The 109,746-nt window shown below is 58.7% G+C and carries 105 protein-coding genes and 3 pseudogenes (1 of these 108 cut by a window edge); 45 read left to right on the forward strand and 63 right to left on the reverse strand.

Annotation, left to right across the window (positions count from 1 at the left end; translation table 11 throughout):
• From EV130_RS17585 to EV130_RS17610, 6 genes are all read right to left on the reverse strand, one after another.
• Positions 1–828: the 5' portion of a phosphotriesterase family protein gene (locus tag EV130_RS17585; protein WP_132551007.1), read on the reverse strand. Its footprint begins 240 nt before the window's first position; the window shows 828 of its 1,068 coding nt (coding positions 1–828); the start codon lies at positions 826–828; the stop codon falls past the left edge of the window.
• A gap of 3 nt (positions 829–831) precedes the next feature.
• Positions 832–1,836, reverse strand: coding sequence for an ABC transporter permease (locus EV130_RS17590; protein ID WP_132550902.1), 1,005 nt, complete (start codon positions 1,834–1,836; stop codon positions 832–834).
• Positions 1,833–2,645: an ATP-binding cassette domain-containing protein gene (locus tag EV130_RS17595; protein ID WP_074064294.1), complete on the reverse strand. Its 813-nt coding sequence runs from the start codon at positions 2,643–2,645 to the stop codon at positions 1,833–1,835. The genes EV130_RS17590 and EV130_RS17595 overlap by 4 nt, the downstream gene beginning before the upstream one ends.
• On the reverse strand, positions 2,642–3,598 hold the full coding sequence (locus EV130_RS17600) for a substrate-binding domain-containing protein (RefSeq protein WP_132550904.1): 957 nt from the start codon (positions 3,596–3,598) through the stop codon (positions 2,642–2,644). The genes EV130_RS17595 and EV130_RS17600 overlap by 4 nt, the downstream gene beginning before the upstream one ends.
• A gap of 4 nt (positions 3,599–3,602) precedes the next feature.
• A complete protein-coding gene (locus EV130_RS17605) occupies positions 3,603–4,661 on the reverse strand; it encodes a LacI family DNA-binding transcriptional regulator (RefSeq protein ID WP_074064292.1) in 1,059 nt (352 codons plus the stop codon).
• Between the two features lie 111 nt (positions 4,662–4,772).
• On the reverse strand, positions 4,773–5,678 hold the full coding sequence (locus EV130_RS17610; protein WP_074065622.1) for a S1C family serine protease: 906 nt from the start codon (positions 5,676–5,678) through the stop codon (positions 4,773–4,775).
• Positions 5,679–6,003: 325 nt separating this feature from the next.
• Between EV130_RS17610 and EV130_RS17615 the strand changes: the two genes are divergently transcribed.
• The gene (locus EV130_RS17615; RefSeq protein WP_132550906.1) at positions 6,004–6,741 is read left to right on the forward strand and encodes a metallophosphoesterase; all 738 of its coding nucleotides are present in this window, start codon (positions 6,004–6,006) and stop codon (positions 6,739–6,741) included.
• Positions 6,742–6,856: 115 nt separating this feature from the next.
• On the opposite strand, the gene EV130_RS17620 is transcribed toward EV130_RS17615, so the two are convergent.
• Both EV130_RS17620 and EV130_RS17625 read right to left on the reverse strand, forming a co-directional pair.
• Positions 6,857–7,855 carry an ABC transporter permease gene (locus EV130_RS17620; RefSeq protein WP_074065621.1) on the reverse strand — a complete coding sequence of 333 codons (999 nt, stop codon included), beginning with the start codon at positions 7,853–7,855 and terminating at the stop codon, positions 6,857–6,859.
• A gap of 38 nt (positions 7,856–7,893) precedes the next feature.
• Positions 7,894–8,634, reverse strand: coding sequence for an ATP-binding cassette domain-containing protein (locus tag EV130_RS17625; RefSeq protein WP_245520069.1), 741 nt, complete (start codon positions 8,632–8,634; stop codon positions 7,894–7,896).
• A 256-nt stretch (positions 8,635–8,890) separates the two neighbouring features.
• Between EV130_RS17625 and EV130_RS17630 the strand changes: the two genes are divergently transcribed.
• Both EV130_RS17630 and EV130_RS17635 read left to right on the forward strand, forming a co-directional pair.
• A complete protein-coding gene (locus EV130_RS17630; protein WP_132550910.1) occupies positions 8,891–9,871 on the forward strand; it encodes an NAD-dependent epimerase/dehydratase family protein in 981 nt (326 codons plus the stop codon).
• A 48-nt stretch (positions 9,872–9,919) separates the two neighbouring features.
• Entirely contained in the window at positions 9,920–10,906 is a 987-nt protein-coding gene (locus EV130_RS17635; protein WP_074064289.1) for a sugar-binding protein, read from the forward strand.
• Between the two features lie 214 nt (positions 10,907–11,120).
• Here the strand turns inward: EV130_RS17635 and EV130_RS17640 are convergent, their stop codons facing one another.
• From EV130_RS17640 to mctS, 5 genes are all read right to left on the reverse strand, one after another.
• Positions 11,121–12,236, reverse strand: coding sequence for a TRAP transporter substrate-binding protein (locus EV130_RS17640; protein ID WP_074064288.1), 1,116 nt, complete (start codon positions 12,234–12,236; stop codon positions 11,121–11,123).
• Between the two features lie 59 nt (positions 12,237–12,295).
• The gene (locus EV130_RS17645) at positions 12,296–13,873 is read right to left on the reverse strand and encodes a TRAP transporter large permease (RefSeq protein WP_132550912.1); all 1,578 of its coding nucleotides are present in this window, start codon (positions 13,871–13,873) and stop codon (positions 12,296–12,298) included.
• 12 nt (positions 13,874–13,885) lie between these two features.
• Positions 13,886–14,434 (reverse strand): TRAP transporter small permease subunit, encoded by a 549-nt coding sequence (locus EV130_RS17650; RefSeq protein ID WP_074064286.1) that lies wholly within the window; start codon positions 14,432–14,434, stop codon positions 13,886–13,888.
• Positions 14,435–14,561: 127 nt separating this feature from the next.
• Positions 14,562–15,206 (reverse strand): two-component system response regulator MctR, encoded by a 645-nt coding sequence (gene mctR / locus EV130_RS17655; RefSeq protein ID WP_074064285.1) that lies wholly within the window; start codon positions 15,204–15,206, stop codon positions 14,562–14,564.
• Positions 15,203–16,594 carry a two-component system sensor histidine kinase MctS gene (gene mctS / locus EV130_RS17660; RefSeq protein WP_074064284.1) on the reverse strand — a complete coding sequence of 464 codons (1,392 nt, stop codon included), beginning with the start codon at positions 16,592–16,594 and terminating at the stop codon, positions 15,203–15,205. The genes mctR and mctS overlap by 4 nt, the downstream gene beginning before the upstream one ends.
• Positions 16,595–17,178: 584 nt before the next feature.
• Here mctS and EV130_RS17665 point away from each other — a divergent pair.
• Positions 17,179–18,243 (forward strand): glycosyltransferase family 2 protein, encoded by a 1,065-nt coding sequence (locus EV130_RS17665; protein WP_132550916.1) that lies wholly within the window; start codon positions 17,179–17,181, stop codon positions 18,241–18,243.
• A 134-nt stretch (positions 18,244–18,377) separates the two neighbouring features.
• Here the strand turns inward: EV130_RS17665 and pqqE are convergent, their stop codons facing one another.
• From pqqE to EV130_RS17700, 7 genes are all read right to left on the reverse strand, one after another.
• Positions 18,378–19,484: a pyrroloquinoline quinone biosynthesis protein PqqE gene (pqqE, locus tag EV130_RS17670; RefSeq protein WP_074064281.1), complete on the reverse strand. Its 1,107-nt coding sequence runs from the start codon at positions 19,482–19,484 to the stop codon at positions 18,378–18,380.
• On the reverse strand, positions 19,481–19,780 hold the full coding sequence (gene pqqD, locus EV130_RS17675; RefSeq protein WP_335727745.1) for a pyrroloquinoline quinone biosynthesis peptide chaperone PqqD: 300 nt from the start codon (positions 19,778–19,780) through the stop codon (positions 19,481–19,483). Before pqqD ends, pqqE begins: the two co-directional genes overlap by 4 nt.
• On the reverse strand, positions 19,777–20,532 hold the full coding sequence (pqqC, locus tag EV130_RS17680; protein ID WP_074064280.1) for a pyrroloquinoline-quinone synthase PqqC: 756 nt from the start codon (positions 20,530–20,532) through the stop codon (positions 19,777–19,779). The genes pqqD and pqqC overlap by 4 nt, the downstream gene beginning before the upstream one ends.
• Positions 20,529–21,467, reverse strand: coding sequence for a pyrroloquinoline quinone biosynthesis protein PqqB (gene pqqB / locus EV130_RS17685; protein ID WP_074064279.1), 939 nt, complete (start codon positions 21,465–21,467; stop codon positions 20,529–20,531). The genes pqqC and pqqB overlap by 4 nt, the downstream gene beginning before the upstream one ends.
• Before the next feature lie 297 nt (positions 21,468–21,764).
• On the reverse strand, positions 21,765–22,622 hold the full coding sequence (locus tag EV130_RS17690) for a substrate-binding domain-containing protein (RefSeq protein WP_074064277.1): 858 nt from the start codon (positions 22,620–22,622) through the stop codon (positions 21,765–21,767).
• Between the two features lie 4 nt (positions 22,623–22,626).
• Entirely contained in the window at positions 22,627–23,145 is a 519-nt protein-coding gene (locus tag EV130_RS17695; protein WP_081377229.1) for a c-type cytochrome, methanol metabolism-related, read from the reverse strand.
• A 181-nt stretch (positions 23,146–23,326) separates the two neighbouring features.
• On the reverse strand, positions 23,327–25,174 hold the full coding sequence (locus EV130_RS17700) for a methanol/ethanol family PQQ-dependent dehydrogenase (protein WP_165918543.1): 1,848 nt from the start codon (positions 25,172–25,174) through the stop codon (positions 23,327–23,329).
• A 474-nt stretch (positions 25,175–25,648) separates the two neighbouring features.
• Here EV130_RS17700 and EV130_RS17705 point away from each other — a divergent pair, with 474 nt between their 5' ends.
• On the forward strand, positions 25,649–25,999 hold the full coding sequence (locus EV130_RS17705) for a hypothetical protein (RefSeq protein ID WP_074065618.1): 351 nt from the start codon (positions 25,649–25,651) through the stop codon (positions 25,997–25,999).
• 453 nt (positions 26,000–26,452) lie between these two features.
• A complete protein-coding gene (locus EV130_RS17710) occupies positions 26,453–26,701 on the forward strand; it encodes a hypothetical protein (RefSeq protein ID WP_074064275.1) in 249 nt (82 codons plus the stop codon).
• Between the two features lie 252 nt (positions 26,702–26,953).
• On the opposite strand, the gene EV130_RS32590 is transcribed toward EV130_RS17710, so the two are convergent.
• The gene (locus tag EV130_RS32590) at positions 26,954–27,097 is read right to left on the reverse strand and encodes a hypothetical protein (RefSeq protein ID WP_165918539.1); all 144 of its coding nucleotides are present in this window, start codon (positions 27,095–27,097) and stop codon (positions 26,954–26,956) included.
• 1,226 nt (positions 27,098–28,323) lie between these two features.
• Here EV130_RS32590 and EV130_RS17720 point away from each other — a divergent pair.
• Positions 28,324–28,716, forward strand: a complete 393-nt coding sequence (locus EV130_RS17720; RefSeq protein WP_074064273.1) for a c-type cytochrome — start codon at positions 28,324–28,326, stop codon at positions 28,714–28,716.
• Positions 28,717–28,772: 56 nt separating this feature from the next.
• Here EV130_RS17720 and rpe read toward each other — a convergent pair whose 3' ends face one another.
• Genes rpe through EV130_RS17760 form a run of 8 tightly spaced genes read right to left on the reverse strand, consistent with a single transcriptional unit; the run spans position 28,773 to position 37,403 of the window.
• Complete coding sequence (gene rpe, locus EV130_RS17725) at positions 28,773–29,462, reverse strand: ribulose-phosphate 3-epimerase (protein ID WP_132550918.1); 690 nt, start codon at positions 29,460–29,462, stop codon at positions 28,773–28,775.
• Complete coding sequence (gene cbbX, locus EV130_RS17730; RefSeq protein ID WP_074064271.1) at positions 29,459–30,397, reverse strand: CbbX protein; 939 nt, start codon at positions 30,395–30,397, stop codon at positions 29,459–29,461. Before cbbX ends, rpe begins: the two co-directional genes overlap by 4 nt.
• Positions 30,390–30,809 carry a ribulose bisphosphate carboxylase small subunit gene (locus EV130_RS17735; RefSeq protein WP_074064270.1) on the reverse strand — a complete coding sequence of 140 codons (420 nt, stop codon included), beginning with the start codon at positions 30,807–30,809 and terminating at the stop codon, positions 30,390–30,392. Before EV130_RS17735 ends, cbbX begins: the two co-directional genes overlap by 8 nt.
• Before the next feature lie 10 nt (positions 30,810–30,819).
• Positions 30,820–32,280, reverse strand: coding sequence for a form I ribulose bisphosphate carboxylase large subunit (locus EV130_RS17740; protein ID WP_074064269.1), 1,461 nt, complete (start codon positions 32,278–32,280; stop codon positions 30,820–30,822).
• Between the two features lie 35 nt (positions 32,281–32,315).
• Complete coding sequence (fba, locus tag EV130_RS17745; protein ID WP_132550920.1) at positions 32,316–33,395, reverse strand: class II fructose-bisphosphate aldolase; 1,080 nt, start codon at positions 33,393–33,395, stop codon at positions 32,316–32,318.
• Between the two features lie 47 nt (positions 33,396–33,442).
• A complete protein-coding gene (gene tkt / locus EV130_RS17750; protein WP_132550922.1) occupies positions 33,443–35,455 on the reverse strand; it encodes a transketolase in 2,013 nt (670 codons plus the stop codon).
• 11 nt (positions 35,456–35,466) lie between these two features.
• The gene (locus EV130_RS17755; RefSeq protein ID WP_074064267.1) at positions 35,467–36,339 is read right to left on the reverse strand and encodes a phosphoribulokinase; all 873 of its coding nucleotides are present in this window, start codon (positions 36,337–36,339) and stop codon (positions 35,467–35,469) included.
• A gap of 14 nt (positions 36,340–36,353) precedes the next feature.
• Positions 36,354–37,403, reverse strand: coding sequence for a class 1 fructose-bisphosphatase (locus EV130_RS17760; protein WP_132550924.1), 1,050 nt, complete (start codon positions 37,401–37,403; stop codon positions 36,354–36,356).
• Positions 37,404–37,521: 118 nt separating this feature from the next.
• On the opposite strand from EV130_RS17760, the gene EV130_RS17765 reads away from it, so the two are divergent.
• Entirely contained in the window at positions 37,522–38,466 is a 945-nt protein-coding gene (locus tag EV130_RS17765; protein WP_074064265.1) for a LysR family transcriptional regulator, read from the forward strand.
• Between the two features lie 36 nt (positions 38,467–38,502).
• On the opposite strand, the gene EV130_RS17770 is transcribed toward EV130_RS17765, so the two are convergent.
• The 5 genes from EV130_RS17770 to EV130_RS17790 all read right to left on the reverse strand — a co-directional run bounded on the left by EV130_RS17770 (position 38,503) and on the right by EV130_RS17790 (position 43,395).
• Positions 38,503–39,315 carry a formylmethanofuran dehydrogenase subunit C gene (locus tag EV130_RS17770; RefSeq protein ID WP_132550926.1) on the reverse strand — a complete coding sequence of 271 codons (813 nt, stop codon included), beginning with the start codon at positions 39,313–39,315 and terminating at the stop codon, positions 38,503–38,505.
• Complete coding sequence (fhcD, locus tag EV130_RS17775; protein ID WP_074064263.1) at positions 39,312–40,220, reverse strand: formylmethanofuran--tetrahydromethanopterin N-formyltransferase; 909 nt, start codon at positions 40,218–40,220, stop codon at positions 39,312–39,314. Before fhcD ends, EV130_RS17770 begins: the two co-directional genes overlap by 4 nt.
• Positions 40,208–41,839 (reverse strand): formylmethanofuran dehydrogenase subunit A, encoded by a 1,632-nt coding sequence (locus EV130_RS17780; protein WP_132550928.1) that lies wholly within the window; start codon positions 41,837–41,839, stop codon positions 40,208–40,210. Before EV130_RS17780 ends, fhcD begins: the two co-directional genes overlap by 13 nt.
• The gene (locus tag EV130_RS17785; RefSeq protein ID WP_237358652.1) at positions 41,836–42,921 is read right to left on the reverse strand and encodes a molybdopterin-binding domain-containing protein; all 1,086 of its coding nucleotides are present in this window, start codon (positions 42,919–42,921) and stop codon (positions 41,836–41,838) included. Before EV130_RS17785 ends, EV130_RS17780 begins: the two co-directional genes overlap by 4 nt.
• A gap of 81 nt (positions 42,922–43,002) precedes the next feature.
• The gene (locus EV130_RS17790) at positions 43,003–43,395 is read right to left on the reverse strand and encodes a 4a-hydroxytetrahydrobiopterin dehydratase (protein WP_074064260.1); all 393 of its coding nucleotides are present in this window, start codon (positions 43,393–43,395) and stop codon (positions 43,003–43,005) included.
• 115 nt (positions 43,396–43,510) lie between these two features.
• Between EV130_RS17790 and EV130_RS17795 the strand changes: the two genes are divergently transcribed.
• The 7 genes from EV130_RS17795 (at position 43,511) to fae (ending at position 49,918) form a co-directional block, all read left to right on the forward strand.
• A complete protein-coding gene (locus EV130_RS17795; RefSeq protein ID WP_132550930.1) occupies positions 43,511–44,494 on the forward strand; it encodes a beta-ribofuranosylaminobenzene 5'-phosphate synthase family protein in 984 nt (327 codons plus the stop codon).
• Between the two features lie 14 nt (positions 44,495–44,508).
• On the forward strand, positions 44,509–45,405 hold the full coding sequence (locus EV130_RS17800; protein WP_132550932.1) for an NAD(P)-dependent methylenetetrahydromethanopterin dehydrogenase: 897 nt from the start codon (positions 44,509–44,511) through the stop codon (positions 45,403–45,405).
• On the forward strand, positions 45,383–46,510 hold the full coding sequence (locus EV130_RS17805) for an ATP-grasp domain-containing protein (protein ID WP_245520070.1): 1,128 nt from the start codon (positions 45,383–45,385) through the stop codon (positions 46,508–46,510). The genes EV130_RS17800 and EV130_RS17805 overlap by 23 nt, the downstream gene beginning before the upstream one ends.
• A complete protein-coding gene (gene mch / locus EV130_RS17810) occupies positions 46,507–47,466 on the forward strand; it encodes a methenyltetrahydromethanopterin cyclohydrolase (protein WP_074064256.1) in 960 nt (319 codons plus the stop codon). Before EV130_RS17805 ends, mch begins: the two co-directional genes overlap by 4 nt.
• Positions 47,459–48,391 (forward strand): ATP-grasp domain-containing protein, encoded by a 933-nt coding sequence (locus EV130_RS17815; RefSeq protein WP_237358650.1) that lies wholly within the window; start codon positions 47,459–47,461, stop codon positions 48,389–48,391. Before mch ends, EV130_RS17815 begins: the two co-directional genes overlap by 8 nt.
• Before the next feature lie 20 nt (positions 48,392–48,411).
• Positions 48,412–49,251, forward strand: a complete 840-nt coding sequence (locus tag EV130_RS17820) for a triphosphoribosyl-dephospho-CoA synthase (RefSeq protein WP_237358649.1) — start codon at positions 48,412–48,414, stop codon at positions 49,249–49,251.
• A gap of 160 nt (positions 49,252–49,411) precedes the next feature.
• Positions 49,412–49,918: a formaldehyde-activating enzyme gene (gene fae / locus EV130_RS17825; RefSeq protein ID WP_040116633.1), complete on the forward strand. Its 507-nt coding sequence runs from the start codon at positions 49,412–49,414 to the stop codon at positions 49,916–49,918.
• Between the two features lie 125 nt (positions 49,919–50,043).
• Here fae and EV130_RS17830 read toward each other — a convergent pair whose 3' ends face one another.
• Positions 50,044–50,796, reverse strand: coding sequence for a HisA/HisF-related TIM barrel protein (locus tag EV130_RS17830; protein WP_132550934.1), 753 nt, complete (start codon positions 50,794–50,796; stop codon positions 50,044–50,046).
• 43 nt (positions 50,797–50,839) lie between these two features.
• Between EV130_RS17830 and EV130_RS17835 the strand changes: the two genes are divergently transcribed.
• Positions 50,840–51,886, forward strand: coding sequence for a hydantoinase/oxoprolinase family protein (locus tag EV130_RS17835; RefSeq protein WP_074064253.1), 1,047 nt, complete (start codon positions 50,840–50,842; stop codon positions 51,884–51,886).
• A gap of 30 nt (positions 51,887–51,916) precedes the next feature.
• Here the strand turns inward: EV130_RS17835 and EV130_RS17840 are convergent, their stop codons facing one another.
• The 5 genes from EV130_RS17840 to EV130_RS17860 are packed head-to-tail and all read right to left on the reverse strand — an operon-like array spanning position 51,917 to position 56,222.
• Positions 51,917–52,480 (reverse strand): DUF447 domain-containing protein, encoded by a 564-nt coding sequence (locus tag EV130_RS17840; RefSeq protein ID WP_074064252.1) that lies wholly within the window; start codon positions 52,478–52,480, stop codon positions 51,917–51,919.
• Positions 52,477–53,874 carry a DUF6513 domain-containing protein gene (locus EV130_RS17845; RefSeq protein WP_132550936.1) on the reverse strand — a complete coding sequence of 466 codons (1,398 nt, stop codon included), beginning with the start codon at positions 53,872–53,874 and terminating at the stop codon, positions 52,477–52,479. The genes EV130_RS17840 and EV130_RS17845 overlap by 4 nt, the downstream gene beginning before the upstream one ends.
• Complete coding sequence (locus tag EV130_RS17850; protein WP_074064250.1) at positions 53,867–54,418, reverse strand: flavoprotein; 552 nt, start codon at positions 54,416–54,418, stop codon at positions 53,867–53,869. Before EV130_RS17850 ends, EV130_RS17845 begins: the two co-directional genes overlap by 8 nt.
• Positions 54,415–55,053, reverse strand: a complete 639-nt coding sequence (locus EV130_RS17855) for an amino acid kinase family protein (protein ID WP_074064249.1) — start codon at positions 55,051–55,053, stop codon at positions 54,415–54,417. The genes EV130_RS17850 and EV130_RS17855 overlap by 4 nt, the downstream gene beginning before the upstream one ends.
• A 14-nt stretch (positions 55,054–55,067) precedes the next feature.
• Positions 55,068–56,222, reverse strand: a complete 1,155-nt coding sequence (locus EV130_RS17860) for a (5-formylfuran-3-yl)methyl phosphate synthase (RefSeq protein ID WP_132550938.1) — start codon at positions 56,220–56,222, stop codon at positions 55,068–55,070.
• Positions 56,223–56,379: 157 nt separating this feature from the next.
• Here EV130_RS17860 and EV130_RS17865 point away from each other — a divergent pair, with 157 nt between their 5' ends.
• From EV130_RS17865 to EV130_RS17890, 6 genes are read left to right on the forward strand one after another with little or no spacing between them, the layout of a single operon-like run.
• Entirely contained in the window at positions 56,380–57,603 is a 1,224-nt protein-coding gene (locus EV130_RS17865) for an ABC transporter substrate-binding protein (protein WP_425375513.1), read from the forward strand.
• A 20-nt stretch (positions 57,604–57,623) separates the two neighbouring features.
• Positions 57,624–58,598: a YVTN family beta-propeller repeat protein gene (locus EV130_RS17870; protein WP_132660934.1), complete on the forward strand. Its 975-nt coding sequence runs from the start codon at positions 57,624–57,626 to the stop codon at positions 58,596–58,598.
• Positions 58,599–58,629: 31 nt separating this feature from the next.
• On the forward strand, positions 58,630–59,091 hold the full coding sequence (locus EV130_RS17875) for a cupredoxin domain-containing protein (protein ID WP_074064245.1): 462 nt from the start codon (positions 58,630–58,632) through the stop codon (positions 59,089–59,091).
• Positions 59,092–59,145: 54 nt separating this feature from the next.
• Positions 59,146–59,952, forward strand: a complete 807-nt coding sequence (locus EV130_RS17880; RefSeq protein WP_074064244.1) for an ABC transporter ATP-binding protein — start codon at positions 59,146–59,148, stop codon at positions 59,950–59,952.
• Positions 59,949–60,818, forward strand: coding sequence for an ABC transporter permease (locus tag EV130_RS17885; protein WP_081377226.1), 870 nt, complete (start codon positions 59,949–59,951; stop codon positions 60,816–60,818). Before EV130_RS17880 ends, EV130_RS17885 begins: the two co-directional genes overlap by 4 nt.
• Positions 60,815–61,438, forward strand: coding sequence for a hypothetical protein (locus tag EV130_RS17890; RefSeq protein ID WP_074064243.1), 624 nt, complete (start codon positions 60,815–60,817; stop codon positions 61,436–61,438). The genes EV130_RS17885 and EV130_RS17890 overlap by 4 nt, the downstream gene beginning before the upstream one ends.
• Positions 61,439–61,588: 150 nt before the next feature.
• On the opposite strand, the gene EV130_RS32595 is transcribed toward EV130_RS17890, so the two are convergent.
• The 7 genes from EV130_RS32595 to EV130_RS17920 all read right to left on the reverse strand — a co-directional run bounded on the left by EV130_RS32595 (position 61,589) and on the right by EV130_RS17920 (position 67,310).
• Complete coding sequence (locus EV130_RS32595; RefSeq protein WP_165918540.1) at positions 61,589–61,738, reverse strand: hypothetical protein; 150 nt, start codon at positions 61,736–61,738, stop codon at positions 61,589–61,591.
• Between the two features lie 96 nt (positions 61,739–61,834).
• Complete coding sequence (locus EV130_RS17895) at positions 61,835–62,254, reverse strand: organic hydroperoxide resistance protein (RefSeq protein ID WP_132550942.1); 420 nt, start codon at positions 62,252–62,254, stop codon at positions 61,835–61,837.
• Positions 62,255–62,544: 290 nt separating this feature from the next.
• A complete protein-coding gene (locus EV130_RS17900; protein WP_132550945.1) occupies positions 62,545–63,282 on the reverse strand; it encodes an HAD family hydrolase in 738 nt (245 codons plus the stop codon).
• Between the two features lie 3 nt (positions 63,283–63,285).
• The gene (locus tag EV130_RS17905) at positions 63,286–64,017 is read right to left on the reverse strand and encodes a glycerophosphodiester phosphodiesterase family protein (RefSeq protein WP_132550947.1); all 732 of its coding nucleotides are present in this window, start codon (positions 64,015–64,017) and stop codon (positions 63,286–63,288) included.
• A 32-nt stretch (positions 64,018–64,049) separates the two neighbouring features.
• Positions 64,050–64,970 (reverse strand): ABC transporter permease subunit, encoded by a 921-nt coding sequence (locus EV130_RS17910; RefSeq protein WP_074064239.1) that lies wholly within the window; start codon positions 64,968–64,970, stop codon positions 64,050–64,052.
• Between the two features lie 2 nt (positions 64,971–64,972).
• Positions 64,973–65,965: an ABC transporter permease gene (locus tag EV130_RS17915; RefSeq protein WP_074064238.1), complete on the reverse strand. Its 993-nt coding sequence runs from the start codon at positions 65,963–65,965 to the stop codon at positions 64,973–64,975.
• The gene (locus tag EV130_RS17920) at positions 65,952–67,310 is read right to left on the reverse strand and encodes an extracellular solute-binding protein (RefSeq protein WP_132550949.1); all 1,359 of its coding nucleotides are present in this window, start codon (positions 67,308–67,310) and stop codon (positions 65,952–65,954) included. The genes EV130_RS17915 and EV130_RS17920 overlap by 14 nt, the downstream gene beginning before the upstream one ends.
• Before the next feature lie 153 nt (positions 67,311–67,463).
• Here EV130_RS17920 and EV130_RS17925 point away from each other — a divergent pair, with 153 nt between their 5' ends.
• From EV130_RS17925 to EV130_RS17940, 4 genes and pseudogenes are all read left to right on the forward strand, one after another.
• Positions 67,464–68,510, forward strand: coding sequence for a sn-glycerol-3-phosphate import ATP-binding protein UgpC (locus tag EV130_RS17925; protein WP_132550951.1), 1,047 nt, complete (start codon positions 67,464–67,466; stop codon positions 68,508–68,510).
• Between the two features lie 97 nt (positions 68,511–68,607).
• The gene (locus tag EV130_RS17930; protein WP_074064235.1) at positions 68,608–69,612 is read left to right on the forward strand and encodes a sugar-binding transcriptional regulator; all 1,005 of its coding nucleotides are present in this window, start codon (positions 68,608–68,610) and stop codon (positions 69,610–69,612) included.
• 1,040 nt (positions 69,613–70,652) lie between these two features.
• A pseudogene (locus EV130_RS17935) lies at positions 70,653–71,871 on the forward strand (ATP-binding protein).
• Positions 71,872–72,293: 422 nt separating this feature from the next.
• Positions 72,294–72,533 carry a hypothetical protein gene (locus EV130_RS17940; RefSeq protein ID WP_074065614.1) on the forward strand — a complete coding sequence of 80 codons (240 nt, stop codon included), beginning with the start codon at positions 72,294–72,296 and terminating at the stop codon, positions 72,531–72,533.
• A gap of 136 nt (positions 72,534–72,669) precedes the next feature.
• Here EV130_RS17940 and EV130_RS17945 read toward each other — a convergent pair whose 3' ends face one another.
• Both EV130_RS17945 and EV130_RS34250 read right to left on the reverse strand, forming a co-directional pair.
• Positions 72,670–73,764, reverse strand: coding sequence for an alpha/beta hydrolase family protein (locus EV130_RS17945; protein ID WP_074065613.1), 1,095 nt, complete (start codon positions 73,762–73,764; stop codon positions 72,670–72,672).
• Positions 73,765–73,959: 195 nt separating this feature from the next.
• Positions 73,960–74,091: pseudogene (locus tag EV130_RS34250) on the reverse strand (PAAR domain-containing protein); the annotation flags it as partial.
• A gap of 680 nt (positions 74,092–74,771) precedes the next feature.
• On the opposite strand from EV130_RS34250, the gene EV130_RS34390 reads away from it, so the two are divergent.
• Both EV130_RS34390 and EV130_RS17960 read left to right on the forward strand, forming a co-directional pair.
• Positions 74,772–75,203 carry a GFA family protein gene (locus tag EV130_RS34390; RefSeq protein WP_074064231.1) on the forward strand — a complete coding sequence of 144 codons (432 nt, stop codon included), beginning with the start codon at positions 74,772–74,774 and terminating at the stop codon, positions 75,201–75,203.
• Positions 75,184–75,414, forward strand: coding sequence for a hypothetical protein (locus EV130_RS17960; RefSeq protein ID WP_132550953.1), 231 nt, complete (start codon positions 75,184–75,186; stop codon positions 75,412–75,414). Before EV130_RS34390 ends, EV130_RS17960 begins: the two co-directional genes overlap by 20 nt.
• Here the strand turns inward: EV130_RS17960 and EV130_RS17965 are convergent.
• The 3 genes from EV130_RS17965 to EV130_RS17975 form a co-directional block, all read right to left on the reverse strand.
• Positions 75,411–75,740 carry a chaperone modulator CbpM gene (locus EV130_RS17965; RefSeq protein WP_132550955.1) on the reverse strand — a complete coding sequence of 110 codons (330 nt, stop codon included), beginning with the start codon at positions 75,738–75,740 and terminating at the stop codon, positions 75,411–75,413. The two genes, EV130_RS17960 and EV130_RS17965, sit on opposite strands and share 4 nt — an antisense overlap.
• Positions 75,733–76,656, reverse strand: a complete 924-nt coding sequence (locus EV130_RS17970; RefSeq protein WP_132660937.1) for a DnaJ C-terminal domain-containing protein — start codon at positions 76,654–76,656, stop codon at positions 75,733–75,735. Before EV130_RS17970 ends, EV130_RS17965 begins: the two co-directional genes overlap by 8 nt.
• 290 nt (positions 76,657–76,946) lie before the next feature.
• Positions 76,947–78,662: a BTAD domain-containing putative transcriptional regulator gene (locus tag EV130_RS17975; protein ID WP_245520071.1), complete on the reverse strand. Its 1,716-nt coding sequence runs from the start codon at positions 78,660–78,662 to the stop codon at positions 76,947–76,949.
• A 470-nt stretch (positions 78,663–79,132) separates the two neighbouring features.
• Between EV130_RS17975 and EV130_RS17980 the strand changes: the two genes are divergently transcribed.
• A complete protein-coding gene (locus EV130_RS17980; RefSeq protein ID WP_132550959.1) occupies positions 79,133–79,375 on the forward strand; it encodes a DUF1127 domain-containing protein in 243 nt (80 codons plus the stop codon).
• A gap of 60 nt (positions 79,376–79,435) precedes the next feature.
• Positions 79,436–79,597 (forward strand): annotated as a pseudogene (locus EV130_RS33395) (class I SAM-dependent methyltransferase); the annotation flags it as partial.
• On the opposite strand, the gene EV130_RS17990 reads toward EV130_RS33395, so the two are convergent.
• Genes EV130_RS17990 through EV130_RS18005 form a run of 4 tightly spaced genes read right to left on the reverse strand, consistent with a single transcriptional unit; the run spans position 79,569 to position 83,402 of the window.
• A complete protein-coding gene (locus EV130_RS17990; protein ID WP_074064226.1) occupies positions 79,569–80,366 on the reverse strand; it encodes an ABC transporter ATP-binding protein in 798 nt (265 codons plus the stop codon). The pseudogene EV130_RS33395 and the gene EV130_RS17990 overlap by 29 nt on opposite strands.
• Before the next feature lie 8 nt (positions 80,367–80,374).
• Positions 80,375–81,409, reverse strand: a complete 1,035-nt coding sequence (locus EV130_RS17995) for a FecCD family ABC transporter permease (protein ID WP_074064225.1) — start codon at positions 81,407–81,409, stop codon at positions 80,375–80,377.
• Positions 81,406–82,410, reverse strand: coding sequence for a FecCD family ABC transporter permease (locus EV130_RS18000; protein WP_132551013.1), 1,005 nt, complete (start codon positions 82,408–82,410; stop codon positions 81,406–81,408). The genes EV130_RS17995 and EV130_RS18000 overlap by 4 nt, the downstream gene beginning before the upstream one ends.
• 20 nt (positions 82,411–82,430) lie before the next feature.
• Positions 82,431–83,402 carry an ABC transporter substrate-binding protein gene (locus EV130_RS18005; RefSeq protein WP_132550961.1) on the reverse strand — a complete coding sequence of 324 codons (972 nt, stop codon included), beginning with the start codon at positions 83,400–83,402 and terminating at the stop codon, positions 82,431–82,433.
• Positions 83,403–83,976: 574 nt separating this feature from the next.
• Here EV130_RS18005 and EV130_RS18015 point away from each other — a divergent pair.
• The 5 genes from EV130_RS18015 to EV130_RS18035 all read left to right on the forward strand — a co-directional run bounded on the left by EV130_RS18015 (position 83,977) and on the right by EV130_RS18035 (position 90,309).
• The gene (locus EV130_RS18015) at positions 83,977–85,116 is read left to right on the forward strand and encodes an MFS transporter (RefSeq protein WP_342635850.1); all 1,140 of its coding nucleotides are present in this window, start codon (positions 83,977–83,979) and stop codon (positions 85,114–85,116) included.
• Between the two features lie 432 nt (positions 85,117–85,548).
• Positions 85,549–86,289 carry an N-formylglutamate amidohydrolase gene (locus tag EV130_RS18020; protein WP_245520075.1) on the forward strand — a complete coding sequence of 247 codons (741 nt, stop codon included), beginning with the start codon at positions 85,549–85,551 and terminating at the stop codon, positions 86,287–86,289.
• A complete protein-coding gene (locus tag EV130_RS18025; RefSeq protein ID WP_132550967.1) occupies positions 86,286–88,172 on the forward strand; it encodes a flavohemoglobin expression-modulating QEGLA motif protein in 1,887 nt (628 codons plus the stop codon). Before EV130_RS18020 ends, EV130_RS18025 begins: the two co-directional genes overlap by 4 nt.
• Positions 88,173–89,216: a glutathione synthetase gene (locus EV130_RS18030; RefSeq protein WP_074064221.1), complete on the forward strand. Its 1,044-nt coding sequence runs from the start codon at positions 88,173–88,175 to the stop codon at positions 89,214–89,216.
• A gap of 175 nt (positions 89,217–89,391) precedes the next feature.
• The gene (locus tag EV130_RS18035; RefSeq protein WP_074064220.1) at positions 89,392–90,309 is read left to right on the forward strand and encodes a LysR family transcriptional regulator; all 918 of its coding nucleotides are present in this window, start codon (positions 89,392–89,394) and stop codon (positions 90,307–90,309) included.
• A gap of 376 nt (positions 90,310–90,685) precedes the next feature.
• On the opposite strand, the gene EV130_RS18040 is transcribed toward EV130_RS18035, so the two are convergent.
• Positions 90,686–90,907: a DUF2798 domain-containing protein gene (locus EV130_RS18040; RefSeq protein ID WP_074064219.1), complete on the reverse strand. Its 222-nt coding sequence runs from the start codon at positions 90,905–90,907 to the stop codon at positions 90,686–90,688.
• A 624-nt stretch (positions 90,908–91,531) separates the two neighbouring features.
• Here EV130_RS18040 and EV130_RS18045 point away from each other — a divergent pair.
• Together EV130_RS18045 and EV130_RS18050 are read left to right on the forward strand one after the other, a co-directional pair.
• Entirely contained in the window at positions 91,532–92,326 is a 795-nt protein-coding gene (locus tag EV130_RS18045) for an SDR family NAD(P)-dependent oxidoreductase (RefSeq protein WP_132550969.1), read from the forward strand.
• A gap of 158 nt (positions 92,327–92,484) precedes the next feature.
• Positions 92,485–92,943 (forward strand): DUF6130 family protein, encoded by a 459-nt coding sequence (locus tag EV130_RS18050; RefSeq protein ID WP_245520072.1) that lies wholly within the window; start codon positions 92,485–92,487, stop codon positions 92,941–92,943.
• A gap of 106 nt (positions 92,944–93,049) precedes the next feature.
• On the opposite strand, the gene EV130_RS18055 is transcribed toward EV130_RS18050, so the two are convergent.
• Positions 93,050–93,940: a LysR family transcriptional regulator gene (locus tag EV130_RS18055; protein ID WP_132550971.1), complete on the reverse strand. Its 891-nt coding sequence runs from the start codon at positions 93,938–93,940 to the stop codon at positions 93,050–93,052.
• 96 nt (positions 93,941–94,036) lie between these two features.
• Between EV130_RS18055 and EV130_RS18060 the strand changes: the two genes are divergently transcribed.
• Positions 94,037–95,032, forward strand: a complete 996-nt coding sequence (locus EV130_RS18060; RefSeq protein WP_132550973.1) for an aldo/keto reductase — start codon at positions 94,037–94,039, stop codon at positions 95,030–95,032.
• A 412-nt stretch (positions 95,033–95,444) separates the two neighbouring features.
• Entirely contained in the window at positions 95,445–97,106 is a 1,662-nt protein-coding gene (locus EV130_RS18065; RefSeq protein ID WP_132550975.1) for an alpha-amylase family protein, read from the forward strand.
• Between the two features lie 26 nt (positions 97,107–97,132).
• Here the strand turns inward: EV130_RS18065 and EV130_RS18070 are convergent, their stop codons facing one another.
• The gene (locus tag EV130_RS18070) at positions 97,133–97,903 is read right to left on the reverse strand and encodes an SDR family NAD(P)-dependent oxidoreductase (RefSeq protein ID WP_132551017.1); all 771 of its coding nucleotides are present in this window, start codon (positions 97,901–97,903) and stop codon (positions 97,133–97,135) included.
• Between the two features lie 316 nt (positions 97,904–98,219).
• Between EV130_RS18070 and EV130_RS18075 the strand changes: the two genes are divergently transcribed.
• The gene (locus EV130_RS18075) at positions 98,220–98,630 is read left to right on the forward strand and encodes a hypothetical protein (RefSeq protein WP_132660943.1); all 411 of its coding nucleotides are present in this window, start codon (positions 98,220–98,222) and stop codon (positions 98,628–98,630) included.
• A gap of 329 nt (positions 98,631–98,959) precedes the next feature.
• Here the strand turns inward: EV130_RS18075 and EV130_RS18080 are convergent, their stop codons facing one another.
• The gene (locus EV130_RS18080; RefSeq protein ID WP_074064211.1) at positions 98,960–99,451 is read right to left on the reverse strand and encodes an Lrp/AsnC family transcriptional regulator; all 492 of its coding nucleotides are present in this window, start codon (positions 99,449–99,451) and stop codon (positions 98,960–98,962) included.
• A gap of 665 nt (positions 99,452–100,116) precedes the next feature.
• On the opposite strand from EV130_RS18080, the gene putA reads away from it, so the two are divergent.
• Positions 100,117–103,824: a trifunctional transcriptional regulator/proline dehydrogenase/L-glutamate gamma-semialdehyde dehydrogenase gene (gene putA / locus EV130_RS18085; protein ID WP_132550979.1), complete on the forward strand. Its 3,708-nt coding sequence runs from the start codon at positions 100,117–100,119 to the stop codon at positions 103,822–103,824.
• A 229-nt stretch (positions 103,825–104,053) separates the two neighbouring features.
• Here putA and EV130_RS18090 read toward each other — a convergent pair whose 3' ends face one another.
• Complete coding sequence (locus EV130_RS18090) at positions 104,054–104,659, reverse strand: helix-turn-helix domain-containing protein (RefSeq protein ID WP_074064208.1); 606 nt, start codon at positions 104,657–104,659, stop codon at positions 104,054–104,056.
• 95 nt (positions 104,660–104,754) lie between these two features.
• Between EV130_RS18090 and EV130_RS18095 the strand changes: the two genes are divergently transcribed.
• Complete coding sequence (locus EV130_RS18095) at positions 104,755–105,804, forward strand: threonine ammonia-lyase (protein WP_132550983.1); 1,050 nt, start codon at positions 104,755–104,757, stop codon at positions 105,802–105,804.
• Between the two features lie 177 nt (positions 105,805–105,981).
• On the opposite strand, the gene EV130_RS18100 is transcribed toward EV130_RS18095, so the two are convergent.
• Positions 105,982–106,533, reverse strand: a complete 552-nt coding sequence (locus tag EV130_RS18100; RefSeq protein WP_237358648.1) for a MarR family winged helix-turn-helix transcriptional regulator — start codon at positions 106,531–106,533, stop codon at positions 105,982–105,984.
• A gap of 172 nt (positions 106,534–106,705) precedes the next feature.
• Here EV130_RS18100 and EV130_RS18105 point away from each other — a divergent pair, with 172 nt between their 5' ends.
• The 3 genes from EV130_RS18105 (at position 106,706) to ampC (ending at position 108,895) form a co-directional block, all read left to right on the forward strand.
• Complete coding sequence (locus EV130_RS18105) at positions 106,706–107,041, forward strand: cupin domain-containing protein (protein WP_074064206.1); 336 nt, start codon at positions 106,706–106,708, stop codon at positions 107,039–107,041.
• Between the two features lie 24 nt (positions 107,042–107,065).
• A complete protein-coding gene (locus EV130_RS18110; RefSeq protein WP_074064205.1) occupies positions 107,066–107,470 on the forward strand; it encodes a VOC family protein in 405 nt (134 codons plus the stop codon).
• A 228-nt stretch (positions 107,471–107,698) separates the two neighbouring features.
• A complete protein-coding gene (ampC, locus tag EV130_RS18115) occupies positions 107,699–108,895 on the forward strand; it encodes a class C beta-lactamase (protein WP_132550987.1) in 1,197 nt (398 codons plus the stop codon).
• 92 nt (positions 108,896–108,987) lie between these two features.
• On the opposite strand, the gene EV130_RS18120 is transcribed toward ampC, so the two are convergent.
• Positions 108,988–109,746: zinc-binding dehydrogenase (locus EV130_RS18120; protein ID WP_132660949.1), on the reverse strand; the 759-nt coding region annotated here is incomplete at its 5' end.

Below are 109,746 nucleotides of genomic sequence, written 5' to 3' on the forward strand. Positions count from 1 at the left end.
GCATTGCACCTGCTGATCGGCATAGAAGAAATCCATGCCGATCATGTCGTATTCGATAAACGCACCGCGCGAAGCGATCTCGCCCTGATAGCCGAGATCGTCATGCGAGGGATTCATGTGGCAGAGCACGGTGTGGCGCAGATCGCCTCCCTCCTCGGCCACGATGTCGAGCACCTTGTGGCCGAGCCGGCACCAGCCGGGCAGATGGACCATCAGCGGCAACCCTGTGCGGCGGTGGGCTTGGGTTGCACCGCGTAGCGACTTTTCCTCCTGCTCGGTGAAGTCGGAAGAGACGCCAATCTCGCCGATCAGACCGATCTTCACATCCGTGCCTTGAGCACCCTCAAGAGCCTCGCAGACGATCTCGTCGGCAATCTCTGCAGCACTCATGCCAGCAACCTTGGCCGGATGCGACGAGGCAAGGTAATAGCCCGCACCCATCACGATATTGAGTCCCGTTGCCTTGGCGATGCGCCGCAGAGCCAGGGGGCGGCGGCCGATGCCCTGACACGTCGGCTCGACGACCGTCCTGCCGCCTTCCTTCACGAAATCCTCAAGTTCGGCGATCGCCAGCGGCTCGTCGTCCAGCGCTATGTTGTGCTTGTTGACGAACGGGTCCTGGCGCAGCTCACCGAGAATCTCCATGCAAACGAACCCTTCGGCAAGATATTGCCGCTCCGGCGTCTTTGGCGGATGCCACCAGCAACTGCAGTCGTTGAGGACGTGCTCGTGCATCAGCGTAACGCCCAGTGCGTCAGCCCGGACCGGGCCGGCAACGGTCATGACCTTGCCGGATCGGACATGGCCTTCGGAAAGCTCGCCTGCCATCACTCAGCCCTTCTTCTTGGCGCCGAAACGAAAACTGGTGGTGAAGATGCGGGTATTGAGCCAGATCGCCAGGAGGATGATGGCACCAGTCACGATCTGGGTGAAGAACGGTGAGACGTGCATGAGGATGAGCCCATTGCCGATCACCGCGATGGTCAGCGTTCCGAGCACCGTGCCGAGGATCGTGCCGCGGCCACCCATCAGCGACGTGCCGCCGAGAACCACGGCCGCGACGACCTGCAGTTCGAAACCGACGGCTGCGTTTGACGAGCCGGAGCCAAGACGCGCCGCGATCAACAGCCCGGCCAGCGCCGAGGCCACGCCGGAAACGAGATAGACCGAGGCAATGATCCATTGCGCCGGCATGCCGACGCGGCGTGCCGCTTCCATGTTGGAGCCGACGGCCACGACCTGCCGTCCATATTTGGTCGAGGAGATCACGACATAGCCGATGGCGGCGACGAAAATGGCGATCAACGCAGGGACCGGCAAGCCGATAAACTGGCCACGTCCCAGCCAGAAGAAGCCTGGAACGTCCCTGATCGGGATCGAATAGCCTTGCGTCAGATAAAGCGCCAGGCCGCGCAGGATCGAAAGTCCCGCCAGCGTGACGATGAAGGCCGGTATACCCTGATAGGCAATGAACCAGCCCTGCGCCATGCCCAGCAGCGCTCCGAAGGCCAGCATCCCCACGACAACGATCGGCCAGGGGTACCCCATGGCAAGAATGATCGCCGCCACGGCGTTGACGAGCGCCACCTGCGACCCGACCGACAGATCGATACCGCCGGTGACGATAACCAGGGTCATCGCGACGGCCACAACAAGAATCGGTGCTGCCTGGCGCACGACATTCAGAAGATTTCCAAGGGTCATGAATGTATCGGTCGTGACTGCAAAGAAGGCCACGCAGGCGAGGAAGAAAAAGGCGATCGACAGGACCTGCGCATGCTCGGCAAAGAAGTCGGCAAGCGACGAGCCCTTGGCACGTTCGGTATAGACGGTCACGGCCGCTCACCTCCGACGATGAGCTTCACGAGATCCTCCAGATCGGTCTTGCCGATCTCGCGCTCGGCGACTTTGGTGCCTTCGTACATGACGGCAATCCTGTCGCAGACCCGGAAGAGGTCCTGCAGGCGATGGGTGATAAGGACGACGCAAACGCCCTTCGCCTTGACGCGGTTGATCAGCGAGAGCACGGCTTCCACCTCGGCAACGGCAAGTGCCGATGTCGGCTCGTCCATGATCAGAACCTTGGGACTGAAGGAGGCGGCCCGAGCAATTGCGATGGCCTGGCGCTGGCCACCGGAAAGCTTTTCGACCTTTGCAGTCAGCCGCGGGATGCGAATTTCCAGCGCATCGAGCATCTTACGCGCCTCGGCAAGCATGGTCGCACGATCGAGGAAAGGTCCCTTGGTGATTTCGCGGCCAAGAAAGAGATTGCCGACCACATCGATATGATCGCAGAGGCTCAGGTCCTGGAAGACCATCTCTATATTGCGCGAGCGCGCCTCGGCCGGACCGGAAAACCGCACCTCTTCTCCATCGATCGAGATCGTCCCAGCGTCGGGAATATAGGTGCCGGAGATAATTTTAGTAAGCGTTGACTTGCCTGCCGCGTTGTCGCCTACAAGGCCGAGGCATTCCCCGGGGAAAAGGTCGAGGTCGACGCCTCGCAATGCCTGGTGCGAGCCGAAGGTCTTGCGGATATCGCGGAGCGATATGCGCGGCCTTATTGCCGCCACCCCGGATTGCCGGGGAAGCAGGGCTCCCCCGGTTCCGGAGACAGCGCTTGGGTGCTGTCCGTGCCCGATCATTTGAAAACGGCCCTGTATGGTTCCACATTCTCCTTGGTGACGATCGTCACGGGAACTGCGATGTTCTTGTCGACTGAACCGCCATCCGAGACCTTCTTCAGCGCGTCGACGGCCGCAGCACCCATGGCGGCTGGATCCTGCTGTATCACGGCTGCGACGTAGCCGGCGTCGATGCCGGCGATCGCCTGGGCAGTGAGGTCCCAACCGAACACCTTTATGGCATCCTGCTTACCCTGGCTTTCGACAGCGGCGATCGCTCCCATCAGCGCCGGCTCGCCGGTCGCATAGACGGCCGTCATATCCGGATTGCCGGTGATCAGGTTCTCGGCGGCGGCAAGCGCATTGTCCTGAATGTTCTGACCATCGACGACCCCGGCCTTCTCGATGCCGGAGACACCCTCGAGCGTCTTTTCAAAGCCCTGCTGGCGGACGTTCTGGATGAACGAATTCAGCGCACCGACGACACCGACCTTTGCCTTTCCGTCCATGTTCGCCTTGACATAGTCGAGAAAGAACCTGCCCATTTCAGCGCCGGCCTTGGCGTTGTCGACGCCGATCTGGGCCTTTTGGGGCCCTTCAGGCAGGATTGCATCGATCGCGACCACAGGGATACCGGCATCTGCCGCCTGCTTGACGGCCGGCATGATGCCGTTGACATCGATGGCAACGACTGCAAGACCGGCGACTTTTTGCTGAATGTAGGTTTCGATTGCACTGTTTTGGGCAGCCGGATCGTTGTTGGCATTGAAGATCACCAGCTTTACGCCTGCTGCATCGGCCGCCTTCTGGGCGCCCTCGTTCATCTGGTTGAAAAACAATGCCTGCTGGTTGATCTGTACCAGCGCAAAGGTCTTTTCCTGTGCACTGGCGCCGAAGCCTGCGAGCGAGGCGGTGGCCAATGCGGTGAAGCCGAGAGCGGCTGTCAATGTTCTGCGTTTGATAGTGCAAGTCATGTTCTCATCCTCTGGTTGTTTTTTTGCCCATTGCGATTTTCGGATTCGCCGGCGGCGCAACGGAACTCCGCACGACGATCTCGACCGGCAGGAGCTCTTCCACAGCGCATGGGGCACGCTCCTGCCAGTTTGTTTCAAGAAGCAACGACAGCGCGCGCTGGCCTATCTGCCGAACGGGCTGGCGGACGGCCGTTACCGGCGGCGCAAAAAGATGCAGCGGCCCGACGTCGTCGAAACCAACGATCGAGACGTCCTGAGGAATCGAAATGCCTTGGCTGCGCAAGACTTCAATAAGGCCGATGGCGATTTCATCCGAACTCGCGAAGATCGCGCTCGCAGGCATGCCATCGGCTATGAAGCGCTTGGCAGCTTCGCGCCCGAAGGCGACGGTGTATTCGCCCTTATAGTTGAGCAACACAGCATCAGCACCCCACAGTTCGTGCATTGCCCTTTCTAGCCCCTGGAACCGTCGCTGTGCGCTGATCATCCGTTCGGGTCCACCGATGAATAGGACGCGGCGATGCCCCATTTGCGCAAGATGCGTTCCCGCAAGATAGCCACCCCTGTCATTGTCGCAGAAGAGCTTCGGTGCCAGCGCGTCCGGAACGTCTTCGTCGACGACGACGACCTTGCCGGTGCGGTTGATGAGCGCCCCCAGTTGCCCGTCATCGGGATGATTTGTAACGAAGATCAATCCATCGACGTGGTTGCGTTCTATCAGCTGAAGATAGGCGACCTCGCGGCCGGAGCGGTTCAGCGTCGCATACAGCGAGACGGCAAGCCCGCGGCGATCCGCCTCCTCCTCCACCGCCGCCACAAGGGTTGCGAAGAACGGATTGGCGATGTCGGGCACGACGAGACCGATCGTATCCGAGCGCCCGCGGCTTAGGCGCCGGGCATGCGGATTGGGCTGATAATTGAGATCACGGATCGCATCCTCGATCCTCTTCTTCGTCTCGTGGGGAAGCTCGAGCGAGCCGTTCAGCAGCCGAGAGACTGTCGTCACGGAAACGCCGGCAGCACCGGCGACATCCTTCAGACTGGTGACACGCTCGTTTCCCATCGCTTGTAAACCGCTTTAGTAAACCGATTTACCATTTAGTTCACCGATCCCCTTTTGAGTCAAGCGGACTGTCGACCCGGTTATCTACGGCCAAACAATCGCAAAGCTTCATTACTGCAGTTGCGGCTTTCGAAGAAAGCTGTTGCGGTCGGCCGACTTGACACGCAGCCAAGCTTCACGACCATCGCGCAATATCCTCATGGGGATTTCCACACCGGCGGGACCGCTCCTCCATAGCTTGCGGTAAAAGTCGGCAAGACCGGCGACCTCTCCATCCCTTATCTCGGAGATGATATCTCCCTCACGCAAGCCCGCTTGAGCCGCCGGGCCCCCTTCAGCCACGCTCATGACCACCACGTCGCCATTGCTTTCGGCAGAAAAGGCCCCGAGCCAGGGACGCGGCGGCTTATTCACTTGGCCGCGCGTGAGCAGATCATCAAGAATGGGTGGCAGCAGGTTGATCGGTACAACCATGTTGATGTCGGCGGCCTGTCCCCTTTGGCTCATTTGCAGGCGCAGCGAGCCAATGCCGAGAAGTTTGCCGTCGGAGCCGATGAGTGCCGCACCTCCCCAGGAAGGGTGAGCAGGCGCGATGAAAATCGCCTCTTCGAGCAGATATTCCCAGTAACCGGCGAATTCCTGCTTGGCGACAATCGCAGCCTGCACAAACTGACCGATGCCGTCAGCAAGCATAACCGGATCGCCGACCTTCGCTGCAATTGCATCCCCAAGATCCAATGCGGGAACGTAAAGCGGCCCGAGCGCCTGCACCAGGCCGAAGCCGGTTTCCTGATCATAGGCAAGGGCATGCGCAGGAACGACATAGCCATCATTGCGCGTCAGCCACACTTCCTCGGCCTCGGTGATCAGATAGCCGATTGTGACCACCAGCCCGTTTTCACCGATCACCACGCCGCTTCCCTCTCTTTGGGTACCGAGGGTCATCGCCGTGAAGGCATCTTCCGGAATTGAAGAACGTACGGCCACAACGGACCGCAAAATCCTGTCGATGTTCATGCTTTCGTTCCTGATGAGCAAGCTCCACGCACGCGAAAGCGTCACCGCTTTCCTGCGGCGCCCGGCATTCCTCTAAAATATGGCTGGTCACAGTGCAGCACAAGCCGGAAGAGCCGAATCTGCTTTCACGTCGATGCGAAAGTCGAAGAGAAAACGGATCAACCGAGCACCGATATGAAACTGTTTTTCGATGCGACGTATCGAAAACAGGATTGACGTTTCATACACCACAACAGGCACTTGCCGGGCTCCATCCCTTGCCAGCAGAGCTGCATCACCTCAGATGAACACAGAGTGATGCTTGTACCGCGTCTGAGTATGCCAAATGAAAATCGTCGAGTTAGCCAGTTCTGTGTCTCGCCCCGTTTATGCCATTGGCGATGTTCATGGGATGGCCAGCCTGCTCGAGCTTCTGTTAGCGACCATCGACGACGATGCCCACAGATGTGATGCGAAGCCGCGGGTCGTATTCCTCGGCGACATCGTCGACAGAGGGCCCGACAGCCGGCGAGCGATGGAAATCGTCCATGCGACGCTTCAAGAACGTGAGGGATCGCACTTCATTCTCGGAAATCACGACTACCTGTTTCGCGAGGCATTGAACAACCACCTCGGCGATCCGGCGCTCGATCATTGGCTGTCAGGCATGGGCGGAAAGTCGACCCTTCGATCGTACAGTCACCGCATGCCGGGCTGGGCAGGAGAGCTGCCGGACCTGCTGCTTCCCCGCTATTCCCATCATCTGGCACTGCTCAATCGAGCCGCAGATATGGTCATCGTGAATGGCTACTGCCTCGTTCACGCCGGGATCGACCCGAAGAAACCTCTTGCCCACCAGGACGAGCGGGATCTTCGCGAAATACGCGAACGCTTTCTCGATGTCTCAGACCCGCTCGAAAAGGTCGTGGTGCATGGCCATACGATAACGGAATCGGAACTTCCGGAGGTCCATTCGAACCGAATAGCGATCGATACAGGGGCGTATCGCACGGGACGCCTGTCGGCCGTCGTTATTGCTGGCAATAGTGAGCCGCGCTTTCTGTATGTCTCCCACTCCGATTAGCCCACCATTTCACGCTTTACTCCGCGCAGAAGGCGCGATTGAGCGGTTTGCACCCCTCTGCCGGCAATCCGGGAACGAGAACAAGACATCCAAGGCCCAGGCTCAAGCAAGACCATTATTCGCTTTGCCGGAAGTTGCGGATCCTGTCGAAAAGCACGGCAAGCACGATGGCGCCCCCAATGAAGGTCCCCTGCCAGAAAGCGTTGATGCCGAGCAGGCCGAGACTGTTGCGGATCACTTCGATCAGCGCAGCTCCGACCAACGCGCCGAGAGCGGTACCGACGCCGCCTGCCAGATTGGCGCCACCAATGACGGCGGCGGCGATGACCTGAAGCTCCATTCCGGCACCTATATTGGTGGTGACCGCGCCCAGCCAGCCGGTTTGAACAATGCCGGCAATCCCCGCCGATAGGGCGGATATCATATAAACTGCCACCTTGATCCTGCGTACGGGAACGCCGGTCAACGTTGCGGCATGCTCATTGCCGCCGATCGCAAAAACATAGCGCCCGAACCTCGTCCAGCGCAGCACGAAACCGGTCAGCAGGGCCAGAATGATCATGTAGAGCACCGGGTTGGCGATGCCGAGAAACCACGCGCCGCCGCCGAGTGCCAGGAGCGTGTCGTGATCCGGTCCGAATTGGAAGACCACGGTATTGTTAGATGCGACCATTGCAAGACTGCGCGCGATCGACAGCATGCCGAGTGTCACGACGAACGGCGGGAAGTCGAGATAGGCGATCAAAAGCCCGTTGAAGGCCCCGATTATTAGTGCGGTGCCGATCGACGCGGCAATACCGACTTCGATGCTGTAGCCGGCATGCATCACCACCGCCAGGACCATGCTGCAAAGGCAGAGCACCGACCCAACGGACAGGTCGATTCCGCCGGTGATGATGACCAGCGTCATGCCGAGCGCAATGATCGCAACGAAAGTGACGTTGCGGGTGATGTTGTAGAGGTTCTTCGCCGTGGCGAAGGAGTCGGTTGCCGCAGACAGGAAAAGACAGGCGAGGATGACTGCGATCAGGACCCAGAAGGTCTGCCCGCCCACGACTGATGCAATCCAGTTCCGCTGCTTCTGTGCAATTGTCTGGTCAAGAGTAACAGCCATCATCGACCTTCATTTTTTCCACTATCCAAGCAGCGCGTTCACACCTGTTCGATCGCGCCGGTGATAAGCCCTGTGACTTCCTCTGGCGAACTTGCCTCAATCGGCTTGTCGGCAACTTTTCTGCCTCGCCGCAAGACAATGACGCGGTCGGCAACCGTAAAGACGTCCGGCATGCGATGGCTGATCAGGACAACGGCAATGCCGCGATCTCGCAGTTGGCGGATCAGATTGAGGACCTCCGCCACCTGGCGAACGGAAATTGCCGCAGTCGGCTCGTCCATCAGCACGATCTTTGCCTCCGAAAGCATCGTGCGCGCAATCGCCACCGCCTGCCGCTGGCCGCCTGACATCTGCCTTACGAGGTCCCGGGGACGCGTCTCCGACTTCAGCTCCCTGAAAATTTCGCCGGCACGCCTATACATGGTCTTGTAGTCCAGGACTTTCAGTGGACCGATGCCGCGCCGCAGCTCGCGCCCGAGGAACACGTTCGCCGCCGCCGTGAGATTATTGCAGAGCGCCAGATCCTGGTGAACGATCTCGATGCCGTGCTGGCGCGCCTCCACCGGCCGGTGCATGACGATTTCAGAGCCATCGAGGCGTATGGTGCCCTCGCTCGGCCGGAAGTTGCCGGCAATCATCTTGACCAGCGTTGATTTTCCAGCGCCGTTATCGCCCATGAGACCGACGACCTGGCCCGCCAGAAGCGAAAGCGAAACGTCGTTGACTGCCTGGATGGCACCGAAATGTTTGGAAATGTTGGTGAGTTCGAGAACCGCCACCAGCCTGCTGACCTCCCAAAACCTGCAGGCTTGCCCCAATTGCCCCTCAGATGTCGCCCAAGGGATGGATGCCCGCAATCTCGCCTTGCCGATGTCCTCCCAGCAAAGCGATTCCACCGCATTTACGCAAAACCTTGCGAAAGCGTCAATCAATTGTCCGACGAATCAAGCTGACATCACAAAAATCTGTTTTGTATGACAAATACTCGTTGACGGGCGAAGCGAGCGGATATTAGCTGTTAGTGGGAGAGAGAGCATGCTGATCCTTGTCACCGGTGCGACGGGCAAGGTCGGGCGGCGCTTTATTGCTGGGCTGCTTGACGATCCGAGATTTACGAAAGCACGCATCCGCGCGCTGTGCCATAATCGTTTGCTTCCTGAGACCAGCCGTATCGAAGTCACAAAGGGCTCGATCGCCGACCAGCATGTCGCGGCAGCCGCAATGAAAGATGTTACCCACGTTCTGCATCTTGCCACCTGCAAGGAAACGCCTTCCGCCGTCATGGACGTCACGGTCAAGGGTCTTTTCTGGCTACTCGAAGCCTTTCGGACGAGCGCTACCGCACAGCAGTTCATCCTCATCGGCGGTGATGCCGGTATCGGCCATTTCTACTATCGCCACGACGGACCGATCACCGAGGATACGCCGCATCGCGCTTATCCTGGCAGTTACGCGCTTTCCAAAGTTCTCGAGGAGGTAATGCTTGAACAGTTCGCTATCCAGTACGGCCTCAACAGCTGCTGCCTTCGCGCACCGTGGATCATGGAGAAGGATGATTTCAAATATACGCTGTCCTTCGGCGATGATGTTTTCGGCGGACCCGACTGGAAGACGCTGGTCCCGCAAGACGATGCGAGGCGTTATGCGGAAGCTGGCACAGTGCCGCTGCTGCGCGACGCCGACGGACGCCCGCTGAAGCGTAATTTCGTGCATGTGGATGATCTCGTATCGGCAATTCTGGCAGCTATCGACAATCCACGGGCAAAACGCCAGCTGTTCAATATCTGTATGGACCGGCCGGTCGACTATGGCGAGGTCGCAGCCTATCTGGCGCAGACGCGAAATCTTGGGGCTGTCGACATCCCAAGCCAGTACCACTCGAATTGGATGGATAACAGCAAGGCCAGATACCTGCTGGATTGGCAGCCCAGCTATGATCTGGAAAGGCTTATCGACTCGGCCTGGCAATACGAGCGTTCGCACGATGACCGTCGCATTGTCTGGTACCCGGGTTGATTTGGTATGGCGGTCGCGTCGCGCCCGTCTGTTTCAAGGGAGGAAACCATGAGGAAGGCATTGTTACTTGCATTCACAGCCTTGGCACTCACCGCCGGCCCGGCGCTTGCCAAGAAGCAGCTCGTGATCGTCGTCAAAGGTCTCGACAACCCGTTCTTCGAAGCGATCAACCAGGGTTGCCAGAAATGGAACAAGGAAAATCCGGACTCGGAATATGAGTGCTTCTACACGGGCCCGGCATCGACATCCGATGAAGCCGGCGAGGCCCAGATCGTCCAGGACATGCTAGGCAAGGCCGACACGGCTGCGATTGCCATCTCGCCGTCGAATGCCAAGCTAATCGCCCAGACGCTCAAAACAGCCAATCCGAGCGTTCCGGTAATGACGCTCGACGCCGACCTCGCCCAGGAAGACGCTGCTTTGCGGAAGACCTATCTGGGCACTGACAACTATCTCATGGGCAAGCGCATAGGCGACTACATGAAAGAGGCTAAACCGGATGGCGGCAAGGTCTGCTCGATCCAGGGTAATCCCGGCGCCGACAACATTCTGCGCCGCGCACAGGGCTGGCGCGATTCGCTGTCGGGCAAGGAAGGGCTGAGCGAGCTCAAGGGCGAAGGCGGCTGGACCGAGGTCGCCGGCTGCCCGGTGTTCACCAATGACGACGGCGCCAAGGGCGTGCAGGCGATGACTGACATCCTCGCCGCCAATCCCGACCTTGCCGGCTTCGGCATCATGGGCGGCTGGCCGCTCTTCGGCGCTCCCCAGCCCTACCGCGACCTGTTCAAGCCAATGGCCGACAAGATCGCCAAGAACGAGTTCGTCATCGGCGCCGCCGACACGATCGGCGACGAAGTGGCGATAGCCAAGGAGGGCCTTGTCACCGCTTTGGTCGGCCAACGTCCCTTCGAAATGGGCTATAAGGCGCCCTCCGTGATGATGGACCTGATCGCCGGAAAGCCGGTCGAGGATCCGGTGTTTACCGGGCTCGACGAATGCACTAAGGACACAGTCGACACCTGCATCCAGAAATAACGCCTGGGCCGGAGCGTCCAAGGCCACTGGGCGCTCCGGGTCTCCCGACCATCACACGATGACAGGGCCTGGCTGACATCTCTCGTCATTAAGGCACCTTTTGACCTCGTCCTTGCTGGGGTCATAAACGATCCCGCAGCGCGGTTAAAGGCCCCTGCAAACGCTGCAGTAACGGTGAGAAAAGCGGCTGGCCAGACCTCCAGCCGCCTGAGTGTCACTTGCCGGCGGCCTGTGCGGCGTACATGTAGCTGTCGTAGCTGTATTCGGCGACACGGAACCACTCGAAGGATTCGTCGCGGAATTTCTTCCAGGCCGGATAGATCTTCGCCCAGGCCGGATACTTGGCACTGTACTCGCCATAGAGTTCAAACGTCGCCTTATAGGCCGCATCCATGACGTCACGCGGAAGCGGACGAAGTTTCACCCCCTTGCCGACCAGCGATCGGATCGCCTTGGTGTTCTTGACGTCATAAAGCGCCTGCATGTTGACGTTGGCCGCCTTGCAGGCGGTGTCGAGCGCTGCCTTGTAAGCGTCCGGCAAGCCTTCATACTGCGCCTTGTTGATGAAGAAGTGGATGGTCAGACCGCCTTCCCAATATGCGGGATAATAGTAATAGGGGGCGATCTGGTAGAAGCCGAGGCGCTCGTCATCGTAGGGTCCAACCCATTCGGCTGCGTCGATCGTACCGCGTTCGAGCGCCGGATAGATATCGCCGCCGGGCAGCTGTTGCGGAACGACACCGAGACGCGACATCACCTGGCCGGCGACACCGGCAATACGCATCTTGACGCCGTTGAGGTCTGCAGTGCTGTTGATCTCCTTGCGGAACCAGCCACCCATCTGGGCGCCCGTGCCACCGCCGGGCTTGCCGATGATGCCGTATTCAGAAAGAAACTCGTCATAGAGCTCGTTGCCGCCGCCGTGATAGAGCCAGGCGTTTTGCTGGCGGGCATTGAGACCGAAGGGGATCGTTGAACCGATGGCAAAAGTCGGATTCTTGCCGGTAAAGTAATATCCGCAGGTGTGGGCGATTTCGACGGTATTTGCCTGGACCGCATCGATCGCCTGCGGGCCGGGAACTATCTCGCCGGCTTGAAAGACCTGGATCTGAAATTTACCCTCCGTGATCTTGGAAAGGGCATCGGCCATGACCACCGCCCCGCCATAGATCGTATCGAGATTGTTCGGGAAGCCGGACGTCAAGCGCCACTTGATCGTCGGCAGTTCCTGCGCCACGGCCGGGGCCGCCAGCGCTGCTCCTGCCACCGTGGCAGCGCCACCGAGCGCTCCCCTGGTCAGAAAATTACGGCGGCTCAGTTGATCTGTCATCATATCCTCCTCTGTTGATGGGATTTGCAGCACTTGGCAAAGCGCTGATGGCTGCTACGTTACTTGCCGGGTTCGGAGGGCGCGCCAAAGCTTGGCGTCGGCGATCCAAAATCGGGCGCGGGTGCTCCAAAACCAGGTGCGGCCGGCGCACCGTCTGACGGTTCAGGAGCGCCGAACGGTTGGGCAGGCGTGCCGAATGGATTTTCTGCGCCAGCATCCGGCATCGGGACGTTCAATTGGATGGTCGACGGATCGACGGTGACCTGGCCGGCCTTGTAGTGGGTGACGAGCTGGGGGAACGCGATGACGACAATGACCATCGCAAGCTGGATCCCCAGGAACGGCAAGGCGCCCATATAGATCTGCCCCGAGGTGACCGGCTGGATGGTCGCGCCCGAAATTCGGTCCTTATAAGCCCGGCTCGGCGCGACAGACCGCAGATAAAACAGCGAGAAACCGAATGGCGGGTGCATGAACGAGGTCTGCATGTTGATCGCCAGCATCACGCCAAACCAGATCAGGTCGATACCAAGGCTGTCGGCAACAGGCGCGAGCAGCGGAATGATGATGAAGGCGAGTTCGAAATAATCGAGGAAGAAGGCTAGGAAGAAGACCAGCAGGTTGGCGACAATCAGAAAGCCGATTTCACCGCCCGGGATCGACGTCATCAGATGCTCGACCCAAACGTGGCCGTTGACGCCATAAAAGGTCAGCGAAAAGACGCGTGCACCCAACAGGATGAAGATCACGAAAGACGAGAGCTTCGCCGTCGAATACAGCGCCGCCTTGATCATTTTGAGTTCGAGGCGACGATTGAATGCGGCAAGGATCAGGGCACCGACGGCACCCATCGCGCCACCTTCGGTGGGGGTCGCAAGACCAATGAAAATCGTTCCGAGCACCAGGAAGATCAGCACCAGGGGCGGCACGAGCGATGTCACAACTCTTCCGGCGAGCTTCCAGCCTCGCAGCAAACGCGCTTCTGCCGGTAGCGCGGGAACGCTGGCGGGCCGAAGAATGGACATTACGATGATGTAGGCCGAATAGACTGCCACCAGCAGAAGGCCTGGCACGAGAGCGCCCTTGTACATGTCGCCGACCGACCGACCGAGCTGATCTGCCAGAATAATCAGGACGAGGCTTGGCGGAATGATCTGCGCAAGCGTCCCCGACGCGGCGATGGTGCCGGCGGCAACGCGGCGATCATAACCGTAGCGAAGCATGATCGGCAGCGAGATCAGACCCATAGAGATGACGGAGGCGGCAACGACGCCGGTCGTCGCAGCAAGGATGGCGCCGACAAAGATCACAGCGAAGGCAAGGCCGCCGCGCACAGGCCCGAACAGTTGTCCGATCGTGTCCAACAAATCCTCCGCCATACCGCTTCGCTCGAGGATCAGTCCCATGAACGTGAAGAACGGAATTGCAAGCAGCGTCTCATTGGACATCTGTCCGAAGATGCGGTCGGGGATTGCCCCGAACAGGTTGATCGGCAGCAGGCCCATCTCGATGCCGACGAAACCGAACACAAAGCCGACGAAGGCCAGTGCAAACGCCACGGGATAGCCGAGCAAAAGCACGACGATCAGCGACAGGAACATGATGGGCGCGAGATTTTCCGCAAAGAAAGCAAACATGGATTTTCCTGCCTAGAGAGTTTGTGCTTCAGCGTCGGCAAGCGCGATCGCATCCGGAAGATCGCCCTTCAGGATCGCGATGCGTTTGATGAGTTCCGAAATGCCCTGGAGTGCCAGCAAGCCGAAGCCGGCAGGAATAAGTGCCCATACGGGCCACAGGAGCAGGCCGCCGGTATTGTTCGATATTTCGCCGCTGACGAATTTCGATACGACGATCGGCCAGGACAGGTAAATCGTGATCAGACAGAACGGCAAGAGAAAGAAGATCGTGCCGAGGATTTCGATCCAAAGCTGCGCGCGTCGCGGCAACTGACCGTAGACAAGGTCGACCTTGACATGTTCGCTACTTAAAAGCGTCCATGCTGCGGCGATGAGAAATACGGCCGAAAACAAGTACCACTGAGCTTCGAGCCAGGCGTTCGAACTCAAGTTGAACAGTTTGCGGATGGTCGCGTTGATCGCGCTGATCAGCACTGCTGCCAGCAACAACCATGAAACGGATTTACCCAAAAAGATATTGATCGCGTCAATGACGCGCGACAGCGACAGCAAGCCAGCCATGATGTAATCCTCCCAGGGTCACAGGCTCTTGGCGACGTGACCCGGGCAACTGGTATTGCGCGGAAACTTTAGGAACAAGACCGAAAATCGGCAAAATACGCGGCTCTACCCAGTACTGGGTAGGTGCTCAACTCTCGGCCCAGGTCAATCCGTTCGCGATGGCATAGCGCGTCAGCCCAGCCGTCGTCGCGATGTTGAGCTTCTTCTTGATGTTCTTGCGATGCGTCTCGACCGTGGCGGCTGAGAGACCGAGTAACTGCGCAATATCGCGATTGCTTTTTCCTGCCGCCAGCAACAGTAGAACATCATGCTCGCGTGTCGTTAGAGGAAGCGCATCCGGCGCCTCCCTTCGCTCGAGGAGAACATCGGAGACACCGGAAGAAAAGTAGCTTTTGCCGTCTGCCACGGCTTCGATCGCGGCGATGATCTCGTCGGTGGAGACATCCTTGAGTATGTAACCGGATGCCCCATGCAACACCGATGTCGAAATATATTCGCGACTGTCGTGCATCGACAGCATCAGGATGCGTGCTTCGGGCAGTTGCTCCTTGAAGAGCTCGATCGCGTCTATGCCGCTGAGCTGCGGCATGTTGATGTCCATCAGGACCACTGCTGGCTTTTCCCTCAGTGCAATCTCAAGCCCTGCGCGTGCCAATCCGGCGGTACCGACGATCTCAATGTGTTCATAGGTTTCCAAAACGGCCCCCAACCCGTCGAGAACCAGGGGATGGTTGTCGATCAAAAGAACCTTTATATTTTTTCTGCCGCTCATGCTGCGTCCTCGAGTTGTGCGCGGTTCACCGTAGCCGACCTTGGAAGCATCGCGGTCAGGATGGTGCCCGCCGATGTCGTCTTGATCAGCAGCAGTCCGCCGAAATGGGCCAGGCGCTCCTGCATATTGCGCAGTCCGAGCCCGCCGCCGAGCGCTTTCTTTCCCTCGGCCATTGTTTCATCGAAACCGTTTCCGTTGTCAGAGATCGTCATGCGGACACGGCCGCCAACGCTCCAAATCCTGATGTCGACGCGGGAGGCTCCCGAATGCCGCTCCACATTGTTCAACGCCTCCTGCGCAACTCGATACAGCGCCGTGCTCGCCTCGGACTTCAGCATGTTCTTGAAGGGAAGCGCCTCCAGTCTGGTCTCGATGCCCGTCCGCTCCGAGAAGTTGTCGCAAAGTGCCTTGAGCGCCGGCGTCAGGCCAAGATCATCAAGCGCTCGCGGACGCAGGTCATGGGAAAGGCGGCGTACCTCCTTGATCGCCCCGTTCAGCGCCTCTGCTCCGCGATCGATTGCGCGGGCCGCATCTTCGGCCTGGCTTGCGACCTTGCGGCTCGCCAGATCGATCGCATAGCGGACGCCGATGAGGTTCTGCGAGATTCCATCATGCAGTTCACGGGCAAGGCGCGTCCTTTCCTCTTCCTGCGTGTCGATAATGCGCTGCGCGAGCTGTTTAAGCTTGCTGTCTGCAAGGCGACGTTCTCTCAACGTCAGCAGCATGCCGGTGGCAAAGACGATGAGAACCGCAGGCACCGCGATCAGCGCAATGATCAGAAATGTCTTGCGCACATTGGCACGGAAATCTGCGTTTGCTGCGGCGGTCTGTGCGAAGACGTCGTCAAGATAAACGCCCGTTCCCAGCATCCATTTCCACTTGTCGAGTCCGGCGGCGAAGGACAGCTTGTCGGCCACCTCCCCCGAGGACGGCTTCTGCCACTTGTACTGGTGGAGCCCGCCGCCCTCCTTGGCCTTCTGGATTAGATTGGCAATAACCCGATCGCCATCAGGATCGGTAAGATCGAGCCAGTTGTGACCAGGCCGGAACGTTTGACGCGGATGGACGACATTGTTACCGTCGTAATCATAGACAAAGAAGTAGCCATCCTTGCCATAGTCGAGAGCGGTCAGGATGGCGCGAACCTTCTCCTTTGCTCCTTCGTCGTCCGGACCGGCGGCTTCGTAAATGTCATGAATGGCTGAGAGCGCAAGATTTGTGAGATTGAGGAGTTCCGTTTGCTTGGCCTTCAGCATGTTTCGCTCGAAGGTGTCGATGCTGCTGCGCACAAGCGTGGCCGACTGCCAGGTGATGAACGCTGTGACAATCAGGATGGCCAGGATCAATGGGATGATGGCCAATGCCACAATCTGATGTCTAAGGTTCATAAGCCTGCCTCCCTGCCACCTTCTCACCTGGGCATGCTTATATATGAAACGACATCGACGGATAGCTCAAGCTTGCCCGCCTCATTCAGGAGTCGGAGCGACCATATCAATACCGGGCGCTGTTGGGGCTGTTTGGCTAGGATGCTGGGCGTTATTGCCGCCAACCTGAGGTGTGCTTCAGGCAGTGAAAGGCAGAAGGAATTCAGCAAACAACATGGGGTCCACATGGACCTTGCCCGAGTGGCCGCGACCATGAACGCCTTCGCGGCGAACCCTCGCGAATCGGTAAAACATGTTGGAGCGGTCTTCGGTCAGGCGCGGCGGACGATCCGCACAAACCCATCGCTTTCAACCGCTGCTGGCCAATGTTACAGCAACGTGTCTTTCAAAAGCCATAAAGCTGCGCAGGCTGATGAGCGCACCGATTTGATCAAAGCACGATCTTTGCTGGGTACGTGGCCGGCGTGTCGGTGCAGCGGCTTTCTTCAGCGTTGAAGCGCCGTTCTTGCCCAGACGGACATTACAAACAGGACCTGAATGAGAAGGTTCGCCGTGACCAAAGCAGAAGTGCGAGGTTCTATGCGATGCATTCCATCCAAGATGACGTTCCAGTTTCGATCATCATTGCGAATTACAACTATGCGCGCTTCTTAAAGCGCTGCATCGACAGCGCGCTGGCGCAAGATCATGACAACGTAGAGGTCATCGTTGTCGACGACGCATCGGCTGACGACAGCGCTTGTGTGATTGCGGCATATGGGTCCAGGATCACAGCTGTCCCACGAGAGCGCAATGGCGGCCACGCGGCTGCCTTCAACACGGGATTTGCGGTCAGCCGAGGCGAGATCGTTCTGTTTCTCGACGCCGACGACTATCTCTATCCGAACGCCGTATCGCAGATAATCGAGTCATGCGACGGCAATACCGCCCAGGTGCAATTCAGATTGCACATCGTCGACGAGCGCCAACGCATCAAGGATGTGTTTCCGCCTCACGAGCTCCCCTTCGATTCAGGTGACGTCACTCCGCAGCTGCTGCAGAAGGGACGCTATCAAACGACCGTCACAAGCGGGCTTGCCTTCAGGCGTTCGGTTCTGGAGGCGATCATGCCTATCCCCGAGATGGAGTTTCGCCAGGGGGCGGACGGATATCTGGTTACTGTCGCGCCTCTCCATGGAGAGGTGACGTCGATCGATTCCTGCCTTGGCGCCTACCGCATTCATGGCGCCAATCATTCCGTCTTTGCAGAAAAACTTGGCCAGCGGGCACGCTGGCGAGTGGAGCATGACTTCCGCCGGATGGAAGCCTTGTCAGATCAGGCCGCCGATGTCGGCTTGACGGTGTCGCCGGACGTCGCTCTTCATGATACGGTGCACCTCGAAGAGCGCTTGGCATCGCTTTGCATAGACCGCCAACTGCATCCCGTTCCCGACGATTCCAGGTTCATTCTGGGCGCTGCAGGTGCCGTGGCGAGCCTGGAAATGAATGCTTCGCTCAGACGGCGTGCCGTCCTCGCGGCCTGGTTTCTCTCCGTCGGCCTACTTCCCCGGCGCATGGCAAAGGCTCTCTTGTCGTGGAAGCTTGTCGCCTCTTCGAGACCTGCCTTCCTGCTGCGCCTGTCGAAAACCATTCGCCATGCCATGGGCTAGCTCCGGGACGACCAGAAGCCAACCCTCAAGGACTGGTGTGACCGGCGCGGCAGCGCAAGCCTGATCTTAGGACCGGATGAAACGATCGGCGTGGCGACTGTCAGCCGATCTGCGATGATGATAGTCCGGCCCGGCTACAGGGTCCGTCCGATGCGGCGATAACGGAAATTGTCGGAGCTGGTCGAAGGAGCGGAATTGGCTTGGCTGATGAGCGTTGCCATACGGCTATGAAGGGGTGATTTGACACAAGCGGGATCGGTGGCTGCAGCATCACCGGCTATTGCCATTGCCTGGCATCTGCAGCCGCCCCAATCGATGTCACGCCGCTCGCAGCTTCTGCAAGGTTCCAGCATCCAGTCGTCGCCGCGGAATGCATTGAATGCCGGAGAATTAAGCCAGATATCCGTCAGACTCCATTCGCCGAACCGTTCGAAATGCAAGGACGGGATGGTGGCAGCGGCGTGGCATGGAAGTGCCGTGCCATCCGGGGCTACCATGAACGCATCACGCGCCCAGCCACCCATGCAGGGTTTCGGATAGACTGCGAAATAATCGGGAGCGACAAAGTCGATCGCAAGAACTCCCTGCAACCGTGACTGGGCTTCTTCGACAATCTCCACTTGGCGCTCCACCGACGCTCGATCGGGCATGAGGGCATTGCGGTTAAGAAGAGCCCAGCCTCCATACTGAACATTGGCGATCTCCAATCTTTCTGCCCCAAGCGAAAGCGCAAGATCGATGAAAGCCGGCACTTCCTCTATGTTGTGGCGATGGATCGGAGCATTGATCGTCAGCGGCAGGCCGATCTCCACGACCCGCCTCGCAGTCTGAAGCTTCTTTTCGTGCGCGCCACGGTGATTGCCGATTTTCTCGGTCGTCGGCGCGTTCGCACCCTGAATGCTTAACTGGACATGATCGAGACCCACGTCCTGCAGCGCCTCGAGCCGCCCTTCCGGTATCCCGATCCCTGCCGTAATGAGATTAGTGTAGACGCCACGTCTTGTCAGACAGCCTACAAGCTTTTCAAGATCGGGCCTAACGGTCGGCTCTCCACCGGACAGATGAACCTGTAGGACCCCAAGATCGGCTGCCTCTTCGAAGAGAGCCCGCCATGCGTCTGTCGAAAGCTCCCTGTCCGCCTTCAACAATTCGAGCGGGTTGGAGCAGTAGACGCATTGCAGGGGACAGCGATGCGTAAGCTCGGCCAGCATGCTGATTGGCGGCAGAATTCGTTCATTCATAGCGTCACCAGAAATCTGTCGGACCAGTCCTGGAGGAATTCTTCGACATCGGGCGCAATGTCCTGGCGAGGCGCATCATATTGGCCGGCAAGTTCGTCGACCATTTGCGGCACCGTGTGCTGGCCATCGCACAGTCTCAGGATATCTAGACTGACCTCATCCGGCCAGAACACCTTTTCCGGCGACAAGACCGCCCAGGCGTTGCGCACCGGATCAAACTGCAGTCGGACGTGACGCTTCAGTTGCGGCCTCGACTGCGCGGACAAGACGGCACGCTGGCGGCGGCTCTGCATCATCTTACCTCCGGCACGAAAGCGCCCGGCGGTATGTTGCCGCCGTCTCTATAGGCATAGTCGAGTGCATCCAGCATCGCCCACAAGACATCGCATTTGAAAACGAGCGCATTTATGACGGCCTGCTGCTTTTCCGGCTCCGTCGCATGCGAAAGGACATAGGCAAGCGCAAAATCAGAATCGCGCGGCGCCTGCTTCAGCCTCGGCGTAAAGTAGGCCAGGGTATCTTCAGTCACATAGCTGTATTTTGCCAGCATGGCAGGAACCCGCTCGCCGATGATCACAGGGGCGAACAACTCCGTCAGTGAGGAGGCGATGGCTTCCAAAAGGCTGCGATTGGTGCAGAAAGACAGATAAGCTCCCACGGCAAAGCGGGTCGCAGGCAGAGCACGGCTCTCGCTCCTTACCAGTTCCTCGTTAAGCCCCAGCCCACTTGCCAGCTTGAGCCAGCGGGCGATGCCGCCATCCCAACCGGTTGCCCCATCATGATCCTCGATCCTTCGGCGCCATTCCGCGCGCAATTCCGGGTCCTCCGTCCGACTGACAATCATCGCATCCTTGCGCGGGATCATGGCCTGGTAACAGTACCGGTTGAGCGCCCATGCCTGAAGCTCCGTCCTGGTCAACGCGCCTGCCATCATTCTGTGATGGAAGGGGTGCTTGTTGTGGTATCGCTCCTCCCCCACCCGACGCAGCGTTGCTTCCAGTGCGGCGGGCGTCAGTCCATTTCGCGCCGCGTCTGCAAACTCGCTCATATGCCGATCTCCATCCCGTCGTAGCCGATCTCCCATCCCGCTGCCCTCACAGCTGCCGCTTCGGGAGAGCTCTCATCAAGGATCGGATTGGTGTTATTGATATGAACATAGATGCGGCGCGTGGGCGCGACAGCGGCAAGCATGGCCATGGAGCCGTCGGAGCCGGCGATGTGCAAGTGTCCCATACGCCGGCCGGTCTTCGCCCCGACGCCGGCGCTCAACATCTCATCATCGGTGTAGACTGTACCGTCGAAGAGCAGACACGATGACGCAGCAACCCTCCTTCTCAGGTCAGCGTCGATGGCCGCACAACCAGGAATATACAATGCGGAGGAGTGACCGCCCTCCTGGACAATACGCACCCCCACAGTATCGCCTTCTTGGGTGCCGAACCCTTCCTGCGCCCTGCCCGCATCTTCAAGAAACAGCGCAATCTTGCCCGGAACTGAAAAGGCTTCGATCACTACGGATGTCGGCTTGCCCTGCCAGTCCGCAACGGGGGTCGGCACGTCGAGCAAAAGTTCCCGGCGCTCCACCAATTGCCTGTCAAGGACATTGAAGATGCTGTTCTCCTCGATTACCCGAAGCACCCGGGCGGTTGCATAAATGACAAAGCGATGCCGCTCGCGCAGGCTCAATAGTCCGGCTATATGGTCGACATCTGCATTGGTCAGGACGACAGCCTGGATGGGCGAAGCCCGCAACGGGCCCTCCTCCATCGGCTGCAGCTCCGGAGCGGCGGCAATCTGTTCCCCAATATCCGGAGATGCGTTGAAGACAATCCAGTTCTCGCCGTCGGCGGATACGCCAAGACTCGATTGGGTCCGACGCCGAAAGCCGCCTTCACCATTGCGGACGGCGCGGCTCAGCCGATAGTTGCAGTTCCACTGGGGGAATCCGCCCCCTGCCGCGGAGCCGAGGATCTTCAGCCGCATGTGATGGTGCTTCCTTCCGGCGGCAGCCGCTCCACGCGGACAAGCCGCATGGAGCGGGAGATGCGCTTATTTCTTAGCCTTAAGTTCAGCGGAACGGTAACGTGACATTTCCATTCCGACGCAAACGACGCATGTCGTCGGCTTCTTCCAGCTTTTCTTCATAAGTTTCTCCTCTTTGCTCTGCCCGAGATCAACCACTGATCTCCTCCCGGCATCGTGCGCCTTTCGGCGCAAGCTCTGAAATCTCAACAACATTCGCATTCTGCCATTGTGGAGAAAATCCGAACGCCGTTACTGCTATCCCTTGATCTGGTTACCGGCTTCGTCGATGAGCGGGACCTGGTATTGCATCAGAATCTGGTTAATTTCCGATTGGTTTTCCCGAATCACCTTGTTCAGCGTCCGTTTCCACTCCTGATCGGACGGACGCACGCCCATGGTGATGCGATAGGACATACGGCCGGTCTTTTCCTTGAGAAGTGGCACCATGACAAGGTCCGGATTGATCTCCTTGACGTAATAGCCGGCCATCGGTCCCCAGAGGACAGCGACGTCGATGATGTCCTTTTCGAGGTCCTTCAGCATGACTTCGGCCATGGACGGCGTCGAGCGGGTATCAACCATCAACGGATAGGTCTTCGCGTTGCGCATCAGCTTGGCCCTCGCCAGGTTGGCGCTCGGCGGAGTTCTCGCGACGATCCCGATCCGCTTGTCGGCCAGTTTCGGATCCTCGAGGCTTTCCAAGCCGTCCAGACCGCTGCCCTTCTTGAAGATCATCACGTAGGTGGATCGGTAATAGGCGTTGGTGTTCTGCACCAGTTCGTCGCCTTGGGCATAACCCATGATGACATCGCACCGATTGGCTCTCAGCGTATTGCGGACAAAGCCGGTGGCCATCGGATACCATGTATAGGAGACCGATTTGCGTTGCGTTTTGGCAGCCACCAGTTCAGCCAGCTTGTTTTCGAAGCCTTCGCCGCTTTGATCCGTAAATGGCATGTTCGAGGGATCGGCGCAAACGCGCAGCACGTCCGGATCGACCAGTTCGCCCGCCGCGCCGATCCCGGCACCTTGCGCAAATACCCCTGTGGGGGTTGCGGCAACCACCGCGATCATAAACAGAATACGGCGAGCGCACGATTTGTTCGGCGACATTGGTTCAGCTCCCCATACAGGATTTTTCGTGGTCTTTCGCCGCTTGCGGCTTGTCAGCCTTCTTGGGCGGACGACCGCGCGGCGCGTCGCCGACGGCCCGGGCGCGCAGATAGACGTAGATGTCGTCGAGGTAGCAGTAGACGTTCTTGTTTTCGCCGAATGCCGGCATGACGTTTTCCTTGCCGCCGCCGACATTCTTGCGGCCCTCGGCAACGATCGACAGAAAGGTTGCGTAGTCCATGTTTTTCATCGAGTTGGCAAGCGCAGGCGCATAGCTCGAGCCGACGCCGTCGGGTCCATGGCACACATGACAGTCGGAATGATAGCGCCGGTAGCCGCTGAACGTATACCAGTCGACGGTCCCGTCATCCTGGATCTTGAATGTTGGATTGCCTTCCGCATCGACATATTTGCCATCCTGTTCGCTGACGGCTGCGGCTTTCTGCTTGTCATCGGCAGCAAGGATGACGCTGGAACCAATAAGAGACATTGCAAGCACTAAGATCGTTTTGCGCACTGACATTCGGACCTCTTTCTCATTCGCCACCAATACAGCCGTGCTGTCGCGATGCGGCGTTGACAGGAGAGTTGTGGTTTGCGTGGCGAATTCGAGGGCCTGCCGGGGAAATCCCAGTTTTGCAGGCCCTCGTTTCTCTGCCTTGCCGCCTCGACCAAGAGGTCGGCTTGCTATGGGTTCCCGCAGATCAGTCCGGGAGACCGAAGACGGTGAGCTGACCGCCCAGCGTCGTGTAGTCGGCAAGTGCAGCGTAGCCGCCGACAGCGCCTAGACCGGCCGTTGAGATCGACTTTTCTTCCTCGGTCGGAGCCTTCTGGCCGGCAACGGCCTGCTGCCAGGCTGCAGCACCTTCCGCGCCCAAAAGACCGCCGGCAAGTCCGATGCCGGCCCATCCGCCAACACCCGACAGCACGGCAACATACTGCTTGCCCTTGTGCTCGAAGGTGTTGATGTTGCCGATAATGCCGGATGGGGTCTTGAACTTGTAAAGTTCCTTCCCGTCCTTATCGACAGCCTTGATGTAGCCTTCCAACGTGCCGTAGAAGATGACGTCGCCATCGGTCGACAGTGCGCCCGACCACACAGAGAACTGCTCGGGCTTCGACCAAACGATCTCACCCTTGGCGGCATCCCAGGCAATGAAGTTGCCCATTCCGCCATGGCTGTTGGGAGCCGGGTACATCGATACCGTTGCCCCCACATAGGGCTGACCGGCGGTATAGCTGACCTGATAAGGCTCGTAGTCCATGCAGACATGGTTGGTCGGAACGTAGAACAACCCGGTCTTCGGCGAGTAGGTGGCCGGCTGCTGGTCTTTTGTTCCAAGTGCGGCCGGGCAGACCCCCGTTGTATTGGTGTCCTCGCCATTCTGCTGCGTCGAGTACTTTGCAACCACCTGCGGGCGGCCATACTCCTTGCTCTTCGGATCCATGACGACTTCCGTCGCCCAGTTGACGGCCGGATCGTATTTCTTTGCAACGAGCAGCTCGCCGTTTCCGCGATCCAGCGTATAGGCGAAGCCGTTGCGATCGAAGTGCACCAGCACGTCGCGTTTCTGGCCGCTGATGTCCATGCCGTCCACGAGGATCATCTCGTTGACGCCATCGAAGTCCCATTCGTCATGGGGAGTCATTTGGTAGACCCATTTGGCCATGCCTGTATCCGCATCACGTGCGAATATCGTCATCGACCATTTATTGTCCCCCGGTCGCTGAACCGGGTTCCAGGTCGACGGGTTGCCAGTCCCGTAGTAGACCAGGTTGAGCTTCGGATCGAAGGCATACCAGCCCCAGGTCGTTCCGCCACCCTGCTTCCACTGTTCACCTTCCCAGCTGGTGACGCCCGAATCCTTGCCGACCGGCTTGCCGAGCTGGGTGGTCTTTTCACCATCCATCAGGGTTTCCGCGTCAGGACCGGTCGAATATGCCTTCCAGGCAACCGTACCGTCTTTCAGGTTATAGGCGGTCACATGGCCACGCACACCGTACTCGCCGCCCGATATGCCGATCAGCACCTTGTCCTTGAAGACCATGGGTGCACTCGTCCCGCTCTCGCCCTTGCCGCCGGCCGTATCCTCGCCGTTCTTCACCGACCACACGACCTTGCCGGTCTTGGCGTCGAGTGCAACGACTGTCGTGTCGGCCTGGTTGAGGATGATCTTGCCGTCGCCATAGGCAACGCCACGATTGACCGTGTCGCAGCACATGATCGCGATGACGTTTGGATCCTGCTTGGGCTCATACTTCCAGAGGATCTTGCCGTCATTGTTGAGATCGAGAGCATATACCGTATTTGGGAACGGCGCATGGACATACATCACGTCGCCGATCACCAGAGGTCCACCTTCATGACCGCGCAGCACGCCGGTCGAGAATGTCCATTTGACCTGGAGGTTCTTCACATTGTCCTTGTTGATCTGGTTCAATTTCGAAAACCGGGTATTGGCATAGTCACCCGTCGGAATCGCCCAGTTTTTGGAATCGGAGATCAATTTTTGGACCTCGTCGTTGGCAGTAACTCCTCCCGCCAATGACATAGATACCGCAGTCGTCACCAATGCCGTTTTAATGAAGCTTGCACGTACACGCATTTAGTCCTCCCTAAGTTCGCAAGGATGACGAGTTAAAACGGCGCCTGTTCAGCGACCCGCGTCATCGGTTCAGCGTGTGGGAAGTATTTCCGGCAGCGTGTCACGACCTAAGCCAGGCGCGCGGAGGGCACCGTTACCGCCCACCCGCTTGGCCTACGAAGACAGTCACCACTCCCTTGACGGTAACGTCCTTGAAGCCGGAAACAAATAGACCATAAGAGATAGATTTGCTTTCCGCAAGCGTGTTTGTTCAGCAATGTACGCTGCATCGCAGCATCAATTTTTGTGCGTTGCAATATTAAAGCTGGAAGGTTACTATAAAACTACTGACGACGCATCGACATCATTGAAATTATGCTACAATAACACTATACATGTTCTTCGAACGGCTGAAAAATGCGCTGCATGAAAGGAATCGCCATGATTGCCATTAAGACCCTCGGGATCGCGACCTTCGCACTTGCAGCAATCGGTTTTGCGTTTCCGGCGGCGGCGGGAACACGTTATCCGACCAACGTCATTGCAGAATACGTCTATGCCTGCATGAAGGCCAACGGCGAGAATCGGGCCGTCCTTGACCGTTGCTCGTGTTCGATCGACGTCATCGAATCCATTCTGCCCTATGAACGCTACGAGGCGGCCTCAACCTTCAAACAGATGGGGCTCCTCACCGGTGAAAACAGCGCGTTGTTCCGCGAAAGCGCCCCGGCAAAGGCCGCGACGGCGGAGTTGAGAAGAGCACAGGCCGAAGCGGACATACGATGCTTTTGAACCGGCTTTTGGTTTACGGACCGAGCCGGGAATTTTCACGGTCCGACCCCGCAGGTTTTCGCCGCACACGCAGGTGTCGTGGCACTTCTGACAAACCTCTGGACCACGATAGCTGCTGGTTTCATTGTTCTATCGGCGGCGTTAAAAAGATGAAAACCCAAAGGCGCTGCCGCTCCAAAACCGCCGGAAGCTAGCTGGCCAATATGACAAAACGACCTTGAGTTGGCGAACACTGCCCCCGATGAAAAACGCCAGGGGCGTCAATCCGTCAAAGCCAACCCGCTGCGCTTGCAAAAGGTTCCAGCTCTGGCATCTTCTGCACGAACGATGCCGGCAAGTCGGTAGCTCCATCTCGGAAGAACAAAGTGGTGCCGCTTCTGCAATCCTGTGGACTTTATCAGCAATCGTTGAAATGCCGTAGTCTCGCCAAAGGGAATCGGACACTATCGGTCTATGCGCGATATTTCACGGCCGTTCGCCACTGATGACAATCTCGAAAGGCACGTACACTGCCAGGAGGCCTTGCAATTCGCCTTCCTCGACCTGATAGCGGCGGCCGTTGCCGTCGGCTGGAACGAACGTGAGGCAATTGTCGCCGTCTTGGATCTTGCCGATAATCATATGCTGGCACTGGCGGCAAACGAAGGCATGTCCGCCCTGCTCGATGCCTTGAACGCAGCGCCACGACGCTCGTCGCACTGACGACATATGGTCGGCGATGGAGTGGAAGACATCGCGCGCCCTTGCTGGGGCTGGTGTTTACTGATTGGCTTTACCACGTATCGCGCCAGCTTATCACGACCGCGGATCTGATGAGAACCGACGGGTAATCAACCCGATAGATCGCGCGAAGCGGCACCGTTGTTACACCTCCCGACTTTTATGGAACATCGCCTCGAATGAATCGCTCGGGAAAAGAATGGCGCCAATACCTGGCTCATTCTCCAATCGCGTTCAGCTCTTATGTTTGCCGCCCTGTGCGTTGCTTTTCGTTGCGGCCTTGATCTGATTGGCGAACGTACTCTCCACCTTCATCGGAGACTTTTCCTGTTTCGGCTTCCGCGCTTCGCGGTTACCTCTTATTTGTCCTTTGGCCATTGGTGCGATCCTTTTTTTGAAGTTGGAACGATGTGTGAGGACAGAACCACAACATCCCGATACGACGATTTCGAAGTCCTCGTTGAACGATCCCGCGACAAGTAATTGGAGGTCCCGCGTGGGAGCTAGACGGCCGGCCAGCTTATTGGAGTTGCGCCCGAAGCATGGTTGAGCTCGGACGAAGGCAAGTATGAAAGATCGAACACGGAAGACAATCCTGTCCTCCCTTGAGGTGGCGTGTGGCGGCCATCGATCAGCAGCCTCCTAGATGAAGACCGCTGATAACAGACCATGCGCTCTTCCCATTCTCAATACAACTGAATTCGGTGAAAGCGCGGGTGCCAAGCGGGACATGAAGCGGGCGGCCAGACAAGGACGATCTTATCCTCGCTTACGCTGGCGAAACGTGCCCCACCGTCAACACAGGCGTCGAAAGCGACGGGTGAGGAAGTCTCAGTTCGCTCGCCTTCAGACAGCCGAGGCGTCGAACTAACCGCGGGTCTGTGATGCGAGGATTATGTGAGGCTGGGCTCGCCTATTGCAAGCTGCTCAGGACGCTGGAGCTGAAAGACCTCCGATGCGCAACCCTTCTCCTCGCGGCCGCTGCAATTTATCCATTGCACCGTGCAGGCCTGAAAGGAGCCCTTCTCCGGGCGACGCGGTCGTCGGATTTTCATCTTAGATTTCTGTGTCCTTCGGTGGGTATTCGCACCGCCATCTTACGACGCGCAAGTTCGGATGCTCCTCAGACCACCTGGCAATCTGAGGAGGCGCTTGGACCATACAGGCCATCAGGCTTCCCCTGTTTTCGAGATGAAGATGTTCATCCCGGCAGCTCGAGGGCCTGTCCTCAATACAGATTGTCAAGACGAGTTCGATAAATAACATGTCGCACCCTTCGCCCAACGTGGCCGCGCCGCGCCGATATTTTCTCGGGCGCCGTGGCCGCGACCGCCAACCAGCCGCTGCGCAGTGCTGGAACAGGTAAGAAGAAGCTAAGAGCTTCACCCCGGCGCGTCAATCGCGACCTTCGTCCTGTGCGGTCGATGAGGGTTCAGTGGCCTGTCGAAGGGTTGACTTACGTTCTCTGGCAGGTAAGTTTTTGCCGGATCGCAGGTCTACCGTCACTGTACGCAAGGCCATGCGATCCAAAATGGCTGGCGCCGGTGGAGGAACAGCAGCGCCTGCCTTCGTCAAAGGGCACCCTTGGCGAATGAGGAAATAGCATGAAATACCATATCCTTCTGATCGGTGTATCAGTTGCGATCTTTGCTGCCTGCGGGGCCAATGCTCAGGAGGGAGATTCCAACGCAGGCGCAACGGTGTTCAACAAGTGCAAGATCTGTCACAGTGCCGACACTGACCAGAACAAGGTCGGCCCTTCTTTGAACGGAGTGATCGGCAGGGTTGCCGGCTCGCATCCCGGGTTTTCCTATTCCAAGGCAATGATCGATGCGGGCAAGGCCGGCCTCAAGTGGGACGAGGCATCGTTGCGCGACTACCTCCACAATCCGAAGGCAAAGGTGAAGGGCACCAAGATGGCTTTTGCAGGCCTGAAGGACGATGGCGACATTGCCAATCTCCTCGCCTATCTCGGGCAATTCCAGAAGAAACAATAAAGGATGTGACCGCCGGCTGTCGCCGGCGGTCACATCCTCTCCTTGCCGTGCACGATTTACGCTGCCTGCTGCGCCAGCGCCTTGTCTGCCTGTCGGCGGATCACTTCGATATTGCCCGCATAGGCCGACGCGTCATTGCCAGCGAAAATGGCCGATCCCGAAACCAGCACGTCCGCACCGGCAGCTGCGATCAGCGACGCGGTTTCGGCCGTAATGCCGCCATCGACTTCGATATGGATCGGGCGATGCCCGATCAAGGCGGCCACGCGGCGCACCTTTTCGGCAACCGCCGGAATGAAGGCCTGACCGCCAAAGCCTGGATTGACGGTCATCAGCAGAACGAGGTCCAGCCTGTCGAGCACGTATTCGATTACGCTTTCGGGCGTCGACGGATTGAGCGCGACGCCTGCCTTCTTGCCGAGATTTCGGATCGCCTGAAGCGTTCGATCAAGATGGGGACCGGCCTCCGCATGGACCGTAATGTAATCGCAGCCGGCATCGGCGAAGGCGGCGATATAGGGATCGACCGGCGCGATCATGAGATGACAGTCGAAAACCGCGTCCGTCCGATTGCGGATCGATTTGACGACCGGCGGCCCGAAGGTGATGTTGGGCACGAAATGACCATCCATGACATCGAGATGGATCCAGTCTGCGCCCGCCTTCACGACCTCCTCGACTTCATTGCCCAACCGGGAAAAATCTGCCGAAAGGATGGAGGGAGCAATGATCGTTTTGCGGCTCATGGCGTGGCCTCTTCTTTTCTTGCAGCGGTTTTGAAAACGCGACTGGCCCGGATGTCCTTGGCAATGATGGTGGACAGCACCTTGGCATCAATCGGACCGACCGAAGTCTCGAAGAGCCGGTTTGCCTGCCGCAGGCGCGCCCGATCGAGGGCGTTGCGGATGGAGCGCGCATTGGCAAAATGCGGTTGGCGGCGCCGAAGGGCGATATACTCTTCCATGGCCGCCCTGGCCTTGGCGTCGAAACGGTAGTTCTGCTTGGAAAGTGTCGCCTCGGCGATCTGCAGCAATTCGTCATCGGTGTAATCGGGAAAATCTATATGATGGGCAATACGCGAACGAAAGCCTGGATTGCTTTCGAAGAAGCGCTCCATCCGATCGGCATAACCGGCCAGTATGACGACGAAGTCATCACGTTGGTGCTCCATGACCTGCAGGAGGATCTCGATCGCTTCCTGGCCGTAGTCGCGCTCGTTTTCCTTCCTGTAGAGGTAATAGGCCTCGTCGATGAAGAGGACACCCCCCATCGCCTTTTTCAGGATTTCCTTCGTCTTCGGTGCCGTGTGGCCAATATATTGGCCCACCAGGTCGTCGCGCGTCACCGACACCAGATGCCCCTTTCTTATGTAGCCAAGGCGATGGAGCAGGTTGGCCATGCGCAAAGCAACTGTGGTTTTTCCCGTCCCGGGATTGCCGCTGAAGCTCATATGTAGCGTCGGCGTTTCATGAGCGAGACCGAGGCGCCTGCGCGCACGCTCGACCAAAAGCAGGGCCGCGGTCTCCTTGATCCGCTGCTTGACTGGTGCAAGGCCGATGAGAGAACTATCCAGCTCGTCGACGAGCTCCTTGACACCGGAATCGACATATTCCGCCCGCAGATCGATGACTGAGGGCTCCGCGTCATCGATCTCGGGCCTCAGGTGGACCGCATCAGCCATAACGTTCTCCCGCCGGCCGGTTTGCCGCATAGGAACGCGTGGTGTAATGGAGCCGTCTGCCGGCCGCCTCCTGCCGCTCAAGCCGGAACCCCGGCTCTTGCGCCGGACGATTGACGATGAAGGAGAGGCGAACGGACTCCCATCCGTGGCTGCTGTCGAAGGCGACGAGGCGGATGTAGCGGTCGCCATAGACCTTCCGGCACTCGTGAAGCTCCATTATCAGCGCGGCTGCGTCAGCGTTGTCGAACATCGGATGGCCCCACATGTCCCAATAGGTATTGCGGGGATGGGGATCATCGGTGAATTCGAGGCTCGTCGCCCAGCCGTTATCGATGCAGTATTGCGCCTGCCGGGCGATCTGCTCGTCCGTCAGCGGCGGCAGGAACGAGAATGCTCCCTGGGTGATATGCATGTTAGCTCTCCTATTCTGCTGCTGTGGCCGTCGGTACGAAATCCGGCGTGTCGGTCGAGGTGTAGTTGAAGGTCACGTCCTTCCAGACGTCGAGGGCCTGCTGCAATGGCTGGCAGTGGCGCGCCGCCTCGCGCAGGATCTCCGGTCCTTCATGCACAATCTCCCGTCCCTCGTTGCGGGCGAGCACCATACATTCAAGCGCAACGCGGTTGGCCGTGGCGCCGGCGGCTATGCCCATGGGATGGCCAATGGTGCCGCCGCCGAACTGCAGCACGACATCTTCACCAAGAAGGTCCAGGAGCTGATGCATCTGCCCTGCGTGGATGCCACCGGAAGCAACGGGCATCATGCGGTTGAGAGAGGCCCAATCCTGGTCGAAGAAGATGCCGTTTTCCAAACGCATCGGGTTGAAGCCTTCGCGGCAGACGTCGTAGTAGCCGCGTGTTGTTGCGGGATCGCCCTCCAGCTTGCCGACAACGGTTCCGGCGTGAATGTGGTCTACCCCTGCAAGGCGCATCCACTTGGCGATCACTCGGAATGACACGCCATGTGTCTTCTGGCGCGTATATGTCGAGTGACCGGCGCGATGAAGGTGCAGGATCATGTCGTTGCGTCGCGCCCATTTTGCCATGGATTGGATCGCGGTGTAGCCGATGACGAGATCGATCATGACGATGACCGATCCAATCTCTTTGGCAAATTCTGCCCGCTCGTACATGTCCTCCATGGTGGCTGCCGTGACGTTCAAATATGTTCCCTTGATTTCGCCCGTCTCGGCCTGGGCCTTGTTGACCGCCTCCATGCAGTAGAGAAAGCGTTCGCGCCAGTGCATGAAAGGCTGCGAGTTGATGTTTTCGTCATCCTTTGTGAAATCCAATCCGCCCTTCAACGCTTCATAGACCACGCGACCGTAGTTGCGACCCGAAAGGCCGAGCTTCGGTTTCACAGTCGCCCCAAGCAGCGGGCGACCGAACTTGTCCAGCCGCTCGCGCTCGACGACGATGCCGGTCGCAGGTCCCTGGAAGGTCTTCACATAGGCGACCGGAAACCGCATGTCTTCCAATCGTAATGCCTTCAGCGGCTTGAAGCCGAAGACGTTGCCGATGATCGATGCGCTCACGTTGGCAATCGAGCCCGGCTCGAACAGGTCGAGATCATAGGCGATATAGGCGAAATACTGACCCTGTGCATTTGGCACAGGATCGAGCCTGTAGGCCTTTGCACGATATTTCTCGGTTGCCGTCAGCCGGTCGGTCCACACGACCGTCCAGGTGGCGGTCGAAGATTCGCCGGCGACGGCTGCTGCTGCCTCGACAGGATCGACGCCGTCTTGCGGCGTGATGCGGAAGAGCGCGATGATATCGGTATCCTTCGGCTCGTAATCAGGCTCCCAGTAGCCCATTTTTTTGTATTCCATCACGCCAGATCTGTAACGTTCCGCACCTGTGACGGTTTGCGATTTATTGGCCATGACTTGGTCCTCTCGTTGTTCTTCCGGATCGCCGTTCAGGCGGCTTTGGCTGGTGTGGTTGTCGGATCGAGTTCGCCGGCGGCGTAGCGTTTTGCCATTTCATCCAAGGCAATGACCTTGATCCGTGAGGCGTTGCCCGCCGTGCCGAAACGTTCGAAGCGGTCACGGCAGAGATTGCCCAGGGCATCCATGGCCGGTTTCAGGAATTTTCGCGGATCGAATTCCTCAGGATGCTCTGAGGCGATTTTGCGAAACTGCCCCGCCATCGCCATGCGACAATCGGTATCGATGTTGATCTTGCGGACCCCATTGCGAATGCCGCGCTCGATCTCCTCGACCGGCACGCCGTAGGTTTGCGGCATCCGACCTCCGAAGCGGTTGATGACATCCTGCATTTCCTGCGGGACCGAGGATGAGCCGTGCATGACGAGATGCGTGTTCGGCAGCTTGAGGTGGATTGCCTGAATGACGCTCATCGCCAGAATATCGCCGTCCGGCGCCCTGGTGAACTTGTAGGCGCCATGAGATGTGCCGCAGGCGATCGCCAGCGCATCGACACCGGTGCGCGCGACAAAATCGACGGCCTGGTCAGGGTCCGTCAGAAGCTGCTCATGTGACAGAGCACCTTCAGCCCCATGACCGTCCTCGGCAGCTCCGGTGCCGCTCTCAAGCGACCCAAGGACACCCAGTTCCCCCTCGACAGATACGCCCAGCCAATGGGCAATGCGCGTGACCCGTTCGGTAATTGCGACATTATACTCATAAGACGAAGGTGTTTTGGCATCCGCTTCGAGAGAGCCATCCATCATCACCGAGGTGAAGCCGTGGCGTATCGCCGACATGCAGGTCGCCTCGTCGCTACCGTGGTCCTGATGGACGCAGATGGGAATGGCCGGATAAATCTCCGACAGTGCCTCGATCATGCGCGCCAGCATGATGTCCTTTGCATAGGCGCGGGCACCCTTGGAGGCCTGGAGAATAACGGGAGAGTCACAGGAGGCAGCCGCCTCCATAACCGCAAGCCCCTGCTCCATATTGTTGATGTTGAAGGCGGGAACGCCATAACCGTATTCCGCTGCATGATCGAGCAGCTGGCGTAATGCGATGCGGGCCATCAGCCTGCTCCTTTCACGTTGAACTGTCCGGCCGGCCTGATCAGACCTCAGGCCGCAAGTCTCAGCGCCGCCTCCACGACGGCTTTGGGGGTGATGGCGAAATGCTCATAGAGTGCGGCGGCAGGAGCGCTGGCACCAAAGCCCTCCATGCCGATGAAAATGCCACCGTTTCCGAGATATCGATCCCAACCGAGACGGGCCGCCGCTTCGATGCCGATCCGCGGAGCCGTTCCGAGCACTGCCTGTCGGTATTCTGACGGCTGCTGTTCGAATAGCTCCCAGCACGGCATGGACACCACCTTCGCCCCGATGCCGTGTTCGGCTGAAAGCATGTCGGCAGCAACGCAGGCAATTTCGACCTCGGAACCGGTCGCGAGGAGCGTGACGGAGGATGGTTGCGAGGTCGCGCGCAGGATGTAGGCTCCACGCGCAGAACGGTTTTCTTCGCTATTGGCCGAACGACACATTGGCAGATTCTGCCGCGACAGCACAATCACGCTCGGACGATTGCAGTCCTTGAGGGCCTGTTCCCAACATTCGGCCGTCTCGATGATGTCGCACGGACGATAGACGTTCAAGTTGGGTGTCGCCCGCAGCATTGCCAGATGCTCGATCGGTTGATGGGTCGGCCCGTCTTCTCCAAGGCCGATCGAGTCATGCGTCATGACGTAGATGACCTGCTGGCCCATGAGCGCCGAAAGGCGGATGGCGCCGCGCGCGTAGTCGGAGAAGACGAGAAATGTGCCGCCATAGGGAATGAACCCGCCATGCAGGGCAAGGCCGTTCATCGCAGCCGACATTGCGTGTTCGCGGATACCATAATGAATATAGCGGCCGGCGTAACTTCCCGGCTTGATCGGCTCCATTCCCGCGGTAAGCGTCAGGTTGGAATGGGTCAGGTCCGCCGAGCCGCCGATCGTCAGATCCGTCGCGGCGTTGATGATGCCAAGAACCATCTCGGAGGCCTTGCGCGTGGCGACCTTGGTCGCCTTGGACTGGTGCGTTTTACGAAACTCGGCAAGTTCATCGAACAGTGACGTGTCGATCTGACGATCGACGGTTCTCAGGAAGGCGGCGCCTTCGGGAGCGGAGGCAACGCGATTAACCCATTTGACCCGCTCGGCTGCCCCGCGTGCAGCCGCATCGCGCCAGCGCTCCAAGATAGCCTCAGGAACCTCGAACGGCGCCGATCTCCATTTCAAGGCGTGTCGTGCCGCGGCAACTTCGGCTTCGCCAAGTGGCGCGCCATGCGTCTTCTCCGACCCCTGAAGATTTGGGGCGCCCTTGCCGATGATTGTACGGCAGGAAATGAGCGACGGCTTGTTCGAAGCCCTTGCCCGCGCAATCGCCCGGCCGATCGCATCGAAATCGTGCCCATCGATCTCCTGCACGTCGAAGCCCGCCGCCTGGAAGCGTGCAAGCTGGTTCATCGAGGTCGAGAGGCTGGTGGGACCGTCGATCGAGATGGAATTGTTGTCCCAGAACACGATCAGCCGCGACAGCTTCAAATGGCCGGCAAGGTCAATCGCTTCATGGCTGATGCCCTCCTGCAGGCATCCGTCACCGGCAATGACATAGGTATAGTGATCAACGACCCCGTCGCCATAGCGCGCATTGGAAACGCGCTCTGCAAGCGCCATTCCGACCGCCGTTGCGATACCCTGGCCCAATGGACCAGTGGTCGTCTCGATGCCGAGGGCGTGACTGTACTCGGGATGCCCGGCAGTCCTGGCGCCAAGCTGGCGGAAGCGCTGCAGCTCCTCAACCGTCATGTCCTCATAGCCGATCAGGTAGTGAAGCGCATATTGCAGCATCGAACCATGGCCGGCCGAAAGAACGAAGCGATCGCGATCGGGCCAATCGGGGTGCGAAGGATCGATCTTGATGAAGCGGCTGAACAGCACGGTTGCGACGTCGGCCATGCCCATCGGCATGCCAGGATGGCCGGAGTTGGCTTTTTGAACACCATCCATGGCAAGCGCTCTGATTGCATCGGCCATGTCTTGTTCCGTTATGATAGCAGACTCGATACTGTCCTGCGTCTGGAGTTGCGTGTTCATGGCTTTCATCCTCATGAGGCGCGGTTTTTGCGTTCGATCAGTTGCATGATCAGGGGTGTCAGGATCAGCTGCATGGCGAGATCGAGCTTGTTTCCCGGCACCACGATGGAATTGGCGCGCGACATGAACGAGTCGTGGATCATCGACAGCAGATAGGGGAAATCGATGCCGCGCGGTCTGGCGAAGCGGATGACGAGCATCGATTCGTCAGGCGTCGGAATCCAGCGGGCGATGAACGGGTTGGATGTGTCGACGATCGGCACCCGCTGGAAATTGATATCGGTCAGCGTGAACTGCGGCGTGATGTAGCGCACATAGTCGGGCATGCGCCGCAAGATGACGTCCATGACCGCTTCCGTGGAATAGCCGCGCGCTTCGCGATCACGGTGGATCTTCTGGATCCATTCGAGATTGATGACAGGCACGACGCCGATCTTCAGGTCGGCGTGACGGGCGAGATTGACCTTGTCCGTCACCGCGCATCCATGCAGCCCTTCATAAAAGAGCAGGTCGCTTTTGGGAAAATCGCGCCATGGCGTGAAGCTGCCCGGGGGGACGTCAAAACGTGCGGCCTCCTGTTCATCGTGGATATAGGTCCGTGTGTGGCCCGTGCCGCTGCGACCATATTCTTCGAAAACGGCCTCGAGCGTCTCCAGTTCGTTGGCGTCTGCGTTGAAATGGGTGAAATTTGGATTGCCGTTTCGTTCCTCCTGGGCCACCTTTTCCTTCATGGCCTGCCGGTCATAGCGGTGAAATGCGTCTCCCTCGATGAAGGCCGCTTCGATATTCTCGCGCCGGAAGATCTGCTCGAAAATCCGCTTGACCGAGGTGGTTCCGGCGCCCGACGATCCGGTAATCGAAATGATGGGATGCCTTGCGGACATGTCTTGTTCTCCGATCAGGCCCTGAAGAGACCGCGATTGCTGAAGAGCGGCGCCCGCTCGGCAATATTGCTCGGCTCGGTGTGGTAACGCGAGATGCGCAAGACCTCCCGCTGCGAGCCGAAGACCAGCGGAACGCGCTGGTGCAGTGACGTGGGCATCAGGTCCAGAATACGGCTGATCGTGTCGGTGGCGGCTCCGCCGGCCTGCTCAATGAGGAAGGCGATCGGATTGGCCTCGTAGACCAGCCGCAGGCGACCCTCGCCATAGCCCCTTCGCGTATCGCCGGGATAGAGATAAATGCCGCCGCGCATGAGGATGCGATAAGCATCGGCAGCAACGGCCGCGATCCACCGCATATTGAATTCCTTCTCACGCGGCCCTTCCGTCCCCTTCAGGCAATCGTCGACATAGAGCCTTACGGCTTCGTCCCAATGACGATAGTTGGAGGCATTGATCGCGAATTCCTGTGTCCGCGGTGGAATGATGACGCTTTCGTGGACCTGCACGAATACGCCGCCACCGGAGGAAAAGACGAAGACATGGGTGCCGCTGCCAAGGCTGAGAACCAGCGCAAGCTGTGGTCCGTAGATGAAAAAGCCGGCGGCGAGCTGGGCGTCTCCCTTTTGGAAGAAGGAGGCGTTAGGCTCGCCGACCGGATCACCAGCTGTTGGGAGGATGGAGAAGATCGTCCCGATGGAGACGTTTATGTCGATGTTCGAGGAGCCGTCCAGCGGATCGATGGCGACTGCAAGCGGCGCTTTCGGATCGAGAAGAGCTGCCTCATCGAGCTCCTCGGAGGCGTAGAGGCTGACAGGCGCCTCCCGCATGGCGTTGATGAACAGGGCATCAGCCAGAACGTCGAGATCCTTTGTTATGTCGCCGCCTGGACCAACATGACCGCGCTCTCTGGAAAAGGCCCTGCCGGGCGCACCCTGATTGATCGTGCTGTAGAGCGTGACCGCAGCGGCAGCCAGCTGCCGGATGGTGACGACGGCAGCTTCGCAATGGCGCCCCCCGCTGCTGATATGGGAACTCAAAAAACTGTCTAGCGTCGACGAAGTCATGGCCTTCCTCCCCGCCCGCTCCTCACTGCCCGGGCATGGCAAACATCGAAACAGGAATTACGCGTTAAGTAAAATTTATTGTATTTACTAGTTAGCTAAAAAAAATTAAGTTGTGAGGATGAAGAACCTCACGCTTCGACATCTGCGTGCAACGCAGGAGATAGCACGGCACGGAACGATCGTGCGGGCAGCCAATGCTCTCGGCCTTACGCCCTCGGCCGTTACCATCCAGCTCAAGCAGATTGAGGAGGATGCGGGCATCCTCCTATTCGACCGGACAAATGATGGAATTCGACCAACGGCGGCGGGTCTTGCTTTCATCGATGCCGCCCAGTCGATCGAGGAACGGCTGCGCCAACTGGACGACGAAGTCGATGCGATCAAGGGCGTACGCACCGGCACCCTCGCCCTCGGTGTCGTCTCGACCGCCAAATACTTCGCGCCAAACATGATGGCGACCTTCCGCAAGAGCCATCCCGGCATTGCCGTTTCGCTCGCAATCGGCAACCGGGCCGAAATCATCACAAAGCTCAAGAACCATGACGTCGACATCGCCCTGATGGGCCGTCCGCCCAGGGACATGCCGTTGCACTCGGTGGGATTCGGTGACCATCCGCTGGTGATGGTCGCGCCGCCCGACCATCCCCTGGCAAGGAAACGGGACATCACCAAAGAGGAAATCGCGAAGGAACATTTTCTTGTCCGAGAACCCGGTTCGGGCACGCGCATATCGCTGGAAATCTTCCTCGGCGAAATTCCTGGCAGGTTGGATGAACTGGGAACCGAGATGTCGTCGAACGAGACGATCAAGCAGGCCGTCATGGCGGGTCTCGGAATCGCTTTCATTTCGGCTCACACAATCGCCATGGAACTGGAGTTCGGCAAACTCGTCACGCTCGACGTCATCGGCATGCCGATCCGCAGGCAATGGTTTTCGGTAACGCGAACGGACAGAACGATCTCGCCGGCGATGAGTGCCTTTCAGGTGTTCCTGCGGGAGCGGGGAGCCCAATGCCTGCCCCTCTTCGACAAGCTTTACCCGATGCTGCAGCAATCCGATTGAAGACCTTCGGCCGATCTCGAACCGGGTGGTCACGGCTCAACCTCGCGGAAACATGATCTCGCCCTTGCCCAAGACTGCATTGTCGCCGCCGAAACGGAAGGGTTTTTTGCCGAGCAGCGGCCGATCGAGAATTTTGTCTTCCATCAGATAGCGATCAAACAGGGTCGGAAAGACGATGTCCACGCGGCCGCAATCGATGAAGGTCGGCGAAAGTGCCGCCGGTCGCCGGTCGAACAGAAGCGAGCCGCGTTTCATCAAATGGCCGGGATAAAGACCGACGCGCCCGATCGCAACGATCGTCCCGGCGGTCATGCCGAAACCGGCATAATCGCCGCATCCTTTCAAAAGCGCGATGATGCCTCGCCGCATTTTATCGCCGGGGCGATGGCCGGCCCTGCCGCCAACGATCACAAGCCCGCCCGCCATGCCGTGGATCTCTCCCGCCATCGGCCCACCAAGGCCGTCGCCTGCATCACCGCCGATCTCGATGCGCCCGTTCTTCATTCCCGAGCCCGCCTGCAATCCGGCATTGCCTTCGATGTTCAGAAGGCCGCCACTCATGCGCCGACCGGCGCGGGCGCCGACATCGCCCTCGACGCGGATCTGTCCCGTCGCCATCTCCGCTCCGACGAAGTCGAAGCGAGCGCTGCCGCCTGAAAACACGATGTTCGAGATATCCTTGCCCGCAACCTTGAAGACATCGCCGACCGAGGCGGGACGCCGGCTCGTTCCGATCGGCAATCTGGCGATGTCGGCAGGTTGCATGCCGTGGAGTTTATGGGGTGTCAAGCCGGATAGGTCGAGCCTTTCATCCGGTTCGGAGCGAAGGGTGAAGGTCAGCGGCTTCATGGCAGGAGATCCCTTAGATGATAGTGGAACTTGCCGAGTTTGCCGCCATAATTTCCCGCGCTGATGCGCAAGGCGCCGCGCTTCGGTCCGAAATTGATGACGGCCTTCAGCCCGGCCCGCATAGCCGCGGCCACCGCCTCGCTCGTCTGCCCGTCGATGACGATTTCAAGGATTGCATTGATGCCAGGACCAAGCGCGCTCTTGGTCACCCCCCGCAGTGTGGGCGCATAGGCATCATTGGTCGAAGCCATCATTCCCTTGTATTTGCCGCCGATTTTCGAGCCGGAGCGCACGATGCCGCCGGGGAACGGCATGATTGCGCCGGGAATCTTTTCGATCGCCGCCACGGCGCGTTCGGCGGCCGCCAGCGCCCTTTCGCCGTCTGCGGCGAGCAGGAAGAGATTTCCGCCGCCAACTGCCTCTTTCGTCAGACCCGTCTTCGCCTCGCAAAGAAATTCGCCGTCCATGACCGGCACCCGCCAATAGTGCTTGCCGCCGAACTTCTTGGAGATCTGCCATCCGTCGCCGAAATAGCGCAGGGATGATCCGAGATCGAGCGAGGCGCTGCCTTCGAGCCCGGAAAAACAGGCGCTGCCGGGGGAGGTCAGAACACACTGACCGAGCCTGGTTTTCAACTGCTTCTGCAGCTCGTCCGTCCCCATCGCAAAGATCATGACACGGCAACCCGGACGCCCATCCGGCGTCGCGGACGCCGGAATATCGATGTCGATCGCCGCCTCGCAGCCACAGCCTATGACGGAGGTCGCAAAGCCCGTCATGGTCGTCGCCGCCTGACGCGCCCATTTCAGGCTCGGCGCGGTGATGATGATTGCGGTCGCACGCATGCCGAATGCCTCCGCAAACGTGTCGTCGATCTCAATGCCGTTGCGGATCAGCTCTTGCATGCGACCTCCGCAAAGGGAGTTTCGCGACAGATCGCTGAATCCGAAAAGGTGAACCAATCGAGCGACAGCCCGTAGCGATCTTCGTGATAGGCTTGCATGCGCTTGATGATGGCCTTGTCGAGCGGCGGATTGAGGTGCATCGTCTTTCCCCAACGATAGTGCGTGACGACGCCGTCTTCGACGACCAGGTCGCCGTTCTTGAACACAAGAGCTGCATCGCGGAACATCTTTTGGACGTCCTGCCCTTTCCGGTAGACGGCGATATCCGCGATTGCGCCGGGGCCGAGATGCCCGCGATCGTCGAGGCCAAGCAGCTTCGCCGGCGCTGCTCGTGTCATGACAGCCACCTCCTCAAGGGTATATTCACGGGAGATCGAGGCGAGTGTGGTAAGCTCCAGCGCGGAGTGGTCGAGCTCCTCCATCTTGGCATGGCGGACATCGCGGCGCATCAGCAACTCGAACAATTCGGGATAGGCTGTAAAGGGGGCGCCGTTCGGATGGTCGGTGGTGAAGAAAACCCGCCATGGATCGTTGATCAGCAAGAACAGCTCGAGCCCCACCGCCCATTGCAGCGAACCATAGTAGTCCTTGCGATAGCGATAGGGGACGATGCCGCCGCCGTTTCCGTCGCCGTCGAAGAGAATGGACTTTTTCGGGCTCGCGGTTCGCATGCCGGAATATTGCCTTGTGACGTCGGACGAGATCGTCACCGTCTGGCCGAACATCACCTGGCCGACGTCGATCGTCACATTTTCCGTGTTGTTGACGAGATCGGCAAGACGGGCAGCTTCAGAAGAAAAGCCGCGTTTGCCTTCGGTGCCATAACCGTAAAACTGCAGGTGCGCCAGATGGATTGGTTGGCCTTGCGATGCGCGAATAGTCTCAGCAGCCGTTGCGGCGTTTCCGGCAATGCCAAGATTATTGGCGTGAACATGGAGAGGGTGAGGAATTCCCAGACGGCCGACGGCCGACTGCAGCGTCTCGACGATCTTGCGGGAAGTGACACCGTAGGATGGAACGACGTCGTCTAAGGCGAAGCTGCGGATGTTTTCCTTAAAGGCGGCGGCTGCGCCTGCATTGATCACCTTAACGCCGAGCGATCTTGCCGTCGACACCGTCCACGCCACGTAGTCGTCGATCATCGCCGACGAGGCATTGTCCCTGATCATCGACAGAAGGAAATCGTCATTGCCGAGAATTGCAAGCGTTGCCTTATCGATGATCGGAATGTCGGCAAGCTCCATATGGGTATGAAGCGCATTCGTAGGCGACATGGCGGGCTCTACCACGGTGGTAAAACCCATTTGAGCGTAAAGGCATCCCGTGTTGAAGGTCGACCAACCGGCGTTTGCAAGAGGCGTGTGCAACGGCCGCTTGAGGTGGGCGGCATGTTGCTCGGGCAACAGAAGTCGGGCCGTATTCACGTTGCCGCCGCCGATATGCGAATGGATGTCAATTGCACCGGCCATGACGACGCAGCCGGAAACCTCATAGGTTTTGTCGGCTCTCTTTGAGACCGGCTTTTCGATGATGAAGCCATCCTTGATCCAGACGTCGCGCTTGCCGGGGAAACCATTCACCGGATCCACCACCTCCCCACCTGCAACACGGATGATCATGATGGCAAACCCTCTTCCTGCAGGGCATGCTGGAGTTGCCCGACGATGTTGGAAATGCTGGGGAGAGCGGAAGGCACCGATGCGGCAACGGATCTTAAGGTTCCAATGCGGCTCGAATAGACCACACCGTCATGATCAAGGCCAGCCTTGCCGATGCGAACGGTGACCAACGCCCCGGCAGCGGGCCGTTCACTTCTCACCAGCGCGATCGTGGGCACCCTGCTGCGCTTCGACGGACGCGCCTCGTCACGCTCCGATACAAACAAATGCAGATCCGCCTCCCCTTCTGCAATCATCCGCTCGATGTCGCAAAGCCACGGATCATGGATGGGTGAGCCGGTCGAAAAACCCGTCCGCGGCGGAAAGCCCGTCATCCAGGCCGATGCCAAGACCATGCCCCAGGCGTCGTCGTCGGATGGCAGGAAAAGAGCCGTCGCTCGCCGGGCTCTGTTGATGTCGGCCAGCATGCCTTGCAGCATCCCCAGACTGGCCGGGTCGTTGAGATGGGAAAAGACGAAGACGGGAAAACGCGCGCTCGCCATTTCGCTTAAAAAGGAATCGACATTGGCGAGGGGGGCGGATGCTTTCCTTCCCGCCAGGATCGCCCTGAGGCTTGCGAGCACGGCATCGATGGCAAAATCGGACGAGCCCACTTCGACCGCTTTCACACGCCGCACAGGATCGCCGAGGGCAGTCGACGCCTTGCCTTTGATCCGAAGCCAGCGCCTTCGGCTGGACGAAGTAAGATCCGCCGCCGTTGACGCAAGCGATGAAAGCAGATCGTGATGAGCCGCTGGAATATCGCCCACGATGATGACGAGGTCGGCGCGGCGTCGCACTTCCGTCGCCGTTGCAAAAAAACCCCCGATATCCGTGTGAAGTGCCACCTCATGAAGGAGATTTCGGCCATTCACGTGGTCGTAGGTCGCCCCGACCCGCTCCGCCAGCGCAATCAGGCTGCGGGTACCATGGACATCCGATTCGATGGAAAATACCGGGCAGCGGCTTTTTGCCAGAAGCTTTGCCACCTGCTCAATTGCAGCCGGCAAAGGAACTGTTTGGCTGCCGATCCATGCAACCATCACACTCCGAAACTTTCTGGTGCCGTCGTGAATTTATCTGTTCTTCGTCAAATGTGAAGTCCATTCGACGAAAAATACCGCTCAGCTATCATATTTCAGGTAAGCAAATCGCTGATCGGCATTGGGCGTGCCTTCAAGAGCGCCCTGCGCCTTGCTTGGCTGCCATTGGACGACGTCCTCGATCTTTTTGGCGAGTTCGAAATCCTTGTCGGTCACGCCTTTAGCGGCATGGTTCATCAACAACACCTCCACCCACGCATAGGATGCCTTGAGATCGGGATGGTGCCAGGCTGCCTCTGCCAGATGTCCAACTGTGTTGATGACCATAAGGGTGGATTTCCAGCCATGCGTCTTGTATCTGCGGCGAATCCAGCCGTTTTCGTAGCGCCAATGCGGAAGCTCCGCCTGCAGCTTCGAAACGATTTCGTCCTCGGAATATACGCGCTCCCGTTTCCGTTCCGTCTCCTCGCTCATCGCAGCTGCTCCTTCGGTTCTTTCTCCCGGCTCGTCACCCAGACTTGCGCTGGTAGCAAAATACGATAACATAACTCCCAGGGCCCGATTATCAAAAAGTTCAGAAATAGAACCGATGTCGGACTCCGTCTCCATTCAAGTTCCTGGACGCTTGCACCTCGGATTCCTGGACATCCCTGGCAAGGACAGCTCGCGTTTCGGCAGTATCGGTTTGCCGCTGGACGGCATATCGACGCGGCTGGATATTTCGCGGGCAGCCGAAACCAGCGTCCATGGACCCGAAAGCGTTAGGCTTTTTGCGCACCTGACGGCCCTGCGGTCTCACCTCAAGCTTCCAGGCCACCACCGCGTGATGGTTCGAGAGACAATCCCGGCACATGCCGGGTTGGGATCTGGAACCCAGCTGGCGCTCGCCGTTTCCGCAGCGCTTCGAAGATTGCATGATTTGCCGTTTCACATCCGCGAAGATGCGGCCTTCCTGGGGCGCGGCGCACGATCGGGAATCGGCATTGCGGCCTTCGAAGAAGGCGGTCTGATCTTCGATGCGGGCAAGGCAAGGGACGATCTGACCCCGACCGTCATTTGCCGCATTCCGTTCCCGAGCGAATGGCGCATCATTCTCGTTCTGGACAGTTTTGCCCAGGGCATTCACGGAGACGCCGAAATCAAGGCTTTCCGCGCTCTGGCGCCGTTTCCAGCAGCCGGCTCGGCTTCGATCTGTCGCCATGCGCTGATGGAGATCATGCCTGCCGCGATCGAAAAGGACATTGCGACCTTCGGCAATGCGGTGACGGCAATCCAGCAGACGCTCGGCGATTATTTTGCTCCGGCCCAAGGCGGCCGTTTTACCAGTCCTGCCGTCGAACGGACGGTTGCAAGGCTTGCCGAATGCGGAGCCGTCGGCATCGGGCAAAGTTCCTGGGGACCGACCGGCTTTGCCTTTGCCGCATCTCAGGCAGCTGCCGAGAGGATTGTCGCTTCAGCTGCGCTAAAGGACACACAAACCACAATCCGCATCGTCGCCGGCAGAAATGCGGGGGCGCAGATCGCGCGAACGAGGGCACTGCAGCAATTCGAACTGGGTCGGGAAACATACTAGAGAAGGCGAGCCAAATGAGCCGGAAAACCATTCTCCATATGCTTACACCATTGAGGCAGATGAGCCCGTTCGACGTCAATATGGCCCTTGACGCGGGCTATGATCATGTCGTTCCTTACACGGACGTAGAGCTTGCAGACATATCAGGCCTTATCCAAGATGCGGTCTTCTCGCGTCCGCCGGATGCAGGCGTTGCCACCGGCATTTTTATTGCCGGGCGAGATACGATCCTGGCACTCGACATGATCGATGCCGCAAAGCAGGCAATGGTGCCTCCTTTCGAGGTTTCTGTCTTCGCCGATCCTGCCGGCTCGTTTACCACCGCCGCAGCGATGGTCGCCAGAGTCGAGAAAACGCTTGGAAAACTGCACAATAGAGAGCTGGCGGGAACGGAAGTGACCATTTTCGGCGCGACCGGTGTCGTCGGCTACTGCACCGCCGTGATCTCTGCCAAGCAGGGCGCAAACGTTACGCTGGTCGGTCACGATGGAATTGCGCGTGTCCAAGCCATCGCCGGTGCCATCAAGGCCCGCTTCGGCGTCACTGTCACGGCGGCGGACGGTTCCACGGAAGAAAAGAAGACAAAATTGCTGCGCCAGGCCGAAGTGGTGCTGGCCGCGGCCAAGGCCGGCGTCAAGGTGATCTCCGCCGAACAACTGCGCCAGGCGACAAATCTGCTTGTTGCGGCAGATGTCAACGCCGTGCCGCCGGCAGGCATCGAAGGCCTGGCGGTGCATGCAAAAGCCGACAAGCTCGGGGAAACTGCCGCGGTCGGCATCGGTCCGCTTTCGATCGGCAATGTCAAGTACAAGACACAGTCGGGGCTGTTCAAACAGATGATCGGCGCTGAAAAACCGGTAGTTTATGATTTTCAGGATGCTTTCACCCTTGCCCGCAGCATCGAAAAATAGCCCTGCGATTTTGATCGCGGCCATTTCCGGCCGGTCACTTGCCGCAGCAGCGCGCCGTGCCGGGTATCGGCCTCTGGTGGCCGATCTGTTCTGCGATTGCGACACGATTGCCCTTTCCGAAAGGACGGCGCGCCTGTCAGGCAGTATAAGCGAGGGAATAGACCGCGAAAAAATCATCGGCATATTGTCTCGCCTTACGGGCGATGACGAACCGGCCGCGTTGGTGTACGGCTCCGGCTTTGAAGGTCGGCCCGATGTCATCGACGCACTTGATCGAGTGTTTCCGCTTGCCGGCAACTGCGCCGACACCGTGCGGGCGGTCAAGGATCCCGCCAACCTTTCCCAACTTTGCCGAAGCCTGGACATCCCGCATCCGGCGATCCAGTTCTCGTCACCAGACAAACCAGAGGGCTGGCTTACGAAGCTTGGCGGCGGTGCGGGCGGCTCGCATGTCAGACCGGTGGCAACGATGCCTGCCGAACCAGGCTATTATTATCAGCAGCGTATTGCCGGCCGCAGCATCTCGGCCCTTTTCCTGGCCCGAAATGGTGCCGCCCGCATCATCGGCATCAGCCGGCAATGGTCGTCGCCTTCGCCGACGTCACCATTTCGTTATGGCGGCGCCGTCCGTTTCATGCGATTTGACCGGCAAAAGAAAATGCAAATCGCCTGCTGGCTCGACAAGCTGACACGCCACTGCGGCCTTTTGGGTCTCTGCAGCGCCGATTTCATAGATGGGCCGGAGGGGCTTCATCTCATCGAAATCAACCCACGGCCTGGCGCAACGCTGGATATCTTCGACACCGACAGCGCACCCCTCCTCATTGAGCATTTGCGGGCCGTGCGCGGGGAAAGCATCGACGTGCCGGTCTATCGCGGAGCTGCGGCTGCGGCGATTGCCTACACCTCTCGTTCCATCACCTGCTTCCCCGATGTGAAGTGGCCCAACCTGACGGCCGACCATCAAAGGCCGGGTTCGGCCCTCAGCCCCGGCGATCCGGTTTGCACTGTCCTGGCGCATGCCCGATCCGCCTGCGCTGCAGAGCGCGCTGTCAAACGTCGTGTCATCGAAGTCGCGCAGCATTGGAAGGAAGAATTCCTATGAAGAACGGAATGGCCCATCTCAACAGGAATGCGCAACGGATCGTCGATCAAATTATTGCCGACGACGAAAGATTTGGCGTCGCATGTGGCCGCGGCTCGCTTGGAGAGCATCTCATCGACGCCGGCGCGGCAAGCCCCGGAGGTCTCGAAGTGGGTCTGCGGATGGCGGAAATCTGCATGGGCGGCCTGGGAACCGTCTCGATGGCGCTCGATCGTCATAACGAAAACTGGCCGTTGAGCGTTACCGTCCATTCCTCGCAACCGGTCCTTGCCTGCCTCGCCAGCCAGTATGCGGGTTGGCGGCTTTCGCATGAGAAATATTTCGCCATGGGCTCGGGCCCGGCGCGTCTGCTGGCGCGCGTGGAGCCGATTTTCGAGGAAATTGCCTACAGCGAAACAGATGCTTCGACATCAGTTCTTCTTCTTGAAACGGACAGACCTCCGCCGCCAGCCGTTGTTGAGAAGGTATCGAGCGCGACAGGACTGGAACCTGACGCTTTGACTTTCATCTACGCCCCGACCCAAAGTCTCGCCGGCTCCATCCAGATTATCGGGCGCTCCCTGGAGGTCGCTCTTCACAAGGCTCACAGCCTCAATTTTCCGCTGAACGCCATTGTCGACGGAACCGGATGCGCGCCCGTTCCAGCGCCTCATCCCGACTTCCTGAAGGCCATGGGGCGGACGAACGATGCCATCATCTATGGCGGATTGGTGCAGCTATTCGTTCTAGGCAGCGCCGACGACGCGCGCGCGCTCGCCGAAGAGCTGCCGAGTTGCAGGTCGCGCGACTATGGGCAACCTTTTGCGGAAATCTTCAAGAAGTTCAACGGCGACTTCTACGCGATTGATCCGCATCTCTTCAGCCCGGCCGAAGTGATCGTTACGGCCATCGAGACAGGCGACACCTTCCGCGCCGGTGAATGGAACAAAGAGATGCTGGAGCATTCCCTTGGTTGAACAGACGGTGATTTCAGACAAGATTCTCATCCTTTCCGACAAACCAGACCGCCAAGTGAGACAGTTACGCCGCGCCTTCGCAAAACTCGGCACGGAGACGATCTTCTGCCCGCTTGCCGATATCGCGTTCGATACCCGATATCCCTCAGGCATCGCCATCCCGACGCTTGATGGAAAACTTCCGGCCGGTGTGATCGTCCGCTCCATCTCCGGCGGCAGCTTTGAAGCGATCACACGCCGTCTCGGCATTTTGCACGCGCTGACGCAGCTTGGCGTGCCGGTCTGGAACTCCGCCAAAGCAATCGAGCGTTGCGTCGACAAATCGACGACGACGTTTCTGCTTGCGGCCGCCGGAGTGCCGACGCCGGAAACCTTCGCAGTGGAAGGTCACGCCAATGCCAGGGCCGTCGTTAAACGCGAGGTGCCGCACGGCCTGCTGGTGCTGAAACCACTGTTTGGATCGCAGGGGCGCGGAATAAGGCTCATTCGTTCGATCGACGATCTGCCTGACCCGGACGAGGTCGACAATGTCTATTACCTGCAGCGCCTTGTCCTGCGCTCCGGACCGCCCTATCGGGATTACCGGATATTTGTCAGCAACGGTGAAATTCTCGGCATGATGGGCCGTTGCGCGGACGGCTGGATCACCAATATCGCCCGCGGCGCGAAAGCCGAGTTGGTGGTCGGGCCGCTGCGCTCGAAACTTGCCGAACTTGCACTTGCCGCAGCGGCCGCCGTCGCAACCGACTTTGCGGGCATCGATATCGTACAGGGATGCGAAGGCAATCTTCTCGTGCTGGAAGTCAACAGCATGCCGGCCTGGACCGGCTTGCAATCCGTTGTCCCCGTCCGCGTCGCCGATTGCATCGCTCAGGCAATGGTCGCGCTTGTCAGTCCGCAGGCAACCGAAAGGCCCGCAGCATGACGCTGGCGCGGCAAGACATTATGGCAGCTTACCTCGACGCCTGCCGCGCCGAGATCGACGCGTTAAAGCCGGGCAACGTGCACCGCTTCGCAGACGGCCACCGGATGACGGCGGATCAATTCATCCAAAGTGCTGCCGTCAGCTCGCTATCGGTGACCGAACCGCTTGCATCGGTCGGTCAGCGCGTTCTTCGTGCGGTAACCGCCACTCGCAACAGCGTGGGAACGAACACCAATCTCGGCATCCTCCTGCTTTGCGCGCCGCTTGCCAAGGCGGCCGAGAGCACGTCTTCGGATTTGCGCAAGGGCCTCACGCAGACATTGGATGAAATGGATGCGGACGATGCCCGCGACGTGTTCGCCGCAATCCGGCTCACCGGCCCGGGAGGGCTCGGCAGCGCCGAAAAACATGACGTCAAAGACGAGCCGACGGTGTCTCTCGTCACCGCCATGGCGATGGCGGCCGACCGCGACGCGATCGCCAGACAATATACGAACGGCTTTGAAGATATCTTCACCGGCGGTCTGTCGGAGTGGAGAGAAGTGGCCGCCCGCGGCGAACAGGACATGTGGCCGACAATCTTTGTCTATCTTTACTTCCTGTCCTCGTTTCCCGACAGTCATATCGGGCGCAAATACGGGACCGATCTCGCTGCCGAAATCGCGAAAGAGGCAGTCACAATTCGCCGTCAGGTGATGGATGAAACGCGCTTGCCGGTCCGGGAGGAAATACTGCTGGACTTCGACAGACGGCTGAAGCACCGGAATATCAACCCCGGAACCTCCGCCGATCTCACGGTTGCGACGCTTTTTGTCTGCAACATGAAGTTCGGCTTGCATAATCGCAGCTTAGATGTTTGAATTTGGCCGGCGAATAAATCTTACTCGCTGCTATCTGGCCAACCGACCCAGTCAAGGGTGCTGCGAACAAGGATAGCTGTCCATCGAGCGTCGTGTCTCGTGTGGTACGGCTTCTTTGGACGAAACTTTTTGACCATACGGTACAAGGGAGGAATTGGCCGTGGCAAAGATTAGCAAGGTAATGGTTGGTGAGTCGCTCGTTGGCGAGGGAAATGAAGTTGCGCATATCGATCTGCTGATCGGACCGCGTGGAAGCGCCGTGGAAACGGCATTTTGCAATGCGCTTACGAACAACAAGGACGGGTTTACGTCACTTCTGGCGGTCATCGCCCCGAACCTGGCCTGCAAGCCGAATACGATATTGTTCAACAAGGTGACGATCAAGGGTGCCAAGCAAGCCGTGCAGATGTTCGGCCCGGCACAACATGCGGTGGCAAAGGCAGTCCAAGACAGCGTAGCCGAAGGCATCATTCCCGCAGACGAAGCCGATGATATCTTCATCTGCGTCGGCGTCTTCATCCACTGGGAAGCGGAAGACGACGCCAAGATCCAAGATTATAACTACAGGGCAACGAAGGAAGCGATTGAGCGCGCAGTCACCGGCAAGCCGACCGCGGCCGAGGCAACAGCTCAGCGCGACACCGTCAAGCATCCTTTCAGCGCCTAGACACGAAGCAACCCCGCACAGGGCGAGTCCGCCGAAAGAACAGGCGGCCTGTTGCGCCGGTTGGCGAAGCTTTTAGGCTTCAGCGGCACGCCATCTTCAAGCGCCAACGGTTGAGATGGCAGTGCTTAGGCTTCAGGATAGAGAGAAGAGGCAGGGCGCCTCTTCTCTTGAATTCCCGCTGCTCCCATAACGGCCGAGACATCAGTTGCGGTAAGTTCGCCGCTATGCAGCGATGTTGCAACCAGTGCACCAGCAATGCCCATGTCGCTCAGCCGTTCCAGGTCATTGACGTTGCGGATCCCGCCTGCGGCGATGATGTCGCGGTTTCCGGCGATGGCCTTGATCGATCGCAGGCGATCGAAGTCGGGCCCGCAGCGCGCGCCAACCTTGTCCAGTGTCATCACGATCACCCGTCTCGGCCACAGGTCAGGCGTTGACATGATGGCCGGCGGCCCGAGGAAGGCATCACCGCGAAAGTCAAGGGAAAGGATCAGTCTCTGATGCGTAGCGAACGCGCTGAGAACGTCGGTATCGGCCTGGCTTTCGGAGCCCAGGACCGCAAAGATCTGCGCGTTGGAAAGCACCTGCCTGACGTCGGTTTTTCTTCGAAATCCTGCATCGAGCCAGACGTCCGGCCTCGGCTTCAAAAGAGATAGAGGCGCGGCGGCAGAAAAATGGCTCGAACCGCTCTCGATGGCATCGAGGTCGGCCACGTAAAAGATCGAAAACGGGTGGATTTGGCGCAGGCCTTCGGCGACACTGCTGATCGCCGATATCGCGCTGAGCGGCGTCTCTAAGGGTCTATAGGTATCGCGCATGCCCATCTGCGCGCGCACCACATGGCCGTCTTTGACGTCGAGAACGGGAATGATAAGCAATGGTCAAACCTCGGCAGAAACGATCACCCACATGAAAGCCGGAATGGCAGCAGAAGAAAAGCAAACAATTATCGGCTGGGACATCGGTGGCGCACATTTGAAAATGGCGCGGTCCGAAAATGGCCAAGTTACCCATGCCAGGACCGTCAAGGCGCCGATGTGGCTCGGGCTCGATCAGGTGCGCGATGCCCTGGACCAGTTCCGCCCGCTTTTTCAAGGCAGTCCCATCCATGTCTTCACGATGACGGGAGAGCTTTCGGATGGCTTCCCATCACGAGACGCCGGGGTTCGCCATATCCTGGATTTCATCAAAGCGGAATTCGGCGGCGCCCATCTCAAGGTTTATGCCGGCCGTGCCGGCTTCGTCGATGTTTCAGACGCCTACGGGCTCGGCCCCGATATCGCCTCGGCCAATTGGCATGCCACGGCTGCGTTGAGCGCCAGGATCAAAGGAGAAGGTCTCTTCGTCGACATGGGTTCGACAACCACCGACATCCTCGCGTTTCAGAACAAACGGCTCTGCAACAATGGCTACTCCGATGCGGAGCGCCTGTTGACTGGCGAACTCGTCTACACGGGTTTTACGCGCTCGGCGCTGATCGGAATTGCCGATAGAGTTCCGGTGCGCGGCACGATGACGCCGCTGATGAATGAGTATTTTGCCAATACCGCCGATCTCGGTCGCATTCTAGGAACATTGGATGAGGCCGACGACCACTACCCCGCCGCCGACCGCAGAGCCAAGTCGCGCGCTGGATCGATTGGCCGCATCGCTCGCATGGTCGGACGTGACGGCACCGATCTTAGCGAAGGCGAATGGATCGATGTCGCCCGCTGGTTCGGCGAGCATCAATTGCGCATGATCCACGACGCTGCGTTCAGGGTGTGCGGCAATGCCGGGCTCGACCCAGTCGCACCGGTGGTGGGCGCGGGGATCGGTCGCCCGCAGATCATGCAGCTCGCCAAACGCCTGGAGCGGCCCTACGTCGACTTCGGCATGCTCATTCCAGCAGCAGCAAACGAGATCCGCGACCAGGCAAGCAAGGCAGCGCCGGCCGCTGCCGTTGCGCTACTGTGGTCGAAACCGTAAAACGCTGTGGGCCGAACTGCCGGGAATTCGTCAGTCTCCGGTCGAATGGGCGTTCACGCGCTCCATCAGCCAGTCCCAGGCCTGCCGCTCGTCAGCACCAGCCGTTTTCTCGATGGCAATCGACAGATATGCAATCTCGGAATCGACTTTTTGCTTGGGCAGCATATGCAGCCTGCTCACCAGGATCGCGAGCTCGAGAACGGCCGCCTTGGCCCGGTTCATGCCTGTGAACGGCGCATGCGTGGCCTCAGAAACAATCCGGCAGAAATAGCGGGGGCGGGTCTCGTCCTGCGTGACGGAAACGACCTGCAAGACGGAATGACTGAGTGCTGCCTGAAGACGCGGGACAGGGCAATCTTGCACCGCAACCAGCGGCCATTTCCGCCGCCCGGTGAGACAGCCCGCGAAGATCCGCATGTCGTCGGTATAATTGGCAATGGCAAACGGCACGGCGGTGAGATTATCGAGGGTTGCGGAGGGGCGGAACGGCGCAATGACCCAGCCGTCATCCTGCGCGATGATACCGAGTGGCGCGATATGCACCCGGCCCTCGGCATTCACCGTCGTTACGATTGTTTCGCGGATGAAGCTCATGGACCGTCCTTCTTTGCGCGCAGCGTATGGCCTGCCCCTGCAAGCCGTGTGCGGTCCTCGTCCGCTCCCGGGCTCGCCACGCCCCAGCTAAGGGGCTCGTCCTGCGAATAGCGTTTGCCGAGCTTCCAGGCAATTTCCGCCTTCATCAATTCCGCTCCCAGATAAAAAGCATGCGGGCCATCCTGTTCGACATTGAGCACAGGAAAGAGGTCGAAGGCGTTGTCGCTCTTCCAGTGGCCGGCTTTGCTGAAGACATGGATGCCGTCAGAAGCAGTCATGATGCGAAAATTGGCGTCGCGCACGTCCTGCGCAAGCGCCTCGATATCGGCAATGGAGCTCGCAAAGGGCGCGCGCTCGTGTACTTGCAGGAGGGCTGCGTCATAGCCGCGAGGCAACGCATGATCTCGCTTGGCGGCATACATGATGCGCCGCGCCCGGTCATGTTCTTCCACCGTGCGCACGGTATGCGGGCTGACGTTGACGACCAGCACGTTACCGATGGAAAGCTCCGAGCAAAGGCCCGCGAGGATGGCCGTTATTCCCGACGTGTCGGCGTCGGTCAGTTCGGTCAGGTTGCCGGTGCCCATCATCATCTCGATATCCGGCCAGCGTCGGCGGGCCTCGATGAAGCGTCCAAGCGAGGCGGCGAAGCCGAAATGAATTGGGTCGAGAACTGGATCAGCGATAAAGGATATACCGGCGCTTTGCGCCGCTTCGATGGCACGGCCGAGAGACAGGAGGTCGCCGGGCACGGCTGGAACGAGAACCGGTTTGGCCTTGTGACGCGTGGCAATTGCGATGGTTCTTTCGTTGAGGCTCAGAAGATAATCGGCGCCGGAGCGGGCGGCGAGTTCCAGTTCATCGGCATTTGCTGAGTCGACGCTGACGCAAAGCCCCTCGGCCTTGATCCGCCCGATGGCTTCTTCCAGATGGGCAAAGGGCGTATCTGGAAGGCAGCCCAGGTCGATCACATCGGCGCCGCCGTTTGCAAGCGCTCGAGCTCTTGTTAGCAGCGCCTCAAGCGACAGGGTCGATGCGTCGACGATTTCAGCGAAGATGCGCATCTCGTGGCGCGACAGATCCGGTGGCTTTCCTGCCCGGCCAAGGTAAACGGGCAGATCCGCCACCTCGTCAGGTCCGCGCACGAAAGGGATGCCGAATTCGTCGCCCAACAGTTCCAGCCGACCTCTGAACCGACCCGGCAAGACCACTCGGTCCGCCTTCAACGGCCGAGGCAAGCGACGGCTGACGATTTCTTCCGTCATCAGGGCGGCAACCTTCACGCCGATGTCGATGATCTCGTAGGTGAAGGGGGTTTTTCCCAATCCGGCGAGAATGTTTTCAAGCCTGGCCTTTGCCAGGTGCCCGGTCAGGAAGACGAGATGCTCAGCCACGACCGTCGATCTCTCCTTTCCGCCGCGCCACCGCCAGCTCCAGATCCACAAAGGATTCTACGACCTGTGTGCGCTCGAAGGTCCTAAGACGGGCCGTGTTCTCAAGATCGATCGGCCGCGGATAGACCTTCACCATTCCATGCGGGGCCATTGTCTCCAGCTCGGGGGCGGTGTCGCAGGCAAAGACGATTGATGGAAGGCGGCATTTGCCGGCCTGTGCGTAGACATTTGTAGCGATCGTGTCGGAGATTCCCGCCACGCATTTGGCAACGGTATTGGACGTGGCAGGCGCGATCACGACGCTATGATAGACGCCGTGATAGAATTCGCCGACAGGGACTGCGCTTGCCGTCTTGTCGTGAAGCACGCGTGTCGTGTCTGAAAAATCGAGCTTCAGCCCATACATCCTGAGAACCTCGTCTGCGGCCTTGGTCACGAACACGTCGCAATCATCGAGCGAGCGGATCAACTCGAAGCATTCGACGAAGAAATGACCTGACCCGGTCAGCACCCAGGCCCATCGCGGCGTTCGAAGCCGCGTCATCGGCACGTCTCTGTGCGAGCTTCATCGGCCAACCCGACGCGGCGCCCGGGTATGCGGGTCATGGGTAGCGCTAGCAGTTGCAAACGTAGCGACGAAGGCCCCGCAATGTACAAGACAGTCTCCTTCCCTAGCAAGTGCGGCAGCATGGCATCGACGACGCCATTGTCAACGAGCGCTTCCAGGTGGTTTGGAACCATTTCCGGATCGACCTGCTTGCACAATAGCAATTTTCGACTTCCGATCTGCCTGCACAGCCAGGCCGCAAGGGAATCCGACGTCACATCCCAAGACTGTGCGATATCGGCGTTGCGGGTCATCTGGGATGGCAGCCATACCGGTATCGCGCCTTGCGCAAGAATGGCCTCGAGGTCGCGCAGCGACCGGGCCGGTTGAAAGCGCGGATGCCGCTCGGCGATCACGATGCCGAACTGATCCATCGCGAGAATGGCCATCGCATGTGCCGCAGCATTTGAGAAATGCATGGTATTTTGCGAAACGCGCACCTGGTCGGCAAACGGTCCGCCGCCGGGAACGATCACCAATGGCAAGCGCGCCGATGCCAGCACTGAAATCCATTGTTCCATCTCGATGCGGCCGGCCGTGCTTCCTCCAAGCTTGACGACCAGCGGCTTCATATCACTTTCCTTGCTCAATCGGCCCTTGCCGCTACGACGCGAAGCGGCTTCGACAATCGGGCGCTTTCCCTCTTGCGCTCGATCTGCACGCCAACGCCGCCCGGTCCGAGTTCCAGCTTTTCTACTCGCACGACGACACGAGCCACACGGGGGTTCTCAAGGATGAACGCTGCAGCCTGCTCGGCAAGCGTTTCAACCAGTTCGACATGACCACGGCTGACGATCGCCCTTATGCCGTCCATGATGAGGTCGTAAGAAACGATATGATGCATGTCCTTCGGATCGCGGGTGAGGCGAAGGACATCCGCCGTCACATCGAAGCGGACCTTCTGCTTTTTGCCATGTTCAAAGCTGTAAGCGCCGATGTCGACCGGCAGGACGAAATCGCGTACGAAGATCTGGTCGGTGCCGAGATTGTCCCCAGCCGGATCGGGAAAATATCCTCGTGCCGCCAGGAGTTCGAGATCGACGTTCGGCGTTTTTTCAAGTGGCCGCTCCCCAGGAATGAGAGTACGGATCCTCGCCGTGGCTTCAGCGTCCAGATCGGCGTTCCTGGACAGGCCCTCGCACAGCGCTCCGCGAAAGCCTAAGAAATCCGGCTTGCCCGGCAGCAGGCGTGGGATGTCGGGTGCTTCCAGCGAGCCGGCAAGGCCTGTCATCAATCCGTTCCGTTGCCCCTGCGCCACAAAATCCGAAATGCGATCTGGAGGAATGTGATCCAGCAACCGTCCCTTCGATTTGTCATCCGTATCCAGCATGACGCCGTAAAAGCCCGCTTTTGCAAACGATGTCATGGCGTTCTCCTCGTATCGATGGTCGGCAAATACAACGGCGATCAACCTCTTACGGCCAGCAACATCCGCCAGGGCCTGCGCATCCGCGCCGATGCGAGACGATGGAAGAAACCCGATCTTGATGAAGTCAACGCCTGTGGCGGCCACCTCCTCGACCCTTGCCCTGAGTGCCTGCAGATCGCCGCCAAGTTCGCCGCAGGCGGCGCTCACCGGCCGTCTGCCGGACACGAAATCGACGACGTCGATGATTTGCGCGATGTCTGCCGTCCCGAGCGCGCCGCGTAACGGATCCTTCAGATCGATAATGTCCGCACCTGCCTGCAGAACGATCTCCGCCTCCTTGCGATTTTGAACGCTGGCCAACATCAATGTCATGGCATGTCTCCGCAGCCGCCGCATTTTTCCCAACCGTGGCGGGAAAAGGTGAGTGCAAGTATTGAGTTTATGGGGGATTGGACTACAAACATAGTGGGCACCTTATCGAGACAACGCGTCCGCCTTCGTTGAAGCCGGCGCGAAGCGTGGTATGACCATGAAGAGTATGGTGCCGAATACTCTTATCTTTTTATTCGCTTGTTTTTCGCTGCTCGTCAATGCGCCGCAGCCGATGGCACAGCAAAATCCCGCCAGCGAACCTGCGACGGAAATCCGCATAGGATATCTGCGCGCCTATGAACCACAACTTGCGCTGTCGGTCCTGGATGTTCCCCCGCGCGATGAAGGCGTTGCCGGAGCCAACATTGCCATCAACGACAACAACACGACCGGCAGATTTCTGGGCCAGTCGTACAGCCTGGATGTGGTAGAGGCGAAACGGGAGGAGGATGTCGTCCCGGTTTTTAAGCAGATGCTGGCGCGCGGCGAGAAATATGTGCTGACCGACATATCGGCCAAACAGTTGCTCTCCATTGCCGATCTCGCCAAGCAGAACGGCGTGCTTCTCTTCAATGTCGGCTCGACGGATGACATCCTGCGCGAGCAGGAATGCCGCTCCAACGTCTTCCACACCGCTCCGACGCGCACCATGCTTGCCGATGGCCTGGCGCAGTATCTGATCTGGAAGCAGTGGCGCAATTGGGTGCTGCTTTACGGTTCCCACGAACCGGACCAGCTTTTTGCCGATGCCATCCGGCGCTCTGCCAAGCGTTTCGGCGCGACGATCGTCGAGGAGCGGCTCTACAAGGATACCGGCACGGCCCGCAGGACCGACAGCGGCGTGGTTCAGGTACAGCGACAGATGCCGGTCTTCACCCAGGGACTGCCCGACCATGATGTCGTCATTGTTGCGGACGAAAGCGAGGTCTTTGGTAGCTATGTTCCTTTCCGGACGTGGGACCCGCGGCCCGTCGCCGGCACGGCGGGCCTCATTGCCTCGTCCTGGCATCCGGCCAGCGAACAATGGGGCGGCTCTCAGATCCAGAACCGCTTCGTGAAGGCGACCGGACGACGCATGCTTGGCAAGGACATGCAGGCATGGACGGCAGCCCGCATACTCGGTGAGGCCGCGACGCGAACCAACGGCAACGATCCTGCTCAGATCGAAGCCTTCATCAAAGAGGAGAATTTCTCACTGGCCGCCTTCAAGGGACAGAAGGTGAGCTTCCGTCGCTGGAACTGGCAGCTCCGGCAGCCCATTCTGCTCGGTGATGGGCGCGGTGTGATCTCCACCTCGCCGCAGGAGGGTTTTCTTCACCAGTTTTCCGAACTCGACACATTGGGGATCGACCAACCGGAGACAGCCTGCAAATTGAACTGAATACGTAATGGGAGGAGAGAATGCGCAGACATGTTTACCTGCTTGCGGGAATGATCGCCGCCGCCTTGTATGCGGGACCGTCTCTGGCCAACACCGTTTATGTTTCGAACGAAAAGGACAACACCGTCACTGTCGTCGACTCCAAGACGATGGAAGTCACCCAGACAATCAATGTTGGTCAAAGGCCGCGCGGCATTACGATCTCGCATGACGGAAAGCACCTTTATGTCTGCGCGAGCGACGACGACACCGTCGAGATCATCGATACTGCAACGCTTCAGATCACCGGGACACTGCCTTCCGGTCCGGATCCGGAGCTCTTCGTGCTCTCGCCTGACGGCAAGACGCTCTATGTCGCAAATGAGGACGACAATCTAGTCACCGTCATCGACGTCGACAAGAAATCCGTGATCACCGAGATACCGGTCGGCGTGGAGCCAGAAGGCATGGGCTTCAGCCCCGACGGAAAGACGATGGTGAACACATCCGAAACGACGAACATGGCGCATTTTATCGATACCTCGACCCATGAGATCGTCGCCAACGTGCTCGTCGATTCGCGCCCGCGCTTTGCCGAATTCAAGCCGGACGGTTCACAGGTCTGGGTCTCTTCGGAGATCGGCGGAACCGTCTCCGTCATAGACAATGCCTCCAGGCAAATTGTCAAAAAGATCACGTTTGAGATCCAGGGCTTGCGCTCGGAGGCGATTCAGCCCGTTGGCGTGCGGATATCGGCGGACGGCAAGAAAGCCTATGTCGCCCTCGGCCCGGCCAATCGCGTGGCGGTCATAGACACGCAAACCTATGAGGTCGAGAAATATATCCTTGTCGGTCAGCGAGTCTGGCAGTTGGCCTTCACGCCCGACGGCCAGCACCTGATCAGCACGAACGGTCTTTCCAACGATATCACCTTCATCGATACGGCGAGCGACGAGCCGGTCAAATCCGTCACCGTCGGCGCCATGCCGTGGGGAGTGACCGTAGCCCCCGACTGATAGCCGTTCTGATTTCCAAGAGGAGGACAACATGAAACTCGCAGTCACTGCTTTTGCAATTCTTATTGGCGCTCTTTCTACGCAACAACCGGCCCTTGCCCAGTCCGGTGATGACGACGACGGCGATCCCGCGCCCAAGGTTACGCGCGCAAGCCAAAACGTGCCGGAATTGGTCCTCGGATCGAAGGACAACAGCTACGCAGTGAACCGGAAGGACTTCGAACTCGTTTCAGGACAGGGCTACCGATGGAAGATTACGTCGGCAGCCGGCCTTGAATACAAGTTCGTGACCGATCTGTTTCGCAATGTGTGGATGAACCAGATCGTCATCAACGATCTAGAGGTTCATATGAATGGGGCCCCGGCATGGCTTGAATTCGATTCAGAAGGAACGATCAACGTGCAGTTTTCGACAGTGCGGCCGGGAGAGTACACATGGTCGGTTCCCGACCTGGCCGACAAGGGCATGACAGGCAAGATCATCATCAAGTAGGACCCCGGGCGTCTTGCTCGCCTGCGGCAAAGCCGCTTGTGAAAGGCATATCCAATGAAGCTTGAATCCCGTTTGGGCGAGACATACGACAGGCAAGAAAGTGTGGCGGTCGCCGCACTCGAACTTGCCTCCGTCAGCTATAGCTATGGGCAGCGAAAAGCGCTCGACAACGTGTCATTTTCCATAGAACCTTCGCGCTTCACCGTTCTCCTGGGGCTTAACGGTGCCGGCAAGACGACGCTTTTTTCACTCGTTAGCCATCTTTTTTCGCCGCCGGCGGGCCGCATCCGTGTTTTCGGCCAGGACATAGATCGCAATCCCGGCCCCGCACTCAGACATCTCGGCATCGTGTTCCAGGCTCGCACACTCGATCTCGATTTGAGCGTCCGACAAAATCTTCTCTATCACGCCTCCCTGCATGGCATCGGTTCGCGCGTGGCGCGACAACGCATCGACGAGCTTCTTCACTCCATCGACATGAGCGACCGCATCGAAGAAAAGGTCCGTGGTCTGTCCGGCGGCCAGATCAGGCGTGTCGAGATTGTCCGGGCCCTGCTGCACCGGCCTTCCCTGCTGCTCCTCGACGAGGCGACGGTCGGGCTCGATATCAAATCGCGTGCGACCATATTGAAGGATATTCGAGCACTCGTGGAACGAGCCGGTATCAGCGTACTGTGGGCAACCCACCTGATCGACGAAGTTGGTCAAGCGGATCAGATCCTGGTTCTGGATCAGGGAAGGCTTATCGCCGATGGTCAGGTTCCGGCCATTCTTGCCCACACCGGCACGGAGACCATCAATCAGGCATTCTCGAAGCTTACCGGCATCACAGACATGAATATCCGCGGAGGAAGGCCATGAGCGACGCGACCGGAATGTTGGGCGGTGCGACCGTCGAGAAATGGAATGGCTTTACGGCGATCCAGTACCTCGTCTGCCTGAGGGGCATTCTGTTGCGCGAATGGCTGCGCTACCTCTCACAGAAGGAGCGTTTCATCTCCTCGCTGGTGCGGCCCCTGCTCTGGCTCTTCATATTTGCAGCCGGCTTCCGGCAGGTGCTTGGCGTTTCGATCATCCCACCATATGAGACCTACGTTCTCTACGAGGTCTATATCACCCCTGGATTGTGCGGAATGATCCTCCTCTTCAGCGGCATGCAGTCCTCCCTGTCGATGGTCTATGACCGGGAGATGGGCAATATGCGTATCCTGCTCGTCAGCCCATTTCCGCGCTGGTACCTTCTCGTGTCAAAGCTTTTGGCCGGCGTTGCCGTTTCGCTTCTCCAGGTCTATGCATTCCTTGCGATTGCCTGGTTTTGGGATGTCAAGGCGCCGATCGCCGGCTATTTCATGATCCTGCCTGCGCTGTTTTTGTCAGGGCTGATGCTCGGGGCGCTGGGGATGCTCTTATCATCGCTTGTCAAGCAACTGGAGAATTTTGCAGGGATCATGAATTTCGTGATCTTTCCCATGTATTTCGCCTCCTCGGCACTTTACCCGCTCTGGCGGGTTCAAGAAGCAAGCCCCCTGCTCTACAAGATATGCCTGTTCAACCCGTTCACCTATGCGGTCGAACTCATCCGCTTCGCCTTTTACGCGCGCATCGAATGGACATCGCTTGCCGTCGTTCTGGCCGTCACGCTTGCCCTGTTGGGGGGAGCCATCCTGGCCTATAATCCCGCGCGTGGCCTGACAGTCCGCAAGCAGGAGATGGGAGCAAGCCAGTGAGCCGACGCTTTTTCGTGATCGCAACGCTCGCTGCGCTGTCTGCGGCATCGGCGGCACATCCCGGGCCAAACAACGATCCCGACTGGCCTTGCGTTCAACGCAAGGTGCCTGAACTTTCAATCGGGCAGGTGTGGAACGCCGGCGAGCTTCCCGAAACGGCCAAGCAGTGGGACAAGGACCCCCGTTTGTCCGAGCTCGCCGCCGAACTCGTCAAGCGCAGCAATCCGATCGATGATGCCCGCAAGCAAATTTCCGATTACATCGCATCGCTGCCCAAGGATCAGGCACAAGAAAAGCTGGAGCAGCTTTTCATGGGCGTATTCGATAAGATCAACATAGAACGCGGCCTGATCATCTCCGGCATTTCCCGCTATGCCGAAAGTCAAAGGCAGCTTGCCGCCGATCTCAGAAAAAAGGCAGCAGAGGTCGACAAGATGCGCACGGCATCTGATGCCGATCAGACCGAGCTTGCCAGGCAGACGGCGCAACTGACATGGGAAACGCGCATCTTCGAAGAGCGTGTCCAGTCACTTTCTTATGTCTGCGAGGTTCCGACAATGATCGAGCAGCGCCTTTACAGCCTCTCGAATATCATCAGCGAGATGATGCAAAGGAACTGATCTTGCCGCCAACAGCACCATCTTCACAAAAGCGCTGATTGGCTGCGAATGGCCGAGCTCTCTCGTGTCGCGATCAAGCCGCCGGCGCGACCGCGACGCGTCGAGGTTCGTTGGCGTATAAGATGCTCAACGCTGACGGGCAAGCGGTTTCTAGCGCGACTGCCGGGGCACTTCAGCGGCGAGCGCAGATGCTGCCGTGCGCAAGCCATCCAGCGGCGAGGGTTCCTGCGAGGCGAAATCGTAGAGACAGGACGTCGAAAAGATTGCCCCGCTTAAGATAGATATGATCAGCAGTCTCATTTGTCCTCCGCAAACCTGGGGGAGCCATGGCTTCATCCGTTGGCGTTGCGCCTTTTCCGGCCGCCGCAGACCTCTGCGCTGCGGCGGCCGCTTGCATTACTCGACGATCTTCAGTTCCACATGGATGTTGTCGCGCGTCGCCTTGGAATATGGGCATGTCTGATGCGCTTCCTCGACGAGGGCCGTTGCCAATGCCGGCTCGATACCCGGCAGGCGAACGTTAAGGCGGGCCTGCAGAAAATAGGCGCCGTCACTGGTTCCGAGATCGACCTCGGCATCAACGGAAAGATCCTGAGGCAGCTTTACCTTTTGCTTGCCAGCAGCAATTCCGATTGCGCCGATGAAACAGGCCGACCATCCGGCGGCAAAGAGCTGCTCGGGATTGGTACCATCCCGATTGCTGCCGGGAGGCGAGAGCCTTATGTCCAACTGACCATCGTCACTGCGAGACGCCCCCTCGCGGCCGCCGGTGGTCAGGGTCTTGCCGGTATAAAGAACCTTATCGATCTTCGTCATTTCCAAACACTCCTTTGCTGCGTCGCTGGCGACGTCGTTTTGGGAAGTGTGATTTGCCCGATCGACGTATCGGTCATGTTTTCAAAACGACCCGAAGTGTAACGAAACGTAGCGATCCCCTGGTCAGACACCTTGCTGTACAGTTAAGGGTCGTCACAGAAATGGCGTTATAAGGGTTGCTTTCTATTGCACGAACTGGTGCGAGCCGGGCCCAATGAGGCCGCCGTCACAGGGATCGCAAAGTTTCCAAAGAGACAAATCGTGTCGCGCATCTTAGCAGTGATTGAAACCTAGAGCTTGATTGACTGGCCCGCTGCCAACAGCATTGAGGTCAATTCCACGGCGCCGGTTGCCACGCCAAAGGCCCCCGAAGAGGCAAGCAATGCCTTCCTTGCCGGCCTCGGGTCGGCAGGATCAACGAAGCCTATGGCGATCATGCCGGCGGAGACGGCTGCCGCAACGCCGTGCGGGCTGTCGTCGACCATGACGCAGTGTGCCGGTCTTGCCGCGAATTTCTCGGCGCAATGCAATAAAAGGTCCGGGGCAGGCTTTGGCAGCGCCACGGCCTCGGCACTGAAGACCCCCGGGTGAAAGCATTGCCAGAGATCGAGCCTGCCGAGGCTCGCGCGAAGCCGGTGCATCGTACTGTTCGAGGCGACACATTTCGGCCGCGTCAGGCTGGCGACGATGTCGCCGATGCCAGCCATTGGCGTCAAGGACCGTGCGAATTCGGCGTATAGCAGCCGATGCCAGGCTTGGAAGACGTTTGCAACATCACCCAAGCCGTAGTCGCGGACGCACATGTCGCGGATCACCGTTTCTGAATTGCCCGTGAATTTTTCATGGGCTTCGGAAGGGGTGATTGCAACGCCCGCCTCCTGCAGGGCTTCGGCAAGTGTGCGGCTTGCGATCGGCTCGCTGTCGATGAGCACGCCGTCGCAGTCGAAAATGACCAGGTCAATGTTCTGAAGGGGATCGGAGTTGGATTGATTGGTGGCGCGCGTTTTGTCTGTCGCAGATAAGGACACTGTTCACGAACCCCGTATGCCAAGGGCAAGATCCGGCCTGTCGGTTGTGATCTGCCGGACGGGTTTGGCCAACCAATAGGCAATGTCGGCACTGTGATTTGGCACCCATGCGCCGAGCCGGTCAAAAGGAATGAGGGACGTTATTTCGTCCCAATGCGTGGCAAGAAGAGACTTTTCGACGGCAATGATGTCGGCGAGCTCTTCCATTTTCTTAAGGCCGGATCTGAGCCCAACTCGCTCGGCGGCTGCGTGGTCGAATGACGACAGCGTCCGGATATGAGGCGCAACCTCACGGACAGTTTGAAGAACGCCGGCGTGAAAGCTTGTCAGGAACGAACGGCCGGCAAGCTGGAGGCCATCGACGAGATTTGCCACCCTGCGCTCAAGGCCCGGATAAGCATCCCCCCTAGCATCCGACTTCAGCTCGATATGCAGCTCAAGGGCGCTGCCCTTGAATATCTCGAGAACCTCTTCAAGCGTCGGTATCGCCTGCCCATCGCTGTCTTTCAGCGTGACGCTTCGGTGCTCGCCCGGAGCAAGGTCGAAGACCGGTCCGGAGTGATCGGTCGTGCGATCAAGCGTTGCGTCGTGGATGACGAGAAGTTCGCCCGAACGGGTCAGATGTACGTCGAATTCGACGCCTTCGACTGGCATTTCAGCCAGTTTGCGGAAGCCAGAAAGGCTATTTTCGGGCCAGAGATTGCGGCCGCCGCGATGGCCGATGATGAAAACCATATCGAACTTGTCCTTGTTGTCTGGGCAATGGCTTACTTGCCGGAATCCACCAGCCCCTTGGTGAACCAGCGCTGCATGAGGAGAATGATGAGTGCCGGAGGCAACATGACGAAGAGAGCGGCACTCATGGCGATGTTCCATGCAGGCACCGAATCCGACACCGGAACAAGTTCCTTAAGACCCAGAATTGCGGTGGCCATCGTCTTGTCGGTGGTAAAGAGCAGCGGCCAGAGATACTGGTTCCAGCCAAACAGAAAAAGGATGATTGCAAGCGCCGCGATGTTGGCGGTTGAAAGCGGCAGCAGTACATCCTTGAAGAATTTGAAGGGGCCGGCGCCATCGAGTTTCGCCGCCTCGCACAGCTCTTCAGGCACTGTCAGGAAGAACTGGCGGAAGAGAAATGTCGCCGAGGCGGAGGCAATCAGCGGCAGGATCAGACCTCCATAAGTGTTCACCATGTTCCACTTCAGGGATGTTTCTATGCTGTAGCCGGTCAGATTTTCCAAAAGGCCTGCAAATCCGGTGATGCCGGAGAGCCAGCGGATCGGGCCTGCAGCGTCGGCGACGGCCTCGTAAGTCGGAATAATGCGGACTTCCACCGGCAGCATCAAGGAAACGAAAATCAGCCAGAATGCGGTCATGCGGAACGGGAAGCGGAAATAGGTCACGGCAAAAGCCGCAATGAGCGAAATGGCGAGTTTGCCGATGACGATCCCGCCCGTCACGATGATCGAGTTGAGGAAAAGCTGGGCGAAATCGCCCTGCCTCCATGCGATTGCAACATTGTGGATAAAATGCGAGCCCGGCACGAGCGGGAAAGGAGCCCGCTGCACCTCTTCCAGTGTGAGCGAACCTGCCACGAAGGCAAAGTAAAGCGGCAAGCATACGAAAGCTGCGCCAACCAGCAGAACGGCGTGACAGAAGATCGAAAGCCCGAGATTGCGTTCACCCATGGCTACACCTGATAATTGACCTTGCGCTCAAGCGCACGGAACTGGAGGACGGTGAAAAGGACCGCGACGATCATCAAGATCACCGACTGGGCAGCTGACGAGCCCAGATCGAGCTGCACGAAGCCGTCCTGATAGACCTTGTAGACGAGGCTGTTTGTGGCGCCTGCAGGCCCGCCACGTGTGACGGCATCGATGATGCCGAACGTTTCGAAGAGGCCGTAGACGAAGTTCATGACGACGAGGAAGAACACCGTCGGTGAGACGAGCGGCAGGGAAATCGTGAAGAACCGCCGAACGGGACCTGCCCCATCTAGCTTGGCAGCTTCCAGCAGCGAGACCGGAACTGCAAGCAATGCCGCAACCAGGAAGATGTAGTCATAGCAGACGTTCTTCCAGATGGACGCAATCGTTACCAGCAGCTGTGCATCGAATGGCCGTCTGTTCGGATCCCAGGCAATGCCCAGCGAATGCAGGAACTGTGCGATCGGACCGACAGCCGGATTGAACAGAAAGGCCCAAAGCACGCCGGATATGACCGGCGCAATCGCATAAGGCATCAGGATGATACTCTTGTAGATGCCGCGGCCGCGGATGATGAAATCCGTGGCGAATGCAAAGAGCCCCGCAAGGCCAAGCGTTGCAATGTTCTGAAGCAGCGTGAACCAGAGCGTAAAGAGGGCGCTGCTTCTATATTCAGGGCTTGCCAGCAGCGTCTGAAAATTCTTCAGGCCGACGAAGATCTGCAGGCCACCGAATGGGTCGACCTGTACGAAGGCGAGCGACAGTGCCTTGTAGGAGGGGATGAAGAAAAAAAACAGCAGGATCAGCAACTGAGGCGCAACGAGCAGGGCAGCGAGCCACGGCTTGTTGAAATGCGCAGCCTTGAGACCCGCCTCGGGAAAGCGCGCTGTTGCCAGGCCGGACAATGGCCTTCCCAGGATGCGGAGGCGCCCTGGAGCGCCTCCGATGACCTCCACTGAGCTATTTCCCCGCATGGAGCTGCTCATATTGGCGAAGAATCTGGTTTCCGCGGGCAGCCGCTGAATCAAGCGCCTGTTGGGGGGTTTTCTGCCCGGTCCAGACCCCTTGGATCTCTTCGACAAGAAGCGCCATCGACTGATTGTGGTTGCCAAAACGGAAGCCGCGGGAATTATCGTCCGGCCTACCGCGGGACAGCTGCAAAATGGCGATCTCACGCGTCGGATGCTCCTTGTAGTAGCCCTCCGCCTTGGCCTGCTCGTAGGCTGCGTTGGTGACCGGCACATATCCCGTCTGCTTGCTCCACCAGACCTGTGTGTTCGGCGAAGCGACGAAATTCAAAAAGGCGGCCGCACCCTTGTATTCGTCCTCGGATTTCCCCTTGAGTACCCAGAGCGCACCGCCGCCGATCGTGCTGTTCTTCGGTTCGATGCCCTCCTCGTGCGGCAGGAAGGTCGCGCTCCATTTGAACTTTGCGCCCGCCTCCACAGCAGCATGGGCGGCCGTCGAAGCGACATAGGTCGAGCAGGTGCCCGAGATGAAGAGCTGATCGGGAGAAAGCCCCTGGCCGGCGATCTGCAAGACGCCGTCATCCATCCACTTTTTCAAGCGCTCCACCTGAGCGACGATCAGCGGGCTCTTGTTGAAGACGAACTCGGTATCGAGCCCGCCAAAACCATTGGCCTTGGTGCCATAGGGCTGGTCCTGTATGGCCGCATAATTCTCGATCAGGCTCCAGTAGAAGTCGTTGGCAAGCGCCATCTGGCACTTCGAGATGCCTTTTTTCTTGATCGCATAAAGCTGCTCTTCGACTTCCTGCCAGGTTTCACCCGGCTTTTCGAAGCCGGCCGCCTTGAACTGTTCGGCATTGTACCAGAAGATTGGGGTCGAGCTGTTGAACGGCATGGCGGCGGGCTTGCCGTCGATGAGATAAAAGCCGGCAACAGGTGCAACAAAATCGTTCCAGTTGATCTTGTAGCCCTCCCGCTCCATGAGTTCTGGAACCGGAATGATCGCACCGGACCGCTGCATGGTCAGGAAGCCGCGTTCAGCAGCCTGAACCAAAACAGGCTGTTGGCCAACGCGATAGGCCGCAACCATTGCAGCCATCGTTTCCTCATAGTTGCCCTTGCTGACACCGACGATCTCATATTTGTCCTGAGACGCGTTGAAATCGGAAATCAGCTGCTTGGTGATCTCGGCAAGCCGGCCGCTGGCGGCATTCCACCATTCGACTTTGACCCGGTCTGCGGCGAGCGCATTCCCTGCGATGTGTAAGCTTAAGACGAGGGCGGCGGCGCCAGCCGCAACGCTCTTGAAGATCCGCCCGAACTGGCGGTTTTCTGAAGCCTTGTCTGTCATCTCGTTTTCCTCTCCATCGCCTGCTGTTTGTGCGTCGGCTTTGCCGTGCGCGGCTGACCCCTCCCAAGGTGGCGATGAAAACAGGTTAGGGGCGACTTGTTACAAATGTCAATAGCGTGTTACAAATGCATGACAGGTACATTGGAGGAACGAATGGCAGCCATAGAACTCATCGATCTGAAGAAGAATTACGGTCAGGTTCCAGCGGTGAAGGGCGTCAACCTGACTGTCGCTGACGGCGAAATGATCGTGCTTGTCGGACCTTCGGGCTGTGGCAAGTCGACGCTTCTAAGAATGATTGCCGGCCTCGAGAGCATCAGTTCGGGGCATCTGCATATTGCGGGAGCCGATGTGAGCAACGTCGAGCCCGCAAAGCGCGATATCGCCATGGTGTTCCAGAACTACGCGCTTTACCCGCATATGACGGTTCGTCAGAATCTCGAATATGGACTGAAAAATCGCCGTGTCGCGCGCGCCGAAATCGACCGGCGCATTGCCGAAACCGCAGCCATTCTGGAAATCGGCCCATTCCTCGAGCGCCGTCCACGGCAGCTTTCGGGTGGGCAGCGCCAGCGCGTCGCAATGGGCCGGGCAATCGTTCGCAATCCCGCCGCTTTCCTCTTTGACGAGCCGCTTTCGAACCTCGACGCCAAACTGCGCGTCCAGATGCGGGTGGAAATCCGGCGCCTGCAGCGGCGGCTGAAGACGACAAGCCTTTACGTGACGCATGACCAGCTGGAAGCCATGACACTTGCTGATCGTCTTGTTGTCATGAATGGCGGACGGATTGAACAGATCGGAACCCCGGTCGAAGTCTATCAGCGCCCGGAATCGATCTTCGTCGCTGGCTTCATCGGATCGCCGCCCATGAACTTCGTTGATCTTAAAACGAACGGCTCCATTGCGGCGGAAGAACTAACCATGTCCGCGCACGCCGATATGATCGGCATTCGTCCAAATGCCATCAGGTTCGGCAAGCCCACCTCGCCTGCCCTTCGTTTCAAGGGCAAAGTCGAGTTCGTCGAAACGGTAGGCGACGAAAACCATGTCCATCTGCGCCTTAACGATGCGAGTAACGAACTGATTGTGGCAAGCGTTGCGGGCGACCAGAGACTTTCGGACGGTGCGACGGTCTCATGCTTTGCCCTGGCAGACAGTCTTCACCTCTTCAACAGCGCGACGGGCCGGCGGGTCAACTAGCAAACATGCGCAAAAAAACCGCCGGATCACGGCAATTGACAAGGGCGGCCGATCTGGTGCCCATAACGGCGAAAGCAGAGGTTGCGAGAGCGGTCCAATGACACAGGCAAAGACGGCCGGCGCGCCAGTTGCACTTCCCGACGAGCAGATGCAGGTTCGAGTGGTATGGCTCTACTTCATGGAGGGCCGTACGCAGGGAGAGATTGCCGACGCGCTTTCGACCAACCGGCTCCGTGTCAACAAGATCATCGCCGAAGCCCGACGATCCGGCCTTGTGACGATTACCTTGAATTCCAGGCTTACGTCCTGTGTCGAGCTCGAACAGACACTGGTCGCGGAGTTCTCGCTGAGCCGGGCGATCATCGTGCCAACACCTTCAGATCCCGATCTCATACCTGTTCTGCTCGGACAAGCGACGGCAGATTACATCGCCCAGCTGCTCAATAATGGCAAGCTGTCGGGTATTGGCGTCGGCTGGGGAGCCACGCTGCGGGAAATGGTACGTCATATGCCATCCATGCGCCGGCCCGATATTTGCGTGAATTCGGTGATGGGTGGACTCACGCATGGCATCGAGATCAACACATTCGACATCGCAAGCGATCTCGCCCGCCACCTGAATGCGCAGTGCGCCTATCTTGCAGCTCCCATTTACGCCGGCAGTCCGGAATCCAAAACGGCGATCGTAACGCAGGACGTATTCCAGGCTGCTTTTCGGCAGATTACCTCAAACGATCTTGTCGTGCTCAGTATAGGCGACATGACCGAGCGATCGCTTCTGATGCGCTACGGTCTGCCGCAAGACGTCACGATCGACGAGCTTGTCGCGACCGGCGCTTGCGGCGATGTTCTGGCGCAATTCATTGACAGGAACGGAACCCCCATCGACCACCCGCTCAATCTACGGGCAATCGCGCCGCCGCTGGAAGCGTTGCGCAAGATCCCGAACGTCGTCTTCGCGTCAGGCGGAATCAACAAAGTCGAGGTCATTGCCGCGGTCCTCTTGTCGGGGCTGGGAACTGTCCTCGTCTGCGATGAAGACACGGCGCGGGCAGCTCTGTCGGTGGCAGCCCGCGCGCGATCGCCCGCGGAGTTGTCCTGAAATGCATCGGCCCTAAGGACCACGGAGCCGAAGAGGCTGTCGCGATCCCAGCGGGCAGTTTGACAGCTCACGCCTGCGATGGAATCGCATCGGCATGCCCTCGGTCCATCGCAAGCAAAGCGCCTCCCGGTCTGAAAAGTTAAATTCGGTTTTAAGGATCGGTGCTGTCGTGCTTTGGAGGCGCTCATGGATAAGTGCCGCCGCGGCGGCTGCGCCCACCGCGTCGATGTCGCCACTTCCCGATGCGTCGAGAATTTGCTGACGCCAGCGTCAGGATGGCGAACTGACGGACCCTGTCCGAACGGGAATCGAGAGGGCCTGACCGGATCCCGAACTCAGAGCCTGAATCATTGAAGTCTTTGACGTCGTCGTCTGCACGGCGGCGTTCAACGTCGCCCGACCGTTTGAACGCCCGCCTGGGCCGCCTGGCAACTATCACCACCGGACCGCAAAATAGAGAGATTGCCATTCCCTTCTGATAATTCGAGTCAGCAGAGCTCTTTGCGGTATCAAGATTAAGTAGGCACACCGCTCAAAGCCGTGCGCACGTGCAACGTCGCTCAACGCTACCTTCAGGGATTGTTCGCTGGCCGCCGCTACCGTCGTGTCGGTCAACCTGTCGAAAAGGGAATTTCCACGCATAGGTTCACTTGCTCTCCCTGAAAAGCTTGGCTGGCGCATCGCGCTGGGAGTTCGAATAAGGTATCGGCGATGGCCGTTCAGCGACTGGATTATCAAATCTCAAACGAATGGAGAACCTGATGTGGCTTTCGCATTGCACACACTGATTGAGATGCTTCGAAAATGTCCTGCAACCTGTTGGCGCCCAGCGCAACAAAACTCGATGAAGTGATCGAAACGGCATGCGTTGTCCGCGGTAACGACATCGAGATGCAAATCACGGCCTTGGGCAGCAAATGAGATATGCGGTAGAACGGAGATCGCTTTCAATTGGTCAACGCTGGAATTTCAAATGGTCGCAGCTTGACTTTCAATTGGTCACGCCCCCCATTTTCAAAACAGTCACCAGGGGCGAAGCTGTGGCGATTTATCCAAGGCTCGTTGAGCAGCGCGTCAACGACGCTATGTCAGACACCCGTGTCGTATTGATCGTTGGCCCCCGGCAATCCGGGAACAACACTTGCCAAGAAGATGGCGAGTGCGGAGATGGCGTACTACACGCTTGATAACGCAACGACCCTGGGAGCAGCTCAGCAGACCCTGTGCTTTGTACGAGGTATGAATACGCCGTCATCGATGAGGTTTCAGCGCGCTCCCGAATTGCTTTTGGCGATCAAGGAAAGTGTAGATACCGACCAACGGCCCGGACGTTTCCTTCTTACGGGATCAGCTAATCTTATGATGCTGCCACGGGTGGCGGACTCACCCGCCGGACGCATGGAAGTCGTTCGATTGCTTCCGCTTGCCCAAAGCGAAATCAAATCGGCGCAGGGTAACTTCCTTCTCGATGCCTTTCGAAACGAAGTCAAAACCGGCCACTCTGTCATCGGGGACGCCTAAGTAACTACGGTTCTTGCAGGGGGATATCCCGAAGCATTGGGACGGAAAACTTGGTCCCGTCGGCAGGATTGGTACATGCACTACATCCAGGCGATCGTGCAACGGGATGTTCGTGATGTCGCACAAATCGAGCAGATTGCTCAAATGCCGCGGCTACTACGCATTCTGGCGGAGCATTCGGGACAGCTGGTGAACTATTCCGGAATTGGTGCCGCAATTGGGATGGACCACATCACAACGCAGAAATACGTTGGCATATTCGAGAACCTATTCCTCGCCCGGACTTTGCAACCTTGGTTCTCCAACAAGCTAAAACGTCTTGCGAAGACACCCAAAGTACATTTCCTTGATTCTGGCCTCCTCGCGTCCCTTCGTGACCTCTCTCTCGACCGAATGAGGGCCGAACGCGGGCAATTTGGGCCGTTGCTGGAGACTTTTGTCTTTGCCGAAATCCTTAAACTGGCAAGTGGCATGGAAGAACGCTTCGAGTTTTCGCACGTTCGCGACAAACAGCAAAATGAAGTCGATATCGTCATCGAAGACGGAAGGGGAAGAATAGTCGGTATCGAGGTAAAGGCGGCAGCGTCCGTCTCGTACTCCGATTTTTTCGGGATTGCGAATGTTGGCAGAAGCATCCGGAGATCGGTTTGTTTCAGGGTTTGTCTTGTATGACCACCAAAACGTGATCCCGTTCGGAGAACGTCTATATGCCGTGCCTTTTCGGCACTTTGGCGCTAGCTTTGGCAAATCGCTTATGGAGTTCAGGCTCACGTCAGCGCCGGACAATCCTCAGATCATCAATTGCGCGGTCTTCGCGGCGATGACGGAAACAGCGTCGGCATTTCTTCGCGGGAATGGATATTGCGGGCCGATGGTCCTCCGCAATCCGCTAGAACTCCAGCTTCGCGCGCGACGGGAGGCCCCAAGGCGCATTTCCCAAGCCGGATGCTGGAGCGCCTCCTCCCTCAGCTCATCCGAGTTACCAACGGCGATCTTGGCTGTGGGCTGCGCTCACGCCGAAAGAAGGAGCGCGGTAACGACGACCTCTAAGCCGCGAGCGCTTGGCGGAATGGTAGGCTCGCTCCGGTCAGACGGCAAATGAATCGCTTGACTTGCTTCCCCAATAGGAACATTTGAAGAACAAAATGAAAGGCAAAACCATGTCAATCGCCGAGAAGTTCATCGTCCTGCCCTACAAGAAGAACCGCGGAAATCTCGTGCCAGGGGAGATGCGCCAGGCTTCAAACGCTCCATCGGCTGAGAAAATTGCTGCCTCGATGGCTGCTCGCTTCATCGGGGTCGCTGCCTATGCCGTGATGGTCGATGACGAGACCGGCGACATGACGTCGCCCCGCTTGCTTGCAATGTATGGCGAAATCGCCGATCTGAACATTGCTTAGAGGCAACGCAGCCAGAATTCCGGCTCGGTCACGATGATGGCCCTTTGAACATGATTGGTAGTGCTGAACTATAAGTTGCCATGCGTCAGATGTTGGCGCCTGTGCTCGCCGCGCCTTACCATCAGTGCCATTGGATCTATTTTCTCCTATCGCGGGTTTTCGCATCGATCTGAGCAGCGTGCCGTTCAAAGGCCTGGGTTATCAGGATGGCGAGTTCTTCGTGAATATCGGCGCGCGATCTTCTTGCACCCTGTTCGCAAATGGGATCGGGATCACCTACCGACTTCAGGAAATTCGCTGCGCCTTGCTTGCAAAGGGGCAGGAAACTGAAATGGTCGGAATCGTCGACCTGCGCATAAGTGGCATCCGGGACCTGTTTTGCCAATCGATCAGAAAGCACCGCAAGTGGAATTTTGCCGATGCTGCCGAGATTGATGAAGGTCAGCGGGATATTGATGTTTTCCACGCTTTCAGGACTGAAGGCTGTCGCAAGGCCGGGATCGACCAGCACCGCAGAGGCGATGCGCGGATCTCGGTTCGATTGTTCGAAGCGCTCCCGGTTGATGCTGCGTAGATCGAATTTTTCGACCCTGACCTGGTTGTTGTCGACGAAGCCGCGCCCGCCTTCGAACCAGCGGCAATCCATCATGGTCGGATAGTCGTCGCAATAGCGCGCATAAGCATCGAGATCGGCGCGAGCGCCGGCAAGCTCGATTGCCGTGCTGCCGCCGAGCGAAAAACCGAGAACGCCGATACGGTCCTTGTTAATCGATGCTTGCCATCGGGAATCGCTGACGAGTGCCGTGATGATCGTCGAAATATCCTCGGTGCGCTCCCAGATTTTCGAGGTGGCAGCCGGCGTGGAATCGCCGCTCGTCGTGCCGGGATGGTTGGGGCCGGCCACGATGAACCCCGCCTCGGCCAGCACCCTGGCGATCCAGGCCATACCTTCCATCCGCGAACCGGACCCATGCGAAAGCATCACCAACGGAAAACGGCCCGTTTCGATAGAGGCGTTCTTTAAGGCTGGCGTGCCTTCAAAAATCCTGTTCTCGCCGATCAGTGCCGATTCGCCATCGTCCTTCGATGGATACCAGATCGTCACCGCAAGTGCGCTGCCGCGTTCATGCGAGAAGATGCGGATATCCTGCAGGCCGACTTCACCTGCGAAAACGGGTGCGGTTGAAGTCACGACAAAGAAAAAAGCTGTAAATGCTGTGGTCAGCCGCATGAGAACCTCGTCCGGCTTGAGAAACGATGACTGAGCTTCGATGGAAGACACGGCCGTTTCGACCTCGATCATGTTCCAGGACGTTCTCGAACATGATGCGGTCCTTTTAAAGCGTCGAGCACACGAAGGATTCCCGTCCTGTCAAGCGGCGTGAGGGCCGCGGGTTGGCGATGGGTTTAGCGTAATCGAGCTCTAGGGCACGCCGTCAACGCAGACGAAAGTCTGCGAGGTCGAGACAACCGGTCCACCGACATGCGGCCGCGGGCCGGGATCGATCATCGTGCAGACATGCATATGGTCTTTGAGGGTGACAGAACGACCAAAGATGTTGAACTCCTTGTCTTCGAAACAACTTGACGCGAGCCTGGGCAGCGGCCCCCCCGACAGTTCAAAGCGGCAACCGTGCGCGGCCATCCAACTCGCACATGGCGGAAGGCTGTTATTGGAGCCTGTCGATTGACAGGCGTTCCGGCAGGTCGGAAATTCTCCTCGGGTCAGCGGCTCGAACGTCGGCCAAGGAACACCCTGGACCAACCGACCTCCATGTTCGCAGGAATCACACAAGATGGAGGAATTCTCATTTGGCAACGAGTTTCCTGCCATCCACGAGTTAGAGATCCAGAGTTGGAACGGCCGATCTGCACCCGCAGCTTTGAGGTCTGATTCCTCCCTGAGAGCTAAAGGTGGAGCTGGCCTTATACGAAGAAATACTCCTGCAATGAGCTTCACGCTAGGTTTGCGGGGCCAACGGTGACCCCGTTCGAGCCACGGGTTCACCGCATATGGCCGCATTTGGCCATGGCATTGGGTGTCATGGACGACGCAGGCCACGAAGCTTGCGCTCCTCTGGGTTGCAATGGTATGAAGCACTCGGGTTCGCCGAGCGGGCAAAGACTCGGGCGAGCTGTTCAGCTTGGAACCTCCAAGAGGCGCTAAGGGGTTCTCCAGCGATTAGCGCCACGATCAGTTGGCGGGCGAATAGCTGCGCATGCAAATGGAAACGCGCCATGGGACGGCCGGTACGATTCGGACCTAAGATAACGCGCGGCACCTGTCATTGCGGCGCTGTGCGTTGGGAGTACCGAGGAGACATACCCGATGCCACGATCTGCAATTGCACGGTCTGCCGCCGCTATGGAGTGCTCTGGACCTACGGATATGATGGTCGTGAAGTCGCCGTGGAAGACCCAGGCAATGCTATGGCAGCGTATATTTGCGGTTCTCGCAGGATCTCATTCAATTTCTGCAAACTCTGCGGCAACCTTATCAGCTGGCGCAGCTTGAGGCCAAACGACGACGGCCGAACAAGAATAGCTGTCAATCTTCGCCTTGCTGATCCGCAGCAGGTGGCGGAAGTTCCACTGCGCCGCTTTGACGGCCTCCACAGCTTTCATGACCTGCCGCTTGATGGACGCACGGTTGCTGACGTCTGGTTCTGAAGTTGAAATAGACGATGTAACTTTCACCGGTGCAGCAGGACCGAACAGTCTGCGAATGGGTGAATATCTGAACTGCCGGCCGCAGGTTGTCTCTCAGGCCAAGCTTTTTTCCACCGGCTGCCATCTCTTCGGCGAGCCTGAAATTGCCTTCGAGCGCAAGCGTGGAACTAACGGAGGCGACATGAACCGTGCTATTGCGGCAGCGGCCTAGTCGCGATAGCGTTCGAGATCGGCGAGAGCGCTCAGCAGCCGTTGCTGCACCTCCTGCTCCTGTTGACTGATCGCGGTCAATAGCCGGCGCATGGTTCCGCGCAGCCCGTGAAGCTGGTCTACCAGGTCCATAACGACATCGACGCCGGCCTCGTTAAGTCCCATCTTCCGGCTAAGATCGAGGATCAATTGCGCGCGGGCGACGTCGCTGTCGTGGAACTGCAGCCGTTCCTCCACGGCATCAGGCACCAGCCATCCCTCCTCGATCCAAAGATTCAACTCGGTGACGTCGATCCTCAGGAAACGCCGGAATTCAACATCATCCATGCTCAGACTCCATGCTCCTTCTTGGATCCTGCGCGCTCGTTGTGGCCCAATCCTTGACTAATGCGGTCAACCGATCATCCGGCTTGTCGGGCAGGACGATCTTGAGAGTGACATAGACATCGCCTTGTTCACCGCCGCGCCTTACAACGCCTTTGCCCTTCAGTCGCAACACCTTGCCTGTATTCGAATGCGGCGGCAGCGTCAGATTGACGGGACCCGAGGGTGTCGGCACGCGGACCTTGCCGCCGAGCACAGCTTCGCTGAGGGAGACCGGCAGTTCCAGGCGAATATCGTCACCATCACGAGTGAAAAAACGATGCGGGCGGACACGGATATCGATCAGCGCATCGCCCGCCGGTCCGCCGCCAATTCCCGGCTCGCCCTTGCCGCGCAGTCGCAACATCTGTCCGTCTCGGGTGCCTGGCGGAATCTGCACATCGAGGGGCGGGCCATCGGGCAACCTGACCTGCTTTTTGGCGCCGTTGACCGCATCGAGGAAGTCGACCTCCATAGAGAACTGCCGATCCATGCCCTTGGCGCGGAATTGCGCGCCACTTCTGCGGCGCGAAAAGAAACTTGCAAAAGGATCGTCGGCGTCGCCGAAATCGGCGAAGCCGGAGGCATTATGGTAGGGGCCGCCAGGGCCGCTCGCCGAGGCGTAGTCGCGATAATAGTTGCGCGGCGCCTGCTCGGCGCCTGTCATATCGATCTCGCCGCGATCGAAGCGGGCACGCTTGTCCTCATCGCTCAGAAGTTCGTAGGCCGCGGAAATATCCTTGAACCGCGTCTCGGCGCGCTTGTCACCCGGATTGAGGTCGGGATGGAACTTCTTGGCGAGCTTGCGGAAAGCGCTTTGAATTTCCTTTTGGTCCGCATCCGGCTTCACGCCCAAAAGCTCATATGGGTTCTGGTTCATACATGTCTCCTATCGAGGCACGAATACTGCAAAGTTAATTAAACGCTGATATAGGTTGTCGCCGTCTGCTAAAGGAGAGGTGAGAGGAGCATTCAGCTTAAAGAGTGTCTGTTTCACGAGCTGCAACACAACTTCATAACAAGGATCGATGCGGACGAGCTGGCCCTCAACTGCCCCTTACCCCGCTGTGTTCTCAACCGCGACCTTGCCTGCCAGACAATCAAGCCTAAAGAGATGGTGCCTGAAAGCGCCGCGCCTTCTACGTCCGACCAGCTTTACACAGATCGGCGTTACTCCGGCAGTCCCGCTTTCCGAAGAGCCTCCATATACCGAGTACGATCGTCCGGTCGCCGGAACGGTGGGAGTATATCGGCAAGATTTGAAAGGCGCAGCGCAGGGTCGAAGTCGCATAGGCGAGCGATCATTTCCCGGGCTTCCGCAAACCGCCCCGCCAGGGCATGACCGGCCGCCACGACACGCATCGCACTCGGGTAGTTCGGCTGGTGGCGTAAAGACTTGCCCGCCCAGGCGACTGCGTCATCGTAGCGGCCAGCACAAAAATGAGCGAGCCCGGTGTTGAACTGCCAAGCAAACAGGCGCGGATCAAATGGGCTCAGGCGCATGGCAAGCGCGGCGTGTTCGACGGCCTTGTCCGGCTCGCCCAAGCAAGTTTTCACCCAGCTGCTGACGCCCAAAGCAGCGGCCAGATTCGGGTTGAGAGCAAGCGCGCGATCGATGCAAGCCGCACTGTCATCGAGGTCACCACCAACGTAGCCGAGGACGTATCCGCCGTAGGAGAGCGCAATCGCATCGTCCCTTCCAAGCTCGACCGCCTTCCTGGCCAGTCGGGTAGCTTCGGCGATCTCCTGCGCACGGTCGATCATCCAACCGTTGCTTTTTCGGGTCGCGTAACACCGTGCCGCCCGAGCATGGGCCATGGCAAACTCCGGGTCACGGTCGATCGCCTTCATGAACAGCCCCAAGGCATCGTCGATGGTGGATCTAACGGTGATCGTCCGGTCAAAGGCCGCCAGCCCGCGCAGATAGTAGTCGTAAGCGTCGAGGCTCTCTGTCGGCTTGCGTTTGGCGCGCTCGATCTCAGCCTCCTCCACTTTCGGTGTTATCGCGCCCACGATGCTTGAGGCGACCTGATCTTGAAGATCGAATACATCCGCCAGAGTTCCGTCAAAACGATCTGCCCAGAGATGGGCACCGGTCGAAGTGTCGATGAGCTGCCCGGCGATGCGCAGACGGTCGCCCGTCCGGCGCACGCTTCCCTCGACCACATAGCGTACGTCCAATTCACGTCCGATCTGCTTTATGTCTACGGCATGACCCTTGTAGGCAAAGCTCGAATTCCGAGCGATCACGTACAGGTGACGGAAGTGAGCCAGGGCGATGACGATGTCCTCCACTATGCCGTCGGCAAAATAATCCTGTTCCGTGTCGCCGCTTAGATTCTGAAATGGCAACACCGCAACCGATGCCCGATCGTAATGTTTCGTTGGGACTAAAGGGGCCTGCGGCTGCGACACGAGGTCAAGGCCCGGTGCGCTCCGCTGATATTCGGTCTCCTCCCGCGATCGCAGCGAAGCCGCCAGGAAGGCCGTCTGTGCCTCGGGCTCCGCGCGCAGATGCTTCTTCAAGAGAGCTCGACAGGACTCGAACTGGCGCAAGACCGCGTTGTCGTGCCCCCTCAGAGCGTGGATCCGCATCAATGCTCGATGGGCTGCCTCCATAGTTGGGTCCGAAGCAAGCAGCCTTTCCGCGAGCCCTTCGCAGGCTGTTTCTTCTGAAGAGCCGGGTCCAGAGAGCGCCAGGCTCAGCCGCTCCACCAGCTGCTGCGCCTTGCGTTGATATTTACTCTGATGAGGCCTGAACCATTCATCAAATCCGTCCGGGATGGTGTCGCCAGCAAGCACCTCACCGCGGTAGAGATCCGCAGCAAACGCGAGATCAGTGGACCGGCCGCCGTCCAGTTTCAGGTCGAAGATCGAAATGTCCACGTCATCCGGTCCAGTCACCAGCGCGACGGTCTCCTGGTCCCCATCGATGTAGACTGTGGCATTCTTGCCAGCCGGGAACGACCGCCTGATGTCGACCAGCGCCTGCCGCAAACTATTGCGGGCCTGCCCATTGCTTCGTCCCGGCCAAAAAGCTTCGGAAAGCTGCTCCCGACGATAGCCGCGGCGGCCTCCGAGGACCAAGGCAGCAAAAAGGAGCGAAGTCTTGCGCGTGGTGAAGCGGACTTTCCGGAGTTCCGGAGAAGTAACTTCGAGGCCACCTAGCAACCTGATGCGCACGGATCGTCTCCAGATTCTGACCGCTGCCGCAGAATAGCATTTCGGCAGATAGATTTAACGTCGATTTAGCGGCGGCTTGTCGAACTTTTGCTCCTTCTTCACGCACAGCCGAACAGCCCGAAAGCACCCGCGTGGCACACTCCCGCCTGCAAACCTCAAATGGGAGAGTGAAGATGGCTCATATAGAAACTCGCGCTGGCGGCAGCGCGCCGCAAACACAGTGGTTCGGAGCCACCCTGACGTGCGCAGCAACGATAACCGCTGCCTTGCAGCAGTGGCGGCGGACCGTCGCTCGACGAGCGGCACTGGCAGACTTGACGCCCGATCAGCTGAGGGACATAGGTCATCCGCAAACCAATCGGCCCGTGCTCGTCATCAAAGCAGGTCTGATCACGAACTTGATGTCGATGCGGTAGTCAGCAAAATTCAACCGCGCGTAAGACAACAACGAGAAGATCCCAAACAACCGTGCGGCGAAGGCGGGCTTCGAAGTTTCCGGCAGGAAGCTTAAATATGACAGCTTCATTCCTTTCGTTGAGGACGGCTGGACGCCGGATTTCGCCGATGCGCTGGATTACTACACCCAGACCAAGATCGTCTTCCGTCTTCTCAAGCGTCGGGGCGGAGGAGCCGTGTAAGCTCGACGTCGAAATGCGGCGGCTTGTCCGGAGCAACCTCGACAAACCGCCCTTTAACCCGAAATGTCTTTTCGATGAGACCGCTTTGGGCAAGCGCCTTCGGCTCGCCGTCGAAGCGCAGCTCACCTTTCTCCAGCAGCGAGATGCCGTCGCTGACGGCGATCGCCTGATTAATGTCGTGGATCGCCATGACGATCGTCACGCCCCTCTCCCGGCTTAAGCGGTGCACGAGGTCGAGTACCTCGACCTGATAGCCGATGTCGAGAAACGATGTCGGCTCGTCGAGCAAAAGAATGCCCGCCTCCTGTGCCAGCGCCGCCGATATCCAGGCGCGTTGCCGTTCACCGCCGGAGAGTTGCTGAAGCGTTCTATGGGCCAAGCTGGTCAGGCCTGTGCTTTCGAGCGCCCACTCGATAGCCGCTTCATCCTTGCGGCTATAGCTGCGGAACAGACCGACATGCGGGAAACGGCCCTGCCGCACCAGCTGCGCGATCGTCATCTCGTCAGGGGCTGAGGGCTGCTGCGGCAGGAAGGCAAGTTTCCTGGCAATGGTCCGTCGCGACATGGACGCCACGGGAACGTCTTCGATTGCGGCGTGGCCTTCGGCGGGAGCGATCAGGCCTGCCATCGCTTGCAGGGCCGTGCTCTTGCCCGATCCGTTCGGGCCGATGAGAGCGCGGATTTCACCCTTTTTCAAGGAAAGCCGAAAGCTGTCGAGCGCCTTGCGACGACCGTAAAAAACCGACAACTGCGAGCAACTCAAAGGCATGGCCGATCTCAAGGGGCATTGCGTAGAAGGGCGAGCAGGACCGGCACACCGACGATTGCTGTGACCACGCCGATTGGAACCTCCTCGGCGCGACCGACAAGACGGCCGATGAGATCGCACAGGGTGACGATGACCGCACCAAGCACAACGGTCAAAGGAAGTACGATCGGGAAATGACGTCTGGCCAGGAAGCGAGCCAGATGCGGAACGATCAGCCCGACGAAGACGATCGGCCCGACCGCGCCGACGGCGCTCGCAGCAAGGGCGCAGGACACCAATAGCGCGACGGAAAACTGTTTGCGATATGACACTCCGAACGAACGGGCGACAGGCGCGTCGAACTGCAACAGGACCAACGGACGGTAGATAAGGGGCAGGACGACCAGGCCTGCCATCGTGAACGGCAGAAGGAAGAGCGCATGCTCCCAGGTGCGCGCGTATAGGCTTCCCGAGAGCCACTCGAGAATGATCTCGATACGAGCCGACCCCCAACCTGCTATAAGGCCTATGGCAAGAGCATGGAGCACGGCGCCAATCGCAATTCCGCAGAGCGTGATCCGAAGTGGGCTGAGGTCGAGCTTGAAGGCAAGCAGATAGATGAGGCCGCCTGCAGTCATGCCGCCCACCATGGCGGCGGCTGGCAGCCAGGCGATCGGTAGTTCGGCCACTGTGTTCGAGCCGGGATTAAAAATGTAGACCGTGAAAAGAAGGAAGACCGTCACCGTCAAGGTCGCCCCTTGCGACACCCCCATTAATGATGGGTCGGCGAGAGGGTTTCGCGTGATGGTCTGCAGCAAAAATCCCGCAACAGCGAACTGAATTCCGGCAAGGATGCCTGTGGCGATCCGCGGCAGGCGGATATCGAGGATGATGGAGCGGGCTTCCGGTGAGCCATCTCCGGTAAGGACCGCAGCGATGTCCGACGCGGGAATGTCCACTACACCGAGAAAAACCGCGGCTGCGAAGGACAGGAAGACAAGCAGTACGGCAGTCGGCAACAGCCACGGTGTTGGTCTGCGAAGGGCCTGCGAACCCGCCGTCATGCACCCTGCCCCTTGAAGTCGAGACGTCCTCGCTGAATGAGATAGATGAAGATAGGCCCACCTAAAAGCGCAGTGATGATACCGACGGGCAATTCCTTGGGTATGGCAATCGTCCGGCCGATGAGGTCCGCACAGGTGACGATCAGCGCCCCAATGGCCGCAGTCAAGGCGATTTCCCAAACGGCTCCCCGCGGCTTCAGCAGACGAGCTATATGGGGTGCGGCAAGGCCTACGAAGGCGACAGGACCCGCCACAGGGGCAACGCCTGCAACGGGACAGGTTCCCAGAACCAGGAGAATCGGCTTCCAGACATTGCGTTGGAGACCCATGCCCGCGGCAGCATGGTCGCTGAGGGAAAACATGGCGATCACGCGGTGCAGCAACAGGGCGCCTGCCACGCCAACGATAGCCCATGGCAGCATATGAATCGCATGTGACCACGTGCGCCCCTGGAAGCCTCCGGACAACCAGAACAGAAGAGCGGTCGATTGCGGCCCTGCCAGGAGCAAGACATAAATCGTGATAGCGTTCAGGAAGAGAGAAATGCTGACGCCGCCGAGGGCCAAGTGCAGCGGACGCCCGTTTCCGCCGCGCGACACCCAGAAGGTCACCGAAGCGGCAGCAAGACCGCCCGCAAGTCCAACGAACGGATAATAGGCGGAAGAAAGCCACGGTAGAAGAACGGAACAGCCAACGATAGGCGCGATCGCTCCGGCAGTCACGCCCGTGATTCCTGGATCTGCGAGCGGATTGCGCGTCAGCGCCTGTAGAAGATACCCCGAAACCGCCAATCCGGCACCCGCGATGGAAGCCGCAAGGCTTCGTGGCAGCCTCAGGGTCCAGACAAGGATCGAGTCGATCTGGCCGTCAGGAGCCCAAAGCACACGCAGGACGCTCTCGAGAGATAGCATTTTCGCTCCTGGCAGCAGCCCCAAGACGATGATCAACAAGCTCGCGACGACGACGAACCCAATGAGTATTGAGGATTTCCGTGCGTCCATCATCGTCGCGATCAGCAGCTTTAATTCTGGGCCTCACGCGGAATGATCTTCGCAGCTTCCGCCTTCACGTCGACGGCAGAAAACACATCGGGATAGAGATAGTGGGCAGCCTCTCGCAAGACGATCTCGCGGGCGATCGGACCGTTCGTCTCGACCCACTGGTCGCCGACGTAGAAGACGCGCTTGTTCTTCACGGCGGTGAGCTCCTGCCAGATCGGGTTGTTCTCATGAGGCCTGTCTGGGCCAGAGTCGTAGATGAAGAGAACTTCGGGATCCTTCTCGAGCATGGTCTCCAGGCTCAGATCGATGCCGAATTCCCCGCCCGGCGTCATGTTTCCGGCGATGTTGTCGCCGCCGATAGCAGCAACGATGGAGGCAGCCGTATTTTCGGTGTGAAAAGCAAAGGGTGTTTCGCCACCCCACATGATCGCGAACCGGGGACGCACGTCCTTGGGTGCCTTTGCTGCAAAATCGGCAAGGTGCGCGCGGAACTCCTTGTTGAGCTGGATGCCGCGCTCAGGATTGCCGAGGATTTTTGAAAGCTCTGCGATCTCGCGGTCGCTCCCGTCCAGGAGCTCCATGTTAAAGGCGAGGAAGGGAGCAATCTTTTCGAGTTGCGTTGCGTTGCCGACCGTGTAACGACGGATCGCGACGATCAGGTCGGGCTTAGCCTCCGACAAGAGCTCGAGATTCGGCCTGGCGCGCTGGCCGATCTGCTTCATTCCTGCGGTTATGCCAAGAAGAAAGTCAGGTTCGCGGCCAGCTGTCATATAGGTGCTGGCAACGGGCTTGATACCCAATGCGAGCGCCACGTCATCGGCAAAATACGAGATCGACGCTATTCGCTTCGGGTGAAGTGGAACCTCGACTTTGGCCCCGCGGTCATCGGTAATTGAAAGGGTCTTGCCGTCCTGGGCATAGACGACAGTGCTGCCGGTCATCATAGTCAGCAGACCAAGAAGTGGGATGATTTTACGTGCGATGTTCCTCATTGCGATATTCCCCCCAAACCAGAATGCGCGACATCGCTTTAGCCGCTAAAGAGGAGTATTGCAATCCACTTTATGTGATACGCGCCGTGGCAGTAAATTGCTTTGCCGGGAGCTGGAGCTCGGCGAGATCACCACATAACTCTGTTGCCCTGTGCTGTCGGCACCCTGTCGCAGACATAAACTCCTGGGCCAAGCGATCATCGCCATAAGAGGCCTGGGGTGCAGTGAAAGGATGATTGCATTGACGACCCGCAAATTCCGGTCTAGCTGTATCCTCATGAAAATCGCAATGGTTCTCGGTGTGGTGATAGGGCGCATGGGCAGGGTGGTGTAGCCATCCGGCGAAAGCACCCCATGCGCGGTAAGCAGGCTCCTGACGGGGCCTTTTTTATGCCCGCAGATTGGGCCGCGCCTCGTCAGACTTCCGCCAATCCTTACTGACAAGAGGGACAAAACCATGACGAGCAAAAACTCCGTTCAGACGTCGTGCACCCAACTGACCGGCAAAATGGACATGACCCTGACGACTGCCCCGCCCCGGCTAGCGACCCTCATCTTGCTTTCGGCGCTTGCGGTGCTGCCGGTGAACATGATCTCGCCGTCGCTTCCGAACATTGCGGCCACGTTCCAAGCTGATTTCGCGCTCGTTAATCTTTCGGTTACGGGCTATGCAACCGTCACGGCGCTGACATCCGTCATCGCAGGAGCGATGACGGATCGATATGGGCGCAGGCCGGTCGTATTAATGGCTGTCTTTATCTTCATTGTCGCGTCCGTTGGCTGTGCACTGGCGACCAATATCGGCGTTTTCCTCCTGTTTCGAGCAATGCAGGCGTCCATTGCTGCGTGCTTTTCCGTCGCCCTCGTCCTGATCAAGGAAACATCGGGCGAGCGCGAAGCCGCGAGTAAAATCGGTTACGCCGCCGTAGGATGGGCACTTGCGCCGATGCTCGGTCCGATGATTGGCGGGATATTGGATGAGTTGTTCGCATGGCGGACGAGCTTTGTTGTCTTTGCGATCCTTGGTGCAGCCATGCTCGCTTTGGCCCGTTTTGATTTAAGAGAAACGGCCACGGGATCACAGAGATCGCATGGGAACTATCTTGCCGCCTATGGAGAGCTCCTGAGCTCGGCGCGGTTCTGGGTCTACACCCTGTGCATGGCCTGGTCCATGGGGACGCTTTACATCTTCCTGGGCGGCGCACCATTGGCCGTCGGTCAAACGCTCGGCGGCTCGAGTGCGAAACTGGGCTTTTACATGGGGTTGGTCCCGGCAGGCTTCATCCTGGGTAGCTATTTGGCTGGCCGCTACGCCTCCAAGCACGCGCTGGGCGCTACCCTCATTGTCGGGCGGCTCGTAACGTGCATGGGGCTGTTAGTTGGCCTGATCCTATCGATGTTGGCGACATCCCACGCTCTTGCGTTCTTTGGGCCTTGCATACTCATCGGCATCGGCAATGGACTGATGATGCCCGCCGCCAACACAGGCGTGCTGTCGGTGCGCGCCGATCTCGCCGGTACCGCGGCGGGGCTGGCCGCTGCAATGACAACTGCTGGCGCAGCATTCATAGCCTCAATTGCCGGCTTTTTCCTTGTGAAGTCAGCTGCAACCCATGTCCTGCTCGGTATGATGCTGATGTCGGCATCACTCGCATTGCTGGCAGCACTTTTGGCCGCATTTGTCGATTGGCGTGCCTCCAAGATGGTTTCCTAGGGAGGCCGATTCTATCAACCCTTGCTCAGTCCACTTAAGCCTTGAGGTTCTACTTGCGAACTCGCTCGCGCGTACTCCCACCTTGATCAAGTCGAATGCCGATCTACCTTCATTTCTAAGAGGCGAGAGCCTGCAATCGGTAGATATTATGTGTCCGCAAACGTCCTGCAACCATCGACCGGTCGTCCCTCCATTGAAGGATCGTCCCGCCATCGCTGGTCGTGATTATGATCCACTCCCTTTCAGATCGCGAAGAGGCAGAGGCAACGAAAGAGCGCCGGCGTGTCCGGCTGGCGGAAAAGCAGTCCCGACAGCTTTGGGCAGGGCTTGGTTCAGAAAGGTCGATCACTGACAAACCAGATCGAGGTTCCCAAAAGCGCGTGTCCCGACACCGGTTCTTTATGGAGCGTCAGGAGAAGCCAATCCCCGGTCATCGCGACGGCAATCCATGACGGTCGGCTCATGCGGCACGACTTGCTTCCGCTATGTGCTTTGAGCGAGTCCGAGCGCCTTCGTGAGGAAGACCCCTTCACAGCCTTCCTGATCAGTGGCGTGCCGAACCAGGTGGTCTTTCATCGTTCTCGGTTTGAGATCGATCTCAACCGGAGTCGCGAACAGGCGGTCTATTTCCGTCCTGAGCAAGCCTGGGGGCTAACCGTCTGGAAAAACGGTCTTCCCGCTTCCAAACACTTGGCCTCCCTGACGGTTTACGATGACTACTATGAAATGCTTGGCTCCTTTCTAAAGAGCATCGAGCGAAACCACGGGGAGTTCGTCCTTCTCGACGTCCACAGCTATAACCATCGCCGCGCCGGTCCCGACATCCAGACCGATCCCGAGCAGGCCCCAGATATCAACATCGGTACCTTCTCGATGGACCGCGATCGCTGGGCGCATGTCGTTGATCCGTTGATGGACCACTTCCGAGCCTTCAAGATCAGAGGCAAGCGGCTGGCCGTGAGCGAGAATATCGCCTTCCAGGGCAAGGGAGAGCAAACCCGCTTTATCCATGAGCAGTTCCCCAAGACGGGATGTGCCGTTGCCATCGAGTTCAAGAAGATATTCATGGATGAGTGGACCGGGCAGCCGGACAAGGCCGTCCTCGGCAAGCTTTGCGACGCGGTAACGGCGGCCGTTCCACTTCTGGAACGCATTGTGGGGCAACTTCGATGATGCGCCAGACATCGGCTGTCCAGGAGAATTGGCTGGAGGAGGTCGCACAGTGTCTGCGTGATGATAAGCCGATCCGCAAGGAATTGCCGCAAGGCGGGCGACTTCATATTGATCGACTGCTGCCCTTCATCTTCATTTACGTTGAGACCCGCAAGACCGAAGAGGTTGCCCGGTCGGTCACACAGTCAAACGCTTCGTATCTTCTCGCATCGAGCCCAAAGCAGGTGATGCCTGTCATCCAGGCTCTTAGCGCCATCGCGGTTGAACGGTTTGGATCATTCCTGGTCGTCAGAAGCGGCGAACTCGGGCGCGACAAGTTCCTTACCGACGACGCGCCCTATCTGCCGCCCTTCGAGGTTTCGGTCTGGTCAACCGAGAATGCCGTTGTAGCCAAGGAGACATTCTCGCAGGCGGTCATGGCGAGCGAGGCTCGGTTTCGTACGCCAAGGGTGGAGGAGCGAGGAGCTCCGCCATCAATGATAGACGAGGAAATTTCTGTTGTACCCGGTTGCGCCGTCCTATCGGCCGAGTTTGCTCCGATTTACCGCGCGCCGGAGTCCGCACTGATATACCCAGAGCTTCGAGATCAGCTGATTGCAACCCTGTTCGACGCCGGGCTAAAAGCATGCGCCGCTTTCATAAGCTCTCGCGGCATCCTGAAACTGACATCGCATCGATCCCTGGGTCGACGCGCCTTTGTCGATGCCGTGAGCCGTGTCGACCGCGGCATTGATGAAATCGCATCGGCCTTTGACGTGCTCCTTGCGGTTACCCCCATCAACGCTCAGCAGGCGTTTCAACAGTTCAAGTCGAACAGTTTCAAGGGCGAACCAGCCTTCCTCTACCGCCCTTTGACCATCCAGGTCGAAAGCGCAAAGCAGCACCTCTTTTCGGTTTCCTTTGATCATATGGAAGACCCGGTTCTCTACGATCTCTATCGGGAAAAGCAGCGCGAAGTGGATTTGCAGCTTTCCTTGATCGCGGCGCGCCAGGCAGCCAGCTTCACCGAGTTCGGAAGAGCGCTGTACGGTCCTGTCGAACCGCCTCTCCTTGCCGAAGCCGAAGGCATTCTCGGCACGCTTTCGAACGCCGGCCAAGCTGATTTTGACGACCGGACTTCCGACGCGCCAAATGCGGACGCCAACTATGTTTCGCAACGCGCGCAAGCGATGATCGCAATGTATCGGCGCGAGTGGCCGGACTTCAAAGTCGATATCGAGCTCCGCGATGATCTTCCATCAGGGTTGATGGTGACCAATCATCGCCTTCTGATATCAAAAACGACCAACATGGATCGACGGCGCGTGGAGCCACTTCTTTCCCATGAGATCGGCGTCCATCTGCTCACCTACTTCAACGGTTCGTCGCAAGGCCTGCGGCTCTTTCGCTCTGGCCTTTCTGGCTACGAAGGGATGCAGGAGGGCCTTGCGGTTTTCGCCGAATACCTATCGGGCGGGATGACTGTGGAACGGCTGAAGTTGATCGCTGCCCGCGTCGTCGCATGCGCCGACATGCTTGCAGGCGTGCCCTTTGAACATGTGTTCAATCGTCTGGTCGAGGATTACAAATTCACGCACTTCGGGGCGTTCAATCTTGCGCTGCGGGTTTACCGAGGCGGCGGTCTGGCCAAAGATGCGATCTACCTGAGAGGACTGCTTCAGCTCCTGGATCACCTCAAGCGCGGCGGTGCGCTTGAGCCCTTCTGGATGGGAAAGATCGCCTCTTCTCATTTTGGCGTCATGGAGGAGCTTGCCGCACGCGGGTTGCTGAAGCAACCGTCCGTCTATCCGCTGTTTCTCGCCACCGGTGAAGGGCGCGAAAGGCTCGACAGGGCAAGACAGGGAATGCGGCCCATAGACATGGTCCAACCAAAGGAAAGCTAGATGCGCATTGCCTTCTTCGTGAACTCCATCGAGGACGAGGCTCCGTACTATACGACGACCTCTCTGGCGCTTGCGGCAATGGCCCGTGGCCATGATATCTGCTACGTCACGCCTGATGGTTTTGTGCTTCGACCGGATGACCGTCTCTTCATGCGGGCGATCATTCCAGGTGCTGGCAAACCCAAGAACGCCGAAGCGTTCGTCGCAAACCTTAATGAGAAAACCTCGACCGACACGATTGACGTGGTGGATGTCGATGTTCTCTTCTTGCGCAACGACCCATCCCTGGACGCCGATGAACGGCCCTGGGCAGCGCATGTCGGGGCAATGTTCGGACGCCTTGCGGTCGAGCGCGGCGTGATCGTCGTCAATGATCCCGACGCCTTGGCGAAAGCGCAGAACAAGCTGTATTTTCAAGACTTCCCCGAGGTCATACGGCCGACGACCCTTGTTTCCAAGAGCCTGGATGAGATCAGGGCCTTCATCGACAGCCAGAAGCGTGGCGTCGTCCTCAAGCCGCTCCAAGGATCGGGCGGCCGGCACGTGTTCAAGATCAAATCAAGCAAGGAATCCAATCTCAATCAGATATTTGAAGCAGTCAGCGGCGAGGGATACCTGATCGCCCAGGGCTATCTTCCCGATGCCGTCGAAGGCGATATACGATTGTTTCTCATGAACGGCAGGCCGCTGGAAAAGGATGGTTCTTATGCGGCATTTCGCCGGATCCCGGCAAAGGGCGAAGTCCGCTCCAACATCAGTGCGGCTGGAACTGCGGCTGCAGTGAAGATCACGCCAGATATCCTTGAGGTCGCCGAAATCGTAAGACCGAAGCTGGTCGCCGATGGCATGTTCTTGGTCGGCCTCGATATCATTGGTTCCAAGATCTTGGAGATAAATGTATTTACGCCGGGAGGGCTCCAAAACATTGAGCGGCTCTACGGCGTGAATTTCTCCTCCATGGTAATCGAGGCGTTGGAAAAGAAGGTGAGCACACGTGCGAATTATGGCAGCCGGTTGTCGAATGCAGTCCTGGCCACATTGTGATCGACCTCTCATACGAATTTCAAATGTCACGCCAAGGCTGGTTGAGCCCCAGAGCGTATGAATGAGGCACCCCCGGTACAAGTGCTCGCGGCAACGATTGCCACCGAGGCCGCCATCTAGGCACCGGACGTGATTTCGGCTACCTTTGAACGGTCACTCCAGTCGTTGGGGCCGTATGGATCGATTTGATGCGATGCGGGTACTGCTTGCGGTCGTCGACGCCGGCAGCTTGTCGGCTGGCAGCCGCAGGCTGAATGCTCCCCTGCCCAGCGTCAGCCGTAAGGTCGCCGATCTTGAACGGCACCTCGGCGCGAGTCTCATCATCCGAACAAGTCGAAATCTGCAGCTTACCGAGGCGGGGCGCGATTACGTCGAAGCCGCACGCAAGATTATGGCAGACCTCGAGGAGGTTGAACGCCGAGCCTCCGGCGAATATCAAACACCGCGTGGAACGCTCACGATCACAATGCCAGTGGAGTTCGGAAGTCGGTACGTCTTGCCTATTGCGCTGGAGTTCATGAAAGAGCACCCGGAGGTGACGTTGAACCTCCTGTCGCTCGACCGTACAGTTCATCTTGTAAACGAGCAGGTGGACGTCGCCATTCGGCTTGGCGAACTCGCCGACAGTTCCCTCTATGCGGTCAAGGCCGGTGAATTTCGCCTGTTGACATGCGCCAGCCCAGCCTATCTGGAGCGGCATGGCGTTCCTCAACATCCCGCCGAATTGCCGAACCACGAGGGCATCATTTTCAACAGCCGGTCATTCTTCTGGGGATTCGAAGTCGAGGGCAAACCGATCGAAGCGGTGCCGCGAAGCCGCATCGAGGTCAACACCGCGGCCAACTGTGTTGCCGCAGCATTAAGCGGCGTCGGCATCGCCCGCCTCTTCGACTATCAGGTTCCCGACGAATTATCGTCTGGCGCGCTTGTACCGATCCTGAAAGGCTACGGCAGCGAGGCGAGGCCGATCCATATCGTCTATTCGCGTCAAGGGCTTCTTGCCTTGAAGGTGCGGACATTCATCGACTGGGCATTGCCACGGTTCCGCGCGACGTGCAGCAACTATGCTGGTATTGCACACTCACCGCAGTGACGCGCGGACCTCGTCGGTTGTCCGCTCCGGATACCACATTCGCCGGTGTTTTGAGCCAGCCGAGAACCGCCTGCGGGCCGATCGAACGCATGGCCTTCGTAGTCTTTGCGAGAGCAAGGGAACGCCCCTGCACGCGTACAAGGTCCCGGAAAAGCCGTGCAGGCAAGAGAACGGTCCCTTTGGCGTACGGTTTGCGTCCGACCATTCTTCTCGGCGTGAGATCGGTTTTCGATTTCGAAGAACCGATATCGGCGTCCTGGTACTGTTTGAGATGATCTTGAGCGTCTCCCGGCGCGATGGAAGAGCCTCAGCGACCGCAACGAGTTTTTTCAAGCGATACGATTGTCGTGTCGGCGGTCCTTTCCCCGCAACCGGATCATCGAACAAGTCGATCGACGTGCACCTGTAGTCGCGGTCCGATCAGCAGAATGGCGGGAATGACGATCAGATACCCGATGCTCCACGAGCGCAGCCAGGTCAGGACAAATCCCTTTGAGAAGCCGAGGTTGAGAGCAAGAAGGACGAAAGAGATAATTCCGGTTGTTATGATTCCCATCGACAGGGCGAAGGCGATCTTGCGTTTCAATTGCGTGTTCATTTTCTTCTCCTTGAAGGTTCAAACCCTCGATATGACCGCTTTGCACCGTTCGAACCGGGCGGTCACCATTTGGTTGATGATCGGCGCCGAGAATCGAGCATTGCCGCCTGGGGCGGTAGAGAAAGAATGCGAGAGGCTGCCTCTTGAATTCGGCATCTGCCAAGCTCTGGGCAGCGGACTAGATCTGTCGCGAAAGCACCCAAGTGTCATGTCGTGAACTCACGCCGGCCTCGTCATTTACGCGTCCTGCGCGATCAGCTGCTATATGCCGACCGCCTTGCGCGCCACGGATAGAATCTCGTGCGTGGCGCTTTGCCGAAGAGAAGTGCCTTGACCTTGTCATCAACAATCTCTGCCGGCCGGCAAACCGCTTGTCGAAGACCGGGCGATTAACTTCAACCGCCTGAATATGAGGGCGCGCAAGGCGCTGCTTGACGACCTCATGACCGGTGAGCCGGCACCTTGGATCGGCGCCAAGGCTGATGGCCTCTGTCAAACGAGAGGCTGACTCTCATTTTTGCTCGCTACCGGGCAGCTTCTCCCGAGCTCATATTCTTAGCCATCGCAGTCCTCAAGTCGCAACTGAGCCTTAGCTGTGTTGACGACAACCTGAAGGGAAACACCATGCAGGAAACGTTGGGAACAGCCGTCATTACCGGCGCATCGGGCGGTATCGGCGCCCTTTATGCGGATCGACTTGCCCGCCAGGGCTATGACTTGATGCTCGTTGCGAGAAACGGCAACCGACTACAACGAGTGGCGGCCGCTATCCGCGCACAGACAGGCCGCACCGTCGAGACCGTCACTGCCGATCTCACGATAAGGGACGACGTAGCCCGGGTCGCAACTCTGATCACTGACGACCCGCGGATCACGATGCTGGTCAACAATGCCGGTGTCGGGGCGACCGCGCCGCTCGTCCAGTCCGACGTCAACGCCATGAGCGCGATGATTGCACTCAATGTCGATACGCTCATGCGGCTCACTTATGCCGCAGTCCCTGGATTTGTCGAGCGGAACCAGGGTACGATCGTCAATATTGCTTCGATCGTGGCGGTCGCACCTGAAAGATTGAACGGCGTCTACGGTGGCACGAAGGCCTTTGTTCTCGCCTTCAGCCAAAGCCTGCGCCACGAACTGGCCGACAGCAACGTCCATGTCCAGGTTGTCCTCCCAGGTGCCACCGCGACTGACTTCTGGGATATCGCAGGGCTTCCGGTGCAGCACTTGCCCCAAGAAATAGTCATGCCGGCTCAAGCCCTGGTCGACGCTGCCATATTGGGGCTTTCGCGCAAGGAGTTCGTGACCATCCCGAGCCTTCACGATACCGGCCAATGGGATGCCTTCGAAGACGCGCGGCGAGCCATGGCGGGAAATTTGTCTACCAATAAGCCAGCAGCACGCTATCGGGCTGGCTGACCACCCGATCAGGAGCAAAATGAAAGGTCGAAGGCCATGCGCGGCAACATCGAGCTCAGCGTGGCTTGATCCGAATCTCGGCAAATTTTTCAACCCAGACATCGCGCCGTCGAGCGGAAATCTCCCGTCGGCGCGGCTATCACAGGATGATATTTATCATGATCACGACCATTAGAGCCCTCGGCCTTGCTGCAACCGCCTTCCTGCTTGTAGCAACGGCGACTGCCCAAGCCCAAACTCCAGGCAGTGTCCAAACTCAGTTTCTACCTATCAAGGGTGAGCCTGCGCCGAAACTTTTTGTCGATCAGCCCCTTGCTGAACCACTCACCACGCGAGGGGTGGCCATTATTCCGTATCGGACGGAAAATTTTAGAATCCTGCCGATTTTTGGGCCCGGCGCAAGCGACGTCTCGCCACGGGCGGGCCACCTGCACGTCAACGTCGACGATCTGCCGTTTCGCTGGGCGGATGCAGGAGGCACAGGTGCTATTGTCCTGACGGGGCTGCCGGCTGGCAAACATAAAGTGCTGATCGAGATTGTCACGCCTGAACACCGTGCGCTTGGCGCAAAGGCTGTCTCGTTCACAGTTCCGGCGATCCATGGCCAGCATCATTAGAAAGGCCATCGCCCTGTGAAACGTCGTCCCGCAAAGCTGGGAGGCTAGTCCAATTTGCGGGAAGGACGATCCAGGCAACTTGCACTATTGCAACTTGCATGGCCTGTCAGCCTGCATGTTTGAAGAACTCGATGAAAGCGCGCAGTGCTGGCCGCATCTGACGCCGGCTTGGGTAATAAAGATAGACACCGGGAAACGGCGCGCACCAATCGACAAGAATCTGGCGCAGCCGCCTTTCTTCAATGGCGGCGTTCACCATGTTTTCTAGCAGGAACGCGATGCCGGCGCCGTCGAGTGCGGCCTCGATAACGAGCCGGTCGTCGCCTAAAATGAGCGGGCCGTCGACATCGAGGACCAGCTCTTCGCCATCTTTTTCGAATTCCCATCTATAAACCTTTCCGCTGGCAAATCGTCGCCGAATGCAAGCGTGATCCATCAGCTGACGCGGATGGACCGGCATGGTCTTTCGCTCGAAATAGGAGGGTGAAGCAACGACGCTTGCCCGTATAGGAGCGCTCATTTTGACGGCGATCATGTCCGGCTCCAGGCTCTCTTCGAGGCGCATGCCGCCATCAAGGCCCGCAGCGACGATGTCATTGAATGGCTCCTCGACCCGGACTTCCAGAACGACGCCCGGGTAAGCCCTGCTAAAAGCCGCAAGACGTGGCGCCACAAGCCAATGCGCCGCAAAGGGCGGCACGCTGAGGCGAAGATTGCCGGCCACACGATTGTTGATTTCCTTCACCGCATCAAGCGCCAGGTCGATCTCGTCCAGCGCCGGCCCCAGCCGTTTGAGAAGCATTGCGCCCTCATCCGTTACCGCAACGCTTCGGGTCGTGCGAGAAAAGAGCCTAACCCCAAGAGCCGCCTCAAGGCTCGAGACGGCGTGGCTTACAGCAGAAGGCGCTATTCCCAGCTCCTTGGCCGCCCCCCGAAATCCCCCGCATGCGGCCACTGTGGCGAAGATTGCGAGTTGAGGTAGGCGACTTCTGTCCATTGTTCTATACTATAGAACAGCGTGTGAATTTCCAATCGAATTAACGAACAACCTTCCTTGTCCTATCTTCCTTTTCATCACAGAAGGAGATCAGTGATGAAAAAACGGAAGCTCGGAAACGAACTCAACGTCTCGGCAGTAGGCCTCGGATGCATGGGTATGACTTTCGCCTATGGCGGTCAGGATGAGGCAGACGCTATTCGCACGCTGCGCCGCGCTGTCGAGATCGGCGTTACCTTCTTCGATACCGCAGAAGTCTACGGCCCTTTCGATAATGAAATTCTGGTGGGCAAGGCTTTGAAGCCGCACCGGGACCGCGTCGTTATCGCGACCAAGTTCGGTTTCAAGATCACCGATGAAGGCAAAGGGCCGTCGCGCATGGTCGGCGTCGACAGCCGCCCCGAACATGTAAAGGCCGTAGCCGAAGCCTCTCTAGGACGGCTCGGAATCGAGCAGATTGACCTCTTTTACCAGCACCGCGTCGACCCCAACGTGCCGATTGAGGAAACTGTCGGAGCCATGGCGGACCTCGTCAAGGATGGCAAAGTGAAAGCGATCGGCCTTTCGGAGGCAAGCGCTGCCACGATAAGGCGCGCTCATAATGTGCACAAAATTGCGGCGGTGCAGAGCGAATACTCGCTGTGGAGCCGGGATCCGGAGCAGGAGGTCTTGGCGGTCTGCCGCGAGCTCGGCATCGGCTTCGTCCCCTACAGCCCGCTCGGTCGTGGTCTCTTGACCGGCGCAATCAATAAGCCCGATGAACTTGGTGCCGATGACTGGCGCAAGAACCTGCCACGCTTTCAAGCTGATGCCATGGCCGCGAACGCTGCTCTTGTTGCAACGTTGAAGGACATGGCGCAGGCAAAGGAGGTAACGGCGGCGCAACTTGCACTGGCCTGGGTGCTGCATCAGGGCGACTTCATCGTGCCTATCCCCGGCGCGCGCAAGCTCAAGCATCTGGAAGAAAATGCTGCGGCAGCCGACATCACCTTGTCGGACGATGAGGTTAGACAGATCGGCGAGGCGCTCGCTCCGGCAAAGGTCATCGGCAGCCGTTACCGCGAGCAGGAGCTTGCCCTTGTGAACGGGTAGAGTTTCTACGCCTCGGCGTTCGACAAGGCGTTCCTTCCATTACGTCTTGCCCCCTCGGGCTTGCCTGCGTTGCCCGAGGGTCCCGACACACCTGATTTTCTTGCGGCACCCGCGCATGCTAAGGTTAGTCATCGGACGTCGCTAGCGCGCGGTCGACTTCGAGAGCCTCGAAAAGTTCGGAGATGTTGTCCGTCCCGTTAAGCTCATCAACCAGACTGAAGCACTCGTGCCCGGAGCTAGAGGCTGATCCGATCCGGGAAAGCCTGCTGAAGCACGCCGAAAAGCGGAAAGCGGTGGGGGCGATGGAACCTGAAGGTATCTACTGAGCAATACATACCGACCTTACCCGGGGAACCTTTCCCCTGCTCGCACGCTTCGCTCCCCGGACCACCACTTCCCAAGGAGCATGTTTGTGATCAACGACCTCTGGTACAAAAACGCCGTCGTCTACTGCCTTTCTGTTGAGACTTTTATGGATGCGAATGGCGATGGCATCGGCGATTTCCAAGGACTTCAGCGCCGACTGGATTATCTGGCCGGGCTTGGTGTCACCGCGATCTGGCTGATGCCGTTCCAGGCCTCTCCGGGTCACGATGATGGCTACGACGTTTCTGATTACTACAATGTCGATCCCCGCTACGGAACGCTCGGCGATTTCGTCGAATTCACTCACGGTGCCAAGCAACGTGGAATTCGCGTGCTCATCGATCTCGTCGTCAATCACACATCCGATGAACATCCATGGTTCAAAGCGGCCTGCTCGGACAAGAACTCGCGCTATCGCGACTGGTATGTCTGGTCGAAGACAAAACCCGCCAATGCCGATGAGGGAATGGTTTTTCCAGGTGTCCAGAAAACGACATGGACGCGTGATGAGAAATCCGGCGAATACTACTTTCATCGTTTCTACAAGTTCCAGCCGGATCTCAATACCGCCAATCCGCATGTTCAGGCAGAAATCCTGAAGATCATGGGCTTCTGGATCCAGCTTGGCGTTTCCGGCTTCCGCATGGATGCCGTGCCCTTCGTCATCGCCGAAAAGGGCAGCAAGGTGAAGGCGCCGAAGGAACAGTTCGACATGCTGCGAACCTTCCGCGAATTCCTGCAGTGGCGGAAGGGCGACAGCGTCATCCTGGCTGAGGCCAATGTCGTGCCGAAGGAAAACCTGCAGTATTTCGGTGACGACGGTGACCGCATGCAGATGATGTTCAACTTCCACGTCAACCAGGCGCTTTTTTATGCGCTTGCCAGCGCAGACACCCGACCGCTCGCCAAGGCGATGCATGACACACAGGAACGCCCGCAGACTGGTCAATGGGGCATTTTCCTACGCAACCACGACGAATTGGATCTGGGCCGCCTGACGGAGAAGCAGCGCCAGCAGGTGTTTGCAGCCTTTGGGCCGGATAAAGAGATGCAGCTCTACGACCGCGGTATCCGTCGACGCCTCGCCCCCATGCTTGGCGGTGATATGCGCCGCCTGAGGCTTGCCTACAGTGTGATGTACTCACTGCCCGGAACACCAGTTCTGCGATATGGTGACGAAATCGGGATGGGAGACGACCTGTCGCTGCCGGAGCGAAACTGCGCCCGCACGCCGATGCAGTGGTCGGACGAGCCGCAGGGTGGCTTCACCAAGAGCGACATGCCGGTCCTGCCGGTCATCTCGAAGGGGCCTTACGGTTTCGACCATATAAATGTCGCCTTCCAGCGCCGTGATCCAGAATCCATGCTTAACTGGACCGAGCGGATGATCCGCATGCGCAAGGAGGCGCCCGAGATCGGTTGGGGCGACTTCAGCTTTATTGATTGCAACAATTGCGGCGTGCTCGCCATCCGTTACGAATGGCGGAACAATGCCGTTGTCATCGTCCATAATTTTCACGCCAAGCCGGTGGAGATTACCTTCGACGCCGGCCTCGGTGACGCCGGCCATCTATTGATTGACATAGCCGACGACGGTGACAGTCGCGCCGACGAGAAGGGTAAGCACCATATGGTGCTCGAACCTTATGGCTATCGTTGGTATCGCGCCGGCGGCCTGGACTACTTATTGAAGCGGAGCGACACATAAGATTGCGCTGCAGGGGCGCCTCGGCCTCAGGCAACGGACCATCCACCATCCACCAGCAAGTTCGCGCCCGTGATTAAGCTTGCAGCCGGTGATGCAAGGAAGACTACGGCACCTACCACATCATCGGTTTCACCGATCCGCCCAAGTGGAATGTGAGCGAGCGTCGCTTTGCGATTGTCGGCATCGGATAGAAAAGGCTCTGTACCATCCGTGTGGATGAACGTCGGCGATACGGTATTTACGGTGACATCATAGCGTGCCCATTCGGCTGCAAGGCAGCGCGTGAGGTGATTAATTGCCGCCTTGCTCATGCAATAGATTGCCTCGCCGCGCAGTGCCACAGTACCGGCCTGCGAGCTGATGCTGATGATCCGGCCCCCATTGCGCTTGATCATGTGACGTCCTACTGCCTGCGTCATCAGAAAGGTGCCCTTGATATTGACATCGAGTATCTCGTCGAGGTCCTTCTCCTCAACGAGTTCCGCCAGATTGCCCGGAGCCACGCCGACGTTGTTGATGAGAACGTCGATCCGACCGAACGCAGCAAGCGCCGCGTCGACGGCTTGTGCAATATGGGCCTTGTTGGGAATGTCCAGTTTAACAGGCAGGACTTTTCGTCCCGCACCTTCGAGTTCGGCAACCAGGCCTGCCGACGCTGCGACATCGCGGACCCCCAAAACAATATCGGAGCCTGCTGCGGCACAGGCAAGTGCGCAAGCTCGCCCGATGCCACGGCTCGCGCCCGTCACCAAAGTCACCTTGCCCACAAGACTGAAGTCCGGCACATTCTTTTGCATCATGATCCCTCCCTCGATGAAGCTCATTTATGGCAGCGTCGGCATGCGGATGCCAGACGGTCTGTGAATGCCGAGGTGCGTCCCCCTTTGACCAGTAAGCGATCCCGCAGCGTCTATAGAGCCAGATGCAGTCGTTAGGCGGTTTGCGCCCGCCCTGCACTCTTGCGCCACTTCATCGAGGGGGCGCGGCCAGACCGGCTGCGTGTACGGTCACCGCATGTTGGCAGCCTTGATGAATCCGCGGCAGCGGACCTTGCTACCAATGATCGCGATGAATGCGGGCCGGAATCATCGAGACCGCGGGACTGCCTGGCCCATGGCGGAGATGAAGCATCCACCGACCGAGCACGATCGCGGTAACTACCGCTACCCCCATGCGAAGCCACGGAAAGGCGCCGACACGGTTCCCAGCCACAGTTTTGTGCTGACCAGGGAACAGAGCCAGCTGCTCACGCAGGTCGGCAACGTCCTTCCGGAGCCAGGCAACTTCCCGCAGGGCCGATTGCAGCTCATCCTCGCCGGGTATGTCTTCGGCCAGACTGTCGGCCGGGGCGCCTTCTTCCACGTCCGCAAGGTGTTCACGAAGCTGGGTTGCACTGTCAAAGCCCTTGAAACGGATGTTCGTCATTGCCTTTGCCTCAGTGCGCTTTCGCTATCGTCGTCCTCTCCCTTGCTTGTGCGGCGACTAGCGGCGCAGGGAGCGGAGGTTTTGTCGCTTGGCACGTAGCGCTTTCCCGTACCGGTACCGTTGAATTCCCGCCTTGCCATGGTGCGTCTGCTTGCTGTGCGTGAAGAACGCTTCACGCCGCAAAAAGATGCATCGGCAGCGATCGAAGGCGCAGGTCGATTGGGCACGTGCACAGAAACGATAAGCCGCCTTCAACCCGAAACAGGCGCACCAGACAGGCTGACGGCGCCCACGATGACGCGACCCGATCGGTATCCAATGCCATCTGTCGACCTGGAACGCGCCGGCCACACGCAAAATCGTCCAAGGCTCGATTATGTCGAAGCCCGTCTCATGCCAAGAGAACACGCGGAAGCCTTAGAAGGCGGCTAGCTTGCGTAGCTGGACCCGCTCCAGTTTTCTTTCACCGTTTCCATGGCGACATTCGTCGATGTGCTCGCCACAAACGGCAAGTTTGAAATCCGTTCCCCAAGGACATGTCTGTAGCGGCGTATGTCACGCGTTCTGATCTTCAGCAAATAATCAAAGCGTCCGGCAATCATGTGACATTCCTCGACTTCCTTGATCTTCTTGACTGCCGAATTGAAGGCGCGAAGCGCGTCTTCCTGCGTGTTTGAGAGTTTGACTTCCGCAAATGCAATATGCTCCAGATTCAGTTTCGAGGGGTTGATGACGGCTTTGAAGCCTTCAATGTAGCCGTCAGCAATGAGCCGCTTAAAGCGCAGCTGGCACGGCGTTTTAGAAAGCCCGACGCGCGCCGCAAGGTCGGTGATCGACATTCTTCCGTCGTCAGAGAGCGCCTCGAGAATCTTCTTGTCGAATAGGTCAATTTCACTAAGCTCGTACTCATTTTTAGTCATTTCATACGACTCCTCGCACAGAAATAAATCTATAAGGACTATAAGCTAGGAAAATCAAGTCTGAACGCCTTGACTGCGCGTGCTAAAGTGGGTTGCTTGATGAGGAGGGACGCCATCAGGATCCGCAACCACTGAGATTTCTGGAAAGCCTCGAGACTGACGTGGACCGCGCGCTCGCCAGCTTTCCTCTGCCCGAAGGTTTGCTGAACGCATCCAGGCGTACAATTCGCCGCATTGGGCTTGTTTCGGCAACCGGTTGGGCGGGCGGATTTTACCCGCCCGATCCTTTCGTGAATGCAAGTGGCGTTATCTTGTCGTATTTTGAAGAGGTAGTGAACGTGATGCATATTCCATTCGGTCTCATGGAACGTCGCAGCCGGAAACGCCGCAATCTTCAAACACGCAGGCACTCGAGGATATGACGGGCAAGAAGGTCCCCACCGACATCGCCGATGACTTACCGAAGCGCGGCAGTGACATCGTTTTGCTCCGCTTTCGCACGGTTGGCGTTATGCGCGGCGCTTGCGGCCTCACGGTACCGCGCTGCACGCCTGTCGGCCAGATCAAGGACTCCCGAGCGGGGGCGCGTATCATTGCCCTCCAACCGCATCACTGGCGCTAAAAACGCAATCGGCATCCAACACAGGGAACTGAAAGGCACCAAAATGTCGAGCCAATCCAACAAAATCCTCAAGGACAACATTTTGCCGAACCCGGTGCCTTTTTCAATGTTTGCACCACCAATCAGAGCACAGACGCCCCTGCGGCAGGCAATCACGGCAGCGTATCGTCGGCCCGAACCCGAATGCCTTCCTCCCCTCGTCGAAGCGGCAAGGGCGCCTTCCTCGGCGAAGGCCGATGCGGCTAAGACCGCGCGCAGGCTCATCAAAGCTCTGCGTGCCAAGCACAAGGGCACCGGGGTCGAGGGGCTTGTCCATGAGTATTCTCTATCAAGCCAGGAGGGTGTCGCCCTCATGTGCCTTGCCGAAGCCCTGCTGCGCATCCCCGACGCTGAAACCCGCGACGCGTTGATCCGCGACAAGATCGCCGAGGGAGACTGGAAGTCGCATCTGGGCGGCACGAAGTCGATGTTTGTGAATGCCGCGACCTGGGGCCTGGTTGTCACCGGCAAACTGACCTCCACCGTCAACGACCGCAGCCTGGCTGCAGCGCTTACCCGTCTCATCGCGCGTGCCGGCGAGCCTGTGATCCGCCGTGGTGTCGACATGGCGATGCGCATGATGGGCGAACAGTTCGTCACCGGCGAGACGATCGACGAAGCGCTGAAGCGCGCCCGTCCGCTCGAAGCCCGCGGCTTCCGCTACTCCTATGACATGCTCGGGGAAGCTGCCACAACTGCTGTGGATGCAGAACGCTATTATCGCGACTACGAGGCAGCGATCCATGCCATCGGCAAGGCCTCCAATGGCCGCGGCATATATGAGGGTCCCGGAATTTCCATCAAACTCTCGGCGCTGCATCCACGTTACGCCCGCGCTCAGGCGGACCGTGTGATCGGCGAATTGCTGCCTCGGGTAAAGCAGCTCGCGCTCCTGGCAAAAAGGTACGACATCGGTCTCAACATCGACGCCGAGGAAGCCGACAGGCTCGAGCTTTCGCTCGACATTCTCGAAGAATTGAGCCTCGACCAGGATCTCAGCGGCTGGAACGGCCTCGGTTTCGTGGTGCAGGCCTATGGCAAGCGCTGCCCCTTCGTCCTCGACTACATCATTGATCTTGCACGGCGTTCCGGTCGCCGGATGATGGTGCGGCTGGTCAAGGGCGCCTACTGGGATGCCGAAATCAAACGCGCTCAGCTCGACGGCCTTGAAGACTTTCCCGTCTTCACCCGCAAGGTTCATACCGACGTTTCCTACATTGCCTGTGCGCGCAAGCTGCTCGCTGCCGTCGATCTCGTCTTCCCGCAGTTTGCCACTCACAACGCGCAAACGCTTGCGACGATATATCATCTGGCCGGTCCCGAGTTTCAGGTTGGAAAATACGAGTTCCAATGCCTGCACGGCATGGGCGAACCGCTCTATGACGAGGTCGTAGGCAAGGCCAAGCTCAATCGTCCGTGCCGCATCTATGCGCCAGTCGGCACGCATGAGACCTTGCTCGCCTATCTTGTCCGCCGCCTTCTCGAAAACGGCGCGAACTCATCGTTCGTAAACCGTATCTCTGATCCCAACGTCTCGGTCGATGAGCTTGTTTCAGACCCTGTGGACGTCGTCGAGGCCATGCCCGTCGTCGGCATGCCGCATGACCAGATCGCACTTCCGGCTGCGCTTTTCGGAAAGGACCGGCTCAATTCGAAGGGGATCGACCTTTCGAACGAAGCAGCCTTGGTGGAGCTTTCCGCTCATCTCGCCGCCACCCTTTCGCAAAACTTCCATGCCATGCCTTTGCTCGCCGACGGCTCGCAGGACGGTGAGACACGGCCGATCGCCAATCCGGCCGATCACTCCGATATCGTGGGTCACGTTACGGAGCTCAAGGCTGACGATGCGCCCAGGGTTGCACGTATGGCTGCCGATGGTGTCGCACAGTGGGCTTCGTTGTCGCCTCGCGAGCGAGCAGCCTGCCTTGATAGAGCAGCCGACATCATGCAGGCCCGCATCGAGATCCTGATGGCCATTGCCATGCGGGAAGCAGGCAAGTCAGCCGCCAATGCGGTCGGCGAGGTCCGTGAAGCAATCGACTTCCTGCGCTATTATGCCGTACAGGCACGCAAGACGCTCGGTCCAGCACATGCACCGCTCGGCGCGATCGTCTGCATCAGCCCCTGGAATTTTCCGCTGGCGATTTTCACGGGCCAGGTGGCGGCTGCCCTCGTCGCCGGCAATTCGGTGATGGCAAAACCGGCCGGCGTCACCCCGATCATCGCCTATGAAAGCGTGAAGATCCTGCATGAAGCCGGCGTACCGCGCGGCGCGCTGCAGTTCGTGCCCGGCAGCGGCCGCCTCGGAGCTGCGCTGGTGGCGGCCCCGGAAACGGCCGGGGTCATGTTCACCGGCTCGACCGAAGTCGCCCGTCAAATCCAGGCCCAGCTCAGCGAGCGCCTTTCGCCGGCCGGAAAACCGATACCGTTGATTGCGGAAACGGGTGGACAGAACGGGATGATCGTGGATTCCTCGGCGCTCGCCGAGCAGGTCGTTGCCGACGTGATTGCCTCCGCCTTCGACAGTGCCGGCCAGCGTTGCTCGGCTTTGCGAGTTCTTTGTCTCCAGGATGAAGTCGCTGACAGGACTCTTACCATGTTGAAGGGGGCGTTGAAGGAGCTCAGGATCGGACGCACCGACCAGCTCAACATCGACGTCGGGCCGGTGATATCCGAGCAGGCAAGGGCCGAGATCGACCAGCACATCGAACGGATGCGGTCGCTCGGTTGCAAGGTAGAGCAATTGCCGCTGCCCGACTCTGCCGCTCGTGGCACCTTCGTTCCGCCTACGATCATCGAACTGAAGCAGATGTCGGACCTGACGCGCGAAGTGTTCGGACCTGTGCTGCATGTCATCCGATACCGCCGCGAAGATCTCGATCGCCTGATCGACGATATCAACAATTCCGGCTACGGCCTCACTTTCGGGCTCCATACGCGACTGGACGAGACAATCGAGCACGTCACGGGACGGGTGAAGGCGGGCAATCTCTACGTCAACCGCAACATCATCGGCGCCGTGGTCGGCGTCCAGCCCTTCGGCGGACGGGGCTTGTCCGGCACGGGACCCAAGGCCGGCGGGCCACTCTACATCGGCCGTCTCGTACAGCGCGCGCCCGTCCCGCCGCAACACAGTTCGGTCCATACCGACCCTGCGCTTCGCGATTTTGCATCCTGGCTGGGCCGAAAAGGCCATAACGACGAAGCGGAAGCAGCCCGTGAGCTTGCCGCGATTTCCGCGCTCGGGCTCGAAAAGGAATTGGCGGGACCTGTGGGCGAACGAAACCTATATGCCCTTCATCCAAGGGGGCGGATCCTCCTTGCGCCGGCAACGGCAAAGGGCCTTTTCCGTCAGCTTGCGGCGGCATTGGCCACCGGAAACCAGATTGTGATCGATCTTGCGTCGAACCTTGAGACCGCCCTTACCGCGCTTCCAGCGTCCGTTTTGGCTAGGCTTTCCTGGAGTTCGAATTGGGAATCCGACGGACCATTTTCGGGCGCCCTGATAGAAGGGGATATCGAACGCACAGCCTCGATCAACAAAAGGATCGCGGCCTTGAAGGGTCCTCTTGTCCTCGTTCAGTCGGCCACGACCGATGAGCTTGCAAGGGATCACGAGGCATATTGCCTCAATTGGCTGCTGGAAGAGGTTTCGATTTCGATCAACACGGCTGCGGCCGGCGGCAATGCAAGCCTCATGACGATCGGCTGACACGGGGAAGTGCCGCGCGTGTCCGGATCAGACCGCGCGGCCGCTTCCGCCACTGCGAGCTGAGAACGCTCATGTCCACTCAACCGAAATCCGAAGAAAGTTGTGACGAGTTCCTGAAGCATTGAGGCCATTGTCGCACTGCGGGCCCTATTGGCAGCATGCGCGGTCAAGAGCGAGCAAACGAAACCGGCGGCCGTTCAACATCTTGCCATATGCGCGACCTTGCCCGTCAAGAAGCCGCTTGCGGTTTGCGCCCTGCGATATTCTGTGGGATGAACCGATAGTGGATGAGATCCATGACAACAGTCTCACTTTGCGTCCGATTGCGGTAGCCATGGCGGCGGTCGGCAGGGAACCTCAGCGACTGCCCTTGCTCCACCAGTCTCCACTCTTCCTCCACCAGCAATTCGATCTCCCCGCGCAGGACGCTCACATGCTCCACAACCCCGATGTCATGCGGCTCTGAGATACTCTCGAAGTCGGGCGCGAAGGTCAGTTCATAGAGTTCGAAACCGAAACGGGTCTCATAAGGGAACAACAATGCGCGTTGCATCCCCTCCTCCGACGGGCGCACCCGCAGACGACTGGCGTCACGCAAAAGCAATACATCGCCTACTTCGCGATCCGGCTCAAGCAGGGCGGTCATCGGAACCCGCAAGCCCGTCGCGATCTTCCAAAGCGTCGCGACCGTCGGCGTGGATTCGCCACGCTCGATCTGGCCCAGCATAGCCTTGCTCACTCCAGTATGCGCTGCAGTCTTGTCGAGGCTCCATCCAAGGTCGTGTCTGATCGTTTTCAGCAGCTTGCCCGTGTCCACGGGACTGATGGACTTCATTTGTGACTTTCCTCGCATCTGTGCGTTATAGCGTACACTTCCAACGTGCGCTATAACGTACAAATGCGCAACCCAACAGCGTCGGAGGATGTCACATGCAGCCAGTCAGTGAAAGTCCCGCAGCATTCCGGGAAGCCAGACAACCAGACACCAGGCTCGACCTCGGACGCATCTTTGAGGCGAGAAAACAAATCTCACGGATGTTTCGCGACACGCCCCAATTCGGCTGTCCGTCTCTTGGCGATCTTCTGGGCTGCGAACTCGTCATCAAACTTGAGACCGCAAATCCGATCCGATGCTTCAAGGGACGTGGGACCGAGGTCGCAATGTCCCGCCTCGCAAGAAGCGCTGATCAAAGGGCCGCGGTCTGCGCCAGCGCCGGCAATCTCGGGCAGGCGCTCGCATATAGCGGGCGGGAACGCAGTATTGGCGTGACAGTGGTCGCCGCCAAAAGCGCCAATGCCGCCAAGATCGACCGCATTCGCGGGCTTGGAGGCGCCGTCGAACTTGTCGAGGGTGACATCGAGGAGGCGCGAAAGCGCGCTCGCGAGATCGCGGCCAGCGGCAACGCTTTACTCGTGGAGGACAGCGAGAACCTCGACACCTGCGAAGGCGCGGGCACTATCGGGCTGGAGCTTGTCGAAGGGTTCGGCCGCATCGACACGATCCTGCTCGCGCTCGGCGGCGGTGCGCTCGCAACCGGCGTTGGCCACGTTTTCAAGTGCCTGTCGCCCGCGACGGAGGTTGTATGCATCCAGCCGAGCGGGGCGCCCGCCATGGCCCTGTCTTGGCGGGCGCGATCTATCGTCACCACCGACCGCGCCGATACCATCGCCGACGGTGTCGCCGGCCGGTTCCCAATCGCAGCGGTCCTTCAGGACCTGCTCGCCGTCGCCAATCACGTGCCGCTGGTTGAGGAGGCAAGCATCAAGGCGGGCATGCGCCTGCTCCTTCGGCACGCGGGTCTCGTGGTCGAGCCATCGGCCGCCCTTGGCGTTGCAGCGATGCTGGAAGATCTCTCGCGATACCGTGGCAAGCGTGTGGTCACGGTGATCTGCGGGTCGAACGTACTGCCCGAGGCTTTTTGTCGGTGGACACAGGACCAGAGTAGAAGCGCGATCGCTTCCAGTGAAGGATCGAGGTGACCACAGGTCGAATGCCGAACCCGGACCGAGTGCTGAGGCCTACGGGTCGCGAACAACGCGGGCGTACGGATAAAGGCGATGAGATTTTTCCAGCTTACATCTGAAGCGCCTTCATATCGCACCTGGTCCCGCGATCAACGCTGAGAGTAAGTTTCTGACGCCGACGCGACATCGAGATCAAGAGGTTGCTTCATCGCTGGGGCCAGCCTCTATACTCATGACAAGCTTGCGCAGCAGGGCGGCGAGTGCCGCGCGCTCTTCGGCATCCAAACTTTTCAGGAACAAGAGTTCACTGGCCATATCGGCGCGAAACGCCTTTTCGGCTAGCGCGATGCCCGATGCGGTCAGACAAACGACAACACTCCGACCGTCGCGGGCGGATTTTTCGCGCACAACCAGACCAGCCTTTTCCAGCCGATCGAGGCGGTGCGTCAACCCACCCGACGACAGCATGAGCGTCGTATACATGGCCGTCGGCGTCAGCTGGTAGGGTTGGCCAGATCTGCGCAGGGTCGCGATGACGTCGAACTCGCCGCGATCGAGGCCGAATTTGGCAAAGGTCTCCTCAATGGAGGGCGACACCAGGTTTGTTAGCCGTTTCGCGCGTCCCAGAATCGCCATCGGCTCGGTGTCGAGGTCTGGCAATTCGCGAGCCCATTGCGCGCGGAGCCGGTCGACATGGTCCTCGACAGCGCCCTCTTTTGAGCCGCGGTTGTTGTCTGGCGCCACCCGCCTGATCCTCGTTTGCTTCGTCGTGCCCACAATTGCGTCGTGCTGTTCCATACACCATGGAGCCTCTGCGGCAAAGATATCTTTGCGAGAAGATATTTATCTTGACGAGAAGACAGTTTTGCCAATATGTCTTCCTGTGAAGATAATTGGTAACGACTGGAGGATCAGGATGTTTTCGGTATATCGCTATCAGCAGCCCGAACCCGGCACGAGCCGTACTGTCCGCTTCGAAGGTCGTAACTTCGGCAGCGAGGTGTCGCTTTTTATCGTGGATGCGGATCCGGGCCGCGGCCCGGCGCTGCATGTTCATCCCTATGCCGAGACCTGGGTGGTTCGAAAGGGAGAGGCTGAGTTTACGGTTGGCAATGATAGGATGCGCGGTTTTGCCGGCGACATCATTGTTGGCCCCGCCAACGTTCCTCATCGTTTCGAAAATGTCGGTACCGACCGGCTGGAGATCGTCTGCATCCATCCGAGCCAGACGTTCGAGCAGACTTTTGTCTAAGCCATCTCTGAGAGGAGCAAGATAATGACTAGAATGATCTTTCTGAACCTGCCGGTGAAGGACCTGGCTACCGCGACGGCCTTCTACGAGGCCATCGGATGCGTCAAGAACGAGCAGTTCTCCAATGCAAATGCAAGTTCGATGGTGTGGTCTGAAACGATCACGTTCCAGCTTCTGCAACATGGTTATTATCAGACTTTCACAGCAAAGCCGATTGCTGACGCGCACGCGACAAGCGGGATGCTGATCGCTCTGTCTCGCGACAGCCGCGAGGAGGTCGACGCCATGGTGGAGGCTGCCGCCAGATCAGGCGGCCAAGCGGATGTCCGCGAGCCGCAGGATTTGGGATTCATGTACCTGCGCAGTTTTGCTGATCCGGACGGACACGTTTTCGAACCGGCTTACATGGATAGGGCCAGCGCCATTTGAAATCGGAGGGTTCCCCGAGCTTCAACAGCCCTCGGCAGACCTAGATTTTCTCATACCTGAGCCCAGATTTCCTCGTTTGTTCAGGGCGCTGACGACGGCCTATATAGTTTGTCGCGCCCTGGTGCGGCCGCGCGTGCCTTGGCGGCATGCGCGCGGGCCGCAGCTGCGGGCCTTTCACATTGAGCAAGCCCGCGTTCGGGAATGCGGCCCATTAGGATACGAGGAGCTATGAGTACAATATCCAGCAGGACTTATGCGCTTTGCGCAGGTGCCTGTTTCTCCCTTTTCGGCACCTTTTTCGCCTGCCATGCACAAGCAGACGCTGTTGAAGGCAGGATCAGGCCCGTGGTCGACCGGACCGTCAAGACGTTGATGGCCGAAAACGGCGTAGCCGGCATGGCGGTGGGCATCACTGTCGATGGCCGCCGGTTTATTTTCAACTACGGTCTCGCCGACAAGGAAAAGGCAACGCCCGTCACTGCTGACACGCTGTTCGAGATCGGCTCCGTCAGCAAAACCTTTACCGCCACGCTCGGCGCCTATGCCGAGGCTAAAGGCGCCCTCGCCTTCTCCGATGCTGCAAGCGAGCATATGCGGGAGCTGGCGGGCAGTGCCTTCGACCATATCAACGTCCTCGAACTGGGCACCTATACGGCAGGAGGCCTGCCGCTGCAGTTTCCCGGCGAGGTCAGCAACAGCACGCTCACGCGCTATTTCCGCGGATGGCGCCCCGGCTATGAACCCGGCACATATCGCGTCTACTCCAATCCCAGCATTGGTCTCTTCGGAACCCTCGCAGCTGCGAGCCTCAGAACGCCCTTCCCCGAGCTCATGGAGGACACGCTCTTTCCGGCACTTGGTCTCGTCAACAGCTATATCCGCGTCCCCGAGACGGAAATGAAAGATTATGCCTTCGGCTACAACAAGCAAAACAACCCCGTGCGAGTAAGCCCAGGAGCACTCGATGCACAGGCCTACGGGGTCAAGACGACTGCGGCTGACCTGTTGCGCTTCGTCGAGGTGAACATAGATTCCTCCGGGCTTGAACCCTCGCTGAAGAAGGCGATCGGCGCAACCCAGATCGGCTACTACCGGATAGGTGATACGTTCCAGTCCCTGGGGTGGGAGCTTTATGCCTGGCCGGCGAGACTGGATACACTCCTACATGGAAACTCTTCCGACATGGCGATGAAGTCTCACGCGGTGGCCCCGCTGGTGCCGCCACAAAAGCCAGCAGAGAACGTGTTTCTCAATAAGACAGGTTCCACCGGTGGCTTTGGAGCCTATGCCGCGTTCGTGCCGACGCGCCGGATCGGTGTAGTACTGCTTGCCAACCGAAACTATCCCATCCCTGAGCGGGTTAAGGCCGCCTACTCGATCCTCAAGATGCTTGATACCGTATCGCAGGACGAGAGGCATCGGTGAGCTGACCGATGCCTCTCGAAGGCAAAAAAGCGGCGGGCGGCCGGCTGCCTCGAACCCAGTGCCGCTGTTCGGGCGCCGCCCCGTCGGCAGCACTAATACACGACCACGCCGCGGATGCTTTGACCGGCATGCATAAGTTCGAAGCCCTGGTTGATGTCCTCGAGCGGCATTGTATGGGTGATCATCGGATCGATCTCGATCTTGCCTTCCATGTACCAGTCGACGATCTTCGGCACGTCGGTTCGCCCGCGCGCGCCGCCGAAGGCCGTGCCCATCCAGCTGCGGCCGGTCACCAGCTGGAACGGACGCGTCGAGATCTCCTGGCCAGCACCGGCCACCCCGATGACGACCGACTTGCCCCAGCCGCGATGGCTGGCTTCCAGCGCCTGGCGCATCACCTTCGTGTTGCCGGTGCAGTCGAAGGTATAGTCGGCACCGCCGATCTGGTCGGCGCCGCGCTTCGTCAGGTTGACGAGATAGGCCACGATGTCGCCCTCGACCTCCTTCGGATTGACGAAATGCGTCATGCCGAACTTTTCGCCCCAGGCCTTGCGGTCATTGTTGATGTCGACACCGATGATCATGTCGGCGCCGGCAAGCCTGAGACCCTGGAGAACGTTCAAACCGATGCCGCCGAGGCCGAAGACGATGGCCGTGGCACCGATCTCCACCTTGGCGGTGTTGATGACGGCACCGATGCCGGTGGTGACCCCGCAGCCGATATAGCAGATCTTGTCGAAGGGGGCGTCGGCATTGACCTTGGCAACGGCAATCTCCGGCAGCACCGTGTAATTGGCAAAGGTCGAGCAGCCCATGTAGTGATGGATCTTGTCCTTGCCGATCGAAAAGCG

The sequence above is a fragment of the Rhizobium azibense genome, assembly GCF_004342325.1.
GTDB lineage: Bacteria > Pseudomonadota > Alphaproteobacteria > Rhizobiales > Rhizobiaceae > Rhizobium > Rhizobium etli_B.

Coding starts and splice junctions, on each gene's coding strand:
- EV130_RS18080 (WP_074064211.1), bottom strand. CDS start 99,451: ATGACTAAAAATGAGTACGAGCTTAGTGAAATTGACCTATTCGACAAG.
- EV130_RS34390 (WP_074064231.1), top strand. CDS start 74,772: ATGGGACGGCCGGTACGATTCGGACCTAAGATAACGCGCGGCACCTGT.
- EV130_RS17700 (WP_165918543.1), bottom strand. CDS start 25,174: ATGTCATTGGCGGGAGGAGTTACTGCCAACGACGAGGTCCAAAAATTG.
- EV130_RS17790 (WP_074064260.1), bottom strand. CDS start 43,395: ATGAGCGAGGAGACGGAACGGAAACGGGAGCGCGTATATTCCGAGGAC.
- EV130_RS17705 (WP_074065618.1), top strand. CDS start 25,649: ATGATTGCCATTAAGACCCTCGGGATCGCGACCTTCGCACTTGCAGCA.
- EV130_RS17980 (WP_132550959.1), top strand. CDS start 79,133: ATGGCTCATATAGAAACTCGCGCTGGCGGCAGCGCGCCGCAAACACAG.
- mctS (WP_074064284.1), bottom strand. CDS start 16,594: ATGAACCTTAGACATCAGATTGTGGCATTGGCCATCATCCCATTGATC.
- EV130_RS18070 (WP_132551017.1), bottom strand. CDS start 97,903: ATGCAAAAGAATGTGCCGGACTTCAGTCTTGTGGGCAAGGTGACTTTG.
- fba (WP_132550920.1), bottom strand. CDS start 33,395: ATGGCCCGCATCGCATTACGCCAGCTGCTCGATCATGCAGCGGAATAC.
- EV130_RS17635 (WP_074064289.1), top strand. CDS start 9,920: ATGAGGAAGGCATTGTTACTTGCATTCACAGCCTTGGCACTCACCGCC.
- EV130_RS17905 (WP_132550947.1), bottom strand. CDS start 64,017: ATGGTTTTCATCATCGGCCATCGCGGCGGCCGCAATCTCTGGCCCGAA.
- EV130_RS17915 (WP_074064238.1), bottom strand. CDS start 65,965: ATGCGGGGAAATAGCTCAGTGGAGGTCATCGGAGGCGCTCCAGGGCGC.
- ampC (WP_132550987.1), top strand. CDS start 107,699: ATGAGTACAATATCCAGCAGGACTTATGCGCTTTGCGCAGGTGCCTGT.
- EV130_RS17885 (WP_081377226.1), top strand. CDS start 59,949: ATGAGCGACGCGACCGGAATGTTGGGCGGTGCGACCGTCGAGAAATGG.
- EV130_RS17860 (WP_132550938.1), bottom strand. CDS start 56,222: ATGACATTGATGTTGGCCAGCGTTCAAAATCGCAAGGAGGCGGAGATC.
- EV130_RS17870 (WP_132660934.1), top strand. CDS start 57,624: ATGCGCAGACATGTTTACCTGCTTGCGGGAATGATCGCCGCCGCCTTG.
- mch (WP_074064256.1), top strand. CDS start 46,507: ATGAAGAACGGAATGGCCCATCTCAACAGGAATGCGCAACGGATCGTC.
- pqqB (WP_074064279.1), bottom strand. CDS start 21,467: ATGCGGCTGAAGATCCTCGGCTCCGCGGCAGGGGGCGGATTCCCCCAG.
- EV130_RS17855 (WP_074064249.1), bottom strand. CDS start 55,053: ATGAAGCCGCTGGTCGTCAAGCTTGGAGGAAGCACGGCCGGCCGCATC.
- rpe (WP_132550918.1), bottom strand. CDS start 29,462: ATGAGCCGCAAAACGATCATTGCTCCCTCCATCCTTTCGGCAGATTTT.
- EV130_RS17920 (WP_132550949.1), bottom strand. CDS start 67,310: ATGACAGACAAGGCTTCAGAAAACCGCCAGTTCGGGCGGATCTTCAAG.
- tkt (WP_132550922.1), bottom strand. CDS start 35,455: ATGAACACGCAACTCCAGACGCAGGACAGTATCGAGTCTGCTATCATA.
- EV130_RS17620 (WP_074065621.1), bottom strand. CDS start 7,855: ATGGCTGTTACTCTTGACCAGACAATTGCACAGAAGCAGCGGAACTGG.
- EV130_RS18055 (WP_132550971.1), bottom strand. CDS start 93,940: ATGGACAGAAGTCGCCTACCTCAACTCGCAATCTTCGCCACAGTGGCC.
- EV130_RS18060 (WP_132550973.1), top strand. CDS start 94,037: ATGAAAAAACGGAAGCTCGGAAACGAACTCAACGTCTCGGCAGTAGGC.
- EV130_RS17865 (WP_425375513.1), top strand. CDS start 56,380: ATGAAGAGTATGGTGCCGAATACTCTTATCTTTTTATTCGCTTGTTTT.
- EV130_RS17875 (WP_074064245.1), top strand. CDS start 58,630: ATGAAACTCGCAGTCACTGCTTTTGCAATTCTTATTGGCGCTCTTTCT.
- cbbX (WP_074064271.1), bottom strand. CDS start 30,397: ATGGCTGATGCGGTCCACCTGAGGCCCGAGATCGATGACGCGGAGCCC.
- EV130_RS17645 (WP_132550912.1), bottom strand. CDS start 13,873: ATGTTTGCTTTCTTTGCGGAAAATCTCGCGCCCATCATGTTCCTGTCG.
- EV130_RS17740 (WP_074064269.1), bottom strand. CDS start 32,280: ATGGCCAATAAATCGCAAACCGTCACAGGTGCGGAACGTTACAGATCT.
- EV130_RS17970 (WP_132660937.1), bottom strand. CDS start 76,656: ATGAACCAGAACCCATATGAGCTTTTGGGCGTGAAGCCGGATGCGGAC.
- EV130_RS18090 (WP_074064208.1), bottom strand. CDS start 104,659: ATGAAGTCCATCAGTCCCGTGGACACGGGCAAGCTGCTGAAAACGATC.
- EV130_RS17800 (WP_132550932.1), top strand. CDS start 44,509: ATGAGCCGGAAAACCATTCTCCATATGCTTACACCATTGAGGCAGATG.
- pqqD (WP_335727745.1), bottom strand. CDS start 19,780: ATGATGCAGAGCCGCCGCCAGCGTGCCGTCTTGTCCGCGCAGTCGAGG.
- EV130_RS17610 (WP_074065622.1), bottom strand. CDS start 5,678: ATGAACATCGACAGGATTTTGCGGTCCGTTGTGGCCGTACGTTCTTCA.
- EV130_RS17600 (WP_132550904.1), bottom strand. CDS start 3,598: ATGACTTGCACTATCAAACGCAGAACATTGACAGCCGCTCTCGGCTTC.
- EV130_RS17780 (WP_132550928.1), bottom strand. CDS start 41,839: ATGATCATCCGTGTTGCAGGTGGGGAGGTGGTGGATCCGGTGAATGGT.
- EV130_RS17770 (WP_132550926.1), bottom strand. CDS start 39,315: ATGAAGCCGCTGACCTTCACCCTTCGCTCCGAACCGGATGAAAGGCTC.
- EV130_RS17665 (WP_132550916.1), top strand. CDS start 17,179: ATGCATTCCATCCAAGATGACGTTCCAGTTTCGATCATCATTGCGAAT.
- pqqE (WP_074064281.1), bottom strand. CDS start 19,484: ATGAATGAACGAATTCTGCCGCCAATCAGCATGCTGGCCGAGCTTACG.
- EV130_RS17930 (WP_074064235.1), top strand. CDS start 68,608: ATGACACAGGCAAAGACGGCCGGCGCGCCAGTTGCACTTCCCGACGAG.
- EV130_RS17640 (WP_074064288.1), bottom strand. CDS start 12,236: ATGACAGATCAACTGAGCCGCCGTAATTTTCTGACCAGGGGAGCGCTC.
- EV130_RS32590 (WP_165918539.1), bottom strand. CDS start 27,097: ATGGCCAAAGGACAAATAAGAGGTAACCGCGAAGCGCGGAAGCCGAAA.
- EV130_RS17615 (WP_132550906.1), top strand. CDS start 6,004: ATGAAAATCGTCGAGTTAGCCAGTTCTGTGTCTCGCCCCGTTTATGCC.
- EV130_RS17630 (WP_132550910.1), top strand. CDS start 8,891: ATGCTGATCCTTGTCACCGGTGCGACGGGCAAGGTCGGGCGGCGCTTT.
- EV130_RS17925 (WP_132550951.1), top strand. CDS start 67,464: ATGGCAGCCATAGAACTCATCGATCTGAAGAAGAATTACGGTCAGGTT.
- EV130_RS17785 (WP_237358652.1), bottom strand. CDS start 42,921: ATGGTTGCATGGATCGGCAGCCAAACAGTTCCTTTGCCGGCTGCAATT.
- EV130_RS17795 (WP_132550930.1), top strand. CDS start 43,511: ATGTCGGACTCCGTCTCCATTCAAGTTCCTGGACGCTTGCACCTCGGA.
- EV130_RS17820 (WP_237358649.1), top strand. CDS start 48,412: ATGGCAGCTTACCTCGACGCCTGCCGCGCCGAGATCGACGCGTTAAAG.
- EV130_RS17760 (WP_132550924.1), bottom strand. CDS start 37,403: ATGACTTCGTCGACGCTAGACAGTTTTTTGAGTTCCCATATCAGCAGC.
- EV130_RS18110 (WP_074064205.1), top strand. CDS start 107,066: ATGACTAGAATGATCTTTCTGAACCTGCCGGTGAAGGACCTGGCTACC.
- EV130_RS17965 (WP_132550955.1), bottom strand. CDS start 75,740: ATGGATGATGTTGAATTCCGGCGTTTCCTGAGGATCGACGTCACCGAG.
- EV130_RS17720 (WP_074064273.1), top strand. CDS start 28,324: ATGAAATACCATATCCTTCTGATCGGTGTATCAGTTGCGATCTTTGCT.
- EV130_RS17695 (WP_081377229.1), bottom strand. CDS start 23,145: ATGTCAGTGCGCAAAACGATCTTAGTGCTTGCAATGTCTCTTATTGGT.
- EV130_RS17690 (WP_074064277.1), bottom strand. CDS start 22,622: ATGTCGCCGAACAAATCGTGCGCTCGCCGTATTCTGTTTATGATCGCG.
- EV130_RS17735 (WP_074064270.1), bottom strand. CDS start 30,809: ATGCATATCACCCAGGGAGCATTCTCGTTCCTGCCGCCGCTGACGGAC.
- EV130_RS17880 (WP_074064244.1), top strand. CDS start 59,146: ATGAAGCTTGAATCCCGTTTGGGCGAGACATACGACAGGCAAGAAAGT.
- putA (WP_132550979.1), top strand. CDS start 100,117: ATGTCGAGCCAATCCAACAAAATCCTCAAGGACAACATTTTGCCGAAC.
- EV130_RS18005 (WP_132550961.1), bottom strand. CDS start 83,402: ATGAGGAACATCGCACGTAAAATCATCCCACTTCTTGGTCTGCTGACT.
- EV130_RS17995 (WP_074064225.1), bottom strand. CDS start 81,409: ATGACGGCGGGTTCGCAGGCCCTTCGCAGACCAACACCGTGGCTGTTG.
- EV130_RS18075 (WP_132660943.1), top strand. CDS start 98,220: ATGGCGGAGATGAAGCATCCACCGACCGAGCACGATCGCGGTAACTAC.
- EV130_RS17910 (WP_074064239.1), bottom strand. CDS start 64,970: ATGGGTGAACGCAATCTCGGGCTTTCGATCTTCTGTCACGCCGTTCTG.
- EV130_RS17605 (WP_074064292.1), bottom strand. CDS start 4,661: ATGGGAAACGAGCGTGTCACCAGTCTGAAGGATGTCGCCGGTGCTGCC.
- EV130_RS17650 (WP_074064286.1), bottom strand. CDS start 14,434: ATGGCTGGCTTGCTGTCGCTGTCGCGCGTCATTGACGCGATCAATATC.
- EV130_RS17710 (WP_074064275.1), top strand. CDS start 26,453: ATGCGCGATATTTCACGGCCGTTCGCCACTGATGACAATCTCGAAAGG.
- EV130_RS18105 (WP_074064206.1), top strand. CDS start 106,706: ATGTTTTCGGTATATCGCTATCAGCAGCCCGAACCCGGCACGAGCCGT.
- EV130_RS17895 (WP_132550942.1), bottom strand. CDS start 62,254: ATGACGAAGATCGATAAGGTTCTTTATACCGGCAAGACCCTGACCACC.
- EV130_RS17850 (WP_074064250.1), bottom strand. CDS start 54,418: ATGACGCGGCTTCGAACGCCGCGATGGGCCTGGGTGCTGACCGGGTCA.
- EV130_RS17990 (WP_074064226.1), bottom strand. CDS start 80,366: ATGCCTTTGAGTTGCTCGCAGTTGTCGGTTTTTTACGGTCGTCGCAAG.
- EV130_RS18030 (WP_074064221.1), top strand. CDS start 88,173: ATGCGCATTGCCTTCTTCGTGAACTCCATCGAGGACGAGGCTCCGTAC.
- EV130_RS17765 (WP_074064265.1), top strand. CDS start 37,522: ATGAAGAACCTCACGCTTCGACATCTGCGTGCAACGCAGGAGATAGCA.
- pqqC (WP_074064280.1), bottom strand. CDS start 20,532: ATGAGCGAGTTTGCAGACGCGGCGCGAAATGGACTGACGCCCGCCGCA.
- mctR (WP_074064285.1), bottom strand. CDS start 15,206: ATGAGCGGCAGAAAAAATATAAAGGTTCTTTTGATCGACAACCATCCC.
- EV130_RS32595 (WP_165918540.1), bottom strand. CDS start 61,738: ATGAGACTGCTGATCATATCTATCTTAAGCGGGGCAATCTTTTCGACG.
- EV130_RS18095 (WP_132550983.1), top strand. CDS start 104,755: ATGCAGCCAGTCAGTGAAAGTCCCGCAGCATTCCGGGAAGCCAGACAA.
- EV130_RS18040 (WP_074064219.1), bottom strand. CDS start 90,907: ATGAACACGCAATTGAAACGCAAGATCGCCTTCGCCCTGTCGATGGGA.
- EV130_RS17755 (WP_074064267.1), bottom strand. CDS start 36,339: ATGTCCGCAAGGCATCCCATCATTTCGATTACCGGATCGTCGGGCGCC.
- EV130_RS18050 (WP_245520072.1), top strand. CDS start 92,485: ATGATCACGACCATTAGAGCCCTCGGCCTTGCTGCAACCGCCTTCCTG.
- EV130_RS18035 (WP_074064220.1), top strand. CDS start 89,392: ATGGATCGATTTGATGCGATGCGGGTACTGCTTGCGGTCGTCGACGCC.
- EV130_RS17940 (WP_074065614.1), top strand. CDS start 72,294: ATGTCAATCGCCGAGAAGTTCATCGTCCTGCCCTACAAGAAGAACCGC.
- EV130_RS17840 (WP_074064252.1), bottom strand. CDS start 52,480: ATGAGCTTCATCCGCGAAACAATCGTAACGACGGTGAATGCCGAGGGC.
- EV130_RS17835 (WP_074064253.1), top strand. CDS start 50,840: ATGGCAGCAGAAGAAAAGCAAACAATTATCGGCTGGGACATCGGTGGC.
- EV130_RS17945 (WP_074065613.1), bottom strand. CDS start 73,764: ATGCGGCTGACCACAGCATTTACAGCTTTTTTCTTTGTCGTGACTTCA.
- EV130_RS18000 (WP_132551013.1), bottom strand. CDS start 82,410: ATGGACGCACGGAAATCCTCAATACTCATTGGGTTCGTCGTCGTCGCG.
- EV130_RS17595 (WP_074064294.1), bottom strand. CDS start 2,645: ATGATCGGGCACGGACAGCACCCAAGCGCTGTCTCCGGAACCGGGGGA.
- EV130_RS18045 (WP_132550969.1), top strand. CDS start 91,532: ATGCAGGAAACGTTGGGAACAGCCGTCATTACCGGCGCATCGGGCGGT.
- EV130_RS18025 (WP_132550967.1), top strand. CDS start 86,286: ATGATGCGCCAGACATCGGCTGTCCAGGAGAATTGGCTGGAGGAGGTC.
- fhcD (WP_074064263.1), bottom strand. CDS start 40,220: ATGCAAGAGCTGATCCGCAACGGCATTGAGATCGACGACACGTTTGCG.